The organism is Donghicola mangrovi, from assembly GCF_013377535.1.
GTDB lineage: Bacteria > Pseudomonadota > Alphaproteobacteria > Rhodobacterales > Rhodobacteraceae > Donghicola > Donghicola mangrovi.
This window is the reverse complement of the sequence record NZ_JABCJE010000007.1, coordinates 1-109,585: the sequence shown is the minus strand read 5'-3', so window position 1 is coordinate 109,585 and position 109,585 is coordinate 1. Positions and strand designations below refer to the sequence as shown.

Here is a 109,585-nt window from a genome sequence, read left to right as displayed (position 1 = left end):
CACGGGCCGGAACCTGACCCGGCTTGACGGTGCGCAGGGTGAACTCGCCCGAGTCCGCGTCCGCAGCGAAACGGCAGTGGCCGGTGACTGCGGGGTCTGCGCCCTCTTGGCCGGCGAACTTGCCAGCCGCGTCGGGCTGCCAGCTTTCCAGCAGCGCGTCACGCAGCGCCCAACCGGTGCCGTCGAACACGGAACCCACGATCTCGATCACTTCGCCCTTGGCGCCATCGGCGATGGGGCTGGTGGCGATCTCTTCGTCATAGTAGCCAGCGTTGCCCGCATAGGTGGGCATCAGGCCGATATGGACGTAGGGGCCAGCGGTTTGCGAAGCGGTTTCAACCAGATAATCCAGCTTTTGTACCATCTTACATACCCTCCAGCTTGTTCTCGAACATGGTCTGGCGGCGGCCGCGCAGAACGATGTCAAACTTGTACGCCAAGAAGTCCAGCGGACGCGACGCGCTCATGTCCAGCGGAGCGACCAGACGGTCGAGCTGGCTGCGGTTCTTGATGGTCGCGGCGATGGGGCACAGGTTGATCAGCGGATCGCCTTCGAAATACATCTGGGTGATCAGGCGCTGGCCAAAGCTGTGACCGTAGACCGAAATGTGGATGTGCATCGGACGCCAGTCGTTGCCGCGGTTCGGCCAGGGATAAGCCCCGGGACGGACGGTCAGGAACTGGTAGCCACCGTTTTCATCGGTGATGGTCCGGCCACAGCCGCCAAAGTTCGGGTCCAGCGGCGCCAGATAGCCGTCTTTCTTGTGACGATAACGGCCACCGGCGTTCGCCTGCCAGATCTCGATCAGGGTGTTGGGAACGGCGCGGCCGTTCTCGTCCAGAACGCGGCCGTGCATCAGGATGCGTTCGCCCACAGCGGGGGCTGCGCCCTTGGTCCAGTTCAGGATCAGGTTGTTGTCCAGTGCACCCAGCTTGTTGTGGCCGAAGGTGGGGCCGGTTTCCTCGGAGAGGCCGGATTCCATCGACAGCAAAGGCAGGTTCGGGGAACGGGAAACAGTTGTTTTATATGCGGGGTCATACGCAGGCGGGTGCGCCTCGCGGTTCCGCGGAATAAGCGGGCCTAGATCAGTCATCAGATGCCGCCTCCATTTCGGCATAAGTGGCTTTCGCCAATTTCAAGGCATGGTTCGCGCGCGGGACCCCGGCGTAGATGGCAACATGCTGGAAGGCCTCCAGAACGTCGCGCTTGCTTGCGCCGGTACGGGCAGTGGCCCGGATATGCATGGGGATCTCTTCAAAGTTGCCGGTCGCTGCCAAGAGCGCCAGCGTGATCATCGAGCGTTCGCGGCGGGAAATGCCGTCCGAGGCCCAGACGGTGCCCCATGCGCTTTCGGTGATCAGGCTTTGGAATGCGAGATCGAAATCGGTTTTGTTGGCCTCGGCGCGGTCTACGTGGGCGTCTCCCAGAACCGAGCGGCGGACTTTCATGCCGTTGTCGTAGCGGTCAGACATTATGCGGTGGCCTCCAGAAATTCAGTAATCAGTTTGGCAACCACTTCGGGCTGCTCGACGCAGGGCAAATGGCCCGCGTCTTCGATGATGTGGAACGCGGCGTTGCACAGTTCCGCCGTCGCCTGAACCAGCGCGGGGGGCGTGCTGCCGTCCTGATCGCCCGCCATCGCCATCACGGGCAGGGTCAGGGCGCGGGTGCTTTCGGTCAGGTCAGCCGCAGCGATGGCCTGACAGCAGCCGATGTACCCCTCGGCGGGGGTGCGGGTCAGCATGTTGCGCCACGCGGCCATCTGCGCGGGCTGGCCGTTGCGGTAGGTCGGGGCGAACCAGCGTTCCAGAATAGGGTCTGCCAGCGATTCAATGCCGCCCTTGCGGACCGCATTCACGCGGGTGTTCCACATGTCATTGGTGCCGATCTGGGCTGCGGTATCCATCAGGACCAACGCTTTGACCAGATCGGGACGCTTGGCCGCAAAGCCCTGCCCGATCAGACCCCCGATCGACAGACCGACAAAGGTAATGTCCTTCAGCCCCAGATGCTCGGCCAGATTTTCGGCGTCGCGCACCAGTTCGTCCATGGCATAGGGCGCCTCGGGGCAATCGCTCAGGCCGTGACCGGGCTTGTCAAAGCGGACGATACGCAGACCTTGGGGCAGCAGGGGCAGCAGCAGGTCCCAGACCCGCAGATCGGTCCCGAGCGAGTTGCCAAACATCACCACGCGGCCATCCCGCGGACCTTCGTCGCGGAAATGAAGCATCATCTGATCGAACAAAACTGTCTGCATAAGAATCTCCCTTCGCAGGTATTTGACACGGGAACGCTGTCATGAAAATTATAAGTTGAGAAAAGTCACATAACCCCAGAGTTATGAAATGATCGACCCACACATCCGGATGCGCCACATCCACTGCTTTCTGGAAACCGCGCGCCTTGGCAGCCTGTCGGCGGCGGCAACCACGCTGCACGTCAGTCAGCCCGCGGCCTCCAAGACGATCAAGGAGTTAGAGGATATTCTAGGGGTTCCCCTATTTGACCGCAGCGGGCGCAGGCTGGCGCTGACCACTGCGGGCAAGCTGTTCCAGCAGCACGCGGGCGCCGCGATGATTGATCTGGAGCGCGCGCAGGATCTGGTCCGAGAGGCCCCTCGTGCCCCGTCCCGCCTGTCTGTCGGTGCCCTGCCAACCGCCGCAACCTTTTTGCTGCCCGAAGCCGCGCTGCGTCTGGCGGAAATCCACCCCGAATGCCTGCTGCGCGTCACCACCGGCCCAAACTGGATGCTGCTGTCCCAACTGCGCGAAGGCGCTTTGGACATGATCGTCGGCCGGATGCCCCCCGCTGGCGCGGTTGAGGGGCTGACCTTTCGCCAGCTCTATTCCGAAAAGGTGGTCCCCGTTGTGCGCCCTGGCCACCCCCTGACCCGCCGCGATTGGGACCTACGGGAGCTGGGGGATTACCCCCTGATGTTGCCCCCGTCGGGCGCGGTGATCGCCTCTTCGGTGCGGTCCTATCTGCACTCCATCGGCCTGACCAACGTGACCCCGAAATTCGAGAACGTCTCGCTCGCCTTTGGGCGCCGCGTGGTGCAGCAGTCCGACGTGATCTGGTTCATTTCCCACGGGGTGGTCGGCGCGGAGCTTGAGGCAGGCACGCTCGCCACCCTTCAGTTAGAGGGCGACTTGCTGGGGGGCCCCGTCGGCGTGTCGATGCGGGATCAGACCATGACCTCGGCCGAGCAGCGGGCGTTCGTCTCGATCCTGCTGGAAACCGCCAAGGCCCATCCGACGCGCATGAACGGCGGCGATTAACCGCCTGTCTGGCAGGTATTCCCTACCCTGTATACAACTCGGGCCATTTTCCATACAACCTTGAGTACTTTTCATGTATGCAACGGCCCACTGTACCGCTCACAGATATTGTTGTTATGCTTATTTCCATTATCGAAGACGACGCCCTGCACCTGCAGATATTGACCCGATGGCTTTTGAAATCCGGTAAATATCAGGTGCAGCCTTTTGAGACGTCCGAGGATTTCTTTAACCACCGACAGGCTTCGGGGGACGTCGAACGGGTGCTCATTCTGGACGCCTGCGTCGAGGGCGCCCTAAGCTGCGATCTGATCCACCAGATCAGACGCTCTAGCGGAGAGGCAAGCTGCGTCGGGATCGTTTTGGCCTCTAGCCTGCCGGATCCCCAGAACGCCAATGTCATTGAAACCTGCGATATCGATGCGTTTCTGAACAAGGATCACATCAACCCGACCGGCCTAGAGATCGCAATCACGCTCGCCGCCCGCAGTGGGTCCCGCCGGCGCCACGCGATGCTGCGGAACAAGGCGCTCAGCCAGCCCTGACGACCGGCCTCTGGGGCAGAACCATGACTTCGCGCTCCTCATCATAGGCGCGTTTAGCGGCCTCGATCACAGCGACGACTGTCGGCTCGTTGATCATCACCCGCGGCACATAGAGATAGACCTCTTCCTCGAGGGTCGGGAAGCCGCCCATCAGCCGCAATCCCCCGCAATGGGCCGCGAAATCCATTGGCAGAATGGCCGCATAGGGGGCCTTTTTCAGCAGCGGGGCGATGGCCGTGCCATCATCCGTCGAAAGTTTGGGCGCGCCGTAAGCGTGGCGCAGCGCCGTATGCAGCCGGTCATCCCCACGGGTGTCCAGCAACATGACCCAGTCACGAATGTCGCTCTGGAAGTTCGCACCGCACCAGACAGCGCGCCGGGATGTGCCAACTTGCAGCCCCACCAGATCACCCGAATCCCGACTGTCGGTCGTCAGGTGCATCACCAGATCCGCATCGGTCAGGGCCGTGTTGTCGCCAACCAAGGTCACCGACCCGTTCTGCATCCGCGCCATCGAAAGCGCCAGTTCACCCATCACCGGCGAGGCGCGCAGGCCTGCGTCCACCTTTAGCAGGGCACGCTTGCAGCCGGAGGCTTTGGACAAGCGTGCCAGACGCCCTTCGGTCTGCTCGGCCCAGGAAATGATTTCCAGCGCATAGGGGGTCGCCGTCCAGATCACACCTTTTTTGGTGAAAAGCGGCTCTCCCATTTGTTCAGAGAGTTTGTGCACCCGGCGCGAGACAGTGGCCACGTTCGCCCCCAGATAATCAGCCGCAGCGGACATGGTCCCGAAACGGTGCAGGGCGAGGCAAATACGCAAATCGTTCCAATTTTCCATGACCAAATGTAATCCCGGCTAAAATTTCCGCGCACTCACAAGGTAGGAACTGAAAATACAGTCCCCCAAGCAGTCCGGACACAGCTACTTCATAGTTATGTCCGAATTGAGGCGAGCTACATTCCAGTAATACAATGTTTTGCAAAATTGCAATATATAGCCCGCAAATAAAGTATACACCGTCAACGAAATTACTCAAATCCTCTGAGCCAATCGCCCATTTTCAGGCGAAAGGGCGCCCAAAAAAGCGCCCTTGCTATTGATTGCATTATTGGAAACCTAGCGACCGGAGCGCATCAACATTGCCTGTATCTGAGCCATAATCTCTGGCGTAATTCCATTCAGATTGGGCATTTCGGTGGTCGCCTTTTGCCTTCTGCGCAAACGGAACCGTTGCATCTGGGCTTTGACCGACTGGGTCGAGGCCTCCATTTCCGCAGCAGCAGCGGCCAATTCGTCCGATTGGTTGGTCACAGACATACTGCTTTTGGTTATGTCATTGACCGCCTGACTGATCTGGGTGATTCCCTTGGCCTGCTCGGAGCTGCTCATAGCGATGGTTGCCATCAGGCCGTCGATCTTTTCGATATCGCTAGTCAGGGTACCAAATGCCGTCTGGGTTTCATCCGCCAGCGCAACGCCGGTCCGCACCTTGTTCCCCGAGCTTTCGATCAGATCAGAGGTCTCCTTCGCCGCCTGAGCGGACCGCCCCGCGAGATTGCGCACCTCTTGGGCGACCACCGCAAACCCGCGGCCATGCTCACCGGCCCGCGCAGCCTCGACCGCGGCGTTCAGGGCCAGCAGGTTGGTCTGGAACGCGATTTCGTCGATGACCTTGATAATCTTGGCGATGTCCTGAGAGGCCGAGCGGATGTCCTGCATGGCGTGAACCATGTCAGTCATCTTTTGCTGGCCTTCGGTCGCAATCCCCCGCGCCGTGCGGACCACCTTGCTGGCCGAGGCGCTGGAATCCGCGTTGCTGCGCACCATCTGGTCGGTCTGCTCGGTCGTGGCCGAAATCTGTTCGATCGCGGTGGACTGGGACTGCGCGTCGCCCGACAGCGAATTGGCCGACGAACTGATCTGCGAGATGGTCACGGAAATCTGGCTGATCTGCTCGTTGATCTCGTGGATCGTGATGTTCAGGCCTTCGTAGGCGCGCTCCAGCGCCTCCATGATCGAGCGGTAAGAGCCACGGAACCGCTGCGGATCGATTTCACGGTCCAGCGCACCGTCCACGATCGCCTGCGAGACCTGCTCGATCTCTCCGATCACGGTACGGAAGGCGCCGCGCACCTCTTCAACGGCTGCGGTGATCTTGGCGCGGTCACCGGGCAGGCGAGCCATCGCAAAGTCGAAGTCCCCTTCGGCAAAGTTGCGCATCGCGTTGATCAGGGTTTCCTGCGTGTCGAGGTGGCCGCGCACCATCTCGTTCACCTGTTCGGCGATGGCGGCGTATTCGGTGTCCAGCCCTTCGGTCGACATGACCTCGTTGATCATGCCTTCGCTATGGGCGCGGGACATGGTGACCACGCCGTTAATCAGAAGCTCGACCTGTTTTTGCGCCTCGATCAGATCGGTCTGGTCCTTCCACTCGACAAAGATCGAGACGACATTGCCCGCCCCGTCGAAATTCGGCGTCGCGCGGAAGCTCAGGTGTTTCCCCCCGATCGAGAATTTACCGTCATGCGGACTGGTCATCCCGCCGACAAGACGGCGCTGGTATTCGGGCTTTTTGTGGAACTGGTCGATCGACTTGTTCAACACATCGCGGGCCTGAAAATGGGGCAAATCCTGACGGATCGCCCCTTCTATGGCCTCGAACATCTTGTAGGCGGCATCGTTGACAAAGCGGATGACCAGTTCGCTGTCAGCGATCATAACGGGGTTCGACAGAACGTTCAGCGCCTCCAGCGCATTCACGTTCTCCCATTCGCCGTGCACCAGCTCAGAGGCGGCGGGGCGAGAGATCATTTGGACCATGTTTTGTTACTTTCCATCGAATGTTTGCTTTTCGGGCGGATCGTCGAAGGAAAAGAGGCGCCAATCATAAGTGGAACAGGACGTCCGTGACATATCGAACTAACGTCACCAACTATCCTGAGATTAGCGTAATGGGGTTATATCTTCGCAAAGACCGGATTGCGATATGACCTTAAGTAAATGCTTTTTGCACCATTTCGGTCAGGCGCGAATGGGGGATTGTTACCGGATTTCCCTTCATTGAAGAGGACATAGCCGACGCAGAGGCCACATTGGCCGCATCCGGTGCCTCGGGGGTCAGGTCGGCCAGTCGGGGCAGTCCGGCGGCGTCCATCCACTGCTCCAGCGCGTCAATTGCCTGTTCTTCGGGCACTGACAGGGCCTGACCTATCCATAATTTCACCTGTGTCAGACGGGCGCGGGTGGTTTCGGGCAGGTCCTCGGCCCCTTCGTGGTCGCGCAGAACAGGGCACAGGAAGCGGCCGCACAGAACGCCATGGGCGATGCCGGTGGTGCCCCCCAGCACGCCTGCCACCCCGTGAACCGCCCCCAAACCGGCATTCGCCAGCGCCAGACCGCCATAGACGCTGGTCAGCGCCAGATCATCGCGGGCGGCGAGGTCCTCGGCCTGCATCAGGCGGACCAGCGCGGACAGCCCCCTCGGGATCGCCTCGCGGCAGAGGGCATCGGTCAGCACGGTGGCGCGGGACGACAGATAGGGCTCGATCACCTGCACCACCGCATCTAGGCCAGAGGCCAGCGTCACACTGCGCGGGCAGCCGTCGGTCAGGGCAGGGTCGATCACGGCCAGATCAGCCAGCATCCGGTCATCGCGCAGGCTGACTTTGCGGGCGGCCTCGGGGATGCCGATGACGGCGTTCTTGGTCACCTCGGCCCCCGTGCCAGACGTTGTGGGCACCGCTACAAAGGGCAGCGGGGCGGCCTCTAGGGGTTTACCCTCTCCGACGACCTCTAGGTATCGCATGGGGCCAGCGGGGGCGGGCACCAGAGCGGCCAAAGCCTTGGCCAGATCCAGCGTGGAGCCACCGCCCACGCCCACCACAGCATCCACCTGCGCGGTGCGGGCCTGATCGACCAAGCCCAGCAGCAGCGGCAGGTCAGGCTCGCCAGCGCTGTAAACCACTGTCACCGCCGCGCCAGCCGCCGCGATGTCCCGCTCCAGCTGATCGGCCCAATCGACCGACCGTCCGCGCACCAGCAAGACGCGCTGACCCAAGGCCGCCACGGCAGGCGCGACCAGCGCAGCTTTGCCTCGGCCAAATTCGATGCGAGCGGGGGCGGCCAGAGCGAACTGCATCAGACGCTCATCGTGGCCTGAACGGCGCGCTTCCACGCGGCGTATTTCGTTTCGCGGGTGGCCTCGTCCATCGCGGGGGCAAAGCTGCGCTCGACCGCCCATGTTTTCGCGAAGTCCTCCATGGCGGGGTAGACCCCTGCCCGCATCCCGGCCAGCCAAGCGGCCCCCAGCGCGGTGGTTTCCAGCACAGTCGGGCGGTCCACCGGCGCACCGATGATGTCCGACAGGAACTGCATGGCCCAGTCGCTGGCGCTCATGCCGCCATCGACGCGCAGGGTGCCTGCCCCTTCGTGGCCCTGCCAATCGGCGGTCATCGCCTCTAGCAGGTCGCGGGTCTGGAAGCCGACGCTCTCTAGCGCGGCCTTGGCGAATTCGGCGGGGCCAGAACCACGGGTCAGCCCATAGATCGCGCCGCGGCATTCCGCGTTCCAGTAGGGCGCCCCAAGGCCCACAAACGCGGGCACAAGGATCAGGTCCTGCTGGGGATCGGCTTGCTCGGCCAAGGGTTGGGTTTCGGCGGCATTGCGGATGATCTTCAGCCCGTCGCGCAGCCACTGCACCACCGCCCCCGCGATAAAGATCGAGCCTTCCAGCGCATAGGTCGGCTTGCCGTCCAGCTGATAGGCGATGGTGGTCAGCAGACGGTTCTGCGAGCGGACCGGCGTGTCGCCGGTATTCAGCAGGGCAAAGCAACCGGTGCCATAGGTGGACTTCATCATCCCCGGCTGGAAGCACGCCTGCCCCACGGTCGCCGCCTGCTGGTCCCCCGCCACCCCGAGGATCGGGATCTCGCAGCTGAACAGATCGGCGCGGGTCATACCGAAATCGCTGGCGCAATCGCGGACCTCGGGCAGCATCTGCATGGGGATGTCCATCAGATCGCAAATGGTCTGCGACCAGCGGCCCTTGCGGATATCGTACAACAGGGTGCGGGCGGCGTTGGTGGCATCTGTCACGTGGGATTTGCCGCCGGTCATCTTCCAGATCAGGTAACAATCGACGGTGCCGAACAGCAGCTCGCCCGCGCGGGCGCGGTCACGGGCCCCGTCGACGTTATCCAGAATCCACTTCAGCTTGGTCCCCGAGAAATAGGGGTCCAGCAGCAGGCCGGTGCGGTCGGTGAACATCTCTTCGTGGCCGGCGTCGCGCAGCTCGCGGCAATAGTCGGCGGTGCGGCGGTCCTGCCAGACGATGGCGTTATAAACGGGCTGGCCGGTGGTCTTGTCCCAGACCAGCGTGGTTTCGCGCTGGTTGGTGATCCCGATGGCGGCGATCTGGGTGGCGCTGATACCTGCGCGCTCGATCACTTCTCGCGCGGTTCCGGCGGTGGTGGACCAGATGTCGGCAGGATCATGTTCGACCCAGCCCGATTTCGGAAAATGCTGGGGGAATTCCTCTTGGGCTGTCGCGCGAAGCTTCATTTCGCTGTCAAACAGGATGGCTCTGCTGGACGTGGTCCCCTGATCGATGGCGAGAATATAAGTCATCGCAACCCTCCTCTGGCGCGGAAGTTTCCCCGTGGGAACTGTCTCGAAATATTAGGAAAAATGCAAACGGGTTGGGCGGGGCCAAATGCGGCCCCGCCCGGGGAGGAAATTACTTCCAGCTTGCGATCAGATCGTCGTAGCTGACGGTCTTGGGCTCTTCACGCTCGTTCTCGAGCTTGGCCTTGGGCGAGCCCGGCTGCGACAGCCAGTACTCGGGGTCCTGCTCTTCGTTCAGCTTGGGACCGATGTCGCCCTGAACGCCTGCGCGCTCCAGACGCTCCAGCACTTTTTCCTGATCGGCGCAGAGCGCATCCAAGGCCTCTTGCGGGGTCTTGGCGCCCGACATTGCGTCGCCGATGTTCTGCCACCACAGCTGAGCCAGCTTGGGGTAGTCAGGAACGTTGGTACCGGTGGGCGACCACTGGACCCGTGCGGGCGAGCGGTAGAATTCCACCAGACCACCCAGTTTCGGCGCGCGCTCGGTGAACGAGGGGTGCTGAATGGTGGATTCGCGGATGAAAGTCAGACCGACGTGCGATTTCTTCACGTCCACAGTTTTGGAGGTGACGAACTGCGCATAGAGCCATGCTGCCTTGGCAGCATCCACGGGGGTCGACTGCATCAGGGTCCAGGAACCGGCGTCCTGATAGCCAACCTTCATGCCTTCTTCCCAGTACACGCCGTGCGGGCTGGGAGCCATGCGCCACTTGGGGGTGCCGTCTTCGTTCATGACGGGCAGGCCCTCTTTGACCATGTCGGCGGTGAAGGCGGTGTACCAGAACATCTGCTGCGCGATCTCGCCCTGTGCGGGAACGGGACCGGCCTCGCCAAAGGTCATGCCTGCGGCTGCGGGCGGCGAGTATTTCTGGAGCCATTCGATCGCTTTGGTCACAGCGTAAACGGCTGCCGCGTCGTTGGTTGCGCCGCCACGGGCCACGCAGGAACCGACGGGCTGGCTGTTTTCGTTGACGCGGATACCCCATTCATCGACGGGCAGACCGTTGGGTTCGCCCTTGTCGCCCATGCCAGCCATCGACATCCACGCATCGGTGTAGCGCCAGCCAAGGCTCGGGTCTTTCTTGCCGTAGTCCATGTTGCCATAGACCTTTTCGGGGCCACCCGCATAGGACATGTCGCGGCCGGTAAAGAATTCGGCGATGTCCTCATAGGCCGACCAGTTGACCGGAACGCCCAGATCGTAGCCGTACTTTTCTTTGAAGTCCGCTTTGGTCTTTTCGTCGTTGAACCAGTCGTAGCGGAACCAATAGAGGTTCGCGAACTGCTGGTCGGGCAGCTGGTACAGTTTGCCATCGGGGCCGGTGGTGAACTGCTTGCCGACGAAATCGTCGATGTCCAGACCGGGGTTGGTCACGTCAGCGCCTTCGCCTGCCATCCAGTCGGTCAGGTTGCGGGCCTGCTGGTAACGCCAGTGGGTACCGATCAGGTCAGAGTCGTTGATGTAGCCGTCATAGATGTTCTGGCCGGACTGCATCTGGGTCTGCAGCTTCTCGACCACGTCACCTTCGCCGATCAGGTCGTGGGTGACCTTGATACCGGTGATCGCGGTAAAGGCGGGCGCCAGAACCTTGGATTCGTATTCGTGGGTGGTGATGGTCTCGGAGACGACTTTGATCTCCATGCCGGCGAACGGCTGCGCGGCATCGACGAACCACTGCATTTCGGCTTCTTGATCGGCGCGGCTCAGCGCGGACAGATCACCGATTTCCTCGTCCAGGAATTTCTTCGCTGCGTCCATGTCCGCGAATGCGGGGCCGGACAGCAGGGTCAGAGCGATCCCCAGTGCGGTGGTGGATTTGAAAAACGGGTTCATAGTTTCCTCCCTAATTGAACCGTTTCTACTGATGGGCCAGCGGTCGTTGCCGCTGGCAGGTGTCAGCCATTAGACCCAGCGGAAGACCGCAAAGGCATACACAAGGCAAACACCCAGCGCGTAGGGCTGGTTTTCGCCCACCAACCCCAGCCAAGCGAGGTTGATGAAGGCCGAGCCCAGTAGCGTGATGAACAAGCGGTCCCCACGCGTCGTCTCGATCCGCAGGACGCCCGTGCGGGGCGTCTCGGGGAATTTGATGGCCAGCACTGTAAAGGTGATCAGCAGTGCGGCGATGATCCCGAAGAAGGCGGCGGTTTGCCACGTCCAAGCCATCCAAGCCATTGTATGGTCTCCTTTCTTCGGGGGTTATACGCGGCCCAGGGCAAAGCCCTTGGCGATGTAGTTGCGGACGAAGTAGATCACGAGCGCACCGGGAACGATGGTCAGCACACCGGCGGCGGCCAGCACACCCCAGTCCATGCCCGATGCGGACACGGTACGGGTCATGGTGGCGGCGATGGGCTTGGCCACGACCGAGGTCAACGTGCGCGACAACAGCAGTTCCACCCAAGAGAACATGAAGCAGAAGAACGCTGCCACACCCACGCCACTGGCGATCAGGGGGATGAAAATCTTGATGAAGAACCGGCCAAAGCTGTAACCGTCGATATAGGCGGTCTCGTCGATTTCCTTGGGCACACCGCGCATGAACCCTTCGAGGATCCAAACGGCCAGCGGCACGTTGAACAGGCAGTGCGCCAGCGCCACGGCGATGTGGGTGTCGAACAGTCCGACAGAGCTATAAAGCTGAAAGAAGGGCAGCGCGAACACGGCAGGCGGCGCCATGCGATTGGTCAGCAACCAGAAGAACAGGTGCTTGTCCCCCATGAAGCTGTAGCGGCTGAACGCATAGGCTGCGGGCAGCGCCACCACGATGCTGATCAGGGTGTTCATCACCACATAGATCAGCGAGTTCACGTAGCCCATGTACCAGCTGGGATCGGTCAGGATCGTCGCATAGTTCTGGAACGTCAGATCACGGGGCCAGAGCGAGAAGCTGCTCAGGATCTCGGTGTTGGTCTTCAGGCTCATGTTCACCAGCCAGTAGATCGGCAGGATCAGGAACACGAGGTAGAGGCCCATCACGATGGCGCGGGTGTTTACGTTGACAGCAGGTTTGCTGCGGACGGCGGATTGATTGACGGTCATGTCGGCCACTGGATCAGCCCTCCCGCTTATCAAGGTTGGTCATGACGGTGTAGAACACCCACGAAATCAAGAGGATCACCAGGAAGTACATCAGCGAGAAGGCTGCTGCCGGACCCAGATCGAATTGCCCCAAAGCCATCTTCACGAGGTCGATCGACAAGAAGGTGGTTGCGTTGCCGGGGCCGCCGCCGGTCACAACGAACGGCTCGGTGTAGATCATGAAGCTGTCCATAAAGCGCAGCAGGATCGCGATCATCAGAACACCGGCCATCTTGGGCAGCTCGATGTAGCGGAAGACGTTCCAGCGGCTGGCCTGGTCGATCTTGGCCGCCTGATAATAGGCGTCGGGGATCGATTGCAGACCGGCATAAGCCAAGAGCGCCACCAGCGAGGTCCAGTGCCACACGTCCATCACGATCACGGTGATCCAAGCGGCATAGAAGTCCTGAGTGTAGTTGTAGCTGATGCCCAGTTTATCGAGGGTGTACCCCAGCAGGCCAATGTCCACGCGGCCAAAGATCTGCCAGATGGTGCCCACCACGTTCCACGGGATCAGCAGCGGCAGGGACATCAGCACCAGACAGAAGCTGGCCCAGAAGCCCTTTTTCGGCATGTTCAGGGCGACGAAAATGCCAAGCGGCACCTCGATCGCCAGAATGATCGCCGAGAAGATCGCCTGACGGCCCAGTGCCGCCCACATACGATCCGATTCTATCAGTTCTTCGAACCAGGTCAGACCGGCCCAGAAGAAGACGTTGTTCCCGAAGGTATCCTGAAACGCATAGTTCACCACGGTCATCAACGGGATCACCGCCGAGAACGCCACCAGCAGCAGCACCGGCAGGACAAGGAACCATGCCTTTTGGTTGACTGTCTTTTCCATCAGGCGGCCTCCCCTTTGACGCGCCAGTCGTTGGCGTAGACGTTGACGTGGGCGGGGTCGAAGCTGACGCGGTTCATATCCGCGCTGATCGGGGTGCCCTCGCTGGCGATAATGTTGATGTCGTTGCCAAAGAACTCGGCGCGGATGATCTTGTGGCGGCCCACGTCCTCGATCCGGCGGATTTTCACGGGCAGGCCATCGGTGTCGGACAGGGTCGCGAATTCGGGACGCACGCCGATTTCGATCTTGCCATTCAGGGGGCCGTAGCCACGTCCCAGCTGCACATAGCTGCCGTTGATATAGGCCTTGTCGCCATCCACTTTGGCGGGGATCACGTTCATCCCCGGCGAGCCGATGAAATAGCCCACGAACGTATGCTCGGGGGTTTCAAACAGCTCCTCGGGGGTGCCGATCTGAACCACGCGGCCGTCATACATGACCACCACTTTGTCGGCAAAGGTTAGTGCCTCGGTCTGGTCGTGGGTCACGTAGATCATGGTGTGACCGAATTCGTGGTGCAGCTTTTTCAGCTGGGTGCGCAGTTCCCACTTCATGTGGGGGTCGATCACGGTCAGCGGTTCGTCGAACAGCAGGGCGTTCACGTCCTCGCGGACCATGCCACGGCCAAGGCTGATCTTCTGCTTAGCATCAGCGGTCAGGCCGCGCGCCTTGCGATCCAGCTCGGTCTCCATGCCGATCATCTGCGCGATCTGGTTGACGCGGCTGGCGATATAGCTGGGCTTTTCACCGCGGTTCTTTAGCGGGAAGGCCAGATTTTCGCGCACGGTCATGGTGTCGTAGACCACGGGGAACTGGAACACTTGCGCGATGTTCCGCTCGGCGGTGGGGGCGTGGGTTACGTCCACACCGTCAAACAGGATGCGCCCCTGCGATGGGGTCAGCAGGCCCGAGATGATGTTCAACAGGGTGGACTTGCCGCAACCGGACGATCCCAGCAGGGCATAAGCCTCGCCGTCGACCCAATCGTGGTCCAGCTGCTTGAGCGCGAAATCGTCTTCGCTGGTGGGGTTCGGCAGGTAGGAGTGCGCCAGATTATCGAGGGTAATTTTCGCCATCTTTCCCGCTCCTTACGCTGCGACCGCATAGGCGGCAGGCGCCACCAGCTGTCCGTTTTCACCAAAGATGTAGACGTGGCTGGGGTCCAGATAGACATCCAGCGGCGCGCCAAGCGTCAGGTTGTGCACCCCGTGCACCAGCCCCACCCATTTGTCGCCGTGGTGATCCAAGTGAACAAAGGTCTCCGAGCCGGTCAGTTCGGTCACAACGAGGTTGGTGGTAAACTTCACCGCATCCGCCGTGTGCTTGCCGATCTCGACATGGTTGGGACGAAAGCCCGCGATGTAACGGCCGTCGGGCAGGTTCGCCAAAGCACCGGTCGCAGGGGTTTTCTGGCCCTTGCCGAACATCAGAACGTGGCCGGTCTTGCTGATCTGCAAGAAGTTCATCGGCGGGTCACTGAACACGCGGGCCGTGGTCGCATCGACGGGCTGGCGATAGACGGTCGGAGTCGGCCCGAATTGGGTCACGCGGCCTTCCCACAGGGTGGCAGTGTTGCCGCCCAACAGCAGCGCCTCTTCGGGTTCGGTTGTCGCGTAGACAAAGATGCTGCCCGACTCTTCGAATATCTTGGGGATCTCGATCCGCAGCTCTTCGCGCAGCTTGTAGTCAAGGTTCGCCAGAGGTTCGTCCAGCAGCACCAGACCCGCGTTTTTCACAAGGGCCCGCGCCAGAGCGCAGCGCTGCTGCTGTCCGCCCGACAGTTCCAGCGGCTTGCGCTGCAGCATGGGGGTCAGCTTCATCAGGTCAGCGGCCTTTTTCACCGCTGCGTCGATCTCGGACGAGGATTTCCCCATCAGCTTCAGCGGCGAGGCGATGTTGTCGTACACGGTCATCGACGGGTAGTTGATGAACTGCTGGTACACCATGGCGACCTTGCGGTCCTGCACGCGCATACCGGTCACGTCCTGACCATTCCACAGAATCCGCCCCGAGGTCGGCACATCCAGCCCCGCCATCAGACGCATCAGCGATGTCTTGCCCGACAGGGTCGGCCCCAGAAGCACGTTCATCGTGCCCGGCTGCAAGACGAGATCCGTCTCGTGTATATGGGTCTGGCCGTTCACGACCTTGGAGACCCGCTCAAGAGCGAGAGCCATCTCTTTCTCCTCCCTTCGTCCGGTTGGGTTACTGGGCCGCCTCAGCGGCTCCCTCCCCCCGAACGTCCTTCATCCACTGATCCAACGCCGCGACCTGTTCGGCCGTCATCCGCAGACCCAATTTGCTCCGCCGCCAAATGACGTCCTCTGCCGTTTGCGCGTATTCGCGTTCCATCAGCCAGCGAACCTCAGCCTCGGTCAAGGTTGCCCCAAAGTCACGCCCCAGTTGCACGGCATCCCGAACGTGACCCAGCACCTCTGATGCCTCTGACCCATACGCGCGGATCAGACGACGCGCCCAAAAGACGGTCAGGAACGGAAATTCTTTTTGCAGATCAGCGATCAAGCGATCCACGTCCGCCACCGCGAAATTCCCGCCGGGCAAAGGCACCCCTGCCGTCCACGTTCCCTTGACCTTGGGGAAGTGTTTCTGGATGTGCTCCAGCGCGCTTTCGGCGAGTCGGCGATAGGTTGTGATCTTGCCGCCAAAGACGTTCAGCACGGGCGCGCCGCCCTGCGCATCGACCTTCAGCGTATAGTCTCGTGTGGCCGCGGTGGCGCTGCTGGCCCCGTCATCATAAAGCGGACGCACGCCCGAATAGGTCCAGACGATGTCGTCCTGCGTGACCGGCTGCTTGAAGTAGTCCGAGGCGAAGGCCAGCAGGTAATCCCGCTCTTTGTCGGTGCAAACCGGTTTGATCGAGGGATCGCTATGCTCGGCGTCGGTGGTACCGATCAGGGTAAAGTCCTGCTCGTACGGGATCGCGAAAATGATGCGCCCGTCGGTGCCTTGGAAGAAATAGCATTTGTCGTGATCGTAAAGCTTGCGGGTCACGATGTGGCTGCCGCGAACCAGACGCACGCCCTCGGTGCTGTTCGAGCGAATTTTGCCGTGAATGATGTCGCCCACCCACGGGCCACCGGCGTTCACCAGCATCTTGGCGCGGAAGTTACGGACAATACCGGAATTGACATCCTGAACCGTAACATGCCACTGGCCACCGTTCCTCTCGCAGGACAGAACCTTGGTGCGGGTCATGATCTGGGCACCGCGCGCCTCGGCATCGCGGGCGTTCAGGATCACCAGACGGGAATCCTCGACCCAGCAGTCGGAATATTCGTACGCGGTTTCAAAGCGGTCCTGCAGGGGCGCGCCCTCGGGGCCGGCCTTCAGGTCAACAGTGGTGGTGCCGGGCAGGATCTGACGGCCCCCAAGGGTGTCGTACATGAACAGACCCAGACGGATCAGCCACGCGGGGCGGCGCCCCTTCATCCACGGCATAAAGGTGTTCAGCAGACGCGAGGTCGGGGTCGAATTCTCGAACCGCATGTCCTGATGGTAGGGCAGCACAAAGCGCATCGGCCAGCTGATATGGGGCATCGCCTTCAGCAGGACTTCGCGCTCGATCAGGGCCTCGCGGACCAGACGCACCTCGAAATACTCCAGATAGCGCAGGCCGCCATGAAACAGCTTGGTCGAGGACGACGACGTCGCCGAAGCCAGATCGCCCATCTCGGCCAGCGCAACGCTCAGACCACGGCCCGACGCATCACGCGCAATGCCGCACCCGTTGATGCCGCCGCCAATGATGAACAGATCGTAAATCTGCTGGGTTTCGTCCGTTCCCGACACAGGGTCCTCCCTCAACCGCCCTTCGGTTCGAGGCAAAAGCTAGCCCTGAGCGCATCAAAAAGAAAGCCAGAATGTTCGTTTGTGTTCGCTTTTGAATAACCACATGAAATCATATGACAATTCCGTGACAAATTTCCAAATTTCCGCAGCGCAGAACAGGATTTCTGCGCGCGCAAACCCCTGCACGCATGATTCGAACCTGATTCGCCGCTGATTCCTTGAATAACGAAAAAAACCGCGCATAATCGCGCGACCTACCGGAGGAGAGCCATGTCCCAAACCCTACGCCATCCCGAAATCCTCGAGATCGCCCGCCGTGAAGGCAAAGTCACGGTCGAGGGGCTTGCCGCGCATTTTGGCGTGACCCTCCAGACCATCCGGCGCGACCTGACCGATCTGGCGGATGCGGGGCGGCTGGAGCGTGTGCATGGCGGGGCGATCCTGCCTTCGGGCACCTCGAACATCGGCTACGAGGAACGCCGCTACCTGCATTCGGACGCCAAACACGCCATCGCCAAGGCCTGCGCCGCGCGCATCCCCGAGAACGCCTCGATCTTTCTGAACATCGGCACCAGCACCGAGGCCGTAGCCGCCGAACTGCTGCGCCACCGCGATATGATGATCGTGACGAACAACCTGAACGTGGCCAACATCCTTGGCCAGAATTCCGACTGTCAGGTGATTGTGGCGGGGGGTACGCTACGCCGCTCGGACGGGGGCCTTGTCGGCAACCTGACCGTGCAAGCCATCGCGCAGTTCAAATTCGATCTGGCGATCATCGGCTGCTCGGCACTGGACGAGGACGGCGATATTCTGGACTTCGACATCCAAGAGGTCGGCGTCAGCCAGGCCATTCTGCGCCAGTCGCGCAAGACGTTCCTTGTGTCCGACGGTTCGAAATTCCAGCGAAATGCCCCCGCGCGCATTGGCTCTTTGGCGGAACTGGACGCGTTCTTTACCGACCGTCCGCTGCCCGGCGATCTGGGGGAAAAGTGCAAACGCTGGAACACCGAGGTGGTCATCGCCAAGCCGTAAATGACCAGATGACTGCCGCGCTAGGCGTCTGTCTTTGCTACGAATTTTCTAGGAAAGTTTTGGTAGCGGAGGAGGGACTTGAACCCCCGACACGCGGATTATGATTCCGCTGCTCTAACCAACTGAGCTACTCCGCCATCTGGTGGACGCTCACTTAAGGCCACGGTAAGAGATGGTCAAGCGGGAAAAACGAAGAAATGGAATTTTAATGGATTTTCTTTCCAAACTGGCCTCGGCCCTGCCGGACACCCCGATCCTGACCGGGCCTGATTGCGCGCCTTGGGTGACCGATTGGACGGGCGCTTGGCATGGCGAACCGATGGCGGTGATCCGACCTGCCAGCACGGCAGAAGTCTCGCAAATTATGGCGATGGCGCATGCTGCGAACGTGCCTGTGGTGCCCGCAGGTGGCCGCACCGGACTGGTGGGCGGCGCCCATGCCCCCGACGCGCTGGTGGTCTCGCTGGACCGGATGAACACCATCCGCCAAGTCACCCCGCGCACCCGCACCGCCATCGTCGAGGCTGGCGTCATCCTGCAATCCTTGCGCGAATCTGCCGCCGAACTGGGGATGCAATTCCCGATGACCTTCGGCGCCCAAGGGTCCGCCACGATCGGCGGCATCCTGTCCACCAACGCGGGCGGCTCGAACGTGCTGAAATACGGCAATACCCGCGATCTGTGTCTGGGGATCGAGGCTGTGCTGCCCGACGGCACCGTGCTGGACCTGATGTCCGAACTGCACAAGGACAACACCGGCTACGCCCTGAAACACCTGCTGATCGGGGCCGAGGGTACCTTGGGCATCATCACCGCCGCCGTGCTAAAGCTGTCCCCTACCCCGCGTGTCCGCTCGACCGCCTTCTTGGCCTGCCCGTCCCTGACGGACGCCCTAACCACCCTGAACCGCCTCCAAGAAGCCACCTCTGACGCGGTCGAGGCGTTCGAATACATGCCCGCCCACTACATGACCGCCTACGCCGAGATGCACCCGCAGGCGCGCCAACCCTTTGCCGACATCCACAGCGTCAACATTCTGGTCGAACTGGCCTCGACCGCCCCTCGCGATGCAGCCCTCTCGCCCGAGGGCACGACCGTCCTGCAAGACACCTTCGAGAGCACCCTCGCCACCCTCTTCGAAGAAGGGCTGCTGACCGACGCGACCATCGCCACGAATGACAGCCAGCGCGCCGCTTTCTGGGCCATCCGCGAATCCGCGGCCGAACTCTCTCTGGCCGGTCCCCGTGCGGCCATTGTGAACGACATCGCGCTACCCTTGGACGAAATCGCCAGCTTCCTTGATCGGATGAACGCCCTTCTGCCCACGCTGGACGCTGACGCCTTTGACATGACCGTCGCGCATCTGGGGGATGGCAACATCCACTACACCGTGCGCCCCTCTGACAAAGCCCTCAAAGACACCATCATGTCCGCGGTCGAGGCCGAAGTCCGCGCCCTCGGCGGCTCTTTCTCGGCGGAACACGGGGTGGGTCAGTCCAAACTCTCCAGCATGACACGGCACAAGAACGCCGCCGCACTGGACACCATGCGCGCCATAAAACAGGCCATCGACCCCACGGGGATCCTCAACCCCGGCAAGGTGATCCCGCCCGCATCTTCTTCTTTGTAAAAATACTCACGGCGCCACGCCCACCACAGGGCGCGGCGCCGCAGAACTCAGAGCGCCTCTGAAAACGCAGCGGCCATCAGGTCGCGCGTATATTCGGTCTGCGGATTGGCAAAAACCTCTTCCGCCGTTCCAGCCTCGACCACATCGCCGTTCCGCATCACCATCACCTTGTGGGACAGCGCCCGCACGACCCGCAGATCGTGGCTGATGAACAGATAGGCCAGCCCGTATTTCCGTTGCAAATCGCGCAGAATATCCACGATCTGAACCTGAACGGTCATGTCCAAAGCCGAGGTCGGCTCGTCCAACACCAGCAACTTGGGCCGCAAGATCATCGCCCGCGCAATCGCAATTCGCTGACGCTGACCACCCGAGAATTCATGCGGATAGCGGTGCATGAAATCGGGGTTCAGGCCGACTTCGGTCATCATCTCGGCCACCAACTGGCGCTTGTCCTTGCCGGGATCAACGCCGTGCACGCCAAGCCCTTCGCTGATCACCTGCTCCGCGGTCATCCGGGGGCTCAGGCTGCCAAAGGGGTCCTGAAACACGATTTGCATGTCGCGGCGCAAGCGGCGCAGCTCTTTGGTCCGGTACTTGCGCACATCCTGCCCGTGCAGCCAGATGCCGCCGGTGCTTTCGATCAGGCGCATGATGGCCAGCGCGGCGGTGGTCTTGCCCGAACCGGACTCGCCCACGATCCCCAAGGTTTCCCCCGCGCGCAGGGTCAGGCTGGCGTCGTTCACCGCCTTAACATGCCCAACCGTCCGCTTCAGGAGCCCCTGCTGGATAGGGAACCACACCCGCAGATGCTCGGTCCGCAGCACCTCTGGCGCGTCCTCAGCCAAGGGCAGCGCAACGCCCTTCGGCTCGGCCGCCAGAAGTTTCTGGGTGTATGGATGCTGCGGGTTCGCGAAAATCTCGGCCGTGGGGCCGCTTTCGACGATCTCTCCGTCCTTCATCACACAAACGCGGTCCGCGATCCGGCGGACAATGCCCAGATCGTGGGTGATGAACAGCAGGCTCAGCCCTTCGGCGCGTTTCAGTTCTGCGAGCAGCTCTAGGATCTGGGCCTGAATGGTCACGTCCAGCGCAGTGGTCGGCTCGTCCGCGATCAACAGTTCCGGCTTGTTCGCCAAGGCCATCGCGATCATCACGCGCTGGCGCTGACCGCCCGACAACTGGTGGGGATAGGACCCCAGCCGCGTTTCGGGGTCACGAATGCCCACGCGATCCAGCAGATCAATGATCCGGTCCCGCGCCTGATTGCCCACAATCCCCTGATGCAGCGCAAGGCTTTCGCCAAGCTGCCGCTCCAGCGTGTGCAGCGGGTTCAGCGATGTCATCGGCTCTTGGAAGATGAAGCTGATGTCGTTGCCGCGCACCTTGCGCAGCTGCGCCTCGGTCGCGGTCACCATGTCCTGCCCTTGGTAGCGGACAGCGCCCGATACTTCGGCAGCGTCCCCCAGCAGTTGCACCGTGGACAGCGCGGTCACGGATTTCCCCGAACCGGATTCGCCCACCAACGCAACGGTTTCACCCTTGGCCACGGCAAAGGACACGCCTTTGACCGCCTGAAACACCTGCCCATCCTGCCGGAAACTGACTTTGAGGTTATCGACCTCGAGAACATTCGTCATTTGAAGGTTTTCCTCGGGTCAAAGGCATCGCGCACGCCTTCGAAGATAAAGACCAGCAGCGACAGCATGATCGCAAAGGTGAAGAACGCGGTGAAGCCCAGCCACGGCGCGTGCAGGTTCTGTTTGGCTTGCAGCGTCAGCTCGCCCAAGGACGGGGCCGAGGAAGGCAGGCCAAAGCCCAGAAAATCCAGACCCGCCAACGTGCTGATCGTACCGGTGATGATAAAGGGCATCATGGTCAACGTCGCAACCATCGCGTTCGGCAGCATGTGGCGGAACATGATGGTCCAGTTGCTGACCCCCAGCGCCTTGGCCGCGCGAACGTATTCCAGATTGCGCGCACGCAGGAATTCGGCCCGCACAACCCCCACCAGAGAGGTCCAGCTGAACAGCACCGTCAACAGCACCAACAACCAGAAACTGCGCCCCAAGATCGCGAACATAATGATGATGATATAGAGCGACGGCGTGGCGCCCCAAATCTCGATCACCCGCTGGAAAATCAGGTCAAGCCATCCGCCAAAAAAGCCCTGAAGTGCGCCTGCAACGATGCCGATGACCGACGCGAAGGCGGTCACAATCAGGGTAAAGACGATCGACAGACGGAAGCCGTAGATCACACGCGCCAGCACATCGCGGGTCGTGTCATCGGTGCCCAGCCAGTGATCGCCATCGGGCGGGCTGGGGGCCGCGCGGCCAATGTCGTTCGGGGTGTCATAGCTGTAGGGGATCGGCGGCCAGATCATCCAGCCTTTCTGGATGGGCTCGCCCTCGACCGTGCCTTTGTCTTCGGCCTCAACCAGATACCCTTCGGGGTCGTCCCAGCACAGGTCCGAGCCGCCCGTGGTGATCAGGCATTTAACCTCGATGTCGCGGTAGATGGCTTCGGTTTTGAAGTCACCGCCGAAGGTCGTTTCGGGGTAGAAGTTGAAGACCGGCGTGTAGATTTCGCCCTTGTAGCTGACCACGATCGGTTTGTCGTTGGCCAGAAACTCGGCAAACAGGGACAGGCCGAACAGCACGCAGAACAGGATCAGCGACCAGAACGCCCGCCCGTTTGCGCGGAAATTGCGCCAGCGGCGCTGGTTCAGAGGGGACAGAGCCATCAGCCTTCCCTCCGCTCAAAGTCGATGCGGGGGTCAACCACCACATACATCAGGTCCGACAGAATGCCGACAACCAGACCGATCAGGCCGAACACAAAGAGCGTCCCGAAAATCACCGGATAGTCGCGGGCCACCGCAGCCTCGAAGCCCAACCGGCCAAGGCCATCCAGCGAAAACAGCGTCTCGATGATCAGGCTGCCGCCAAAGAACACGCCGATGAACACTGCCGGGAAACCGGCGATCACGATCAGCATCGCGTTGCGGAATACGTGGCCATAAAGAACCGCCTTTTCCGACAGGCCCTTGGCGCGGGCGGTCATCACGTACTGCTTCTTGATCTCGTCCAGAAAGCTGTTTTTCGTCAGCAGGGTCAGGGTCGCGAAGGCCGAGATCGTGCCCGCCAGAACCGGCAGAGTGATGTGCCAGAAATAGTCGATGATTTTGGCGCCCCAGCTCAGGTTATCCCAGTTGTCGCTAGTCAGCCCCCGCAGCGGGAAGATCTGCCAATACGACCCACCTGCGAACAGAACGATCAGCAGGATCGCGAACAGGAAGCCTGGGATCGCATAACCAACGATGATCGCGCTGCTGGTCCAGACGTCGAAACTGGTGCCATCGCGCACGGCCTTGGCAATCCCCAAGGGGATCGAGACGATGTAGGCAATCACTGTGGACCACAGGCCCAGCGAGATCGACACCGGCATCTTTTCCAGCACGATCGAGAACACCGGCGCATCGCGGAAGAAGCTGCCACCGAAATCCAGATGCAGGTAGTTCCACATCATGATGCCAAAGCGTTCGACGATGGGGATCATTTCCTTGTGGCACTCGGGGTGCTTCAGGTCAGGCGTGCCCTCGAACCCTTCATCGCAAACCACGCGGGCAAAGCCATATTCGACCTCGAGCTTGGCGATAAACTCGGGCGGCAGGCCGCGGGCGCCCAGATAGCCGCTGTCGGATTCGCCGCCCAAGTTGGCATCCTTGCCACCGCCGGCGATCCCCTCGAACACGTCGCCCTCGCCCTGAAAGCGGGCGATGGCCTGTTCGATCGGTCCGCCGGGGACGAACTGTACAAGGGCAAAGTTGATGATCATGATCCCGATCAGCGTCGGGATCACCAGAAGCAATCGCCTCAGAATATAGGCGCCCATTCGGCAAGCCCCCTGACTTCAGTTCTTAGCGCAGCACGCCTGCGGATTTGAGTTTTTCCGCCTTTTCAGCGTCGTACCACCAGAAGTCCATATACCCCAGATCAAAGCGCGGCAGCGTCTCGGGGTGACCGTACATGTCGTAATAGGCAACCCAGTACACGTCGTTGAACCAGGTGGGGATCAGGAACTGCTTGGCGCGGAACACACGGTCCAAGGCGCGGGTCGCAGGTTCGATTTCCTCTAGCGTCTTGGCGGCGACGATTTCGTCGATCAGCGCATCGACGCCCTTGTCGGCCAGACCGGCGGGGTTGAACAGGCTATAGGCCGCATCCTCGGACCCGAATTGCTGTGACAGGCCAGTCGAGGGGTGCTCGTACATCGGGTAGGCCGCGTAGATCATGTCATAGTCGCGGTCACGGCGGCGGTTGGTGTACTGCGCGGGGTCGATCCGGTTGTACACGGCATCCACACCCAGCGCCTTCAGGTTCTCGATAAAGGGCAGAATGATGCGGTCAAAGGTCGGGCTGTCCTCGATGATCTCGAGGCTCAGGGTCTGGCCATCCTTGCGGCGGATACCATCATCGCCTGCGATCCAGCCCGCCTCTTCGAGCAGCTTCGACGCTTTGCGCAGGTTCTTGCGGTCCAGCTGGCTGTCGCCAGAGGTGTGGGGCATCACGGGTTCGGCGGTCTGGATACCCTCGGGCAGCAGATCCTTGTATTTCTCTAGCAACTCCAGTTCGTGGCCCTCGGGGCTACCCTTGGCCGCGACGGGGCTGTTCTCCCAGAAGGAGGAGCGCTGTGCGAACAGGCCGAACTGCACCTGCTTGTTGGTCCATTCAAAGTTATAGGCCAGTCCAATTGCCTCGCGCACGCGGATGTCCTGGAACTTTTCCTTGCCCAGATTGAACACGAAACCGGCCGCTGCGGGAATGTTGCCATTGGGCAGCTCCGCCTTGACGACATAGCCGTCCTTTAGGTTCGGGAAGTCATAGGCCGTGGCCCAAGAGCGCGAGCTGTTCTCCGCGCGGAAGGTATAGGCGCCGGCCTTGAACCCCTCCATCGCGGCGTTGGCGTCGGCGAAATACTCGACCCGGATGGTGCCAAAGTTGTTGCGCCCCTTGTTGATCGGCAGATGGTCACCCCAGTAATCGTCGCGGCGCTTGTAGACCACGCGGCGGTTGATGTCGTAGCTGTCGAGGATATAGGGCCCGGAGCCGATGCCCGGCTCCATGCGGCTTTCGTCCAGACGGGCGCCGGTTTCCTCGTACCATTTCTTCGAGAACACGGGCTCGCCGCCGACCTGATCGATCAGCGCGCGGCGCGGGATGTCGGGGGCAAAGGTGTACTTGACGGTGTAGTCATCCAAGGCCTCAACCCCCAGCACGCGCTTGCCCACGGCCTCGCGGTAGCTTTGCAGGGACTGCTCCATCATCAGGTTGTGGCTGAACACCACGTCATGGGCGGTCATGGGTGTGCCGTCGGAAAACTTGGCCTCGGGGCGCATGTGGAAGATGACCCACGACATGTCCTCGGGGTACTCGAGGCTCTCTGCCAGAAGGCCGTAATACACCTCTTCGGCGTCGGACACGCCGACCAGCAGCGATTCAAACGGGATCGAGGCCAGCGACGCCGCCTGCCCCTTGCGGGAATAGGGGTTCATGCTGTCGAAGGTGCCATCTGCAGAGATCGCAATCTCGCCGCCGCGGGGGGCGTCGGGGTTCACGTAATCCAGATGATCGAAATTCTCGGGGTAGTTCAGCGCACCAAAGAACGAATAACCGTAGGTCTTGATGATCTTGGGCTCTGCGTCCTGCGCCCGCGTCATGCTGGCTGCCGCCAGAACTGCCAGACCGACCAGACCGCCCCACAACATCTGCCGCAACTGCGGACGGGGATCAGGGCGCGCCACACTGCGGACTGCGGCCTGACGGGAGCGATTGGGATGGTGCATGAAAACCTCCTGATTTGTCGCGTACACGAACGGCTTGTTCGCAACGCTAAAGCGGGAAGCAACCAAGGTGCAAGTCGAGGATGCGTGAGCATTCGTGAACATTGGTTTAAAAACGAAAAAGGCCACCCCGAAGGATGGCCAAATTCTGGTCCTGATGCCTTTGGCGCGATTAGCTGCCCAGGCTCTGGAGGTATGCGATCACGTTTGCGCGGTCTTCGGGGCTCTTCAGACCGGCAAAGCCCATTGCGGTGCCGGGTGCGGCAGCTTTGGGGTTCTCGATGAAGTGGTTCAGGTTTTCAGGGGTCCAGACGTCGCCGACCTGCAGCAGAGCGCCCGAGTAGCTGAAGCCTTCGGCCGAGTCGATTGCGCGGTTTACAACGCCGTCCAGGTGCGGACCGGTTGCGTTCGAACCGTCAACCTTGTGGCAAGCGGCGCACTTCTTGAACACCTTCTCGCCTTTGCCGGCATCTGCGCTGGCAAGCAGGGTTGCAAAGTCAGGGCCCTCTTCGGCCTCTGCCGCGCCACCTGCATCCGCAACTTCGATGACATAGCCCTGCGCGTGCTCGTCACCGTGGCCTCCGCCCATTGCGTACACCTCTTCAGCAACCCACTTGCCGAGAAGGAAAATCAGAAAGGCGCCGCAAAATCCGCCCAGAACCTTGGTGAAGGTCATAGTATCAAGCATGGCTCGCGTCTCACTTCGTTAGCTGTTGCGGCTTCTTATGCGCTTCCCCCCAATGGACGCAAGGTGTAGTTACCGCGACCAAACGCCCGATTTGGCAGAAATGGACGAAATTCATGACAAAACGCATCGCTTTCCAGGGTGAACTTGGCGCTTATTCCCATCAGGCATGCCGTGAAGCGCGCCCAAATGATGAAGTAATGCCCTGTGCAACCTTTGAAGACGCGATTGCTGCTGTAAAATCGGGCGAAGCGGACCTTGCCATGCTGCCGGTCGAGAATTCGACCTATGGCCGAGTCGCCGATATCCACTATCTGCTGCCGGAATCCGGTCTTCACATCGTCGACGAAGCGTTCGTGCGTGTCCGAATCACTCTGTTGGGAATCAAGGGCACCCAGCTGTCGCAGGTGAAATCCGCGATGTCCCACTCGATGCTGCTGGGCCAGTGCCGTTCGTTCCTGGCCGAGCATGGCATCCAGCGCGTCACCGGCGCGGACACCGCAGGCTCTGCCCGCGAGATTGCCGAGCGTAATGACCCCGAGCAGGCCGCGCTGGCCAGCGAACTGGCAGGCGAGATTTACGGGCTGGACGTTCTGGCCAAGGACATCGAGGACGAGGGCACCAACACCACCCGCTTCCTGCTGATGCGTCCGGCGATCGACCTGACCCGCCGCGGAACTGGCAAGATGATGACAACCTTTGTCTTCCGCGTCCGCAACATCCCCGCCGCGCTGTACAAAGCGATGGGCGGCTTCGCGACCAACGGCGTCAACATGACCAAGCTGGAAAGCTACATGGTCGGCGGGCACTTCACCGCGACCCAGTTTTATGCGGACATCGAAGGCCATCCCGAGGACGACAACGTGCGCCTCGCGCTCGAAGAGCTGAGCTACTTCACCGATCACCTGAAAATTCTGGGTGTCTACCCCGCCTCGCCCCGCCGCGAGGGCTAAGCCAAAGGGCCGCGTTTACCGCGCGGCCGCCTTTTCAACGTCGCGGGCAAAGCTAGCGATGCGCTGCTTGAACTTCTTGTTAAGGCTTTGTTTTGCCAGCTTGAACGACTGGATCAGCAGGCGCGCGGGCAGCGTGCGGGGCTTCAGATCCAGTTCGATTTGCAGGCGGGTGCGCTTCTTGGACAGGGGCGTCAGATCCACCATCAGGTGATGGGTCATCCCGCCCGATTTCCCCTCGAAGGTCATGCCGTTGGGCGCGTCAAATCCGGTCAATTGAGCATCCAGATGGCGTTCCTTGCCGCGCATCACGAAGTCCATCTCCCATGCCATGCCGACCTTGGGTTGCGTGCTGTCGTCCAGACGACGGATTTTCACGCCACGACGCAGGGCTGCGCGCTCGAACTGGTCGAGGTCGCTGACCTGTGCGAACACCTGGTCAATCGGTAGGTCGATATCTTCTCGGGTGCTGAACTTCATGCTGCCACTAATTCCGTAATTTCCGAAAAACTCAAACTATCTTTCAATCTAACCGGTCTTCGAGCCACTTCTGCAACAGGAACTGTGCGATGGCGCCCTTGCGAGCCGGTTTCAATGTCGGGTGCTGCCCCAGAAAGGCCTGAGCGATCTCTTCTCGTGTGAACCAGACGGCGTCTTCTAGTTCGGCGGGGTCGATGTTGATGGTCTTGGTTAGCGCATCGCCGCGAAAGCCCATCATCAGGCTGGCCGGAAAAGCCCAAGGCTGGCTGGCCAGATACTCGACGCGGCCCACTTTGATGCCAGCTTCCTCGAATACCTCGCGGCGCACGGCGGCCTCTAGGGTTTCACCGGGCTCAACAAAACCGGCCAACAGCGAATACATCTGGTCGGGCCAACCGGGCGACCGGCCCAGCAGAACCGAATTGCCGTGAGTGATCAACATGATGACCACCGGATCGGTGCGCGGAAAATGCTGCGCCTTGCACGATTCGCAGCCACGCTGCCAACCGGCCTGCCCCATGTCGGTCTTTTCACCGCAGTTGGCGCAGAACCCGTGGCGGCGGTGCCATTCGATCATCGCCCGCAAGGTCGCGGCAAGTTCCGCATCGCGGACGGTCAGACGGGTCATGATGGCGCGCAGTTCGGCGAACACCTGATCCTTGGCCAAGGTCGGATGGGACTGCGCCGTGGTGTCAACAAACCCGCCCAGTTCCGAAGCATCGAGCCCCTCGGGCCACCAATCCTTGAGCCAGTGGCCGAACACAGGGCGGTCAGCCTCTAGGCCCAGAAACAGGGCATCGGGTTCGCATTCGTCCAACAGGGGATGATCGTGGGGCAAACGGACCAGAGTGTCCTGATCCTCGCCCTCTACCAACGGCTTGCCCTGCCACAGAACGATGTGAGTACCCTTTGGGTCCGCGCGCAATTCTTCCAGCCGCTCGGGTTTGCCGCGCAAATAGGCGGCGCGGTCCAAATCGGAACCGCCAAAGGTTACTGTCTCTGCGTCACGCATGGCCGACCCCACTGGTTTGGTGGCTTCATGCCACGCAGTTGCACGCGCAGCAACGCCTTGTCTGACAATTCCTTACCGTCATTCACGCGTCATAGTTGCGCTTTACGCAGAAAACGGAAATTTTAGGGAGTATGTTCGGATGTCAGTTATTAAACCAACACTTACGCGACGCAGCTTTCTGGCCGCAACCGCCGCAGGCAGCGCTATGATCGTTCTGCACCCGTTTTCCGCCCGTGCTGCGGCCAATCAGGCCCATTTGCGCATCATGGAAACGACGGACCTGCATGTCCACGTATTCCCTTACGATTATTACACTGACAAACCGGTCGATACCGTAGGTCTGGCCCGCACCGCATCTTACATTCGCGAAGTCCGCTCCGAGGCGACGAACAGCATTCTTGTCGACAACGGTGATTTTTTGCAAGGCAACCCCATGGGCGACTACATTGCCTATGAGCGGGGCATGAAGGACGGGGATATGCACCCCGTCATCACCGCGATGAATACGCTGGGATTCGACGCAGCCACTTTGGGCAATCACGAGTTCAATTATGGGTTGAGCTTTCTGTTGAAAACTTTGGCAGGGGCGGCCTTCCCTGTCGTGTCGGCGAACATCGCGACCAAGGCGGGCGCGACCCCGACTCAGGACCAGACGCTGGTGAAGCCCTATGTGATTCTGGACCGCACCGTGACCGATGGCGCAGGCCAGTCGCATCCGATCCGCATTGGCCTGATCGGCTTTGTCCCGCCGCAGATCATGAACTGGGATTCCAAGCATCTGGTCGGCAACGTGGAAACCCGCGACATCGTCATGACCGCCGAAGCCTACGTCCCCGAGATGAAAGAGGCCGGTGCAGATGTGATCATCGCCCTGTCCCACTCGGGTATCGGATCGGCCCAGCGCACCGACGGGATGGAGAACGCCTCGGTCCCGCTGGCCGAGGTGAACGGCATCGACGCCCTGATGACCGGCCACAGCCACATGGTTTTCCCCGGCCCGACCTTTACCGCGACCGACGTGATCGACCCCGAGGCCGGCACCATCCACGGCAAACCCGCCGTCATGGGCGGGTTCTGGGGCAGCCACATGGGCCTGATCGACCTGATGCTGGAACGCGAGGGCGGCACATGGCGCGTGGTCAGCCACTCTGCCACCGTGCGCCCGATCTACGAGCGCGGCGAAGATCGCAGCATCACCCCGCTGGTCGAAAGCGACGCCGAGGTTCTGGCCTCGGTCCGCAAGGAACATGACGAGACGCTGGAATATGTGCGCCGCGCCGTGGGTAAAACCAGCGCGCCGCTCTACAGCTATTTCGCTTTGGTGGCGGATGATCCGTCGGTCCAGATCGTGTCGAACGCGCAGATGTGGTACATCAAGCAGATGCTCGAGGGCACGGAATACGCCGCCCTGCCCCTGCTGTCCGCCGCCGCGCCGTTCAAGGCCGGTGGTCGTGGCGGTCCCGACTATTACACCGACGTCCCCGTGGGCGATGTCGCGATCAAGAACGTGGCCGACCTGTACCTCTATCCCAACACGATTCGCGCGGTGAAGGTCACGGGCGCACAGTTGAAGGACTGGCTGGAACGCTCGGCCGGTCTGTTCAACCAGATCAAAGCAGGCGAGCAGGACCAACCCCTGCTGAACCCCGACTTCCCCAGCTACAACTTCGATGTGATCGACGGGGTGACTTATCAGATCGACCTGTCGCAGCCCTCGAAATTCGGGCCCAAGGGTGAACTGCTGGTGCCCGAGGCGAACCGCATCGTGAACCTGTCCTATGAGGGGGCGCCTGTTCAGCCCGATCAGGAATTCATCATTGCCACCAACAACTACCGCGCCAGCGGCGGCGGCGAGTTCCCCGGTGCGATGGGCGACACCATCGTCTTCGAAGGGCCGGATACCAACCGCGATATTCTGGTCCGCTACATCGTCGAGGCTGGCACCATCAATCCGACCGCCGACGACAACTGGTCCTTTGCCCCGATGGAGGGCACCAGCGTTGTCTTTGAAAGCGGCCCCAAGGCCCGCGCCCACATGGCCGACATCAAGACCGTGCAGATCACCGACGCAGGCGACGGAGCGGAGGGTTTCGCACTCTTCCGCATCACGCTCTAAGCTGATAGCGGTAACTTCGATCGAGGGGCGCCCTGCGGCGCCCTTCTTGCTGTCAGGAGAGCGTAATGAAGTTTGACGCGGTTATTTTTGATCTCGACGGGACGCTGATCGACACCGAGGCACTGGGGTGGCAGGCGGGACGCATCGCCTTTGCCGAGCAGGGCATCGTACTGGAAGAGGACCTGTTCCACCAGCTGGTCGGCAAGGACAAAGCCTCTGGCGGCAAGATCATCCGCGCCCATTATGCGGACGTGGACATGGATGCGATCAACCGCCGCTGGGAAGAGGTCGTTGGCGATCTGTATTCGGACGGCATTCCCCACAAGCCAGGCCTGCTGGATGCGCTGGCCGCGGTGGACGCGGCTGGTCTGCCCAAGGCGATCTGCACCTCATCCCAGCAGGGCGAGGCAGAGCTGAAGATGTCGGTGACGGGGCTGGACGCCTATTTCGACGTGGTGGTGACCGTCGCCCATGTGGAGCGCGCCAAGCCCGCGCCGGAGCCCTATTTGCTGGCCGCGCAAAAGCTGGGGGTCACCCCGGGCCGTGCGCTGGCGTTCGAGGATTCGGAAACCGGCGCGCAGGCGGCTTTTGCGGCTGGCCTGACCGTGATTCAGGTGCCTGACGTGATCCCCTCGTCCCGCCGGTTTGCGCATTTTGTGGCCGATGACCTGCTGTCGGGGCTGAAATGGGCGGGTATCGGGGCCTGATCCCTGCCCTCTTGCAATCTGCGGACAGAGGCACTAAGTGAGGTCTTGAGAGGTTGGCGCGGGCGAGCGCCTCGCCAACCCGGTCAGGTCCGGAAGGAAGCAGCCGCAACGAGCCCCGCTTGGGTCGATGTTCAACCTCTCACCTTATTCCCCGACATTCTGATTTCGTGGAACCCGCGTCAGTGGGGGCTTTGCCCCCGTCGCGCTGGCGCGCGCCTCCCCCAGAGTATTTTTACGAAGAAGAAAGCAGGGGCGCTGGACCTTTGACAGGGTGAGCCTTAGGTTTGCCACGGAAGAATTGAGAGGCCCCATGAGCGAGACCGGACAGACTGCCTATCAGGTGCTGGCGCGGAAATACCGCCCCGAAACCTTTGCCGATCTGGTCGGTCAGGACGCGATGGTGCGCACGCTGAAGAACGCCTTTGCGGCGGACCGGATTGCGCAGGCGTTCATCATGACCGGTATTCGCGGGACCGGGAAGACGACCACCGCGCGGATCATTGCCAAGGGCATGAACTGCATCGGGCCGGACGGGAATGGCGGGCCGACGACCGAGCCTTGTGGTCAGTGCGAGCATTGCACCGCGATTATGGAAGGGCGTCACGTCGACGTCATGGAGATGGACGCGGCCTCGCGCACCGGTGTGGGCGATATCCGCGAGATCATCGATTCTGTGCATTATCGGGCGGCCTCGGCTCGATACAAAATCTATATCATCGACGAAGTTCACATGCTGTCGAACAGTGCGTTCAATGCGCTGCTGAAGACGCTGGAGGAGCCTCCGGCCCATGTGAAGTTCATCTTTGCGACGACCGAGATCCGCAAGGTGCCTGTGACGGTTCTGTCCCGCTGTCAGCGGTTCGACCTGCGCCGGATCGAGCCAGAGGTGATGATTGCACTGCTGCGCAAGATCGCCACGGCTGAAAGCGCCGAGATTTCTGATGATGCTTTGGCGCTGATCACGCGGGCGGCCGAAGGGTCTGCGCGGGATGCGACCTCGCTCTTGGATCAGGCGATCAGCCATGGGGCTGGTGAGACAACGGCGGATCAGGTGCGCGCGATGCTGGGTCTGGCGGACCGCAGCCGCGTGATGGACCTGTTCGAGATGGTCATGGGCGGGGACGCCGCCGGGGCGCTGACCGAACTGGGGGCGCAGTATGCGGATGGGGCCGATCCCTTGGCCGTGCTGCGCGATATGGCCGAGATCACCCATTGGATCAGCGTGGTGAAGATCACACCTGATGCCGCCGAGGACCCGACCATCAGCCCCGACGAGCGTCGCCGCGGTGTTGATCTGGCGAACCGTTTGCCAATCCGCTCGATGACGCGGATGTGGCAGATGCTGCTCAAGGCGCTGGAGGAAGTCAGCGCCGCGCCCAACGCTATGATGGCGGCCGAGATGGCGATCATTCGGCTGACCCACGTGGCCGAGCTGCCCAGCCCCGAAGAACTGGTGCGCAAGCTGCAACAGGACCCGCCGCGTGGCCCCGCGCCGACTGGTGGCCCCGCTGGTGGCGGCGGTGGCACGGTGACCGCCCGCAGCCAGATGCCCGCACCGACCCATTCCGCGCCCACCGGCCCCGTGGCCCGTGGTGGCGCGCAACCCGCTGTGGTGCAGGCCAGCCCGCTGGCGGCCTATGCCACCTTTGAAAACGTGCTGGAGTTGATCCGCACCCACCGCGACGTGAAGCTGCTGATCGAGGTCGAGAATTACTTCCGCCTCGCAAAATACAGCCCTGGCCGGATCGAATGCGAGATGACCGATCAGGCGCCCCGCGATCTGGCGCAGCGCCTTGGGGCGCGGTTGCAGAACTGGACGGGTGCCCGTTGGGCCGTGATCGTGGTAAACTCTGGCGGTGGCGAGACCATTGCCGAGGTGCGCGATGCTGCCGCCCTTGCCCTGCGCAAAGAGGCAGAGGCCCATCCCATGTTCAAGGCCGTGCTGGCCCTGTTCCCGAAGGCGCAGATCACCGAAATCCGCAGTCAGGCGGACCAACAGGCAGAGGCCATGTCAGAAGCCCTGCCCGAAGTCGAAGACGAATGGGATCCTTTCGAGGATCAGTAATCCCCCGAAAACAGGAGATGACCAAATGTTCAAAGGTTTGGGCGGTCTAGGCGACATGACCAAAATGCTGAGCGCGGCCAAGGAAATGCAATCCAAAATGGCCCAGCTTCAGGAAGAAATGGACAACATGACTGTCACCGGCGAGGCTGGCGCGGGCATGGTCAAGGCCACGGCGAACGCCAAAGGCAAGGTCAAAGCACTGGACATCGACCCCTCGATTTTCAGCGCCGAAGACAAAGAAGTGGTCGAGGATCTGATCCTTGCCGCGATCTCGAACGCGCAGGACAAGGCGCAAGCCAAAGCCGCCGAAGAGATGCAGAAGATGGCCGCAGAAATGGGCCTGCCTGCGGACATGAAGCTGCCGTTCTGATCCCATGAGCAGCACCCGCGACATCGACAAATTGATCGAGATGATGGCCCGCCTGCCGGGTCTGGGGCCGCGTTCGGCCCGTCGTGCGGTGCTGCAAATGATCCGCAAGCGGGGGCAGCTGTTGGCCCCTCTTGCCGACCAGATGGCCAAGGTTGCCGCCTCTGCCCGCGAATGTCTGAACTGCGGGAATATCGGGACCGAGGACGTCTGCGATATCTGCCGCTCGGAAAAGCGCGCGACTGGCGAGATTTGCGTTGTGCAGGACGTCAGCGATCTGTGGGCGATGGAGCGGGGCGGCGCGTTCAGTGGCCGCTATCACGTGCTTGGCGGGACGCTCTCGGCGCTGGATGATATCGGGCCCGAGGATATCCGCATCCCCCAATTGGTTGCCCGAATCAACAATGAGGGGGTGACCGAAATCATCCTTGCATTGAACGCCACAGTGGACGGCCAGACAACCGCGCATTACATCGCCGACCAATTAGAGGGCCGCGTGCGCATAACTTCGCTGGCGCAGGGCGTGCCGATCGGCGGAGAATTGGACTATTTGGACGACGGCACCATTTCAGCCGCGCTAAAAGCACGCAGATCAATTTAATTTTAATAAAATGGAACTAATCTTGCTTCACCGGGTTCTCTAACCGGAAATTTATTGAGGCATTACAATGACCGTAGAACGTGATCGCTGGCAGGACGAAGAACGCTTCTGGCTCGATGGTCCGGCATTCTATCGTGACACTATGGCGGATGATGCAGTGATGGTGCTGCCCAAACCCGCTGGCATCCTGAACCGGCCCGACATTCTGGAAATCATCCAGAACGCGCCCCGTTGGGATTCCGTTTCCTTTGAAGACGAGATCGCTATGAAGCATGGCTCGGCGTTTGTGCTGGCCTACGAGGCCGTCGCCCAGCGCGGCGACGACACCTATCGCGCGCTGTGCAGCTCGACCTACTGCGAGGCCGACGCGGGTTGGCAACTGATCGCCCACAATCAGGTGCCGGTCTACTGATCCGCCCCAAATCGCAGACAACAAAAAACCCGGCGCAAGGCCGGGTTTTTCGTGTGTTCTGATTGGCGACTTATTCGTCGTCGTCCTCGTCGTCGCTCGACGCGGGCAGGTTAAAGAAGCTGTCCGCGCTGCGGCTGTCGTCGAAGCGGGTCTCTTCTTCTTCGTCCTGCGAGCTGCCGAAGCTGAAGGTTTCCAGACCTTCGATCGCGGTGGGCAGACGGGGCTCGGACGAGTCCATCGCGAGGCTCGCCTCGGTGCTGACCAGTGCGCGACGCTCGTCGTCGGTCATCACGCCTTCGGCACGGCGCTTCTCGGCGGCTTTCTGAACGGCGAGGTCCAATTCCGACTGCTTACACAGGCCCAGAGCGACGGGGTCGATCGGGTTGATGTTGGCGATGTTCCAGTGGGTCCGCTCGCGGATCGCAGCGATGGTCGGTTTGGTGGTACCAACCAGCTTGGCGATCTGTGCGTCTGCCAGCTCGGGGTGGAACTTGACCAGCCACAGGATCGACGCGGGACGGTCCTGACGCTTGGACAGCGGGGTGTAGCGGGGGCCACGACGCTTTTCTTCGCCCTGGGCCGCTTTGTTGAACTTCAGCTTCAGCTTCTGCAGGGGGTTCGCCTCTGCGCGCTTGATCTCGTCGGCGTCCAGCTGGTTGTTCGCGATCGGGTCGAAACCACGCACCGAACCGGCCACATCGCCGTCCGCAATGCCCTGAATCTCGAGCTCGTGCATGCCGACGAAATCTGCGATCTGCTTGAACGACAGAGTGGTGTTGTCAACGAGCCATACAGCCGTTGCCTTCGCCATGATCGGTTTGCCCATGTGGTCACTCCTTGAATAGACTTCCCCCGTCGCCCGCCTTCGGGGCTGTCCCGCCGCGGCGGAACTGTTCACATTTTACGGGGAACTAGAGGGCGATATAGCGTGAAACGGCCAAAAGGAAAAGGGCAAATGCGTTGGGTATGGGTACTGCTACTATCGGCCGTGATGGCTCAGGCCGAGGGTGAAAAGGCAGGCGAGTTCGATTACTACGTCATGTCCCTGAGTTGGTCGCCCTCGTGGTGCGCCATCGAAGGGGACGCCCGCGATGCGGAACAGTGCGACACCGATCTAGGGTGGAGCCTGCATGGCCTTTGGCCGCAATTTCACCGCGGATATCCCAGTTATTGCAATACGCTAGAGCGCGCCCCGTCGCGCCGTGAAACCGATGCGATGGCGGACATCATGGGCTCTGGCGGGCTCGCTTGGCACCAGTGGAAGAAACACGGCGTCTGCGCCGGACTGAGCTCGACCGCCTATTTCGACCTGTCGCGCCGCGCTTACAATTCGGTGAAGCGCCCCGATGTGTTCCGCAAACTGGACAAAGAGGTCAAACTGCCCGCCACCCTGATCGAGGAAGCCTTCATCAAGGCGAATCCCCAGTTCGAGCCGGACATGTTGACCGTGACCTGCACGGACCGCCGCATTCACGAGGTCCGTGTGTGTCTGTCCAAGGATCTGGAACCCGTCCCCTGTGGCCGCGATGTGGTCAAGGACTGCACGCTGAAGGATGCGCTGTTCGCCCCTATCCGCTAGGGGCGAACGAGTGGGTCAGACCTTCAGGACGATCTTGCCGATATGCCCGCTGCTTTCCATGCGGGCATGGGCATCAGAGGCCTGATCCAGCGCGAATTCGCTATCCATCACGGGCTTGATCTGGCCGGCGCTCAGCAGCGGCCAGACCTTTTCGCGCAGTTCCGCGGCGATGTGCGCCTTGGCCAGATCGCTCTGAGGGCGCAGGGTGCTGCCGGTGATGGTCAGGCGGCGCATCATGACTTGGGCAAAGTTCAGCTCGACCTTCGGCCCTTGAAGGAAGGCGATCTGCACCAGACGCCCGTCATCGGCCAAGGCTTTGACGTTGCGCGGCAGGTAATCGCCCCCAACCATATCGAGGATCAGGTTCGCCCCGCCTTCGGCCCGCAGAACGTCCACGTAATCCTCTTCGCGGTAGTTGATGGCGCGCTCGGCCCCAAGCTCCACGCAGGCGGCGCATTTCTCGGCCGATCCGGCGGTGGCGAAGACGCGGGCACCGAAATGGCGGGCCAGCTGGATCGCCGTCGTACCGATGCCCGACGAGCCGCCGTGGATCAGGAACCGCTCACCGGCCTGCAAGCCGCCGCGCTGGAACACGTTGGACCATACGGTGAAAAACGTCTCGGGCAGACAAGCGGCCTGATCCATGGACATGCCCTCGGGCACTGGCAGGCAGTGGGCCGCAGGGGTCGCCACGTATTCCGCATAGCCACCACCAGGCAGCAGAGCGCAAACCTGATCGCCGACCTTCAGGCCCGACACACCCTCGCCCACTGCGCTAATCTCGCCCGACGCCTCTAGGCCCGGCAGATCGCTGGCACCCGGAGGCGGATTATAGAGCCCCGCACGTTGCAGCGCGTCAGGACGGTTCACACCGGCATAGGCCACGCGGATCACAACCTCGCCTGCCTTGGGCTCGGGAATAGGGCGCCGCGCAGGGGTCAACACTTCGGGACCGCCGGGTTTGGCGATTTCGATCACGCGCATGTCTTGGGTCATCTCGTCCTCGGGTCAGCTCTGGGATTTGGGGGCCATGTGACCTGGCAATCCCTGATCGTTCAAGCGCGAAGGGGCCTTGATGTGCGAAAGTACCGCATTCGGGCCAGCCATCAACTTGGACAGGAAGGGGCTTTTGCGCACCGTGGCTTTCAGCTTTTCTATCTGCATGACGTTCTCGATCCGGCGGTCGAGGAAGGCCCAAGTCGCCTCGTGCCCCTCGCTGTCGTCCCCCAGCCAATAGAGCACGGTCGAGGAATAGACCCCCGCCAGGGTCGCGCGCTTGGTGTACCAGTTCACATCATCCGAAGTGTCGCCGATGGCATTCCAGATCGCATCACAGGTCTGCCAGACCAATTTCGAGCCATCCGCCGCATTCTGGGGCAGCGAGAACAGGGTCATGCCGCGGCGAACCAACTCCTTGTCCTCGACCAGCTCCAGTCGGGTGCGGACGGCAAAGGTGATCTTTTCGCGGATCTTCATTTCGGCCACATCGGGCTGCGCCATGCGGTCCAGCATCTGCGCGTCGCCGTCCTGATGGAAGGCAATCGCCAGATCGACAGCGCCGCGCGGACAGACCGCGCGGGCCAGAACGGGGTCCATCCCTGTGTCGGACAGGGCAGCCTCGAACGCGGGGCGGGTCCAGCCGTCAAAGGGGACGTGCATCTTGATCGCGTCGAGAAGCTGTGCTTTGGGCGAGTCGGTCATATGTCTGCTCCGTCTGTTTGTGCGGATGCTAGACAAACTAGGGCGCCGATGCTATAGGGCCACTTCCTGCTATTGATTGAAACTCTAGACTAGAAAGGTGGTGACACCGGTATGCAGGTCAGTGTTCGTGACAACAATGTCGATCAGGCGCTCCGCGCCCTGAAGAAAAAGCTTCAACGTGAAGGCGTTTTCCGTGAAATGAAGCTTAAGCAGCACTTCGAGAAGCCCTCTGAAAAGAAGGCACGCGAGAAGGCAGAAGCGATTCGCCGCGCTCGCAAGCTGGCACGTAAAAAGGCCCAGCGCGAAGGTCTCTAATAGACATTTGTCGCACTGAAAAAGAATTGAGACCCCCGAGGCGACGCCGCGGGGGTTTTGCTTTGTGCGCCTTGCGGCGCAGGCCTACGGCCATGGGTATTTTTACCAAGAAAGAGGGTTAGGCAGTGGTGCCTAAAGCGAGTGTTTGCTCGCGCAGCCAGCCCATAAAACCGCGCGGGTTGCTGGACCATTTCGCGATCTCGTCGCGATCAAACACGTTGCCGACCACGGGGGCCTGCGGTTTGTTCAGGGCGTGGACCACTTCGTGCAGCAGCAGGCCTTGGCGCAGGGTGGCCGAGGTGCGGTTGGCCATCTGGTACCAACGCGAGTTCGAACCGGGGAAGAAGATCGGCAGCACGTCCGCTTTGGAGCGCTGGATCATTTTCGCGGTGAAGGGGTTCCATTCACGCTCGATCGCAGGGCCGAACATGGTGTCAGACGAGGCCACGACGCCCGAGGGGAACAGAACGATCGCGCCGCCATCCGAAAGGTGGTCCATCGCGCGTTTGCGCATGATCAGGTTCTGCTGGAGCGCGTCCTCTTCGTGCGCGAACGGCACGGGGATCATGAATTCGTCGATCTCGCCCACGCCAGTCAGCAGCGAGCGGGTCAGGATTTTGTAGTCCGTGCGGCGGCGGCCCATCAGTTCGGCCAGCACCATGCCGTCGACCAACCCATGAGGGTGGTTCGCGACCACGATCAGGGGGCCGGTGGCGGGGATGCGGTCGATCTGTTCCTGCGGGGTTTGCAGGTCGATGCCCATCACCTCGAGCGCCTGTTTCCAGAAGGGCTGGCCAAAGGGCACACCCATCGCCTCGAACCGGCGGATCATGCGCAAAAGGCGCAGCTTGCCGGTCAGGAACTCCATCGTCTGGATGGTGCGGCGCTGGAAGGCGTTATCGAAGGTGGTCGCATAGGACAGGCGGCGCCGGTCATAGGACTGGTCCGAGAGGTTCCCCCCGTCACCCTGACCACGCAGGGGCGCGGGGGCTTCGGATTCGGGATGGGACTCGGGGCTGCCAGTCAATTGCGAGGTCTCCTGCACGGATTACATGTCCTCGCCGAAGCGGTTCGACACCAGCGCGTCCAGCGCGTCGGCCAGCTCTTGGGCCTGGGGACCGGTGGTTTCCACATCGATCGAGGTGCCGACCGATGCCGCCAGCATCAGAAGGCCCATGATGCTGTCGCCAGAGGTGGACATGCCGTTGTGAGTAACCTCGGCGCGGGCGTCAAAGTCTTCGACGACCTCGACAAATTTGGCCGAAGCGCGGGCGTGCAGGCCCTTGACGTTAATGATCTTGAATGTGCGCGAAACTGAATGTGACATGGAAATTCTTAGTCTGCACTGACGTCGCAGCTGTCAATATATTTCCGACCGGCCGTCAGGGCGCACTGGGCCGCCTCGGGGACGTTCAGGTGACGGCTTTTGGCCAGCTTAATCAACATGGGCAGGTTGGCACCATAAAGGATGCGTCGGTTTTTGGGACTGCAGGCCATGAGGCTAAGGTTCGACGGAGATCCCCCGAACATATCGGTCACAACAATAACGCCATCACCGCTGTCTACCGCGTCTGCGGCCGCGATGATTTCCTGCTGTTTTTGCCCACGATCATGATCCGGTTCGATCGAGATAGCGCTGATCCCCTGCTGGGGGCCAACAACATGCTCGACCGCGGCCAGATACTCTTTGGCCAAACCACCATGCGCGACGATTACAATCCCGATCACGCCTTGCCCATCTTACCTTTGGCAGGCCCAGAATAGACCTGTCTTTCCAATTCCCGATGTCTAATTGACACCTGCCATCCGGCAGTTGCAAGGGCTTTGGACAGGTTTTCTGCAAGTGCAACCGAGCGATGCTGTCCCCCGGTGCAACCAAACCCTATCGAAAGATAGGATTTTCCCTCCTGAGCGTATTGCGGCAACAGGAACTCTACCAGCCCGCGGACACGGTCGAAAAACTCGTTATAGCGGGGGTCGGCGGCGATGTAATCAACCACAGCCTGATCCTGACCGTTCATCGCACGAAGCGCGGGCTCCCAATAGGGGTTCCGCAAGAATCGGGCGTCAAAGATCATGTCGATGCCGCGCGGGGTGCCCCGCTTGAAGGAAAACGACTGGACCGACACGGCCAGCTTGCCCCCCTCACCCACGGCGAACTGACGCTCGATCTCGGCTTTCAGCTCGTGCGGGGTCAGCTCCGAGGTGTCCAGCAGGATGTCGGCGCGGGCACGGATGGGGGCCAGCAGGTCAAGCTCTCGCTCGATGCCAACCTCGGCGCTTTCGGCGGGGGACAGGGGATGGCGACGACGGGTTTCGCTGTAGCGGCGTTGCAGAACGTCGGCGCGGGCGTCCAGATACAGCAGTTGCACACCGCTGTCGGGGTTGCGGGCCAGATCCTCGAGCGCGTCGAGCATCGCGTTCATGCTGAAATCACGGTTCCGCACGTCCAGACCCAGCGCGAGCAGGTCACCGGCGGCGGCGTCCTTCATCACCGAGGGCAAGAGGCGCAGGGGGAGGTTGTCGATGACCTCGTACCCCAGATCCTCGAGCGCGTTGATCGCGGTCTTACGTCCTGCTCCCGAAGGGCCGGTTACCCATAGTACGCGCGGCGATTGCTCTGACATAACCCCGTCATTCCTCATCTAAACCCTTGCTTAGATATTGCATAAGAGCGGCTGCGAAATAACCCCTCTCTACCTTTTGAAGCAGGGGGATGTGCAGGCCGAACACAGTCACGACACGGCGCGGAGGCAGGCGATCAACCTCGGGGGTTTGCATATCAACGAACAGGGTGACGGGGGCACTGCCAACGGGATCGGCGCGCAGGATGCCAACGCCCCGCGCCTCGATCCGGCCGCGGATGGTGTCGGGGCATGTGGCGATCAGGCGATCCCCGTCTCGGGTCAGGATCGTGCGGTCATCGGCCACCAGCCTTGCCCCCAGCGCCATCATCTCTAGCGCCAAGCCGGACTTCCCCGCGCCCGATGGGCCGAACAGAACCACCGCAGACCCATGGGCCATAACAGTAGAGGCATGGACCATCGCTGGCCCATGCCCCTGCTGGATATCGGTAATCGGAACGGTCCGCATCAGATTACAGCGGCAGACCCACCACGAAACGGGCCCCCAGCGGATCGGTGCTGGGGTCGGCGTGGGTGGCGCGGATGTTCTCGGCCCAGATGACGCCGCCGTGCGCCTCGACGATCTGTTTCGAAATCGCAAGACCAAGGCCAGAGTTATTCCCGAACTGCCCCTCGGGGCGGTGCGAGTAGAAGCGCTTGAAGATCTTGGTCAGGGACTGCTCGGGGATGCCGGGGCCGGTATCCTCGACCACGACCAGCACGCGGTTATCGCGCTGACGGGCCCAGACGCGGATCGCATCGCCCTCTTCGCAGAAGGAAATCGCGTTGGTGATCAGGTTCACAAAGACCTGCGCCAAGCGCGCCTCTAGGCCTGTGATCTCGATCGGCTCTTCGGGCAGGTCAGAGATAAAGTCGATGCCCTTCATGCGGGCGTCTTCGCCCAAGTACTGGATCAGGTTCCCCAGCATCACGAGCAGATTGAACGCCTCTTCCTCTTCGCGAACCAGTTCGCTGTCCAGACGCGAGGCGTTGGAGATGTCGCTGACCAAGCGGTCCAGACGGCGGACGTCATGCTCGATGACTTCCAGCAGCTTTTCCTGCTGCTCTTGCCGTTTGGCAAACCGGAGCGTCCCCACCGCCGAGCGCAAGGACGCCAGCGGGTTCTTGATCTCGTGGGCGACGTCGGCGGCGAACTGTTCGTTGCTGTCGATCCGCTCGTAGAGCGCGCTGACCATACCGCGCAAGGCCTCGGACAGGCGGCCGATTTCGTCGGGGCGGGCCGACAGATCGGGGATGCGGACGCGGCCGGGGCTGTAACGGGTGCGGTTGCGATCGCGGCCAATCTCGGCGGCGGCGGCCAGATCGGACAGCGGGTTCGCGATGGTCGAAGCCAGCAACAGGCTCAGGCCCACGGACACGAACAGCGCGACGATGAACATGCGCAGCACGCGCTCCCGTTCCACGCTGACCAGTCGGTCGATCTCGGTCGTGGAGCTGGCCATCGCGATGGCCCCCACGGGCAGGTCGCCAACCATGATCGGGGTCGCGACGGTGAACACGGTGTCACCATAGGCCCCCACGCCGGTAGCCATGCGGGTTTCGTTGATACGGGCGCCGCCGATCATGTCGCGAACGATTTCCTCGTTCTGGACACCGGCGGGCAGCGAATCAGTCGGAGCAAAGAATCGCACCATCCACTGCCAGACAGCCTCGAGGGCATCGGTAATGTAGGTGTCGTTTTCACCGACATTGGCCAGCTCGGCACGGCTTCGGCTGCCCTCGGCGACGGTCAGAAGGTTACCGTTGCCGTCGAAAACATAGACCTCAGTACCGCGGTACAAGGACATGCCGCGCAGGGTATCCTCGGCCCCGATTCCGGTGATGTTTTCCACCCCGGATTCGGCCTGAGTCATCAGGCGCGCCTCGAACACATCGGCGACCAGCTCGGCCTCGGCAGCCAGCGAGGTTGCCCGCTGCAAGGCCAGCGATTCCCGCGAGGGGTTCAGGTACAAAATACCCGCCAGCAGCACGATCAGGCCCAGCAGGTTAAAGGTGATAATCTTGCGCGCCAGAGGCGAGGTGTTCAACGTCAGAACACCGCGCTTGGCAGCCGTTTCACGCTCTACGGTGTCGTGCAGCGCTTCCGGAGAAACGTAATCGTCGCCAAGCACAATATCAGCGGACCGCACGGCCCGCTTACGCGCTGCTGAGCTGTCCCCGACCTCGACCATCACTCTTCGTTGTACCGGTAGCCAACGCCATACAGCGTTTCAATGGCGGAAAAGTCGGAATCAACCATACGCATCTTTTTGCGCAAGCGTTTGATATGGCTGTCAATTGTACGGTCATCGACATAGACCTGATCGTCATAGGCCACGTCCATCAGCTGGTCGCGGCTTTTGACGAATCCGGGTCGTTGGGCCAGCGCCTGCAGTAGCAGGAATTCTGTAACCGTCAGTGACACATCCAAACCCTTCCACGTCACCGCGTGGCGCAGGGGGTCCATGGTCAGCTGGCCACGGGCCATGACTTTGCTCTCTTCGACTTCGCCTTCGGAGTCGCCATTCAGGGCTTCCTGACGGCGCAGCAGGGCGCGGATACGCTCGACCAGCAGACGCTGGGAGAAGGGCTTTTTGACGTAGTCGTCAGCACCCATGCGCAGGCCCAGAACCTCGTCGATCTCGTCGTCTTTGGAGGTCAGGAAAATAACGGGCATGGTGGTTTTCTTGCGCAGACGCTGCAGCAAATCCATGCCGTCCATGCGGGGCATTTTAATGTCCAGCACAGCCATGTCGGGCAGCTTCTTTTCGAAGGCCTCGAGCGCGGCCTGGCCGTCATTATATGTTTCTACTTCGAACCCTTCTGCCTCAAGGGTCATGGCAACCGATGTCAGGATGTTGCGATCATCATCCACCAGAGCAATTCTGGACATAACTCATTCCTTGTACTGCACGACTATTTTTTCTTACAGTTATGCAAGTTTTCAGGGCCCCTTCGCAATCCTTTTTGCGATTCGAGGATTCGGAGCTATATTACCCGCAGAAAGATGTTAGCGGACCAATTCTGACAGAGTGTCGCAGACCAAAGTCCAACTTCGTGAACATGTTTGCGATAAACTGAATTTGGTTGCGCTAACAGCAGCTTAGCATCCTATTCAATTCTCTTTTTCTCGTGCTATGGACCCCTCTACCGACCTGTCGTGTAATTGTTACGACATCGGGGCCCTATCAAGTTTATGACCGCTGGCGCGGACAGGAGTGAAGAAAATGGCATTTGGACGGGTAAACCCGCAGCATCGGCTTGAAGATCAAGGGATCAATGAGCTGGGTAATGTCTATTACAACCTCATGGAACCCGCGCTCGTCGAAGCAGCGGTGAAAAACAACGAAGGTCGCCTCGGTCGTGGCGGTGCTTTCCTGGTGACCACCGGCAAGCACACCGGCCGTTCGCCCAAAGACAAATTTGTCGTCCGTACCCCCAGCGTTGAAGACACCATCTGGTGGGAAAACAACGCTCCGATGGAGCCCGCAAAGTTCGACGTCCTGTACGAAGACATGCTGGCCCACATGAAGGGCAAGGACTACTACGTTCAGGACCTTTTCGGCGGTGCAGATCCGGCGAACCGTCTGGACGTGCGCGTAGTGACCGAGCTGGCATGGCATGGCCTGTTCATCCGTCACCTGCTGCGTCGCCCCGACCGCGAAGAGCTGGACGAGTTCGTTCCCGAATTCACCATCATCAACTGCCCGACCTTCAAAGCGGACGCCGAGAAGCACGGCTGCCGCAGCGAAACCGTGATCGCGCTGAACTTCGACAAGAAGCTCATCCTGATCGGCGGCACCGAGTACGCAGGCGAGAACAAGAAGTCGGTATTCACCCTGCTGAACTACCTGCTGCCCGCCAAAGGCATCATGCCGATGCACTGCTCGGCCAACCACGCCACCGGCAACCCCGTTGACGCGGCTGTCTTCTTTGGCCTGTCGGGCACCGGCAAAACCACCCTGTCGGCAGACCCCTCGCGCACCCTGATCGGTGACGACGAGCACGGCTGGTCGGACAAGGGCACCTTCAACTTCGAAGGTGGCTGCTATGCCAAGACCATCAACCTCAACGCCGAAGCCGAGCCCGAGATCTACGCGACCACCACCAAGTTCGCGACCGTGATCGAGAACATGGTTTACGACGAAGAGACCCTAGAGCTGGATTTCGACGATGACAGCCTGACCGCCAACATGCGTTGCGCGTACCCGCTGCACTACATCTCGAACGCGTCCTACTCGGCTCAGGGCGGCCACCCCAAGAACGTCATCATGCTGACCTGTGATGCGTTCGGTGTTCTGCCTCCGATCGCGCGTCTGACCCCCGCGCAGGCGATGTACCACTTCCTGTCGGGCTTCACCTCGAAGGTTGCAGGGACCGAGCGCGGCGTGACCGAGCCCGAGCCCACCTTCTCGACCTGCTTCGGTGCGCCCTTCATGCCCCGTCGCCCCGAGGTGTACGGCAACCTGCTGCGTGACAAGATCGCCAAGCACGGTGCAACCTGCTGGCTGGTGAACACCGGCTGGACCGGCGGCGCCTACGGCACCGGCAAGCGTATGCCCATCAAGGCAACCCGCGCCCTGCTGACCGCCGCTCTGGACGGCAGCCTGAGCACCGTCGAGTTCCGCAAGGACCCGAACTTTGGCTTCGACGTGCCCGTGGACGTTCCCGGTGTGCCCGAAGTGCTGCTGGATCCCCGCCGTACCTGGGGTGACACCGCAGCCTACGACGCGCAGGCAGAGAAACTGGTCAAGATGTTCTCGGACAACTTCGAGCAGTACCTGCCCTACATCGACAAAGACGTTAAGGCCGCTGCAATCGGTTGATTGGAGTGAGGGGGCGCTGCCCCCTCTTGCCTTCGGCAATTCACCCCCGGGGTATTTTGCCAAAGTGAATAAGCGCCGCCGGTCCTGTTTTGGGCCGGCGGTTTTCGTTTAGCCCATCAGGCCGCGGCGGATCAGGTTCAGTCCTGCGATCATCAGGACGAACAGCGTGGCTTTGCGGAAGGCCGCTTGGTCGATCCGGTCGTTCACCTTGAGCCCCAGCCACATGCCGATGATGGCGGGCGGGACGATGGCGATCGAGAACGGCAGGGTTTCAACGCGCACGACGCCTGAACCGATATGAGCGAACAAGAGGACAATAGCGCCGAGGCCGTAGATCACCCCTTGGACCCGAATGTGGTCGCGTTTCGGGGTATCAAGGGCAGTCAGGTAGGCCACCGTGGGCGGGCCCCAGACTCCGGATAGCCCGCCGATGAAACCGGCAAAGGCGCCGATCCCGATTTCGGTGGTTCGGGTCGACGGAGAGGCGATGCGCAGGGGCATTCCGGCTAGCTGCGTCGCAGCGAAAATCACGATGGGGACCCCGATGATCAGCAACATCGCCTCGACCGGGATCACGCGGACCAGTTGGGCGCTGAGCACCAGCACCACCAGCAATGTGCCAAGGTAGCCGCGGAACTTCAGCAGTGATTCCCATGCGGCGCGGGGGCCTTGTCGCAGGGCTTGCATCCCGTTGGTGATCACCGTCGGCAAGATCAGGCCCGCCAGCGCCAATTCCGGCGAAATAACAGAAGACAGGCCGGAAATGAGAATCATAGGCATGGCGAATCCCACCATTCCTTTGACCACTCCGGCGATGAAGGCGACACTTAGGGCCAGCGCAAAGGCCGATGGCGTCATCAGATGTGTAACGAGTTCCATTTCAGGGCTTTAGCACGGCCGTTAGCGCAGTAGGTGAAAAATTCAACGCGCAATATTGGGCATACTTTCGTGCTGACTTGGGTATTTTTATTGCGCTGCGCCTGCAAAGGCTCTAGTTCTCTGCACAAGCATTATAGGAGATGACTCATGGCACATGACGGACAGGACTTCGCAGCGCAGACCGCGACGCTGCTTCCCGATTTGCTTGGCCTGACCGAGGCCGCAATCGCGCCCGCCGAGGCGATCCTTGAACAGGCGCTGAACACCGTCCGCGCCATTGTCAGCGACGGCGGCCGCATTTCGAACGATCTGGTCGAACAGAACCAGACTGCAGCCCACGGCGTGGCTTGGCTGGCGACCTATGTCGAAGCCCTGCGCGAAATGCACCGTTGGGCCATCGCCCTGAAGGACGAGGGCAAGTTCGGCGAGACCGAGCAGCTGATCCTGCAGATCGCCTTTGGCGAATACCTGAGCCAGATCGCTGGCGGCATCCTGATGAACCAGGGCGAGATCGTGCGCCTGTCGGATCTGGGTATGCCTTCGGACGCGGTGACCGGCCTGATGACCGACGCGGTGAAGACCCTGATCGCATCGGGCAACACTCAGGCGGCGCGCGTGCGTCTGGTCGCGATCATGCGCGAGACCCGTGCGAACCTGACCACCGGCAACACCGGTCTGGAAGACGAAATGGAGATGATCCGCGAGCAGTTCCGTCGCTACTCGCAGGACCGCGTGGAGCCCCATGCCCACGAATGGCACTTGAAGGACGAGCTGATCCCGCTGGAGATCATCAACGAACTGGCCGAAATGGGCGTGTTCGGCCTGACCATCCCCGAGGAATACGGCGGGTTCGGCATGTCCAAGACCGCGATGTGCGTTGTCTCGGAAGAGCTATCGCGCGGGTATATCGGCGTTGGTTCGCTTGGCACCCGTTCGGAAATCGCGGCAGAGCTGATCCTGGCTGGAGGTACCGAAGAGCAGAAGCAGAAATGGCTGCCTGCGCTGGCATCTGCCGAGAAACTGCCGACCGCTGTGTTCACCGAGCCGAATACCGGGTCCGACCTTGGCAGCCTGCGCACCCGCGCAGTGAAGAATGCCGATGGCGACTATGAAGTGACCGGCAACAAGACCTGGATCACCCACGCGGCGCGTACCCACGTGATGACCCTGCTGGCGCGGACCGATCCGTCGACCGACAACTACAAAGGTCTGTCGATGTTCCTGGCCGAAAAGACCCCCGGCACCGACGAAGAGCCCTTCCCCACCCCCGGCATGACCGGCGGCGAGATCGAGGTTCTGGGTTACCGCGGCATGAAGGAATACGAACTGGGCTTCGACAAATTCGCAGTCAAGGGCGAGAACCTCTTGGGCGGCGAAGAAGGTCAGGGCTTCAAACAGCTGATGCAGACCTTTGAATCGGCCCGTATCCAGACCGCAGCGCGCGCTGTTGGTGTGGGTCAGTCGGCGCTGGACGTTGCAATCCAGTACGCCGAAGACCGTAAGCAGTTCGGCAAGTCGTTGATCGAATTCCCCCGCGTGGCCAACAAGCTGGCGATGATGGCGGTGGAACTGATGATCGCGCGTCAGCTGACCTACTTCTCGGCGCGTGAGAAAGACAACGATCGTCGCTGTGACCTCGAGGCCGGTATGGCCAAGCTGCTGGGGGCCCGTGTGGCTTGGGCAGCGGCGGACAACGGTCTGCAGATCCACGGCGGCAACGGCTTTGCGCTGGAATACACCATCAGCCGCATCCTGTGTGATGCGCGCATCCTGAACATCTTTGAAGGTGCTGGTGAAATTCAGGCGCAGGTGATCGCGCGTCGCCTGCTGGGTTAAGGTGCGTGGGGCTCTGCCCCACACCCCGGGGTATTTTACCCAAGATGAAGAAGCGCCGGTCCTTTATGGGGCCGGCGTTTGACGTTTCAAGAGGTCGAGGAAACGGGCGCGGCTTTCCGGCAGGGGTTTGTCGCCAAAGGATTTGGCGAGGTGGTGTTCGAGGAAATAGCCCGTCAGCTGGAAGCCATCGAGGATTTCGGTGTCGATGACGGGGCCTTGGCCTAGAAGGCACTGGGGGAGCGGCAAGAGTTTCGGGGCCCATTCGCCTGCGCCTGCGGTACTGACCGCGCGGCCCGAACGCGGGGAGACATAGGCGAGGTCGTCCATGTCGCCGGTCACGGCGCAGCGGGTGAGGTCTAGGCCGAAGCCGAGTTCTTCGAGAAGGGCGAGTTCCCAGCGCAGGTACGCCAGCGGAAAAGCCGCGGGGTGGGCCAGCAGGTCCATCAGCGTGACCGAGCGGATATAGAGCGGGTGATGCGCCTCGCGCTCTGGCAGGGAAAAGCGCAGGAGGGATGTTGTGGCGTTCAGGCCCGCCAAGGCGATCCGGTCGGACAGGGCCGCGCTGCGAGAGCGGATAGGCTCGACCGTGTAGGTGCCAAGCTGATCCTCGGTGCGAGCGCGCCATGTGACGTCCACCTGGTTTCCGGGCTGAAGAACCGGCGCAATTTTACGCGAAATGCCGCCGCGCACGATGCCCGCAGTGCGGCCATGCGTTTCGGTGAACACTTCGATAATGGCTGCCGTTTCGCCGTGTTTACGGGCGGATAGCAGGATGCCTTGGTCTCTCCATTCCATCTGGCAACTATGGGGCGGTTTCGGGGGCCTGCAAGGGGTTGTGAACCTGCATTGTGCCAATGACTGGTTTTGCGCAAAGTCCCCTCAACCAGAGGGGAAACGCTCAATGTTCGAAAAACGCCTGATCGGGCTTATCGCAGGGCTGGCCGTGGGCAGCCTGATTATCCAGACTTTTGTGGACTTGGACGCGGATGGCGGCACGGTTGCCAGCGTCTGGTGGAATATGGTGCGCTATTACACCATCCTGACCAACCTGACTGTCGCGATCGTGTTCGGCGCAATGGCCCTGAGCGGCAAGCGGCTGAGCGCCCATTGGTCGGGAGCGATCACTTTGCAGATCGTTCTGGTGGGGATCGTGTTTCACGCGCTGCTTGCGGCATCCCACGAATTCAAATCCATCATCGGAGAGGTGTCAAACCACGGGTTCCACACGGTCGTGCCCGCGCTTTGTTTCTTGTGGTGGCTGACCTGTGCGCCCAAATCCGGTCTGGGTTGGCGCAATGCGCTGCAGTGGGTGATCTGGCCGCTGGTCTATGCGGCCTATGGCATCTGGCGCGGGTCGCTGGACGGGAAGTACCCGTATTACTTTTTGGATGTACCGGAACTGGGGCTGCTTGGCCTGCTCAGGGAAATGAGCATCGTCGCCGCCGGATTTCTGGTCTGCGGGTTTATTCTGGTCGGGATCGCCCGAATTCACAGACCTTCGCTGTCCAGTAAGTGACGCCCTTGGCGATCCTCGACCTCGATCACCCAGAGATCGGGGTCAAAGGATTGCTGGCGGCAGATGGCTTCGTCGACCTCGAATTCGGGCCCAGCGGCCAAGGTGGCCCAGACCCGTTCGCCCGACATCAGATCATAGGTGCGGTGAAAGGCCTGCGCCTGCCCGTCCAGCGTGGCCAGTTTGACCAGCACCGCCCCCGCCGTATCATCGCCATGGGCGGTGACATAGGCAGGAATGTCGGCCAGCCGCAGCCGCGCCAGATAGGCGTGCACCCAGAAATCCGAAGTCAGACGGGCCATCAGTTCCCGTCTTTGAAGTCGAGACCCATTTCGCTATAACGCTCGGCTTCATCCAGCCACTTTTCGCGGACCTTTACCTGCAGGAACAGGTGCACCTTGCGGCCAAGGAACTCTTGCAGCTCTTCGCGGGCCAGCTTCGAGATCGCTTTGATCGTCTCGCCCTTGTGGCCAAGAATGATGCCTTTGTGGCCGTCGCGCACGACATAGACCACCTGATCGACGCGGCACGAGCCATCTTCACGCTCGTTCCAGTGCTCGGTCTCGACGGTCAGCTGATAGGGCAGTTCCTGATGCAGGCGCAGGGTCAGCTTCTCGCGGGTCATTTCGGCGGCGATCATGCGCATGGGCAGGTCCGCGATCTGATCCTCGGGATAGAGCCACGGGCTCTCGGGCAGCTGGTCGGCCAAATATTTGCGCAGATCGTCCACGCCATAGCCACGCTCGGCCGAGATCATGAAGGTCTGCTCGAAGGCGAACCGTTCGTTCATGTCCTTGGTCAGGGCCAGCAGCACATCGCTCTGGACGCGGTCGATCTTGTTAATCGCCAGAATGACTTTGCGGCCCTTGGCCACGTCGCCGAGGTTTTCCAGAATGCGCTCGACACCCTCGGTCACGCCGCGGTGCGCCTCGATCAGCATGACGATCACGTCCGCGTCCGCAGCCCCGCCCCAAGCAGCAGCGACCATCGCGCGGTCCAGACGGCGGCGCGGCTTGAACAGGCCGGGCGTGTCCACGAACACGATCTGGCTGTCCCCTTCCAGCGCGACGCCGCGGATACGGGCACGGGTGGTCTGAACCTTGTGGGTCACGATAGAGACCTTGGCCCCCACCATGCGGTTCAGCAGAGTGGATTTTCCGGCGTTGGGTTCACCAATCAAGGCGACGAAGCCTGCACGTGTGGTCATGGGTCTCTTTTCGAATCTGGGTCTGTCAGGAATTCAGCGGTCTTGCCGCCCTGCGCGCGCGGTGTAAACCCCGCTCAGGATAATCACACCGATACCAACCCACGTTAACAGATCAGGCCACTCTCCGAAAATGGCAAAGCCAAGGATCAGTGCAAAGAGCTGCCGGGTGTAGCGGAATGGGGTCACGGCGCTGATATCACCGGTGCGCATCGCCTTGGTCAGGGCGCTATAGGCCAGAACGCCGGCGCTGGTGGCAGCCATGATCGCGGCGACCGTGGGCAGCGGCGGCATCACGGGCTGTTCGCCCATCACCAGCGACAGGATCACACCGGCCAGCGTCAGAATGGCAAAGCCGAGCGATCCCAGCTGTTCCGTCGACATGGTCGCGGGGCTGGCACGGGTCGCCAGATCACGGCCCGCAAAACCAAGGGTCGCCAGCACCGCAAACACCGAGGTCGGGTCAAACAGCGCGGGCGTCGGGCGGATAATCAGCAGCACACCGGCAAAGCCCATTGCGATCGCCAGCCAGCGGCGCCAACCGACCCGCTCGCCAAAGAACACAACGGCCCCGACCACCACCACCAAGGGCGCAGCCTGCAGGATCGCACTGGCGCTGGTCAAGGGCGTCAGCGCCAAGGCCAGCGCAAAGAACAGCCGCCCGCACAGCTCGCAAATCGATCGCAAGATCAACGCGGTAGACAGCAGTTGGGGATGCCAGACAGGCTCGCTGCGGCGGCGCGACAACAGGGCGAAGACCGCCAGCCCCAAGCCGCCGAACATCATCAGCGCCTGACTGGTCGGGATCGACTGGGTGGCGTGTTTGAAGAAGGAATCCTCAACGGAAAAGGCCGCCATCGCGGCGGCCATATAGAGGCTTCCCCGTAAGTTCGGGCTCAAGCTTCTTTGCCTTCGAGGCTGTCCAGCAGGGCCTTGGCGGCGGCCTGTTCGGCGGCGCGTTTGGCACCTGCGGTGGCCTTGGCCGTCTCGCCCGATTCCAGCTTGACCGACATGGTAAAGGTCGGCTGGTGCGGGGGGCCGTCGCGGCTGACCTCTTCGTATTTGGGGGGCTGCTGGCCACGGGCCTGCGCCCATTCCTGAAGTGCGGTCTTGGGATCGCGGGCGTCAGCCTCGACCTTCTCGACCCGCTGGCCCCATAGGCGCAGAACGACCTCGCGTGCGACTTCGAAACCGGCGTCACGGTAAACGGCGGCAATCACCGCCTCCATCGCGTCCCCGAGCAGGGCCTGCTTGCGGCGACCACCGGACATCATTTCCGAACGGCCCAGTTTCAGCACATCACCCAAACCGATCTCGCGGGCGATGTCTGCGCATGCCTCTTTGCGGACCAAGGCGTTGAAACGGGGGGCCAGCAACCCTTCGGCGGCGGCACGGTCGGCCTTGAGCAGCGCCTCGGCCATGACCAGACCCAGCACCCGATCTCCAAGGAATTCGAGCCGCTGGTTATCTTCGCGCGTGGGCGAGGACATGGAAGGGTGCGTCAGGGCGCGCAAAAGCAATTCGGGGCGACCAAACTGGTGCCCCAAACGCTTTTCGAAGTCTTTCAGGTCGGCAGAGAGTTTCAATCGATCCTCTTGAAGAAACGGTCAGCGCGCCAGGTCCAGAAGAAAAGCATCGAGCGGCCCGCCGACGAGAACATGATGCGGTCCGCACGGCCCACAATGTTTTCGAAGGGAACGTAACCGACGCCACCGATCGACTGCGGCACGCGGCTGTCGGTCGAGTTATCGCGGTTGTCACCCATGAAGAAATAGTGCCCCTCGGGGACGGTGTAGATCGGGGTCTGGTCCGAGGCCTGACGCGCGATGTTCAGGATGTCATGCTTGACGCCGTTGGGCAGGGTCTCGATCTGGCGGGTTTTGGTGCACAGGGCGCCTTCGCCGACGGGGCCGTTTTCACAGCGGGGGTACAGACGCTCGGGGCCTTGGGCCTTGAAGACCTCTTCGAACTGGCCCGCATCTTCCAGCTCGACAGCTTTGCCGTTGATGTGCAGCACGCCGTCAACCATCTGGATTTCGTCGCCGGGCAGACCGATCAGACGCTTGATGAAATCCGCACCGCTGACGGGGTGACGGAACACCACCACATCGCCGCGCTGGGGCTCGGACGCCAGAACGCGCTCGTTATCGCCCTTGAGGAAGCCACACAGATCCTCGGCGTCGATGTTGATGCCCAGACGGGGGACACGCACGGTCGGGCAGGACGCGTAGGAATAGCCATAGGCCATCTTGTTCACGAACAGGAAGTCGCCGATCAGCAGCGTATCCTTCATCGAACCCGAGGGAATCCAGAACGGCTGGAAGAACAGCGTGCGGAAGACGCCAGCGATCAGAACGGCGTAAACGACCGTTTTGATGGTTTCGACAATAGCGTTTCCGGCTTCGGACTTGGCGGCCATAAATAAATCACTCTCGGCGGCGGGTTGATGCCTGTTTCATGGGGGTCAGGGCGTCAGGTGTCAAGCGATGCAGGGGCTATGGGACGCGCTTCGATCACCACAAAAGCCTGCGCCCAAGGGTGATCGTCGGTCAAAGTCACGTGAACGATCGCTTCGTGCCCTGCGGGGGTCATTTCCACCAGCCGTTCGGCGGCCCATCCGGTCAGGTGCATCACCGGCTGGCCCGAAGGCAAATTGCTGACCGCCATGTCCTTCCAACTGATGCCCATCGCCAGACCGGTGCCAAGCGCCTTGGAACACGCTTCCTTGGCGGCCCAGCGTTTGGCATAGGTACCGGCCTCGTCCTTGCGGCGCGCTGCTTTGGCTTGCTCGAGTTCGGTAAAGACGCGGTTGCGGAAACGGTCGCCGAACCGGTCCAGAACGCCTGCGATCCGGTCGATATTCGCCAGATCACTGCCAATCCCCAATATCATGACGCGACCATCAGGATTTTCAGGCTGGCCGCCCCGAACAGGGCCGCAAACGTAAGTTCGAACCCGCGGCGCGCACGTTCATAAACGCGGATCGCCCCCGCGCTAGAGAACAACACCGCATAGACATAGAGCACAAAGGCCGAGGCCCCCATTAGCACCCCTTGCAGGTGGAACAGGTCCCCCAGCGGCGCGTCGGGCGGTAGAACCAGCGCAAAGACCGAGCCCCATGCCAGAACGGCCTTGGGGTTGGTCAGGTGGATCAACAGCCCCTTGAGATAGATTTTGTGCGGTGCGCCATCGGCCACCTTTGCCTTGATCTCACCAGCCGGTTTGATCGCCGAACGCAGGGATTTCAGCGCCAGAAACAGCAGATAGGCCGCGCCGATGTACTTCATCGCCTGAAAAATCCAGACATGGGCCTGCATCAGCGCCCCAAGGCCAAGAATCGCCACGGTCGACCAGAACGCGCTGCCGGTCAGAATGCCGGTGGCAAAGGTCACGGCTTGACGCCGCCCCGACCGCATCGCGGTGCCCATAATCCCCAGCGTGGCCGGCCCCGGAGAGCCGACCATCAGCATCCAGCCCAGTACAAACAGGGCCAGTTGGGTGCCGGTCATGCGCGCGCCTCGTCCATCAGGCGGCGCATTTCCTGAATCGAGGGCACGAGCCCACGGAAAATCGCCTCACCGATTAGGAAGTGGCCGATGTTCAGCTCCATCATCTGGGGCAGCGCGGCGATGGGCTGAACGGTGTCATAGGTCAGACCGTGGCCCGCGTGGACCTCGAGGCCCAGATCATGGGCGAATGCGGCCATCTCGGTGATCGAGACCAGCTCGCGGTCGCGATCCTCGAACCGGCCTTCGGCATGGGCGTCGCAATAGGCACCGGTGTGAATCTCGATAACCTGCGCGCCAATGCGGTGCGCTGCTTCGATCTGGCGCTTATCGGCGGCGATAAAGATCGACACGCGGCAACCGGCCTCGCGCAGGGGCGCGATAAAGTGGGCCAGCCGGTTTTCCTCGCGCGCGACTTCCAGACCACCCTCGGTGGTGCGTTCTTCGCGCTTTTCGGGGACGATGCAGACCGCGTGCGGTTTGTGGCGCAGGGCGATCTTCTGCATTTCCTCGGTCGCGGCCATTTCAAAGTTCAGCGGGACCGACAGGATCTCCATCAAGCCGTCGATATCCGCGTCGCTGATGTGGCGGCGATCTTCGCGCAGGTGGGCGGTGATGCCGTCAGCGCCAGCTTCCTCGGCCATTTTGGCAGCGCGCAGCGGATCGGGCACAGCGCCCCCGCGTGCGTTCCGGACAGTGGCCACGTGATCGATGTTTACCCCAAGACGGAGTTTGCCGAGCGGTTGCATATGCGCCCCCAGATATTCGTTAATCCCCCGCGGGCTCTTGGTCCTTTGGGTGTTTGCGTTTCTTTAGCGATGCCAGACGGGCCGCCAAAGCCCCGCGCCGCCGTTTTTGGTAGGCACGGATAAGGGGCAATGTGACGTAATAGCCAACAATTGACAGGACCAATCCAGGTAAAATTCCCCCGACCAGATAGGGAAAGAAGACCTCGTGGTAGAACACTGCCAGCCGGCTCCAGTCCGCCGTGCCACCGGTAAAGATCACCATCGCATTGTGCAGCAGCTCGTCGCCCGCATCAAAGAATTTGTGGACCAGCGATTTATCCAGCCGGTGCCCATGTTCGATATCCAGCAGGAAATAGCCCGTCTTCATCGCGATCACCGCGATCGGCACATAGGTCAGCGGGTTGCCAAAGAACGTCGCCAGAATCGAGGCAAGGATATTGCCCCGCATGATAAACGCCAGACCGGCCGCGATGAAAAAGTGCAGCCCGTACAATGGGGTAAACGTGGTGAAAAGGCCCGCCATGATCCCGCGGGCGATCTTTTCGGGGCTATCGGGCAGGCGGTAAACCCGATGGCGGACGTAATGGAACGCCCGCGTCCACCCCCCTTTGGGCCAGACGAGGTCTTTGAAGATCTGCCATAGCGTTCGTTTTTCACGACGCTTGAAGACCACGCCGACTACCTCTCTGACCTGCCACCCAAAGCATGAAGACGCTCTGCGTCACGGCTACGGGAAATTTCCGCCACATCACTGTCAGCTTGTAACGCTGTCATGACACGGTGAAGGTGTTCCACATCTTTCAGGTCAACATCAACCTCGAGCCGGTAAAAATCCGGTTTCCGGTCAACGAAGTAGAGGTCAGAGATATTCGCCTTCTGCTCGCCGATTAGGGTGCAGATGCGGCCCAGAACGCCCGCGTCGTTGCTGATAGTCAGGTCCAGCGTTACCGGATATTTCGCCGGATGCTCGCCGCTGTGCCAGTAGATGTCCATCCAGCGTTCGGTCTGATCCTCGAACTCGGCCAAAGCCTCACAGTCAATGGCGTGCACCATGACGCCCTGACCGCGGGTGGTGATGCCCACGATCCGCTCGCCCGGAACAGGCTGGCAACAGGGCGCGCGGGTAAAGCTTTGCCCCGGCTCCAGACCGATCACGGCGCGCTTGGGTTCAACCTGAGACGAGGCCGCGGGCTGCAGGTTCGGATAGATCGCCGCCACAACTTCGGAGCCGGTGATCTCGGCGCTGCCAAGGCGGGCCAGAAGCTCTTCGGAATCGGGAATACGCAGGGCGGTCGCGGCGGTGGTCAGAGCCTTCTCGGTGGCCTTCTTGCCGACGTGTTCGAACGCCACGCGGGCCAGTTCACGGCCCAGCTTGATGAACCGCTCGCGGTCCTCGGCGCGCAGAGCACGGCGGATCGCCGATTTCGCGCGGCCGGTCGCTACGATATCCACCCACGTCGCCTGAGGAGTCTGCCCCTCGGCGGTGATGATCACCACGGACTGGCCGTTTTTCAGACGGGTCCACAGGGGCACGCGCAGGCCGTCAACCTTGGCACCAACGCAGGCGTTCCCGATACGGGTGTGGATCGCGTAGGCAAAGTCGATGGGGGTCGCGCCTTTGGGCAGCTTGATCACTTCGCCCTTGGGGGTGAAGCAGAACACCTTGTCGGTGTACATCTCCAGCTTCACCGCCTCGAGGAAGGCGTCGTGATCGTCATCCTCTTCGAAGCGTTCGGTCAGACCGGCCAGCCACTTCGCGGGGTCCACAGCAAAGGGGTTCCCGCTGCGCTTACCGTCGCGATAGGACCAGTGCGCGGCCACACCGGTTTCGGCCACATCGTGCATCTGACGGGTGCGAATCTGAACCTCGACCCGGCGACCATCGCGTCCCGACACCGTAGTGTGGATCGAGCGATAGCCGTTCGATTTCGGCTGGCTGATGTAATCCTTGAACCGGCCGGGGACCGCACGCCAGCGCTGGTGGATCGCTCCCAGCGCGCGATAGCAATCCTCTTCGGACTCGGTGATAATACGGAAACCATAGATATCGGAAAGACGGCTAAAGCCCTGATCCTTGGCCTGCATCTTGCGCCAGATCGAATAGGGCTTTTTCGCGCGGCCAAAAACTTCGGCCTCGATATCCTGCTTTTCCAAGAGGTTGCGCATGTCACCAGTGATCCGGTGCACCACATCTCCCGCCTCTTTGTGCAGCATGACAAAGCGGCGCATGATGCTGGCGCGGCCCTCGGGGTTCAGCACGCGGAACGACAGATCCTCGAGCTCTTCGCGCATCCACTGCATGCCCATACGGCCTGCCAGTGGGGCAAAGATTTCCATGGTTTCGCGGGCCTTTTGCGCCTGCTTTTCGGGACGCATGGCTTTGATCGTCCGCATGTTGTGCAGACGGTCGGCCAGCTTGACCAGAATCACGCGCAGGTCCTTGGACATGGCGATGAACAGCTTGCGGAAGTTCTCGGCCTGCTTCGTCTCGGTCGAGGAAAGCTGAAGGTTGGTCAGCTTGGTGACGCCATCGACCAGATCGGCCACCTCGGTTCCGAACCGCTCGGCGATTTCGGTGTAGGTGGATTTGGTGTCTTCGATGGTGTCATGCAGAAGCGCGGTGATGATGGTTGCATCATCCAGTCGCTGCTCTGTCAGAATCGCGGCAACCGCGACGGGGTGGGTGAAATAGGGTTCGCCCGAATGGCGCACCTGCCCCTCATGCATAAGGCGGCCATAGTCATAGGCCGCCTCGATCAACTCGGCATTGGTTTTCGGGTTGTAGTTACGGACCAGGGCAACCAGGTCTTGCGCTGCAATCATTCCAGTTAGCCCTGTATCGGCAATTACTTCTGACCCTGAGCTTCCATCAGAGCGCGCAGCAGCTTCTCTTCGGACATGTCGTCGTCTGCGGGACGATCGGCAACCTCGGCACCCATGAGCAGAGCCATCGAATCGTCTTCGGGCTCGTCAACCTCGATCTGGGTCTGGTTGGATTCGATCATGCGCTCGCGCAGCGAATCAGCCGACTGGGTTTCTTCTGCGATTTCGCGCAGAGCCACCACAGGGTTCTTATCGTTGTCACGATCGACAGTCAGAGACGCACCAGCAGAGATCTCGCGTGCCCGATGGGCAGCAAGCATAACCAGATCAAAACGGTTCGGAACCTTGTCGACGCAGTCTTCAACGGTAACGCGGGCCATGGGATCTCCACTCTAGGCAAGCTGTAGAAGGCGCTTATTTATACGGGCTCGGGGTAATTTACAACCCGTGATCCTTCGATTGCGCGCACAGAATCAACCTCTTCGGGGGGCAGATCGTTCAACAACTCGCGCGCGCTGCGTTTCAGGACCGGATGCACCCACTCTGGCGCAATGTCCAGCAAGGGAACCAGCACAAATGCCCGATCCTGCACGCGCGGATGCGGTAATATAAGGTGCTCGGGGGCCTTCACACGCTGCTCTTCAAGTGACAGATCGCGCCAGTTGCAGTAAGCAACCATGTCAGGAAGAACCCGATCATTGAACGATATCAAGTCGATATCGATTACACGTTCGCCCCAACGAACGATCCTTTTGCGCCCAAATTCCGCCTCTATTTGGTGGCAAAGCTGCAAAACATCAGACGGATCAAGGGGGGTCATTGCAGAAATCGCACAGTTGACGAAATCCGCGCCGATCCCGGCAGGAAACGCAGGTGTAAGGTAAAATTTCGAAACAGCCGTGGGAAAAACGTGGCTTCTACTGAAAAGATTGGCTACTTTGAGTTGCAGCTCGATATTTTTTGAAACCTCTTGTTCCTGATTCCCGCCGATTGAGAAAATGACCTGATTATACTTTTTCATGTTTCCCACCTCATTATTGATGAACTCCCTTACCTTGAGTTCTGAGGACAACAGTTTAATTCATTCTAAGATGCCGAAGTAAGACCACTCACCTTCACCACGGCATCATAATACCGAAAGGAATTTTTATGTTTTACAAGGACGAGCGATTGGCTCTGTTCATCGATGGCTCCAACCTGTACGCGGCCGCCAAGTCGCTTGGGTTCGACATCGATTACAAGCTGCTTCGACAGGAATTCATGCGCCGCGGCAAGCTGTTGCGCGCATTTTACTACACTGCCCTGCTGGAAAACGACGAATACTCGCCCATCCGCCCGCTGGTAGATTGGCTGCACTATAACGGCTTCACCATGGTGACCAAGCCGGCCAAGGAATACACCGACAGCCAGGGCCGCCGTAAGGTCAAGGGCAACATGGACATCGAGTTGACCGTCAACGCGATGGAACTGGCGCCCCATGTGGACCACATCGTGCTGTTCTCGGGCGATGGTGACTTCCGTCCGCTGGTCGAAAGCCTGCAGCGTCAGGGTGTCCGCGTTTCGGTCGTTTCGACCATCCGCAGCCAGCCCCCGATGATTGCCGATGAACTGCGCCGTCAGGCAGACAACTTCATCGACCTGAACGACCTCAAAGAGGTGATCGGCCGCCCTCCGCGTGATGTCCCCGAACGCGCAGACGCAGGCAACGACGCCGAATAATTCTGGATGACGCGTATTCTCGCGCCATCCTGTTAAAGGACGTATGAGTATCGGCCCCAAAGGCAGCCCGCCACGCGCGGCACCGGATGGGGCCTATATCCCCCCCCCTGACAGCATTATGAAGCCCCGCCGATTGCGAAGGCGCGCCCCATGCACTAGGTCTGGGGCAAGAATGCATGACAGGACGGGTGCCATGACCAAACCCCAGCTCACCATCTATCTTGCGGCGCCGCGCGGCTTTTGCGCAGGCGTGGACCGCGCGATCAAGATCGTCGAAATGGCGATCGAGAAATGGGGCGCCCCCGTTTATGTCCGGCACGAGATCGTGCACAACAAATTCGTGGTGGATTCCCTGCGCGACAAGGGCGCTGTCTTTGTCGAGGAACTGGATGAATGCCCCGATGACCGTCCGGTGATCTTCTCGGCGCACGGGGTTCCGAAATCCGTGCCCGCCGCCGCCGCCAAGCGCGAGATGATCTATGTGGACGCCACCTGCCCTCTGGTCAGCAAGGTCCATATCGAGGCCGAGCGTCACTATGACAACGGCCTGCAAATGATCATGATCGGCCACGCGGGCCACCCCGAGACCCTAGGCACCATGGGCCAGCTTCCCGATGGAGAGGTTCTGCTGGTCGAAACCGTCGAGGACGTGGCGCAGGTCGATGTCCGCGATCCGTCCAAGCTGGCTTTTGTTACTCAGACCACTCTTTCTGTGGACGACACCACCGATATCGTCGCCGCCCTGCGCGAGCGGTTCCCCGCGATCGTCGGCCCCCACAAAGAAGACATCTGTTACGCCACCACCAACCGCCAAGAAGCGGTCAAAGCCATCGCCCCCGATTGCGACGCCCTGCTTGTGGTCGGTGCGCCCAATTCGTCGAACTCCAAACGCCTTGTCGAGGTTGCTGCGAAAAATGGCTGCAATTACGCGCAGTTGGTGCAGCGGGCCACGGATATTGATTGGCGCGCACTCGAGGGGATTAGCTCGCTGGGGATCACCGCCGGAGCCTCGGCGCCCGAAGTTCTGGTGAACGAAGTCATCGACGCTTTCCGTGATCGTTTCGACGCCACCGTGGAATTGGTCGAAACCGCGCAAGAGAATGTGGAATTCAAAGTGCCTCGCGTATTGCGTGTGCCCGCGTAATCCCATTCAGCTATATGATTTACCTCAAAGCGGAGTTTTTGGGAGTCATTAAGGGGTGAACTAATTTCAAAGGCCGTAAGGCCATCAGTGATTGGAGTTAGTATGACCAAGATCCCTTTGCCCGCTTTGTTTCTGGGCTTTGCCGGCGTTATCCCGTTCGCATGGGGGGCGGCCTGCATTCTGTACCCCGAACTGAACGAATGGAGCCTGATGACCCTCGGCTCGCGGATGTCGGCACCGTACATCCAGCTTTCCTATGGCCTGATCGTGTCCTGCTTTATCTCGGGGATTCTGTGGGGCTTTTCCGCGACGGTCGAGGATGACACCCTGCGCACATATGGTCTGGGCCTGTCCTGTCTGCCGACCATCTGGGTGTTCTTCATGGTGGGGGATGGCACCTTTACCTCGGCGGTGAACCTGATTGTTGCGTTCGTCGCGCTACTGGCGCTCGACGTCTATTACAATTATCTGGGTATGAACCCGAAGTGGTGGCTTCAGCTGCGCGTTATGCTGACCATCCTTGTTGTCATCTGCCTGGGAATTACAGCTTTTGCCTGACCTATACGCCTACACCGACGGAGCTTGCAGCGGAAACCCCGGACCCGGAGGGTGGGGCGCCCTGTTACAGGCCAAAGTCGGTGAAGACGTGGTCAAGGAAAAGGAGCTCAAGGGCGGCGAGGCCGACACCACCAACAACCGGATGGAACTGTTGGCAGCGATCCACGCCCTTGAGACATTGGAACGCCCCAGCAAGATCACCGTGGTGACCGACAGCGCCTATGTCAAAGGCGGCATCACCCAGTGGCTCTATGGCTGGAAAAAGAACGGCTGGAAAACCAGCACCAAGAAGCCCGTGAAAAACGAAGACCTTTGGCGCCGCCTCGACGAGGCCCGCCAGAGGCACGACGTGACGTGGGAATGGGTCAAGGGCCACGCTGGCCACCCCGAAAACGAGCGCGCCGATGAACTGGCGCGCGCAGGCATGGCCCCGTTCAAGTCATGACTGCGACGGACCTGCTGGATCTGGCTTCGGTGTTCGTGTTCGCCCTGTCGGGCGCACTGGTCGCCAGCCGCCAGCAGCTGGACCCTGTGGGGTTCGGCTTTGTGGCGTGTCTGACGGCGCTCGGGGGCGGGACCCTGCGGGATTTGCTGTTGGACCGGAACCCCGTGTTCTGGATCGCCGAGCCGCACTCTATTCTAGCCGCTTTGCTGGCCGCCGCTTTGGTGTTCCTGATCGCCCCGCGACTAGAGAGCCGGTACAAAGCGATCCGCTGGCTGGACGCAGTGGCGCTGTCCTCGGCTGTAGTGGCGGGGGTTTCTGCGGCCCACGAAACGGGCCAGAGCCCGATGATCGTCACCATCATGGGCATGATCACCGGCTGCTTCGGCGGGCTGATGCGGGACGTGGTGTGCAACGACGTGCCCTTGGTGCTGCGACACGGGGAATTCTATGTCACCGCCGCGCTGGCTGGATCGGTGACCTCGGCGCTGCTGGCGCTGGTGATCGCGGACAGCACTGTGTATCTGCTGGCGGGTGCGGCTGTGACCTTTGCCCTGCGCGGGGGCAGTCTGCTGTTCGGGTGGAAGCTGCCGAACTACCGGCACGAGCCCCCCAAACAGTGATTACTTGCGGTACCGCGTCGGCACGATGATCAGCGCCCCGATCGAGGACGCGATCGCGTTCAGCCCCGGACTGCCAAAGCCGATCCCGAACATGATCGTCACAAAGTAGAACAGAAACGCCCCGCCCACGCAGATCACGATGGACGGGATATAGCCGTTGCGTGTGAAACCCGAGCGTTCGGACACATAGCCCACGATCCCTGCGACCACGACAGTGCCGATCAATACGGGAAACATCGCTTACTCCGAACCCAAAACCTCGCCCGTTTCAATGGGCCAGCCCCGTAGGAATGTGTCAATGTCCTGCGCGCCCTTGCCAGCCCGCTGGGCCTTGGTGATGCGCACAGCGCCCGTCTGGCAAGCAACCGTCAGCGCCGGGCCGATCACGGTGCCCGCAGCGCCCTGCCCGTCGGCCAGTTCAGCGCCCAAGAGCTTGATCCGCTCGCCCTTGTGCACGGTCCATGCGCCGGGAAAGGTCGCAAGGCCGCGGATCTGGCGGCTGATCTCAATCGCAGGCTTGGCCCAATCGACAGCGGCCTCGGCCTTGTCGATTTTGTGGGCATAGGTCACGCCCTCTTCGGGCTGCACCTCGGGAGTCAGGGTATCGAGGGTCGATAGAGCCTCAACAATACACTCCGCGCCCATCGTGGACAGGCGGTCGTGCAGCTGATCGGTGGTCTCGGTCTCGCCAATCGGGGTTTCACGGCGCAAGAGGACGGGGCCGGTGTCCAGACCCGCCTCCATCTGCATGATGCAGATGCCTGTGGCCGCATCGCCCGACATGATCGCGCGATGGATCGGCGCGGCCCCGCGCCAGCGCGGCAGAAGCGACGCGTGAATGTTCAGGCAGCCCTTGGCGGGCGCATCCAGAACCGCTTGGGGCAGGATCAGGCCATAGGCCACGACCACCGCCACATCCGCATTCAGCGCCGCAAAGTCCGCCTGCTCTTCCGCGCCCTTCAGGCTGACCGGATGGCGGACGGGCAAGCCCAAAGCTTCGGCCCGTGCATGGACAGGGGTTGGGCGATCCTTCTTGCCGCGGCCCGCGGGGCGGGGCGGCTGACAGTAGACGCAAACAACCTCGTGGCCCGCCTCGACCAGTGCATCCAGCACCGGAACCGAGAAATCGGGCGTGCCCATGAACACAACCTTCATTGGAACTTCCTCGATTTGCGGACCAGCATGTCTCGTTTCACCTTGGACAGGTGGTCGGTGTAGAGCTTGCCGTTCAGGTGGTCGATCTGGTGCTGCACGCTCGTCGCCCAGAGGCCAACGAAATCACGCTCCACCACTTCGCCAGTCTCGTCCATGAACCGGACGGTCACCGCTCGGGGACGTTCAATCTTGGCCGATACGCCGGGCAGGTGGGGGCTGGCCTCTTCGTGCTCTCGCAGTTTGACCGAGGCGTGCAGGATTTCAGGGTTCGCCATCCGCACCGCCTGACCGCGCTCGTCACTAGCATCCACAACCGCCAAACGCAGCAAGACACCGATCTGGTTCGCGCCCAAGCCCACTCCGGGCATCGCCTCCATGGTGTCGATCATGTCCTGCCAGATTGCGCGGATCTCGTCGGTGATGGCCTCAACAGGCGCGGCGACGGTGCGCAGGCGCTTGTCCATATAGGGCAGAGTCTTGCGTCTCACGAGCGGGCCCGTTCTTTCTTCAGCTTCATGGATTTGCGAGTGATCATCTGGCGCTTCATCGGGCCAAGATAATCAATGAACAGCTTGCCGTTCAGGTGGTCGATCTCGTGCTGCACACAGGTCGCCCAGAGCCCGTCAAAATCCTGCTCCTGCAGGTTCCCGTCGCGGTCCAACCAGCGCACGCGCACCTCTTTGGGGCGGGTCACTTCGGCGTATTGCTCGGGGATGGACAGGCAGCCCTCTTCGTAGACGTTCAGATCGTCCGAGTTCAGGATGACCTCGGGGTTGAACATCACCATGGGGTGCGCGGGGGCGCCCTCGTCCTTGACGCAATCCATCACGATCAGGCGGCGCAAATCGCCGATCTGCGGCGCGGCCAAGCCAACGCCGGGGGCGTCATACATGGTTTCCAGCATATCATCGGCCAGCTTGCGCAGCTCGTCCGAGATATCAGCCACAGGGGTGCAAACCTTTTTCAGGCGCGGGTCGGGATGGATCAGAATGGGGCGTATCATAAAAATTCATCTAGGCGATGCGGGCTGATCGCGCAACGCCCCTTGCACAGCAGAAATAGCCCGATAGCTTGACCGCACGGTTAAAAAAGGACGCACCCCATGAATTTTGACGAAATCATCGACCGCGTGGGCACCCATTCCTCGAAATGGGACCAGATGGAGCCCCTGTACGGCGTATCCCCCAAGGACGGGATTTCGATGTGGGTTGCGGACATGGACTTCCGCCCGCCCGCCTGCGTGCAAGAGATGCTGGAAAAGATGACCGCCCACGGGGTCTACGGCTATTTCGGCGGGGATCAGGATTACAAGGGCGCGATCCAGTGGTGGATGGAGAACCGCCACGGCTGGAAAGTGGACGCCAAAGCGATCCTGACCGCCCACGGTCTGGTGAACGGCACCGGCCTGTGTGTGGACGCGTTCACCAACCCCGGCGACGGTGTGGTGCTGTTCACCCCCGTTTACCACGCCTTTGCCCGCACCATCCGCGCGGCGGGCCGCGAGGTGGTCGAATGCCCGCTGGTGATTGAGGACGGCATCTACAAGATGGACTTCGATGCCTATGACGCGCAGATGACCGGCACCGAAAAGATGGTGATCCTGTGCTCGCCCCATAACCCCGGCGGCCGCGTCTGGACCCTGGACGAACTGAGGGGCGTGGCCGAATTTGCCAAGCGCCACGACCTGATCCTTGTGTCCGACGAAATTCATCACGATCTGGTCATGCCGGGCAACAAGCACCACGTCATGGCTGTGGCGACGCCCGACATCATGGACCGTCTGGTGATGATGACCGCCACGACCAAGACCTTTAACATCGCGGGCAGCCACACCGGCAACGTGATCATCCCCGACGACGCCCTGCGCGCCAAGTTCAGTGCTCGCATGATGGCGCTCGGGATTTCCGGCAACTCGTTCGGTCTGGAGATGACCACCGCCGCCTACAGCCCCGAGGGCGCGGCGTGGGTGGATGCCTTGGTCGAGTATCTGGACGGAAACCGCCGCCTGCTGGACGAGGCGCTGAATTCCATCCCCGGCGTCACCTCGATGCCGATGCAATCGACCTATCTGGCGTGGGTGGATTTCGCAGACACCGGCATGTCCGGCCCCGAGTACAAGAAGCGCATCGAACAGGACGCCCGCATCGCCGCCAACCACGGCGAAACCTTTGGCAAAGGTGGCGAGACCTTTATGCGGTTCAATTTTGCCACCCCCCGTGCCCGTGTGGCCGAGGCGGCAGAGCGTTTGAAAGCCGCCTTTAGCGACCTTCAGTGATCAATGGGCTGCCCCGTTAGAGGCGGGGCAGCAACCCAGCCGGTGCGTTGGGATCGCGCGCGAAATCCACGGGCGCTTTGTCGGACGCCAGCGTGCTGCGCTTGAACTCATAATGCATCTCGTCGCCCGCCACTTCGGACGCGACGACCAGCGCCTGAGACAGGTGGTTAGCCCCCTCGAAGATGTCGACCAGACCGCGCAGACGGGGCGCATCCACGGCCGCAACCGAGAACCCGTTCCGCCACATCCGCAGCACCGCATAGCTTTGGCCGTTCACTTCGACCCGCAGACGACTTGTACGACGTTGGTTTGCAATAATCGCATCCCTAAGCCCGTCTTCCACATCTTTTGGCAAAAACGTTGACATGTTTTCCTCCGTCCTCATGCCAAGGATGACACGCACAACGCTAACGTCAAGTTTACCAAAGGAAACTCCGACGAACGTAGCGCGTTGCAGCAGTCGTGCAACGCGCATGCCAATCGCCGGTTCCCGTGGTTTAGCTTAACGCTGCCGCGACCACTTCGGACAGCGGCGTGGTGGGTCGGCCGATCAAGTCAGACAGGGTTTTGCCCTTGTCATACAGGGCTCCCTTCGATGCCTCGACGTCAAAGCTGGCCAGTGCTGCGGCGAACCCTTCGGGCAGTCCGGCCTGTACCAACGCGGCGGTATAATCGGCCTCGGGCAGGTTCACATAGGGGATGTCCTTGCCGGTCTGTTTCGAGACCTCGGCTGCCAATTCGGACAGGGAGTAGTCCGAATCGCCCGATAGCTCATAGGTCTTGCCCCCGTGGCCTTCGGTTGACAGAACTGCAACTGCTGCAGCTGCGTAATCGGCACGAGAGGCCGACGAAATCCGGCCTTCGCCAGCGGACCCGATCAGGGCGTTGTGCTGGACGGCAGCAGGCAGGCTCATGGTGTAGTTCTCGGTGTACCAGCCGTTGCGCAGCAGGGTGTGGGGGATGCCCGATGCTGCCAGTGCCTGCTCGGTGCCCACATGTTCGGGGGCCAGCGACAGGGTGTTGGTGTCAGCGTGCAGCAGGCTGGTATAGGCGATGAATCCCACGCCCGCCTCTTTGGCGGCGGCGATCACGGCGGTGTGCTGCGCCACGCGTTTACCCAGATCACTGCCCGAAATCAGCAGCAGCTTGTCCACGCCCGCCAGCGCAGGCACCAGCGTCTCGGGCGCGTCATAGTCAAAGGCGCGAGCCTCGACGCCCAGATCGGCGGCTTTCTCGGGCGAGCGGACCAGTGCGACGATCTGATCGGCGGGCACAACGGCCTTTAGCTGTTCGATAACAATGCGGCCCAGTTGTCCAGTGGCGCCGGTGATTGCGATGGTCATGGTAAAATCCTCAATGGTGTTTCGATTGAGGGGAACCTAGACATAGCACTTGTATTTCGTAAGTACGTACATAAATGTTAGTATGAACTTTTTCACCGGAGGCCCCATGACCACCCTCAGCGAAGCGATCCACAGCGGTGCCCTGCGCGGCAATGTGCTGGCCAGCACCTGCCCGTCCCGCGATATCCTGAAACACGTCACCAGCCGCTGGGGCGTGCTGGTTCTTATCGCCCTTCAGGGGGGCACCAAACGGTTCGCCGAGCTGCGCCGACTGATTGGCGGTGTCAGCGACCGGATGCTGGCCCAGACCCTGCAATTGCTGGAGGAAGACGGCTTTGTCCTGCGCCACGATCACCAAGAGGTGCCGCCCCGCGTCGACTACACCCTGACACCCATGGGCGAGGAAGTGGCCGAGCATGTCCGCGCCCTTGCCGACTGGATCGAAGGCAACCTGCCCCGCATCATGGCCTACCAGTCAGAGCCCGCCGAAACCGTCTGAAAACCGCCTTCTGTGCGCATGTGCAGTGATCCTGCGCGAAGCTAAGACTGTGCACAGGCCCGTGATCACCCTAGGTTCTGCCCAGACAGATGATGAGAACTTAGGCAATACACGAGGCCCCCATGGGACTGCTGATCGACGGCAAATGGCACGACAAATGGTACGACACCAAAGAAAGCGGCGGTAAATTCGTTCGCGATCAGGCCAAGTTCCGCAACTGGGTCACCGCTGACGGCAGCGCCGGTCCTTCGGGCATCGGCGGGTACAAGGCTGAAAGCGGACGCTACCATCTCTATGTCTCCTATGCCTGCCCTTGGGCGCACCGCACGCTGATCTTCCGCGCGATCAAGGGGCTGGAGCCCCATATCAGCATAAGCGTCGTCCACCCCGAGATGCTTGGGGATGGCTGGACCTTTGGAACCGATTATCCGGGGGCGACGGGGGACACGCTCTTGGGCAAGGACTTCATGCACGAGGTCTATACCAGCGTGAAACCCGACATGTCGGGCCGCGTCACGGTGCCGGTGCTCTTTGACAAGGAAACGAACACCATCGTCTCCAACGAAAGCGCCGAGATCATTCGCATGTTCAACAGCGCCTTCGACGATCTGACCGGCAACACCGACGATTACTGGCCCGTTGCCCTGCGCGACCAGATCGAGACCCTGAACACCCGCATCTACGACACCGTCAATAACGGCGTCTACAAGGCCGGTTTCGCCACCACCCAAGACGCCTATGACGAGGCTGTGCATCCTCTGTTCGACAGTCTGGACTGGATCGAGCAGATCCTCAGCGCGAACCGCTACCTGACCGGCGACACTTTGACCGAGGCTGACTGGCGCCTGTTCACCACGCTGGTGCGGTTCGACTCGGTCTATCACCAGCACTTCAAGTGCAACCGCAAGCGGATCATCGACTACCCCAACATGTGGGCCTATGTGCGCGAACTGTACCAGCGCCCCGGTGTCGCGCCGACGGTCAATCTGGATCACATCGTCCGGCACTACCACTACAGCCATGATACGATTAACCCGAACCGGATCATCCCGATCAATCCGGTGCTGGATTTCGACGCACCTCACAATCGCGGCTAATTTGTGCTTGCCCTAGGTCGCTCAATCGGCAACCTGCGCCTTCGATAGGGAGGTATCGGGCATGCAACCTGAAGTCAGGGATCACGGGGGCGGAATCGACGCGGCAGTCGCCAAGTACGGCGGCACCCGCGATGGTTGGCTCGACCTGTCTACGGGTATCAATCCGGTGCCCTTTCCCGTGGGCGAGATTTCGGCAGACGCATGGAACGCCCTGCCCGACAAGAACGCCCAGAACGCTCTGACCGACGCCGCACGCCAGTTCTGGAACGTCCCCGACAGCGCGCAAATTCTGGCCGCGCCGGGGGCCTCCAGCCTGATCGCGCGCATTCCGGCGCTGGCCCCAGCGGGCACCGTCCGCATCCCCGCGCCCACCTATAACGAGCACGCTGCCGCCTTTCGCGCCTGCGGCTGGACGGTAAGCGACGCAGGGACCGACGCGCTGGTGGTTGTGCACCCGAACAACCCCGATGGCCGCGTCTATCACCCCGCCGACATGACCGCCCCCCTGACGATCATCGACGAAAGCTTTTGCGACATCTGCCCTGCGGCCAGCATGATCCAACTGGCGGCCCAGCCGAACGTTCTGGTGCTGAAATCCTTTGGCAAGTTCTGGGGTCTGGCCGGTGCGCGCCTTGGCTTTCTGATCGGCCAACCCGAACTGATCGCCCGTATGCGCGACATGATCGGCCCTTGGGCGGTGTCCGGCCCTGCGCTGACGATCGGCGCCCGCGCCCTGACCGACATCGCTTGGGCCAACCAGACCCGCCTGCGCCTTAGTGCCGATGCGAACCGTATGGACGAGATGGTCGAACCCCTCGGGGCCCGCGCCGTGGGGGGCACGCCCCTGTTCCGCCTCTATGAGGTCGAGGACGCCGCCGCATGGCAGGACAAGCTGGCCCAAGGTCACGTCTGGTCCCGCATCTTCCCCTATTCGAAAACGTGGATCCGCCTTGGCCTGCCCGCCCCCGACCGCTGGGACCAGTTCGAGGCCGCCCTATGACCGCAGCCGCCCTGATCGTTGCGATGATCCTCGACGCCGTCTTTGGCGAGCCTGAGGCCCTGTGGAACCGCCTGCCCCACCCCGCCGTCCTGATGGGCCGCACCATTGATTGGGCCGACAAACGCTTTAACACCGGCGACAACAAGCGGCAGAAGGGCGTTATCGCCCTTGGGCTGCTGATCCTGTTCTGGGGCGCGATTGCCGTGGCGCTGTCCAGCCTTGGCTGGATTGCCCAGATCATCGGGGCCGCCATCCTGCTGGCCCAGAAATCGTTGGTCGATCACGTGGCCGAGGTTGCCACCGGCCTGACCCAATCGATCACTCGCGGCCGCCGCGCCGTGTCGATGATCGTGGGCCGCGACACCGCCACTCTGGACGAGCCTGCCGTCGCCCGCGCCGCCATCGAATCCGCCGCCGAGAATTTCAGCGACGGTGTGATCGCCCCCGCCTTCTGGTTCCTGATCGGAGGGCTGCCAGGCATCGTCATCTACAAGCTGGTCAACACCGGCGACAGCATGATCGGCCACCGCACCCCGCGACACGAACAGTTCGGCTGGGCTGCGGCCCGTCTGGACGATGTACTGAACTGGATCCCCGCGCGCCTTTCCGCCGTGCTGATCCTGCTGACCCATGGTCGCCCCGACCTGTGGCGCGGCCTGCCGACCGAGGCCCGCCAGCACCGTTCCCCCAACGCCGGCTGGCCCGAAAGCGCCATGGCCCGCGTTTTGAACGTGGCCCTGTCCGGCCCCCGCGCCTATCACGGGCAGATGCTGGATTTCCCGTGGGTCCATCCCGCAGGCGACCGCACCCCCGGCCCCGCGCAGATCAACGCGGCGTGCGGTGCGCTGTGGCGTGCTTGGGTGGGCATGGTTCTGCTGGCTGTCGTGGTCGTGATCGTCTGACACTTGCCCGTCACAGGTGCGCTGCTAGGGTCGGCTGGATTGTTTGACCTACAGGAATTTCCGATGCGCCTTCTGACTGCCAGCCTCTTTGCCCTTGGCCTTGCCCTGCCCGCCCATGCCCAAAACTGCGGTGGCGACTGGGGCACCTTTATCAACGGGCTGAAATCCGAGGCCATGCAGCGCGGCCATTCCCAAGCCACCGTCGATGCGTTCTTCTCGGGGGCGCAGCAGTCTGCCGCCGTGCTCAAGGCCGACCGCGCCCAAGGGGTCTTTCAGAAAGACTTCATCGACTTTTCCAAGATGCTGATCAGCAAGAACCGCATCCAAGCCGGTGCCCAGAAATGGCAGCAGTACCGCAGCACCTTTGATCGCATTCAGGCGCAATACGGCATCAACCCCGGTGTTCTTCTGGCCTTCTGGGCCTTTGAAACCGATTACGGCGGGTACCAAGGCGACTTCAACACCCGCAACGCGCTGGTAACCTTGGCCCATGATTGCCGCCGCCCCGATCTGTTCCGCCCCCAAGTCCTGTCCGCCATCCGCCTGTTCGAGAACGGCGATTTCGATCCCCAGTCCACCACGGGCGCTTGGGCCGGTGAAATCGGCATGGTCCAGATGCTGCCCGGCGACATTCTGGAAAACGGCGTTGACGGCGACGGCGACGGCCACGTGCGTCTGAAAACCTCGGCCCCGGATGCGCTGATGTCCGGCGCGCGGATGCTCTCCAGCCTTGGCTGGCGCGCGAACGAGCCGTGGCTTCAGGAAATCACCGTCCCCCAAGACATGGACTGGAGCCAGACCGGCCTACTGACCCGCAAAACCGCCGCCGAGTGGCAGGCGATGGGCGTTCAGGCCCGTAGCGGCGCGCTGCTGCGCCCTGATCTGCCGTCCTCGATCATCCTGCCGATGGGCCGCAAGGGGCCTGCCTTCCTCGCCTATCCCAACTTCAACGTCTATTTCGAGTGGAACCAGAGCTTCACCTATGTCCTGACCGCCGCCTATTTCGGCACCCGTCTGGAAGGTGCGCCCGCCTATGCCGCTGGCAATCCCGAGCCCGGCCTCAGCGGCCCGCAGATCAAACAGCTTCAGCAGAAATTACAGGCGCGCGGCTATGACGTGGGCGGCGCCGACGGCATCCTAGGCGAGAAATCCCGAGAGGCCGTTCAGGACGCGCAAAAGCGCCTTGGCCTGCCTGCCGACGCATGGCCGACCCCTGCGCTGCTGAACCAGCTCTGATGCTGCGGCTGGCCACACAGGACGATCTGGAGCAGGTCGTCCAGCTCTACCGCCACCTGATCCCCGAAGAAGAGCCCTGCGATCTGGCCATCGCAGCGGCTTCGTTCCGGCGGTTGCTGGAATGGCCCGGCAGCGGGATCATCGTGGCCGAGCAGGACGGAGCGATTCTGGCCAGTTGCACGCTTGTGGTCATCCCGAACCTGACGCGCGGCGGCAAACCCTATGGTCTGATCGAAAACGTGGTCACCCATGCGGACGCCCGCCGCACGGGCCTAGGCCGCCAAGTCCTGCATTTCGCCACCGAACAGGCTTGGGATGCAAGCTGCTACAAGGTGATGTTGCTGACAGGCGCAGACCGCCCCGACAACCACGCCTTCTACGCCGCCGCCGGTTTCGAGCAGTCCAAAACCGGCTTCCAGATGCGCCGCCACCCCAAGCGGGCTTAGGCGACCATCGACTCGGCTTTCTTCAGGTCCACAGACACCAGCTGACTGACCCCTTGCTCGGCCATCGTCACGCCGAACAGGCGGTCCATCCGCGCCATCGTCACCGCGTGGTGGGTGATGATCAGGAAGCGGGTCTCGGTCCGGCGGGTCATCTCATCCAAGAGATCACAGAAACGGGTCACGTTCGCGTCATCCAAGGGCGCGTCCACCTCGTCCAGCACACAGATCGGCGCAGGGTTCGCAAGGAACACCGCAAAGATCAGCGCCAGCGCCGTCAGGGTCTGTTCGCCGCCCGACAGCAGGCTCAGAACGCTCAGCTTCTTGCCCGGCGGTTGGCACATGATTTCCAGACCGGCGTCGAGGGGATCGTCGCTCTCGACCATGACCAGCTTGGCCTCGCCACCGTTGAACAGGTGCGTAAACAGCAGGCCAAAGTTCTCGTTCACCTGATCGAAGGCCGCCAGCAGACGCGCGCGGCCCTCTTTGTTCAGGCCGGAAATGCCGGTGCGCAGGGTTTTGATCGCCTCTTCCAGATCGTGCTTTTCACCGACCAGAGTGTCATGCTCCTCAGAGACTTCTTTCATGTCCTCTTCGGCGCGCAGGTTCACAGCGCCCAATGCCTCACGCTGACGGCGCAGGCGCAGGACGTCCTCTTCCAGCGCGTCGGCGGGCGGCAGTTTGGCCGGATCAATCCCGATCCGCGCCAGCAACTGCTGCGGCGACACTTCCAGTTCCTCTTCGATGCGGTCGGTGGCGTGCTGCACCGTCTCGCGGGCACCGTCCAAGCGGGCCTCGGCACGGGCGCGGGCCTCTCGGGCCTCGCTGGCCTGACGCTCGCAGTCGCGGCTGGCGATATCGGCGGCCCGCAGCGCAGTTTCCGCCGCAGCCAAAGCATCCCCTGCCGCGCTCCGGCGGCGCTCGGCATCCTCGATCTGCTCGTTCATTTCCTCGCGGCGGATCGCGATCTCCTCGGGCGCGGCGCAAGCCTCGTCGAGTTCAATCTCGGTGTCCTCTTTGCGCAGGCGCAACTCGTCGGCGCGCTGGTTCGCGGTCTCCAGACGGTGGCGCCAACCGGACAGTTCCTGCGTGACCTGCTGGCTGCGCTTCAGGCGGGCCTCGCCCTCGCGCTTGATGGTGTCCCACATGGACCGGCGGGTCATCATCGTCATCCGAGAGGCTTCGACCGTCATTTTCAGGTCTTCGATCTCGGCGCGAGCGGCATCCAGATCGCCCAAGTCCTTGGCGGCGGCCTGCGCCTCGGCCAAGGCTTCGCGCGCGGACATCGCATCATCGGAATGGCGGCGCACAGACAGGTCCAGCGTCTCCAGCTTGCCCTCGGCCAAGTTGCGCTCTGCCTCAAGGCGCGACAGGCGGCGGCCAGCCTCGGCCACCTGCTGGTCAGCCTTGCGCCGCGCGTCCCGAGCCGCCGCATCCGCACGGTTCAGATCGGCCAGTTCGGCGCCCATATCCTCGTGGGCAGCGCGGGCGTCTTCGGCGCGCACTTCGGCCTCTTCCAACTCTTCGCGCAGGCGTTCCAGACGGTTCAACTGCTCCAGTCGCAGCGCCGCGGCAGAGGGCGCATCCTCGGCGTTCGCGTGCAGACCGTCCCAGCGCCACAGGTCGCCATCCGCCGTCACTAGGCGCTGACCGGGGGCCAGAACCGCGTGCAGACGCGCGCCATCCTCGGCCGTTACGATCCCGATCTGGGACAGGCGGCGGGTCAGAACCTTGGGCGCCTGAACCACGTCAGACAGCGGGCGCACACCTGCGGGCAAGGCCTGTGGCACCGCGTAATCGGGCAACAACGTCCACCCGCTGGCCCCCTCATGCACCGCAGGCTGGCGCAGGTCATCGGCGAGCGCGGCCCCCAACGCCTTTTCGTAGCCGGCGGTCACATGCAGCTGATCCAGCAGCGGCGCACTGTCGGATTCGTCCCGCGAGACCAGCTTGGCCAGCGCACCAACCTCGGCCCGCAGAGTGCTTGCTGCGCCCTCGGCCTCGGCTCTTGCGGAACGCGCGGCGCTCTCGCGGTCTTGGGTCTGAGCACGGGCGCTTTCGGCATCGGCCAAAGCAATCTCGGCGGCCTCGGCGCGGGCCTGAGCGACCGCTTCCTCTTCCTCGGCGCGGGCCAGTTCTTCGCTGGCGCGGGCCAGAACACCGCGCGCCTCGGCCACGGCCAAGCGGGCCCGTTCGCCCTCGGCCTCGGCCTTTTCCAGCGTGCGGCGCGTGTCCGCCAGCAAGCGTTGAACCGACAGGTGGCGGGCCGACAGGCGGGCCACATCTTCGGTCTTTTCGCTCAGGTCCGCCTCGCGCTCGGCCAGAACTGCCGCCGCCTCCGAGGCCATATCGCTGGCCTCTGCCAGACGTTCATCGTGCCCCTCGCTGGCCTTGGCCAGTTCGCGGGCCTCCCACTCCAGCCGGTCAATGGTTTCGCCCGCATCGCGGTTCAGGCCCGCCTCGCGGTCAATGTCCTGCGCCAGTTGAGTGATGCGCGATTGCAGGGTTCGGATGCGGTCCGTGGCCTGCTTTTCCTGATCAGACAGGGCATCGCGGGTCACAGTCAGGCGCTGCAGGATGGCGTTCGCAATCGCCTCTTCCTCTCGCAGAGGGGGCAGCAGCTTTTCGACATCCTCGCGGGATTTGGTGGCCTTGCGCGCGTCCGCCTCGGCGTGGGACGCGGTCAGGCTGGCCTGACGCAGAACCTCTTCGGCCTTCAGGCGAGCATCATCGGCCTCGCGCCAGCGGCGGTACAGCAACTGACCTTCGGACTTGCGCAACTCCTCGCCAATGGCGCGATAGCGTGACGCCTGTTTGGCCTGACGCTGCAACGTCCCGATCTGCTGGCCCAATTGGTCAATCACATCGTCCACGCGGGTCAGATTGCCCTCGGTCGCCTTCAGCTTCAGCTCGGCCTCGTGGCGGCGCTGATAGAGGCCCGAGATCCCCGCAGCCTCTTCCAGAATGCGGCGACGCGCCTTGGGTTTGGCGTTGATCAGCTCGGAAATCTGGCCCTGACGCACCAGCGCAGGCGAATGCGCACCGGTCGAGGCGTCAGCAAACAGCATCTGGATATCACGCGCCCGCACGTCCTTGCCGTTGGCCTTGTAGGCACTGCCCACGTCGCGAGTGATCCGGCGCACCACGTCGATGCTTTCCTGATCGTTGAAGCCCTGCGGTGCCAGACGATCGCCGTTATCCAGCGTCAGACACACCTCGGCAAAGTTCTTGGCCGGACGGCTGGAGGCCCCCGCGAAAATCACGTCTTCCATCCCGCCGCCGCGCATCGCCGTGGGGCGGTTTTCGCCCATCACCCAGCGCAGCGCTTCCAGCAGGTTGGACTTGCCACAGCCGTTCGGACCGACCACACCTGTGAGACCGTCGTGGATGATCAGATCCGTCGGGTCTACAAAGCTTTTGAAGCCTGTCAGGCGTAGTTTCGTGAACTTAAGAGGCATCAGATTCCTGTCCGAGTCGTAGGGTGCTTATTTTGCAGGCGGCAAAACGCATGAGTCAACGGATGGGACGCACGATCTATTGTGTAAGACGCGCTTATCCACAAGATATTGCGAGTTTTGGGGAGAGACAGAAATGACAATTACCGTGATCGAGGGGAATCCGCGCAACCCCCGTTCGACCGCACTGCTACAGGCCAGCCATGCCCTGATGCAATCGCTTTATGACCCGACCAGCTGTCACTTTTTGTCGATTGATGCCCTGTGCGTGCCCACGATTACCTTCTTCGAGGCGCAGATTGACGGGGTGGCCCTTGGCTGCGCGGCGCTCTCGCTCAAGGGGGATTATGCCGAGGTGAAGTCGATGTTCGTCGATCCCGCCGCGAGGGGTCAGGGGCTGGGGGATCACCTGATGGAGCGCCTGATCCAGCAGGCCCGCGACCAAGGGCTGGCGTGGATGCGGCTGGAAACCGGCACGGGGCTGGACGCGGCCCACGCGCTGTACCACCGGCACGGGTTCACCAATTGCGGCCCCTTTGGCGATTACCGAGAGCATCCCGATAGCGTTTTCATGGAACTGCCCCTGTCCTGACGCCCCATTTTTGAGCATTCTTGCCCTGTCCGCCGTGGTCATATAAACTGACCAATCAAAGACGAGGCCCAAATGCCCTTTCAAAAAGTTCTACCGGAAAAGCTCTCGACTTCGGTCGTGCGTCAGATCGAACAGTTGATCCTGCGTGGCATTCTGCGGCCGGGCGAACGCCTGCCGTCCGAGCGGGAGCTGTCCGATCGCCTTGGCGTCTCGCGCCCCTCCCTGCGCGAAGCGGTGGCCGAACTGCAGGACAACGGCCTGTTGGAGACCCGCGCAGGCTCCGGAGTGTTCGTGGCCGAGGTTCTGGGAAACGCCTTTTCCCCCGCGCTGATCCGCCTGTTCGCCGCCCATGACGAGGCCGTGTTCGACTACATCGCCTTTCGCCGCGACATAGAGGGGCTGGCCGCCGACCGCGCCTGCCGCATGGCATCGGACACCGATCTGCGGGTGATCGACACCGTGTTCAAACGGATGGAAGCCGCCCACCCCAAGCGCAACCCCGCCGAAGAGGCCGCCATCGACGCCGACTTTCACATGGCGATCATCGAGGCCAGCCACAACGTCATCATGCTGCACATGTTGCGGTCCATGTTTGACCTGCTGCGTGAAGGCGTGTTCTATAACCGCAACGTCATGTTCAAGCAGCGCACCACCCGCGATGACCTGCTGGAACAGCACCGCGCCATCAACGTGGCCCTGCAAAAACGCGATCCGGTCGAGGCCCGCGCCGCCGTGATCGCCCATCTGGACTATGTGGAAACCGCCCTGCGCGACGAAAAGCGCGCCCTAAGGAACGAGGCCGTGGCGCTCCAGCGGTTCCAGCACGAGAAAGACCGTTAACCGGCCTTCCGGTCCGACAGGCAGCTCCAGACAAACAGCCCGCCAAGGGCAAAGTTCGCCAGCGAGATGCGCAGGAACGGGTCGCTTTCGTGGCCCTGTATCCATTCATAGGCCGACGTCGCCCCCAGCCCGAACATCAACAGCGCCGACATCTGGCAAATGGTGCTGCGCACGCGCCCAACCGGCAGATCGTGCAGCCGGAACAGCAAGCCCCCCCACGCAAACAGAAACATCGCAGTGCGGCGGGCGATGGTGTGGGGCGCGGTCGAGCCCTCGATGAAGATTTGGTCAAAGAACATCAGTGGCGCGAACAGCAAAAGAGTCCCGATCACGAACATGATCGCGGCAGTCATAATCGCTGTCGCCTTGAACGTCATAGCCGTCTCGCACGCCGACCTATCTCCCGCGCGCATTCCCGCACGAAAGCCCCGACCGATCAACCAAAAAGAAAAAAGCCCGGACCGCATCGCGATCCGGACTTCACTGTCCCTGTAAGACCTTTGGCCGTTAGTGCAGCTTGGCTTTTACTTCTTCGATCGAGCGATCGATCATCGCGCCGGATTTCTCGGCGGTCATTTGCTTGGCCAGGATGTCGCGTGCAGCGCCAACAGCGGCAGCAATCGCGGTGTCGCGAACTTCGCGAACAGCGGCTGCTTCGGCCGATGCGATCTGCTCTTCGGCAGCTTGCAGGCGGCGTGCGATCGACTTCTTCAGGTCGTCCTTGGCCTGAACAGCAGCAGCTTCGGCTTCGGCTTTGGCGCCAGCAACGATGCTGTCTGCCTGCGCCTGGACTTCTTTCTGCTTGCGCTCGTAGCTGGCGAGCAGGCTCTGGGCCTCTTCACGCAGCTGACGGGCTTCTTCCAGTTCGCCTTTGATCTCGACGGCGCGCTTGTCCAGCATGCCACCCAGAAGACCCGGGACCTTGAAGTAGACCAGGATGCCGAGGAACACCACGAAGGCGATCAGAACGACAAAGTTGGTGTTGTGCAGCGAGAAGAACGGACCCGATGCTGCCATTGCCGGCGAAGCGGCCAGTGCGGCGGCGAGGATGATCAGTGTACGCATTGTGCTTAGCCTTTCATCCGCGAGGTGACTGCTGCTGCAACCGAGCGGCCGTCCACATCGCCACCCAGAACTGCAATGAGTTCCTTGGCGGTGTCTTTGGCAACTTCGGCAGCGCTTTCGGCGGCGCTGGCACGGATCTCGGCGATTGCCTTTTCCGATTCTGCGGCCTTGGCGGCAATTTCTGCGTCTGCCTTCGCCAGCGCGGCATCAAGGTCAGCCTTGATTTCGGCGCGGGTGGCTTCGACGATTTGGTTCGCCTGCGAGCGGGCATCAGCCAGTGCCTTTTCATAGGCGGCTTCAGCCTCTTTCGCCTTGAGCTTCAGCTCTTCGGCGGCGGCGATGTCATTCGTAATGGTTCCCTGACGCTCGGCCAGAACGGCGGCGATACGCGGCAGAGCCACGCGCGACAGGATCAGGTAGGTCGCGACAAGCGCGACAACGAGCCAGAAGATCTGGTTCGAAAAGGTCTCGACTGCGAGCTGGGGCATACCTGCCGACTCGGCTGCGGCGTGACCTGCTGCAACGGCTTCAGCGCCATGCGATTCAGTTGCCATGTTATGCGTCCTCCGTGGCCCGTCCTTGGTTCGGACCCGAAGGCCCGATATTACCGGGCGAGTGTCGTTATGACACCCGCCCGACCGTAAGGAATGAACCCGTAGATTAGACGGCGAACATCAGCAGCAGAGCAACCAGGAACGAGAAGATGCCCAGTGCTTCTGCGAACGCGATACCGATGAACAGGGTCGCGGTTTGGCCACCAGCGGCCGAGGGGTTGCGCAGTGCGCCTGCCAGGAAGTTACCGGCGACGTTGCCCACACCGATAGCTGCCAGGCCCATACCGAACGCCGACAGACCGGCGCCGATGAACTTACCCATTTCTGCGATCGAGCCTTCCATAACATTTCTCCTTACGTTGGAATGGCGATAATTCAGTCCTGTCTGCGGGTCCGAGCCTTAGTGGCTCGGGTGCAGCGCGTCCTTCAGATAGACGCAGGTCAGGATGGTGAATACGTAGGCCTGGATGAATGCTACCAGCATTTCGAGGCCGTACATGGCGGTGATGCCCAGGATTGCCAGCGGCGACAGAGCGACCAGACCGGCGAAGGCAGCGAACACTTTCATCACAGCGTGGCCTGCGGTGATGTTACCGGCAAGACGGATGGAGTGGCTGACAGGGCGAACAAAGTAGGAAATCACTTCGATGACGGCCAGAACGGGACGGATGGCGAGAGGCGCCGAGGTCACCCAGAACAGGCCCAGGAAGTGGCTGCCGTGCTTGACGAAACCGATGATCGTCACGGCAAAGAATACTGCGAATGCCAGGATCGCGGTTGTTGCGATCTGTGCGGTGTTGGCAAAGCTGGTGGGGATCAGGCCCAAGAAGTTGTTCATCAGGATGAACATGAACAGGGTCATGATGTAGGGGAAGTACACCAGCGCGTCCTTGCCGGTGACGTCTTCGATCATCTTGTGAACGAAACCGTAGGCCAGTTCGCCGATCGACTGACCGCGCGAGGGGACGATGGCGCGGCCGCGGGTGCCGACAACCATGATCAGGAACACTGCCAGAACGGTCAGACCCAGCCACAGCATCGCGTTGGTCGGGGTGTAGAAGCTTACTTCACCACCGTGACCAAACAGAGGCTGGACCTTGAACTGATCCATCGGGTGGAAAACCAGGCCAGTACCTTCGGCTGCGTGTTCGGCCGCTGCTGCGTGTGCATTATCCGCCACTGTTACGTCCCTCATCATCCTGCGCGGCCGTCGCCGCTTGTTTCTCTTGGATCTCAGTCACCGAGCGGAGCATTGTCTTCACGCCCGCGATGAAACCCAGCAATGTGAATATCGCCATAAAGATCGGCATGGTGCCAAAAACAGCATCCAGACCGTACCCAATGCCGAAACCGATCAGAAGACCGGCTACCAGTTCAGTCACCATACGCCACGCAACCTGCGCTTGCGTATAATGTTCGTCACCCCGGGGCTCAGGCTCGGCATGAGCCTTTTTCACTTCCGAGATCCGCGCCTCGAGGCGCTCAAGGCGCTCTTTTTCGGCTGGATCGATCATCTGCGCTACCCTTGGGCTGTTGAGGGTTGGATAGGTGTCACAGCCCCGTGAGTCAAGCGACAGAATGTCCACCCTAAGTCGTTGATTTCATTATACCCAGATTCCGTTTGCGCCACCAGCACCCCCTGAAAACCGGCACGAAAGGCGCATTTGGCATATTCAACCAATCGGTTGACGTTCGCAGATTCCTGCCTCATGCCGTGTTTTATGGACCAGCAGCTCGACCTCGTATTCGCCGCTCTTGCCGACCCGACACGCCGCACGATCCTGTCGATGCTGCTCGAGGATGATATGGCCGTGACCGATGTGGCGGAACCGTTCCAGATGTCTTTGGCGGCCATCTCCAAGCACCTGACCATTCTGGCCAACGCGCGCCTCATCTCTCAGGAAAAGCGCGGCCGTGTGAAATGGTGCAAGCTAGAGCCCGACGCCCTGCGAGAGGCCAGCATCTGGATGCAGGGGTTCGGTCAGTTCGAAGCCATCAATCTGGACGCCTTCGAACGCTTTCTTGAAACAGAACTGTCAGAGCCCGAGCTTACCGCCAGCCCTGAGCACGATCCTTCAGATACTTGAGGAACGTCTGGACCTTGGGCGTGCGGTGCAGGTCCACGTGGGTCACGATCCAGATGTTCGAGGCCCATTCGTCGCGCGGTTCGCAAATCTTGACCACGCACGGGTTCAGCTGCCACTCCCAATAGGGCATGAAGCCGATCCCCGCGCCATCCAGAATGGCTTGCTCGATCGCGCGCGAATCCTCGCTGCGGAAGGTGACGCAATCGCGCGGGATGTTGTCCTTCATCCACATGTAGAACGGCGCGCGGCTGTCGATGTTGTCCTGCCCCACAAAGCGGTGGTTGCGATAGTCCGCGGGGGTCTCGGGCTGGCCGTGTTTCTCGACATATTCCTTCGAGGCGAACAGCGTGACCTGCTGGCGAAAGAACGGCTGCACCACGTTATCCGGCTGATCGGGCGCATTGCCTGCGCGGATCGCGATGTGCGCCTCGCCGTATTCCAGACGGAACAGACGCTCGCCGGTCAGAAAGCGCACGACCACATCGGGGTGTTCCTCTTGGAAGCCCTTCAGCACCGGCACGATCAGCGGCGACAGCTGCACCAGCGAGGTGATCACCAGCTCGCCGCCCACACCGGCGCCCTGCCCTTTGATCCGGCCTGCCAACTGGCTGAACTGGTCGTCGGTGGCCTGCGCCACGCGGAACAGGTCGTGTCCGGCTTCGGTCGGGGTGTAGCCACGGGCGTGGCGCTGGAACAGCTTGACCCCGAGCCGCTGCTCTAGTGCGTCGATGTGGCGGATGACCGTCGCGTGGTGAACCCCCAGCACATCGGCCGCTCCGCTGACGGTCCCCATGCGTGCCACCTGATAGGCGGTCCGCACCTCGTCCCAGTTTTCCATGCCCATTTCGTAACCGATCCCCGGTAAAATTACTGTGCAAGATCACACATACCCTACCGTATTTCTCGCAATTGCGTTCGGAAAAGCAATGCCCAACTGTTGTGAAAGAACGAAAAAATGTTTCTCCCTCCTTCACCAGTGGAACCAAAGAAATGAGCACCACCGTCCTCCGTATCGATAGCTCTGTCCGCAAGGAAGGGTCGATCTCTCGTGATCTGACCGACCGTATTGTGGCCAAGCTGGCACCCGAAACCGTCCTGACCCGTGACCTGACCGAAGAACTGCCGCTGATTGACGGCAACTGGGTTGGCGCGAACTTTACCCCCGCCGATCAGCGCACCGACGAACAGAAGGCCACTCTGGCCCTGTCCGACGCCATGATCGAAGAGCTGAAATCCGCAGACACCGTCGTCATCGGCGTTCCGATCTACAACTTCGGCGTTCCCGCCCGCCTGAAGGCATGGGTCGACCTCGTGGCCCGCGCCGGCGTCACCTTCCGCTACACCGAGACCGGCCCCATCGGCCTGCTCGAAGGCAAGCGCGCCATCATCGCCACCGCATCGGGCGGCGTGCCGGTTGGCTCGGCAACGGATTTCGCGACCACCTACCTCAAGCAGGTTCTGGCCTTCATCGGCATCACCGACGTGACCATCATCGCCGCCGACCAGCTGGCCATTGACCCCGAAGGTTCGGTGAAAAAAGCGCAGGACGCTGTGGAACAAATCGCCGCCTGAGCGGTTGCATATCCAAAGGCCGCGTTCCTCCCTCATTCTCCGCGGCTTTATAGATGGCGCGCCCCTCCTCCTCGGGGCGCGCCTTTCTTGACTCTGGCGCCTGTTTCAGGCATAGGCGCTGGGAATCCTCCGGAAGTCATGATGCTTCCGGTCCCATGGCTATTGCCGGGATCGCCCTCCATCAGCGCGTTGCGCCCATGGGGGCGCTTGGCGTATGTCGCATCATTGCCTATCTAAGGCGCATTCTTTAACGGTCTTGAAAGGGCTTGGCATGTTCGAAAATCTATCTGAACGCCTTGGCGGAGTCTTCGACCGGCTGACCAAAGCAGGTGCGCTGTCCGAGGACGACGTTAAAACCGCCCTGCGCGAAGTGCGGACCGCACTGCTGGAGGCCGACGTATCGCTGCCCGTCGCACGCGACTTTATCAAAGCAGTCCAGAAAAAAGCGACCGGCGCGTCGGTGACCAAATCGGTGACCCCCGGCCAGCAGGTTGTCAAAATCGTCCACGACGAACTGGTCACCTTTCTAGCGGGCGAAGGCGAGCCCGGTAAGCTCAAGGTCGACAACCCGCCCGCACCGATTCTGATGGTCGGTCTGCAGGGCTCGGGTAAAACCACCACCACCGCGAAACTGGCGAAACGCCTGAAAGAGCGTGAAGGCAAGCGCGTGCTGATGGCCTCGCTCGACGTGAACCGCCCTGCGGCGATGGAACAGCTGGCCATTCTGGGTCAGCAGATCGGCGTCGACACCCTGCCCATCGTCAAGGGCGAAGATCCCGTCACCATCGCCAAGCGCGCCAAGACTCAGGCCGCGATGGGTGGCTATGACGTCTACCTGCTGGATACCGCGGGCCGTCTGCACATCGATCAGGAACTGATCGCACAGGCCGCCGCTGTTCGCGACGTTGCCAACCCCCGCGAAACCCTGCTGGTCGTCGACGGCCTGACCGGTCAGGACGCCGTGAACGTGGCGACCGAATTCGACGACAAGATCGGCGTGACCGGCGTTGTCCTGACCCGTATGGACGGTGACGGTCGCGGCGGTGCGGCTCTGTCGATGCGCGCTGTCACCGGCAAGCCCATCAAGTTCGTCGGCCTTGGCGAAAAGACCGACGCTCTGGAAGAATTCCACCCCGAACGTGTCGCTGGCCGGATCCTCGGCATGGGCGACATCGTCTCGCTGGTCGAAAAGGCGCAGCAAACGCTCGAGGCTGAACAGGCCGAGCGGATGATGAAGCGCATGATGAAGGGTCAGTTCAACATGAACGACCTGAAGAACCAGCTTGAGCAGATGCTCAAGATGGGCGGTATGCAAGGCATGATGTCGATGATGCCCGGCATGGCCAAGATGGCCAAGCAGGTGCAGGAATCGGGCATGGACGACCGCATCATCAAGCGCCAGATCGCCCTGATCAACTCGATGACCAAGCAGGAACGCGCCAACCCCGCCCTGCTGCAAGCCAGCCGCAAAAAGCGTATCGCTGCCGGTGCGGGCCTTGATGTGTCCGAACTGAACAAGCTGCTGAAAATGCACCGCCAGATGGCCGACGTGATGAAAAAGATCAGCCAGAAGGGCGGCAAAGGCATGCTCAAGCAGGCGATCTCGGCCATGCGCGGCAAAGCTCTGCCCGGCATGGAAGGCGATTTCGATCCCGCGTCGATCGATCCCAGCAAAATGGACCCCAAGCAGCTTGAAGCCACCGCGCGCAAGCTGGGGATGGGCGGTCTGCCGGGTCTGGGTGGCATGCCCGGCTTGGGCGGTATGCCCGGCATGTTCGGCAAGAAGAAATAATGACCAAGGCTCCCACCATAACGACTGCGCGCCTGACGCTGCGGGGCTTCGAGCTCGGGGATTTCCCCGTGTTCTCGGCCTTCTATGCGTCCGAGCGGTCGAAATATTGTGGGGGCCCTGCCCACCCCGAAAGCAGCTGGCGGATGCTGGCCTGTGAAATCGGGCACTGGCAGCTGCGCGGCTATGGCCGTTGGGCCGTGACCCTGACCGAAACCGGCGAGCTGATCGGCAACGTTGGCCTCTGGAACCCCGAAGGCTGGCCCGAGCCCGAAATCGGTTGGGACATCTACGAAGGCTTTGAGGGCAAAGGATACGCGACCGAAGCGGCCACCGCTGCCCGCACCCATGCCTATGACGTTCTGGGCTGGGACACCGTTGTCAGCCTGATCATGCCCCCGAACGAGGCCTCGAAAACCGTCGCCCGCAAGATGGGCGCGAAATTCGAGCGCATGTTCGACCACGTGCGCTACGGCCAAGAAGAAATCTGGCGCCACCTCTCTGCTGCCGACCTGATGGACGGCGGAATGGAGGCCTACGCATGAGCCAGTTCACCAGCACCAAAATCCCCGAACTGCGCACCAAGCGCCTGGTTTTGCGCGGCCCCGAGCCGCAGGATTACCCTGACTTCAAAGCGACGTTCAGCAGCTATCGCTCGCGATTTATGGGCGGCCCGCTGAATGCCTATGAGGCGTGGATGCTCTATGCGGCCGAAATCGGTCACTGGGAAATCCGCGGCTATGGCATGTGGATGATCCACGACGCCGAGACCGACGAAACCTACGGCATGGCCGGCGGCTGGAAGCCCGCAGGCTGGCCCGAGGCCGAGATCGCCTGGATCATCTGGCCCCGCGTCGCAGGCCGCGGCATCGCACTCGAGGCCGCCGAACGCGTGCGCCGCTATTTCTACAACGATCTGGGCTGGGAAACCGCCGTCAGCTATCTGGACCCGAAAAACCTCGACTCGATCCGCCTTGCCGAACGGCTTGGCTGCAAAAAGGATCACGAGGCTCCGTCGGTCGATGGCAACGACGTTGTGTATCGCCACCCCACCCCTGCGCAGTGCCGGTCCAGCCAGATTGCGGACGCGATCGCGCAGGAAATCGGTTTCTACCAGAACCCCAATTTCAAACCGGAAGGATGGGCCCTTGACTGACACCGTGACCCGCGCTGCCGAAATCCTAAAAGGCCACCGCGAAAGCATCGACCGTCTGGATGCCATCCTCGTCTATACCTTGGGCGAACGGTTCAAGCACACACAGGCCGTTGGCCGCCTCAAGGCGGAACACGACCTGCCCCCTTCGGATCCCGCACGCGAAGCGACCCAGATCGCCCGCCTCGAGGATCTGGCGATCCAGGCCGACCTCGACCCGGAATTCGCCAAGAAATTCCTGAACTTCATCATTCAGGAAGTGATCAAGCATCACGAAGCCAAACAGAAGGACGCCTGAGCGCGGCCCACTCTGAAAAACAAACAGAAACACCCTCTAAGGAGATACTCCAATGGCAATGAAAATTCGTCTGGCCCGCGGCGGCAGCAAAAAGCGTCCTCACTACGCAGTAGTCGCAGCTGACTCGCGTATGGCACGCGATGGCCGCTTCATCGAGAAGCTGGGCACCTACAACCCCCTTCTGGCAAAAGACGACGAGCGCCGCGTTGTTCTGAACGTCGAGCGCGTTCAGTACTGGCTGGGTCAGGGCGCACAGCCGACCGACCGCGTTGCACGCTTCCTGGAAACCGCTGGCATCGTTGCCAAGAAAGAGCGCGCAAACCTGAAAAAGGGCGAGCCCGGCAAGAAAGCAAAAGAGCGCGCTGAAGAGAAAGCTGCAAAAGCAGCTGAAGCAGCTGAAGCAGCTGCCGAATAATCTCGGCAGTCATGACAGGGTTTTCGGACACCTTCCGGTCAGAGCTGGACCAGCTCATGCGGTGGCGGCGCGACGTGCGCCACTTCCGCACCGATCCGGTGTCCGAAGATCTGTTGGTGGATCTGTTTGGAACCTTTGCTCTGGCACCCTCTGTAGGGCTGTCAGAGCCTTGGCGCCTGATCCGCGTGACCAGCGCCGCGGCCCGTGCTGCGGCGCTGTCCAATTTCCGCGCCGCCAATGCGCAGGCGCTTGACGGCTATTCCGGTGACGACGCGCAAACCTACGCGACGCTCAAACTCTCCGGTATGCAAGAGGCCCCCGTCCAGCTGGCCGTCTTCTGCGACGACAGCACCACCAAGGGCAAAGGCCTTGGCGCGGGCACCATGCCCGAGATGCGCCGATATTCCTGTGTTTCCGCGATCATGCAGTTCTGGCTGGCAGCGCGCGCCCATGGTTTGGGTGTGGGCTGGGTGTCGATCCTTGATCCGCAGCAACTGTGCCGCGACCTCGAGGTGCCCGCTGATTGGGCTCTGGTCGCGTATCTCTGCATCGGGTATCCGACAGAAGATAACATCACCCCCGAGCTGGAGCGCAAAGGCTGGGAGGCCCGCTTGACCGACCTGCCCCTGCAAACCCGCTAACCCCGAAAGAGACCCGCCATGTTCGGCCTGATCCGCCTGCCATTCCTGTTGGCCGTCGCCTTTGTGGCGGGCATGATGTACGAACGATCCGAGAAGGGAAAGCTGTGCGACCAGATCGGCGGCGAAACCCAGAATGGCCTATGTATCATGAGGACGGAATGACCGAACGCGTTCAGGTAGGAACCATCGGCGGCGCATATGGCGTCAAGGGCGAGATCCGGCTCAAGAGCTTTTGCGCGATCCCCGAGGATATCGCCGACTATTCGCCGCTGACCACCGAAGACGGCAGCCGCAGCTTTGACGTGACCATCAGCCGCCAGATCACCAACGGTCTGGCCGCGCGCCTGTCCGGTGTGGACACCAAAGAACAGGCCGACGCCCTGCGTGGCCTCGCGCTCTTTGCGCTGCGCAGCCAGCTGCCCGAAACCGACGAGGACGAATACTACTACACCGACCTGATCGGTCTGGATGTGTTCGACACTGGCGGCAACCCCTTGGGCAAGGTCAAGGCCGTGCAGAACCACGGCGCGACCGACCTGTTGGAAATCTTCGGGCCGGGGCTGAAAACCACCGTGCTCCTTCCCTTTACCAAAGAAGCGGTTCCCACTGTGGACATCGCCTCGGGGCGTGTGATCGTTGATCCGCCCGAGGGCCTCTTGGAATAACGAATACCGATGACTGACGCTCCCAACCGCTCTCATGGTCGCAAGGCCATCCGCATCACGGCCCAACCGCGCGACCTGATGGACCCGAACCCCGAACTGGCGGGGGTCTGGACCGCGCGCGTGATCACCCTGATGCCCGACACCTTTCCGGGCATTTTGGGCGAAAGCCTGACCGGCAAAGCCCTGCGAGAGGGGCGTTGGCAGTTGGAAACCATCAACCTGCGCAGCTACGGCGAGGGCAAGCACAAGAACGTCGACGACACCCCCGCAGGGGGCGGCGCCGGCATGGTCCTGCGCCCCGACGTCGTGGGCCGCGCGGTCGAGGACGCCATGTCCGGCACCCGCGGCAACTGGCCGATCCTCTACATGTCTCCCCGCGGCAAACGCATCGACCAGCAGATGGCCCGCACCCTGTCGGCTTGCGACGGCGTCACCATCCTCTGCGGCCGGTTCGAGGGCGTGGACGAGCGCGTTCTGGAACACTACGGCATTCAGGAGGTCTCTCTGGGGGATTTCGTCATGACCGGAGGCGAGATCGCGGCCTATGCGCTGCTCGACGCCACCGTCCGCCTGCTGCCGGGCGTCCTTGGCAACGCCGAGAGCATCGAAGAAGAGAGCTTTTCCAACGGGATGCTGGAGCACCCCCAATACACCCGCCCCGCCGAGTGGAAAGGCCGCACCATCCCCGACGTCCTGATGTCCGGCCACCACGGCAAAGTGGCCGAATGGCGCAAAGCAGAGTCAGAGCGGATTACTCGGGAGCGACGGCCTGATTTGCTGGAGTAATTCCACTAATTCTTTCTTTTCAAAGAAAGAAAAGCCCCAGCAAAAGCTGTAATCACTGCTCCGATAGGCGCGAGCACGCCGAAAATAACTTCTACGGTAAGGAACCTGTGGAGCAGCACTACAGAGGATAGGGTGCCGAAAGACGATATAAGCGAAACGCTAAGAATCGCTGCTAACTGCAAAGCATATTGCTGACGGAAAGCGTCAAAGAAACTTTCATTTGGACCAGTCTTTTTGAGTCTAAGCATCTTCAACATTTTCCTTGAGCAAGAAGCTCTCTGCTAACATCAACCCTACGCCTAATGCGCATGTTCCCATGCAAGTGCGAGCAAAAGAAAGAACATAAGACGGAGCCGATGGGTTCCTTTGCTGTCCTAAAATTATAATCACTAAGAAGATAAAAAACAGTGCGAAAAAGGATACCATCAACTTGTTCGCACTGACTTCCACGACAATTTGAGAGTTGCGTGTGGAGGAGTTCACGATCAAACCGACAATTATGGCACCGAAGCCGCTAAAGTACAAATTAAGCGATTGATCTGCCAATTCATAAAAATTTTTTTGACCATCAACATAGGTCGCGGACATCGCAGCTAAAGTTACAGCGACGGTCCAGAATAATTTGGCTAGCATCAGTCCTCCGCAGGACGCTTCAAACAACAAGAAACTTCGTAAAGCTATAGGTTGCAAAGTGAGAACTCAATCAATCAAATGTGGCAAGAATAGGGCAGACATCCCCACCCCTTGCCAACCCCAGCAAAACCTGACATATCGCGCGCATTCCGCACGAGTCCGGCCCCAGTGCGATTCCGTCTTCTTCTGACGGGAATCGAGGCCAAAGCTTTTGCTGGATGCTCGAAGTAAAGCTGATCTGACCCTCTGGCGGGCGCTCCGGCGGACCCGATAGAAGACCTAGAGTTCTGAGGCGGCACCAGACCTTTGTGGGTCAACCACAAGCAGTTAGGAGATTTGCGATGGACATTATCGCACAGATCGAAGCGGAGCAGATTGCTGCGCTGGGGAAAACCATCCCCGACTTCAAAGCCGGCGACACCATTCGCGTTGGCTTCAAGGTGACCGAAGGCACCCGTTCGCGCGTTCAGAACTATGAAGGCGTGTGCATCAGCCGCAAGAACGGCAAAGGCATTGCCGGCTCGTTCACCGTTCGCAAAATTTCGTTCGGCGAAGGCGTAGAGCGCGTGTTCCCGCTGTACTCGACCAACATCGAAAGCATCGAAGTTGTTCGTCGCGGCCGCGTCCGTCGTTCGAAGCTGTACTACCTGCGCGCCCGTCGCGGTAAGTCGGCTCGTATCGCCGAAGTCACCAACTACAAAACCAAAAACGACGCATAAGGAGAGTAGTCATGAAAAAAGACATTCACCCCGACTACCACTTCATCACCGTCAAAATGACCGACGGCAGCACCTTCGAAGTCCGTTCGACCTACGGCAAAGAAGGCGACACCCTGTCGCTGGACATCGACCCCACCGTGCACCCCGCATGGACCGGCGGTTCGTCGCGCCTGCTGGACCAGGGCGGCCGCGTCTCGAAGTTCAAAAAGAAATACGAAGGCCTGGGCTTCTAATCCCTGCCATATCGGTTTCGATAGCGCCGCTCCCTCGGGGGCGGCGTTTTCATTTGGTGCGCCGCGCAATCAAATCCGCATAGCTGTCGGGGTCCACAATCCGCAGGGTGTCCAGCGCGCTATGGGCGCGGGCGGTCAGGTCGCTCTTGTGGTGGCGCTTGACCTCGTCGACGTCTGTAACCAGCTTGCGCAACTTCTCGATCTTGTCGTTTTCCTCTCCCTCGAACAGGCCCGCGCGGTCGATCAATTCCAGCAAGGCATTGGAAATCCAACCCAATTGCTGGCCATATCCCGCCACGTCGGTGATGACCTTGGCCTCGATCTCGGGCTTGCCAGAGTAGGAAGGGCTAAAGAATTCGGGCCGGATATCCTGCACGATGTTCCCCGACCAGGGCATCTTGAACAGGCTGTCAAACTGAATGTGGGGCAAATCCATAACGGTAGTCCTTTTTGCAAAACCTATCCGAAATGGTTGCAGCAAAGGGCCAATACGCAAATGCAGGACGCCCTGACTTCCCACACACTCCACGAAAATGTGAAAAATCTGCCCACAGAATCACGCGGACTCTTGCCCAACCCCGCACCGACTAGGCATAAGCATAACTAAAACGATATCCGGTTCCGAAAAAATCAGAGGACACCATATATGGCGCATATCATTGTCGTTGGGAACGAAAAGGGCGGCTCCGGCAAATCGACAACATCGATGCACATCGCCACGGCGCTTGTCCGGCTCGGGTTCAAGGTCGGCGCGCTCGACCTCGACATGCGCCAGAAAAGCTTTGGCCGCTACGCTGAAAACCGCGCCCGTTTTCTGGCCAAGGAAAAGCTGGACCTGCCCAGCCCCAACTACATCGAACTGCCCGAGATCGACCCCGCCTCGATCAAAGAAGGCGAGAATATCTATGACGTGCGCCTGTCCTCTGCCGTCCAGCTGCTCGAGGCTGACAGCGATTTCATCCTGATCGACTGCCCCGGTTCGCACACCCGCCTCAGCCAGATGGCGCACAGCCTCGCGGACACGCTGGTGACCCCACTGAACGACAGCTTCGTGGACTTCGACCTCTTGGCCCGCACCGACGCCGAGGGCGAGAATATCCTTGGCCCGTCGGTCTATTCGGAAATGGTCTGGCACGCCCGCCAGCTGCGCGCCCAGGCCGGCCTGACCCCGATCGACTGGATCGTGGTGCGCAACCGCATCGGCGCCCAGAACATGATCAACAAAAAGAAAATGTCCGCCGCCGTGGACAAGCTCGCCAAACGCATCGGCTTCCGCGTCGCCCCCGGCTTCTCGGAACGCGTGGTCTTCCGCGAACTCTTCCCCAAAGGCCTGACCCTTCTGGACCTCAAGGATATCGGCGTCACCCAGCTTTCGATCTCGAACATCGCCGCCCGCCAAGAGCTGCGCGACCTGATCAAAACCCTGAACCTGCCCGGCGTCAAAGTGAACTTCTAAGACCGCCACAGCCACCAAATGCACAAAGGGCAGACCGGAAATCCGGCCTGCCCTTTCTGCTTTGTCCAAATACTCAAAGGGCGCCGTCACCGGCCACGGGGCCACCCCTCAGATCAAGGGGCCCAGCTCCGCCACAACCTGCTCGTAAACCGCCCGCTTGAACGGCACGATATTGGCGACCAGTTCAGCCGCAGGCAGCCAGCGCCATTCGCTGAACTCGGGGTGCGGGCGATCAATCACGATCGCCGTGTCGGGACCGTTGAACCGCATCAGGAACCACTTCTGCTCCTGTCCGCGATACTTGCCCTTCCAGATCTTCGGCACGATGTCGTGGGGCAGATCATAGGCAATCCAGCCCGCAGTCTCACCGACCACATCCACCATATCCACCGAAATGCCGGTCTCTTCTTCCAGCTCGCGCAGGGCGGCTTCACGCGGGTCTTCACCCTTGTCGATCCCGCCCTGAGGCATCTGCCACGCAGGCACCTCGCTATCCAGCCGCTGACCCACCCAGACCAGACCGTCGGCGTTCACGATCATGACGCCGACGTTCTGACGATAGGGCAGCTTTGCGATGTCCTCGGGGCTCATTACTTCTGTCCCAGAGCCGACATGCCCTTCAGCAGGTCAACCGCATAGGCCAGCTGGTAATCCTCGTCCCGCAGCTTCGCGGCCTCTTCGGCCTTGGCGCGGTCCTCTTCGATCTGGCGGATCTCGTCCTCGGTCAGGCTGTCGTTGGTCAGGCTGCCACGCAGATCGGCCTCGGAACGGGTGCGGTTTGCTGCCGTATCATCCTCTGCCTCGGCATTGACGGCCACACGGGGCTGTTCAACCACGATATCCGGCGACACACCCAGATTCTGGATCGAGCGACCCGACGGCGTGTAATACCGCGCCGTGGTCAGGCGCATCGCGCCGCCACCGCTCAGCGGCATCACCGTCTGGACCGAGCCCTTGCCGAACGACTTGGTGCCCACGATCACCGCGCGGCGGTGATCCTTCAGGGCGCCCGCCACGATTTCCGACGCCGACGCCGAACCACCGTTGATCAGAACGACCACGGGCTTGCCCTCGGCCAGATCACCGGGGGTTGCGTTGAAACGCTCGCCATCCTCGGGGTTACGGCCACGGGTCGAAACGATCTCGCCTTCCTCAAGGAACGCATCCGCCACCAGAATAGCCTGATTCAGCAGACCACCGGGGTTGTTGCGCAGGTCGATCACGACGCCGCTCAGGTTCTCCATTCCGCCCGCTTCTTCGGCGGCCTTCTCCAGACCGTCGCGCAGGTTGTCAAAGGTCTGGTCGTTGAACGTGCTGACGCGCAGAACCACGGCCTCGCCCTCGGTGCGGCTGCGCACGGCGGTCAGGCGGATGGTGTCGCGGATGATCGTCACGTCAAAGGGGTTCTCCTCGCCCTCGCGGACGATGGTCACCTTGATCTCGGAGCCAACCGGCCCGCGCATCTTTTCGACCGCTTCATCCAGCGTCAGGCCAAGCAGGCTCTCGCCATCAACGTGGGTGATAAAGTCGCCGGACAGAACGCCCGCTTCTTCGGCAGGGGTGCCATCCATGGGCGCCACGACCTTGACGAAGCCCTCTTCTTGAGTGACCTCGATGCCCAGACCGCCGAATTCACCGCGGGTCTGAACGCGCATCGCTTCGGCATCCTCGGGGGGCAGATAGCTCGAGTGCGGGTCCAGCGACACCAGCATCCCGTTGATGGCGGCTTCGATCAGCTCACCGGCGTCGACGTCTTCGACATACTGCGCACGAATGCGCTCGAAGATATCGCCGAACAGGTCCAGCTGTTCGTAAACGCTGGTCTGGGTCTTGCCTTCTTGGGCCAGCAGCGGGCCCGCGATCTGGGTCGAAGCCAGAAGCCCCGCAATCGCGCCCCCGCCAACTGCCATCAGAAACTTGCGCATTCGTGTCATTCCTTGTCCGTCTTGAACCATTCGTCGGGATCGACCGGTTCCTGGTTCTCTCTCACTTCGAGATAGAGCGTTTCTGTATTCTGTCCGGTGTCAGCCTGCGTCAGGATTTCTCCCTGTGCAACACCTGCGCCGTGCATCATGCCCAGCGGGTGGCCTGCTGGCAGCACCTGTCCGACCTCACCGTAAACCTGTTCCATGCCCGCAAGCACGAACAGAATGCCGGGGCCGGGTTCGATTATCATCACGTTTCCGTAGTCCAGCAGCGGTCCCAGATAGCGGATCGTGGCCGCAGCGGGGGTGGTGACCAGCGCACCGGGCGCCGTGGCGATCACCCAACCGGGCCGCACAATGCCCGCCGCATCGGGCTGACCGGCCGCCCGCAGGATCGTCCCCTGCACCGGCAGTTCCAGCATCCCGCGCTGTTCGTGCACGTCGGGGCCGCCTTCCAGCTCTTCGCCCGCAACGATTTGTCCCAGATTGTCCGCAAAACTTCCCAGCGATTCAGACGAGGCCACCAGCACCGCCGTCTTCACCGGATCGGCGGTGAACTTGGAGGGCAGGTCCGTCCGGTCGGAAATCGCGGCACTCAGGGCGGTGCGAGCCTCTTGGGCGCCGCGCAAGCCTTCGCGCAGGGTGTCCGCAGCCGTCTGCTGCAGCGCCCGCAGGGTTTTCACCTCGTCCAGATCACGGGCCAAGGAATCCGCCTCCGCCTGCAAGGCGGGCGACACTTCGGACAGGATCATCCCCGCCCGTGCGGTGCCCGTGGGCCCGTCGGGGTGGGTCAGTTGCACCGGCGCAGGACTGCGCCCGATGGTCAGCAAACTGGCCAGCAAATCCGCCACCTGCCCCTGAGCCGAATTCAGCTCCTGCGTCAGGGCCTTTTCCCGAATAGCGGCCTGCCGCAATCCGGTGCGCAAGGCCGCCAGTCCCGCCTCATAGGCCTTGACCGTCTGGGTCAGCGCCGCCACGCGGTCCCGCGCCCCTTGGGCATGGTCCAGCGCCACGGCGGCTTCTTCCAGCAGGCCCTTGGCCCGCAGCGCGGCCGAAGCCGGGTCCTCTTGCGCCACCACAGGCGACGCAAGCAGGCCAAGGCACAGAACGACTGCGCGGCGCATCATCACTTGATCAGGCTCTCGCCGGTCATTTCCGCAGGAACGTCCAGACCCATCAGCTGCAACACGGTCGGCGCCAAGTCAGCCAGACGGCCATCGCGCAGTTCCGCACCCTCGGGGCCGCCCACCAGGATCACCGGCACCAGGTTCAGCGTGTGCGCGGTGTGTGCGCCGCCGGTCTTGGCATCGACCATCACTTCGCAGTTGCCGTGGTCCGCCGTCACGATCATCGCGCCGCCCTTGGCCTCCAGCGCGGCCAGCGCCTCGCCCAGACCGCTGTCCACCGCTTCACAAGCGGCCTTTGCAGCCTCCAGATCGCCGGTGTGGCCGACCATGTCGGGGTTCGCATAGTTCACCACGATCATGTCGTAATCGCCATTGATCGCCTCGACGAACTTGGCGGTCACTTCGGGGGCCGACATTTCAGGCTGCAGATCATAGGTCGCGACCTTGGGCGATTTCGGCATAAACCGGTCTTCGCCCTCTTCGGGGACCTCAACGCCACCGTTCAAGAAGAACGTCACGTGGGGATATTTCTCGGTCTCGGCCAGACGGAACTGCTTCTTGCCCTGCTTGGCGACCCAAGCGCCCAGCGTGTTCACGATCTTGCGCTTGGGGAAAGCGGTGGTCATGTAGTCGTTGTGACCGTCCGAATATTCCACCATGCCCAACAGCGCCGACAGGTTCGGACGCTCGCCAACCTCGAAATCGCTGAAATTCGGTTCACCGATCGCACGCAGGATTTCACGGGCACGGTCCGCGCGGAAGTTCAGGCAGAAGATGCCGTCGCCGTCATGCACGCCCTCGAACCCGCCGATCACGACCGGCTTGATGAATTCGTCCAGAACGTCCTGCTTGTAGCTGTCTTTGATCGCATCGGCGGCGGTTTCGGCCTCAAAGCCCTTGCCGTTGATCATCGCGTCATAGGCCAGCTGCACCCGTTCCCAACGGTTGTCGCGGTCCATCGCATAGTAGCGGCCCGACACAGTGGCGATGAACGCACCCTCGGGCAAACGCTCTTCCAACTCGGCCACGTATTTGTCGGCAGACTTGGGCGCCACATCGCGGCCATCGGTGATCACGTGCATCGCAACGGTCACGCCCGCATCGGTGATCGCCTTGGCGGCGGCCAGCGCGTGCTCGGTATGGCCATGGACACCACCGTCCGAGATCAGACCCATCACGTGAGCCATGCCTGCGGTCTCAGTCACTTTGGTGATAAAGGCCTGCAGCGCCTCGTTTTCATAGAAAGAGCCATCTTCGATCGACAGGTCGATCTGACCCAGATCCATCGCCACCACACGGCCCGCGCCGATGTTGGTGTGACCTACCTCAGAGTTGCCCATCTGGCCGGTCGGCAGACCTGCGTCGGGGCCGTGGGTGATCAGGCGGGCATGGGGGCAGTCGTTCCAGATACGGTCAAAGTTGGGCGTCGCTGCCAGCGCGGGCGCGTTCGCCGGACTGTCATCACTCAGTCCCCAACCATCCAGAATACAAAGAACAACGGGCTTGGGTGCAGTCATGGTGTTACCTCCTAGGCTTGCCCTCTCCTAGCGCAAGGCAAGCGCGGGGTGAACCATCCCTGTATCGGCTAACTGGATTTTTTGGTCAAAAACCGGCCGCAGCCCCACCAAGGGCGCTTATTCGCGGTGATACGGCGCGTTCGACAGGATCGAGGCCGCGCGATACAGCTGCTCGGTCAGCATGACCCGCACCAGCATGTGGGGCCACACCATCTTGCCGAAACTGATCGCGAAATCCGCCTCGGCGCGCAGGGACGGGTCGATCCCGTCCGCCCCGCCAATCACAAAGGCCAAATCCTGCGTGCCCGTGTCACGCCACCCCGCCAGCTTGTCCGCAAAATCGGGCGAGGTCATGAGCTTCCCGCGTTCATCCATGACGACCAGCCGCGCACCACTGGGGATCGCCTTTCGCAGCAGATCCGCCTCGGCGCCCATACCGCGGGACTTCTTGTCCTCGACCTCAATGACCTTCACCGGGCCAAGGCCCAACGCCCGCCCGGTCCGGTCAAATCTGGTCATGTAGTCGTCAATAAGCGTGGCCTCGGGCCCCGACCGCAGTCGGCCCACCACGCATAAATGCACGCGCATCGTCAGTCCCTGAAGGCGATCAGGCCTTGGCCGAACCCGCAGGCAGCCACATCTTTTCCAACTGGTAGAACTCGCGCACTTCGGGACGGAACACGTGAACGATCACGTCACCGGTGTCGATCAGGACCCAGTCACCGCCTTCTTTGCCTTCGATCTTGGAATAGATGCCAAAGGTCTCTTTCAAACGATCGACCAGCTTTTCAGCGATCGACACAACCTGACGGCTCGAACGGCCCGAAGCGATGACCATGTAATCACCGATCGACGAAATACCGCGCAGATCGATCTGCACGACATCTTCTGCCTTGTCATCATCAAGAGAAGTCAGGATACGGGACAAGATTGCTGCGCTTGTCACTTCGATACCACCGACACCATTGGCCGGAGAGTTTTCAGCAGGCTGGGCTGCTTGGTTCGTCATAGTCAGGACTTGGTCCTCCTAAGTATAACGCCGTAAACCCCGACGCCGGGTGTATCTTTAGCCTACCACTTTTATGGCTTTGCCTCAATCGCGCAGGGCGATGGCCCGCGGCGACTCAGTCGGCGCGCCTTCATAACGGGCGATTGATGCATCCGCCACCTCTGGATCGGAAAAATCACCGAACATGTGAAGCCAGCCAAAACCCGCGCCCAAAGACGAAATCAGCAGGATTTGCAGCAGACATAAGGGCTTCTTGAGCAAGGGCACGCGGTAACCGTCCATTCGGGAATCACAAGCCGCGGCCTATAGCACGCGTTCCCCTTGCAGCTAAGCCCTTGGCGCTGTATTTCCACCGGCATGATGGCTTTTTTCGACATGGATGATCGCGCACGCCTGCCGTGGCGCTTCTTCGGTGCGACGCACACCGTTCTCGCCCGCCTATAAGGCGGTCCCGAAGCCATTCACCATCATCAATTGCAAGATATCCACGGGAGAGGACCATGACCGCCCCGAAGACACTCTATGATAAAATCTGGGATGCCCACGTCGCCCACGAGGCCGAGGACGGCACCTGCCTGCTTTATATCGACCGCCACCTGGTTCACGAAGTAACCAGCCCCCAGGCGTTCGAAGGCCTGCGTATGGCCGGTCGCAAGGTTCACGCGCCCGAAAAAACCATCGCGGTTCCCGATCACAACGTCCCCACCACCGAGGGCCGTGAAGATCCGTCGAACATGCCCGAGGACAGCCGCATTCAGGTTGCCGCTCTGGACACCAACGCGAAAGAGTTCGGCATCCACTACTACCCCGTGACCGACGTCCGTCAGGGCATCGTGCACATCGTCGGCCCCGAGCAAGGCTGGACCCTGCCCGGCATGACCGTCGTTTGTGGTGACAGCCACACCGCGACTCACGGTGCGTTCGGCGCGCTGGCCCACGGCATCGGCACTTCGGAAGTGGAACACGTTCTGGCGACCCAGACCCTGATCCAGAAGAAGTCCAAGAACATGAAGGTCGAGATCACCGGCAAACTGCTGCCCGGTGTGACCGCCAAAGACGTTGTTCTGCGCATCATCGCTGAAACCGGCACCGCCGGCGGCACCGGCTATGTGATCGAGTATTGCGGCGAAGCGATCCGCAACCTCTCGATGGAAGGTCGTATGACCATCTGTAACATGGCCATCGAAGGCGGCGCCCGCGCTGGTCTGATCGCACCCGACGAGACCACCTTTGAATACGTCAACGGTCGTCCCCACGCCCCCAAAGGCGCCCAGTGGGAAGCCGCTCTGAACTGGTGGAAGACTCTGTACACCGACGAAGGCGCGCACTTCGACAAGGTGCTGGTCATCGAAGGTGAATCGATCGAGCCCACCGTCACCTGGGGCACCTCGCCCGAGGACGCACTGCCGATCAGCGCCGTCGTTCCCACCCCGTCCGACTTCAAAGGCGGCAAGGTCGAAGCGGCTGCCCGCTCGATCGAGTACATGGGTCTGACCTCGGGCACCCCGCTGACCGACATCGAGATCGACACCGTGTTCATCGGTTCGTGCACCAACGGCCGCATCGAAGACCTGCGCGCCGCTGCCGAGATCCTGAAGGGCCGCAAGGTCAAGGACGGCATCCGTGCGATGATCGTTCCCGGTTCGGGTCTGGTCCGCGCGCAAGCCGAAGAAGAAGGTCTGGCAGACATCTTCCAGGAGGCCGGTTTTGAATGGCGTCTGGCAGGCTGCTCGATGTGCCTTGCGATGAACCCCGACCAGCTGAAGCCGGGCGAGCGTTGCGCAGCAACCTCGAACCGCAACTTCGAAGGTCGTCAGGGCCGCGGTGGCCGCACTCACCTGATGTCGCCCGCGATGGCAGCAGCTGCTGCGATCACCGGCAAGATCACCGACGTGCGTACGCTGGCCTAAGAAATCCCGCCGCCTGCGTCAGGTGGTTATGTATGTACGCAAGCCATACGTGACCCAGACGCAGGCCATACCCACCTTTTTCGGAAGGAAAACAGGATATGGACAAGTTCGAAAAACTCAGCGGGATCGCCGCACCCATGCCGTTGATCAACATCGACACCGATATGATCATCCCCAAGCAGTTCCTGAAAACCATCAAGCGTTCGGGCCTCGGCGTGAACCTGTTCGACGAAATGCGCTATGACGGCGAAGGCAACGAGATCCCCGATTTCGTGCTGAACAAGCCCGCATACCGCGAGTCCGAGATCATCGTCGCCGGTGACAACTTCGGCTGCGGCTCGTCGCGCGAACACGCCCCTTGGGCGATCAAGGATTTCGGCATCAAGTGCGTGATCGCACCCAGCTTTGCCGACATCTTCTTCAACAACTGCTTCAAGAACGGCATCCTGCCCATCGTTCTGCCCCAAGAGCAGGTCGACGTGCTGATGAAGGACGCAGAAAAAGGCGCCAACGCCCGTATGGAAGTGGATCTGGAAGCCCAGACCATCACCACCTCGGACGGCGAAGTCTTTGCCTTCGAAGTTGACGCGTTCCGTAAGCACTGCTTGCTTAACGGTCTCGATGACATCGGCCTGACCATGGAAAAAGCACCTGCAATCGAAGCTTTCGAATCGCAGGCAGCGCAGGCACGTCCTTGGGTCTAAGACCCTGACAAACCACAACATCTAGAAGGGGGTCATTTTATGGCCCCCTTTTTGCTTACAGTTTGATGCAGAATGGCACCAGCTTTTCCCCGAATTCGCCCCAATATGTAAGTAACTTACTTACAGGTATTGAGACCTGATCCAGATGTTGGCAGCATTATGTCAAGATTGAGGCATTCCGCACCATAAGCGGATCAGGTGGGTCAAAAGGCACGGCAAATGATGCCAAGCCCGCCCTGGTAGAGAGGTAGAGCAGTGATCACTCGTTTTGTGAGCGCACTCGTGCGCGCGATATTTGTTGTCCTGCTGATTGCAACCCCGTGGCTGCTGATGCCCGGACCCAATGACAGCGCCCCCATCGTGCTGCTGGTTGCGATCTTTGTCGGGTGGCTCGTGTTCTCGGAATACATGACCGAATACCCCAGCCTGATCGAGTTCCGCGACGCGCCTCCTTATAACCGTCTGCGGTTTGGTGCACTGTTCGCAACCGTTCTGGTGCTGACCCTGATCCAGCGCGGCGTGCAGTATCCCACGCCCATCAGCCAGATTTTTACTTCGATTTCTCATGTGGTTGGCGCCGCGATGGACTTCCCGTTCTCGCCCGTGCGGCTGATGATGCTGACCCTGCCCGAAGGCACCCACAGCGCGGACTATGACCTGCTGCGCCGCACCGCCGGCATCGCCTACCTCATGTCGCTGATTTCGCTGGTTTTCTTCATCTTTATCATGTGGCTCAATGGTTGGCCCCGCCAGAACGGCAGCTTCAATGTCTGGACCAACCTGCCCACCTTTGACCCCACCGGTGGTGGCGATGTGGTGGGCCGCCTGAACCGCGACGCCAATCTTTACGTCGCCTTAGGGTTTCTGCTGCCATTCTTGATCCCGGCGATGCTGAAAATGGCGTCCGGCATCATTGACCCCATCGCTGTCGACCAACCGAAGTCACTGATCTGGACCATCAGCCTATGGGCGTTCATTCCGTCGAGCCTTCTGATGCGGGGCATTGCCACCGCGCGCGTCGCGTCGATGATCGCCGACAAGCGTCGTCGCTCGATGGATCGCGACGCCGAGGATTTGCACGTTTTCGGCTGATTTTACTGGGCTTTCTGGCTTGCCTTGCGGGGCTGGCCAGCGCCGATCCCATCCGCATCGCGACCTATAACACAGAGCTCGGCCGCAAAGGGCCGGGCCTTTTGCTGCGTGCGATCCTGGCCGGCGACGATCCACAGGTCGAGGCTGTGGCCGCCGTCATCGCCCACGCACATCCTGACATCCTGCTGCTTCAGGGAATCGATTACGACCTGCGCGGGCACACGCTGACCGCCTTGGCCGAAGGGCTCGCGCGACACGGCATCGACTACCCCCACCGGTTTGCGGGCCTGCCGAACGCCGGATTGCCGATCGCGGGCACTGATCCGCCACAATTCCACAGCTTCGGACGATTCGCGGGCAGCGGCGGTATGGCGATCCTGTCCCGCTTCCCGATTGAGGCAGAGGAGGCGAGAGATTTCTCGGAGATGCGCTGGCGCGGGCAGGCGTGGACGGTCCCGCCCGACATGGCCCACCCCGACCAGCGCCTCTCGACCATGGGTCACTGGGACGTGCCTGTGCGCCTCCCGACCGGAGTGCTTCACCTCTTGGCCTTTCACGCCACCCCACCGGTGTTCGACAGCCCGCAGGATGAAAACGGCCTGCGTAACGGCAACGAGATTGCGTTCTGGCAGCACTATCTGGACGGGGATTACGGCCCTGCGCCGGAACGTTTTGTTATCCTTGGGGATTTCAACAACGACCCCGAATTGGGAGAGGGGGTGAAGCCCCCCTTGCGCGCTCTGCTGGCTGACACCCGCCTGCGTGATCCCACGCCGAATACCCCCACCGTGGACTGGTCCGGTCTGGGTCTGCCCCCGATGCGCGTCAGCTATGTTTTACCCGACAAATCGACCCGTGTGACCGGCAGCGGTACGGTCTGGCCGCCCCCCGATGATCCCCTGTTACAGACGGTTAATTCCGCCAGTCGACATCGTTTGGTGTGGGCCGACATCGTTCTGCCCCCCCCGACGCAAGAAAACCTCTCGAAGCCTGCAAAACAACGCGTCCGGTTCCTTGACCCCCATCGCGCCAATCGGTAGGCCATCTGGCAAATCTTGGGACATTCAAAAGGACCAACGCCAATGAGCAATCCTTCGCTTCTTATCCTTGCCGGCGACGGCATCGGCCCCGAAGTCATGGGCCAGGTACGCCGCATCATCGACTGGTTCGGTGACAAGCGCGACCTGAAAATCGACGTGAGCGAGGATCTCGTCGGTGGCGCGGCTTACGACGTGCACGGCACCCCGCTGCACGACGACACCATGGCGAAGGCTCAGGAAGTCGACGCGGTTCTGCTGGGTGCCGTTGGCGGCCCCAAGTACGACGTTCTGGACTTCTCGGTGAAGCCCGAGCGTGGCCTGCTGCGCCTGCGCAAGGAAATGGACCTCTACGCCAACCTGCGCCCCGCACAGTGCTTTGACGCGCTGGCCGACTTCAGCTCGCTGAAGCGTGACGTGGTTGCTGGCCTCGACATCATGATCGTGCGCGAACTGACCTCGGGCATCTACTTTGGCGAGCCCCGCGGTATCATCACCGAAGGCAACGAGCGCGTGGGCATCAACACCCAGCGTTACACCGAATCGGAAATCGCACGCGTCGCACGCTCGGCGTTCGAACTGGCCCGCCGCCGTGGCAACAAGGTCTGCTCGATGGAGAAGGCCAACGTAATGGAATCGGGCATCCTGTGGCGCGAAGTCGTCCAGAAGGTCCACGACGAAGAATACCCCGATGTGGAACTGTCGCACATGTACGCCGACGCAGGCGCCATGCAGCTCTGCCGCTGGCCCAAGCAGTTCGACGTCATCGTGACCGACAACCTGTTCGGCGACCTGCTGTCGGACGCGGCGGCGATGCTGACCGGCTCGCTGGGTATGCTGCCGTCGGCGTCGCTGGGTGCCCCCATGGCAAACGGCCGCCCCAAAGCCATGTACGAGCCCGTACACGGTTCGGCCCCCGATATCGCTGGCCAGAACAAGGCAAACCCGATCGCCTGCATCCTGTCGTTCGCAATGGCCCTGCGCTACAGCTTCGACCAAGGCGCTGAGGCCGATCGTCTGGAAGCAGCGGTTGCCAAGGTTCTGGAAGACGGCGTGCGCACCGCTGACCTCTTGGGTGAAGAGGGCGTAGAGCCCGTCACCACCGTTGGCATGGGCGACGCGGTTCTGGCAGCGCTGGACGCCAGCCTCTAATCGGTTCGCAAGATCACGAATGCATGAGGGGGCCCTTGCGGCCCCCTTTCTTTTTCGGTTCATGGGAATAAGGTCAGTAGTGCCCCCATAATTTCCGAATACCCCTAGGAGAGCCCCATGCCGAATTCTCCGCTTCCGGCACAGTCGAACATCAAAGGCGCGGTCTTTGCGCTGATGGGCTTTGCGTTCTATGCGCTGCATGACGTTTTAGTCAAAGTATTGGGGGCGCATCACCACCCCTTCCAGATCGTGTTTTTCAGCGTTCTGCTCAGTTTTCCGTTCCTGACTGTCGTGCTGATCCAGCGCAAGGAGCCTGCCTCGCTTCGCGCAGTGAAGCCCGCGTGGACCTATGCGCGAACGGTGGCCGTGGTGTTTACCGGCGTGTGTGCGTTCTATGCGTTTTCTGTTCTGCCGCTGGCCCAGGTCTATGCGATGATCTTTGCGACGCCGCTGCTGATCACCATTCTGTCGATCCCCGTTCTGGGGGAAAATGTCGGCCCGCGCCGTTGGGCCGCTGTGGTAGTCGGCCTGATCGGGGTGATCGTGGTGCTGCGGCCCGGCTCGTCCGAGATCACCTTGGGGCACCTTGCCGCGTTGGGGTCTGCGGTGGGCGGGTCCTTTGTGGCCATCATCGTGCGCCGCATCGGGTCCGAGGAAAGCAGCATGGTCCTGCTCCTCTATCCGCTGATCGCGAACGTGCTGCTGATGGGCGCGCTGATCCCGCTGGAATACCGCCCGATGGAGCTGTGGGAACTGGGTACCGTGGCCGCTGTGGCGCTGCTTTCCTTGCTGGGGATGACCTTCATGATCCGCGCCTACAAGACCGGCGAGGCCGGTATCGTGGCCCCCATGCAGTACAGCCAGATGCTGTGGGCTATCTTCTACGGCTACATGTTTTTCAACGAATATCTGGACGTTTACACCATGGTTGGCGCGGGAATCATCATCGCCAGCGGGGTGTACATCGTGGTCCGCGAGGGCTCGAAAAAGGACACCGTGGCGCCGGTCACCAACACCGCCGTCCGCTTCGAAACCGGCACGACCCCGCGCTACACACTTTTATTCCTGCGCAAAGGCAAGAAACGTCAAAGCACCCTTGCCAAGGAAGACGGAGTCCGGTAATCGGCACGGCACGGTCGGAGTGTAGCTCAGCCTGGTAGAGCACTGTCTTCGGGAGGCAGGGGCCGGAGGTTCGAATCCTCTCACTCCGACCAATAAAACAAGGCGCCCCTTCGGGCGCCTTTGTTCTTTTCCAGACCTCGCATCAATGAAAATCACGACTGGGGAACAGGCGTTTGGCCTGCTCGCGCGGGTGACGTGCAGAGGGGCTGATGCGGGTCTCGCGCGGGGTTTCGTCGGCTTGGGGCAGCGTATCGCCGACCACGCCCTCCATCGGGTGGCCCAGTTCGGACAGGCGGTGGGACAGGTCGTCGATCCGGTCCGCAATCAGGTGGGTCACGATGCCTTCGCGCTCGATCCGGCCGGTCACCCGCAAGAGCCGCCCCGCCATCACCGCCTTGCGGTAGCGTTCGTACATCTTGGGCCAGACCACCACGTTGGACACGCCGGTTTCATCCTCGAGCGTCAGGAACACCACCCCCGAGGCCGTCCCCGGCCGCTGCCGCGTTATCACCAACCCGCACACCGTCAGGTATTTCAGGTCGGTCTTGGGCAGCTGGTCGTTGGGCGTCAGGTCGGGGATCGTGGGGCGGATCAGCTCCATCGGGTGGGCGCGCAGGGTCAACCGCATCGAGACGTAATCCTCGACCACCTCTTCGCCCAAGTGCATCGCGGGCAGGATCACGTCGGGCTCGAACAGGCCCTCTCCGTCCATCGGGTCCGCGAACAGGGGCAAGGGTTTGGGCGCGCGGATTGCCTTGATCTTCCACAGGGCGTCGCGGCGCGTCAGGCCCATACTGGTATAGGCGTCGGCCTCGGCCAGCCGTTCCAGCACCTTGGGGGACAGGCCCGCGCGCATCCACAGGCTTTGCGGATCGGGATAGCCGTTGCCCCGCGCCGACGAAATCCATTGCGCGTCATCCTTGCGCAGGCCCTTGATCTGCCGGAACCCCAGCCGCAAAGCCCACCGCCCGTCCGAGCGCCGCTCCAGCGTGTTGTCCCATTCGCTGTTGTTGACGCAGACGGGGCGCACCTCGACCCCGTGTTCGCGCACATCCCGCACGATCTGCGCGGGAGCATAGAACCCCATCGGCTGCGAGTTCAGCAGCGCACAACCAAAGATCGCGGGGTAATGGCATTTCAGCCACGACGACACATAGGTCAACATGGCAAAGGCGGCGGCGTGGCTTTCGGGGAAGCCATAATCCGCGAACCCCTCGATCTGGGAAAAGCACGCCTCGGCCACGTCCAGCGCATAGCCGTTGTCCTGCATCCCCTTCAGGAACCGCTCGCGGTGTTGGCCGATCGTCCCCATCCGCCGGAACGAGGCCAGAGACCGCCGCAGGTGGTCCGCCTCTTCGGCGGTGTAGCCGGCCCCGACTACGGCGATCTGCATGGCTTGTTCCTGAAACAGCGGCACCCCCAGCGTTTTGCGCGTGACCTCCTCTAGCGCGGGACCAAAGGGTTCGGGCCGTTCCAGCCCCTGACGGCGGCGGACATAGGGTTTGACCATCCCGCCCTGAATGGGGCCGGGCCGGACGATGGCGACCTCGATCACCAGATCATAGAAGGTCGCCGGCTTCATCCGCGGCAAGAAGTTCATCTGCGCGCGGCTTTCCACCTGAAACACCCCCACCGCGTCGGCCTTTTGCAGCATGGCATAGGTCGCGGGGTCCTCTTGGGGGATGGTGTCGATGGTCAGGCGGGTGCCCTCCTTTTCCTCTAGCAGGGCCAAGCATTTGCGGATGCAGGTCAGCATCCCCAAGCTCAGGATATCGACCTTGAGGATGTTGAGCGTGTCGATGTCGTCCTTGTCCCACTCGATGACGGTGCGCCCCTCCATCGCGGCATTCTCGATGGGGCACATTTCATCGAGCCGCCCGTTTGTGATGACAAAGCCGCCCACATGCTGGGACAGATGGCGGGGAAAGCCGATCAGCTCGCCGATCAGACGCAAGGTCTGGGACAGGCGGCGTTCCTCGGGGTGCAGGCCCAGTTCGCGGATGCGGTCGGTGTCGGTCCCCTTGTTCGTTTGCCCCCAGATCTGGCCGGAAATCGCAGCGGTCAGGTCGGCGCTCAGGCCCATGACTTTGCCGACCTCGCGGATGGCGGCGCGGGTGCGGAAATGGATCACGGTGGCGCACAGGCCCGCCCGATGGCGACCGTAGCGGTCATAGATCCACTGGATGATTTCCTCGCGCCGTTCGTGTTCGAAATCCACGTCGATATCCGGCGGCTCGCCCCTGTGGCGCGAGATAAAGCGTTCCACCACCATGCCGATCATGTCAGGCGACACGTCCGTGATCCCCAAGAGATAACAGATGATCGAGTTCGCCGCCGACCCCCGCCCCTGACACAAGATACCGCGCCGCCGCGCCTCTTGGACGATGTCGTGGACGGTCAGGAAATAGGCGGCATAGTTCAGGTCCGCGACCAGGGTCAGTTCCTTTTCCAGCAGGGTGTGCACGCGGTCAGATGCGCCATCAGGATAGCGCCGGATCAACCCCTCTCGGGCCAAACGTTCCAGTCGCTGCTGGGGGCGCTCGCCATTGGCGATTTCGTCGGGATAGTCATAGGACAGCTCGGACAGATCAAAGCTGCACCGCGCGGCCACCTCGAGCGTGCGGCGCAAGGCAGCGGGGTGGTTGCGGAACAGGCGGGCCATATCCTCGGCCCCCTTCAGGCGGCGTTCGGCATTGGGCAAGGCGCGGCGACCGATCTGGTCGATCATGATCCCTTCGCGCAGGCAAGTCAGCACGTCGGCCAACTGGCGCCGCGCCGCACGGTGCATCAGCACATCCCCTACCGCTACCATCGGGGTCGAGGCCCGCAGCGCCAGCGCCGCGCACCGGTCGAACCACAGCTGGTCCGTCCCATCATAACGTGGCACCGCCCCCAGAAAGACAAACCCCGGAAAGCGCCGCTGCATCCGCTGGATCGGCCCCAAGGCCGCCGCCAGATCATCGGGGGGCAGAGCGATCAGGATCATCCCCTGACACCATTCCTCTAGGTCCGGCAGGTCCAGCAGGCACTCGGCCTTGGTCGCGCGGCGTTTGCCCAAGGTCAGCAGCCGCGACAGCCGTTGATAGGCGGGCAAATCTGTGGGCAGGGCCACCCATTCCACCGGCCCGTCGCGCAGCACCAGTCGTGCCCCCACGATCAGCCGCGGCAGTTGCGCCCCCCTTGGCACGGGCAGATCGACGGGCAACCCCACCTCTTGGCGCGAGCAACTGTCCACCTGATGGGTCGACCGGATGCGCAGGGCTTCTTCGGCCTCTTTTCGCATGTTGCGCAGGGCCGTGTAGGCCCGCACCACCCCCGCCAACGAATTCCGGTCGGTAATGGCAATCGCCTCAAGCCCCAGTTCAGCGGCCCGCAGCATCAGCTCTTCCGGGTGGGAGGCCCCCTTGAGGAACGTAAAATTCGAGGTCACGCACAGTTCGGCATAGCTCATGCGAATTCTCCTTCGATGTACCAACCGGGGGATTGGGGGGTGTAAAACATCCATAAACGGGGGCCTTGGCGGGTCTGAACGCGCCAGTAATCACGCACGCCCGTGCGCCAGTTCTGATCCTCGAACCACCATTCGGGGGCGATGCGTTCGGGCCCCTCGGCCCATTGGGGGGACAGGCGCATCCCCCGCCATCTGAAGCTGTCGGGCAGCGCGGGGGTATCGGCAAAGGCGGGCTCTGGCGGGAACAGATTGACGGGGCGGGGCAGCAGATCGGTCCAAGCCGCCTCCGGCTGGCTGAATGCAAACGGCGAGACCGAGAACCCGCGCTCCGGAACGTGGCTATCCGCAGGCAGAAAGCGCAGCACATTCTCCAAGTCCAGCCGCGTCCCGAGGCTGGTGACTAACAGAGGCAGCATTTCCCCTTCGGTCGAGGCAGCGTCAAAACCCGGCTGATGGACGGGCAGATGCAAGACCTGCGTCGCCTCAAGCCGCAGCTGATCGATCCCGTAACCGGCGTCCACCTCTTCGACGCCCTTCTTGAACAGGGGCAGAATGCGAGCCGGATCGCGCATCGGGGCGGCGAGGCGCAGTTCGATCTGTTGGCTGTCCATATCGACGCGGCGGATGGTCAACAGGATCACACGCGCGCCGGCTTCGTTTGCTTTGAGCTTGTCACAGAGGGGCTGCAGCAGCCGCTCGATCCCGTGCATGACATCGTCATCGGTTCCGATGGGTTCTGGCAAGGACAGCCGCATCCCGTAATGGGGCGGATCGGGTTCGTGGTGCACCGGCTCTGGCATGTGGCCGAGCACTTGATCCAGGCGGCAGAGCAGATGGGTTCCAAACCGGTTCGCAACCGGCGCTCTTGGTTTCGCGGCTAGGTCTGCGATTGTCCTGATGCCGATGCGCCGTAGGGTCACAGCCAGGTCCGGATCAATCCGCAGCGCCTCGATTGGCAGGTTTGGAATATCGGCCTCTGGCCAGCCCTCACCATAATGGGCCATCGCCCAAGCGGCGGCCCTGGTCCCCGCAACAGCGCACTTCACGGACAAGCCCACACGGCGGAGGTGCTTGCGGATATCCCCGAGCATCTGTGTTTCGCCGCCCCACAAGTGTGCGGCTCCGGTGATATCCAGCGTTAACCCATCGTGGCCATCAATTGCGACGGTCGGGCAATAGCGCATCGCCCACCGACGGATGGTTTCCAAAAACCGGGCGTCACTCACCGGGTCTGCCGGGGCGCTCAGTAGGCCCGGGCAAAAGCTTTGTGCGTTACCGAGTGTCATGCCGAGACGGATGTCCGCGTTCTCGGCCTGCTGGTTTCGGCAATAGATGAGGTTAGTGTTGTTCTTTTTAAACGCGATGACGAAGGGAGCTTTTGTCGGGCACAGCCGTAGAATGCGGTCGCTTGGCAACCGGTTCAACCAGAGAGCAATGTGCCTTTCGCGTGATCTAAGAACCATGTCCGAGTCATATGTTCGCCTTTTGTTCTTATAGCAAAAGTGAA

122 protein-coding genes, 2 tRNA genes and 1 other RNA gene (1 of these 125 cut by a window edge) are annotated in these 109,585 nt (G+C 61.5%); 52 read left to right on the top strand and 73 right to left on the bottom strand.

The annotated features are described in order from the left end of the window. The 4 genes in view from pcaG to pcaD are tightly spaced (at most 1 nt apart) and all read right to left on the bottom strand, a layout consistent with a single transcriptional unit that may run on beyond the window. Positions 1 to 364, bottom strand: partial view of a protocatechuate 3,4-dioxygenase subunit alpha gene (gene pcaG, locus HJ536_RS14465; protein ID WP_176855484.1) — the 5' portion only. Its footprint begins 236 nt before the window's first position; the window shows 364 of its 600 coding nt (coding positions 1-364); the start codon lies at positions 362 to 364; the stop codon falls past the left edge of the window. A 1-nt stretch (position 365) separates the two neighbouring features. Next, entirely contained in the window at positions 366 to 1,094 is a 729-nt protein-coding gene (gene pcaH / locus HJ536_RS14460) for a protocatechuate 3,4-dioxygenase subunit beta (RefSeq protein WP_176855483.1), read from the bottom strand. After that, complete coding sequence (gene pcaC, locus HJ536_RS14455) at positions 1,087 to 1,473, bottom strand: 4-carboxymuconolactone decarboxylase (RefSeq protein WP_176855482.1); 387 nt, start codon at positions 1,471 to 1,473, stop codon at positions 1,087 to 1,089. Before pcaC ends, pcaH begins: the two co-directional genes overlap by 8 nt. Continuing rightward, the gene (gene pcaD / locus HJ536_RS14450) at positions 1,473 to 2,258 is read right to left on the bottom strand and encodes a 3-oxoadipate enol-lactonase (RefSeq protein WP_176855481.1); all 786 of its coding nucleotides are present in this window, start codon (positions 2,256 to 2,258) and stop codon (positions 1,473 to 1,475) included. The genes pcaC and pcaD overlap by 1 nt, the downstream gene beginning before the upstream one ends. Positions 2,259 to 2,346: 88 nt before the next feature. Between pcaD and pcaQ the strand changes: the two genes are divergently transcribed. Next, positions 2,347 to 3,279 (top strand): pca operon transcription factor PcaQ, encoded by a 933-nt coding sequence (pcaQ, locus tag HJ536_RS14445; protein WP_176855480.1) that lies wholly within the window; start codon positions 2,347 to 2,349, stop codon positions 3,277 to 3,279. 116 nt (positions 3,280 to 3,395) lie between these two features. Continuing rightward, positions 3,396 to 3,824, top strand: a complete 429-nt coding sequence (locus HJ536_RS14440) for a response regulator (protein WP_177158249.1) — start codon at positions 3,396 to 3,398, stop codon at positions 3,822 to 3,824. On the opposite strand, the gene HJ536_RS14435 is transcribed toward HJ536_RS14440, so the two are convergent. The 11 genes from HJ536_RS14435 to glpD all read right to left on the bottom strand — a co-directional run bounded on the left by HJ536_RS14435 (position 3,811) and on the right by glpD (position 17,183). After that, complete coding sequence (locus tag HJ536_RS14435; protein WP_177158248.1) at positions 3,811 to 4,662, bottom strand: helix-turn-helix domain-containing protein; 852 nt, start codon at positions 4,660 to 4,662, stop codon at positions 3,811 to 3,813. The two genes, HJ536_RS14440 and HJ536_RS14435, sit on opposite strands and share 14 nt — an antisense overlap. A gap of 279 nt (positions 4,663 to 4,941) precedes the next feature. Then, positions 4,942 to 6,645, bottom strand: coding sequence for a methyl-accepting chemotaxis protein (locus tag HJ536_RS14430; protein WP_176855477.1), 1,704 nt, complete (start codon positions 6,643 to 6,645; stop codon positions 4,942 to 4,944). Positions 6,646 to 6,817: 172 nt separating this feature from the next. Continuing rightward, positions 6,818 to 7,966: an iron-containing alcohol dehydrogenase gene (locus HJ536_RS14425; RefSeq protein WP_228028736.1), complete on the bottom strand. Its 1,149-nt coding sequence runs from the start codon at positions 7,964 to 7,966 to the stop codon at positions 6,818 to 6,820. After that, a complete protein-coding gene (gene glpK, locus HJ536_RS14420) occupies positions 7,963 to 9,450 on the bottom strand; it encodes a glycerol kinase GlpK (protein WP_177158246.1) in 1,488 nt (495 codons plus the stop codon). The genes HJ536_RS14425 and glpK overlap by 4 nt, the downstream gene beginning before the upstream one ends. Before the next feature lie 109 nt (positions 9,451 to 9,559). Beyond that, complete coding sequence (locus HJ536_RS14415; RefSeq protein WP_177158245.1) at positions 9,560 to 11,281, bottom strand: ABC transporter substrate-binding protein; 1,722 nt, start codon at positions 11,279 to 11,281, stop codon at positions 9,560 to 9,562. 69 nt (positions 11,282 to 11,350) lie between these two features. Continuing rightward, positions 11,351 to 11,623: a DUF2160 domain-containing protein gene (locus tag HJ536_RS14410; RefSeq protein WP_176855473.1), complete on the bottom strand. Its 273-nt coding sequence runs from the start codon at positions 11,621 to 11,623 to the stop codon at positions 11,351 to 11,353. Between the two features lie 24 nt (positions 11,624 to 11,647). Continuing rightward, the gene (locus HJ536_RS14405) at positions 11,648 to 12,490 is read right to left on the bottom strand and encodes a carbohydrate ABC transporter permease (RefSeq protein WP_194245708.1); all 843 of its coding nucleotides are present in this window, start codon (positions 12,488 to 12,490) and stop codon (positions 11,648 to 11,650) included. Positions 12,491 to 12,503: 13 nt separating this feature from the next. Next, positions 12,504 to 13,373 (bottom strand): carbohydrate ABC transporter permease, encoded by an 870-nt coding sequence (locus HJ536_RS14400; protein WP_177158243.1) that lies wholly within the window; start codon positions 13,371 to 13,373, stop codon positions 12,504 to 12,506. Then, positions 13,373 to 14,449: an ABC transporter ATP-binding protein gene (locus HJ536_RS14395; RefSeq protein ID WP_177158242.1), complete on the bottom strand. Its 1,077-nt coding sequence runs from the start codon at positions 14,447 to 14,449 to the stop codon at positions 13,373 to 13,375. The genes HJ536_RS14400 and HJ536_RS14395 overlap by 1 nt, the downstream gene beginning before the upstream one ends. 12 nt (positions 14,450 to 14,461) lie before the next feature. Further along, positions 14,462 to 15,550: an ABC transporter ATP-binding protein gene (locus HJ536_RS14390; RefSeq protein WP_176855469.1), complete on the bottom strand. Its 1,089-nt coding sequence runs from the start codon at positions 15,548 to 15,550 to the stop codon at positions 14,462 to 14,464. A 28-nt stretch (positions 15,551 to 15,578) separates the two neighbouring features. Continuing rightward, complete coding sequence (gene glpD, locus HJ536_RS14385) at positions 15,579 to 17,183, bottom strand: glycerol-3-phosphate dehydrogenase (protein WP_177158241.1); 1,605 nt, start codon at positions 17,181 to 17,183, stop codon at positions 15,579 to 15,581. A 270-nt stretch (positions 17,184 to 17,453) separates the two neighbouring features. On the opposite strand from glpD, the gene HJ536_RS14380 reads away from it, so the two are divergent. Then, positions 17,454 to 18,218: a DeoR/GlpR family DNA-binding transcription regulator gene (locus tag HJ536_RS14380; protein WP_176855467.1), complete on the top strand. Its 765-nt coding sequence runs from the start codon at positions 17,454 to 17,456 to the stop codon at positions 18,216 to 18,218. 60 nt (positions 18,219 to 18,278) lie between these two features. On the opposite strand, the gene HJ536_RS14375 is transcribed toward HJ536_RS14380, so the two are convergent. After that, positions 18,279 to 18,355, bottom strand: a tRNA-Met gene (locus HJ536_RS14375). 71 nt (positions 18,356 to 18,426) lie between these two features. Between HJ536_RS14375 and HJ536_RS14370 the strand changes: the two genes are divergently transcribed. Further along, positions 18,427 to 19,848: an FAD-binding oxidoreductase gene (locus HJ536_RS14370; RefSeq protein ID WP_177158240.1), complete on the top strand. Its 1,422-nt coding sequence runs from the start codon at positions 18,427 to 18,429 to the stop codon at positions 19,846 to 19,848. A 47-nt stretch (positions 19,849 to 19,895) separates the two neighbouring features. On the opposite strand, the gene HJ536_RS14365 is transcribed toward HJ536_RS14370, so the two are convergent. The 5 genes from HJ536_RS14365 to HJ536_RS14345 form a co-directional block, all read right to left on the bottom strand. Continuing rightward, complete coding sequence (locus tag HJ536_RS14365; protein WP_177158239.1) at positions 19,896 to 21,488, bottom strand: ABC transporter ATP-binding protein; 1,593 nt, start codon at positions 21,486 to 21,488, stop codon at positions 19,896 to 19,898. After that, complete coding sequence (locus HJ536_RS14360; RefSeq protein ID WP_176855464.1) at positions 21,485 to 22,594, bottom strand: ABC transporter permease; 1,110 nt, start codon at positions 22,592 to 22,594, stop codon at positions 21,485 to 21,487. Before HJ536_RS14360 ends, HJ536_RS14365 begins: the two co-directional genes overlap by 4 nt. Then, positions 22,594 to 23,745: a microcin C ABC transporter permease YejB gene (locus tag HJ536_RS14355; RefSeq protein ID WP_177158238.1), complete on the bottom strand. Its 1,152-nt coding sequence runs from the start codon at positions 23,743 to 23,745 to the stop codon at positions 22,594 to 22,596. The genes HJ536_RS14360 and HJ536_RS14355 overlap by 1 nt, the downstream gene beginning before the upstream one ends. A gap of 25 nt (positions 23,746 to 23,770) precedes the next feature. After that, the gene (locus tag HJ536_RS14350; protein ID WP_228028730.1) at positions 23,771 to 25,696 is read right to left on the bottom strand and encodes an extracellular solute-binding protein; all 1,926 of its coding nucleotides are present in this window, start codon (positions 25,694 to 25,696) and stop codon (positions 23,771 to 23,773) included. A gap of 169 nt (positions 25,697 to 25,865) precedes the next feature. Next, entirely contained in the window at positions 25,866 to 26,381 is a 516-nt protein-coding gene (locus HJ536_RS14345) for a c-type cytochrome (RefSeq protein ID WP_176855461.1), read from the bottom strand. 113 nt (positions 26,382 to 26,494) lie between these two features. On the opposite strand from HJ536_RS14345, the gene HJ536_RS14340 reads away from it, so the two are divergent. Continuing rightward, positions 26,495 to 27,331, top strand: coding sequence for a prephenate dehydratase (locus HJ536_RS14340; protein ID WP_176855460.1), 837 nt, complete (start codon positions 26,495 to 26,497; stop codon positions 27,329 to 27,331). A gap of 15 nt (positions 27,332 to 27,346) precedes the next feature. On the opposite strand, the gene HJ536_RS14335 is transcribed toward HJ536_RS14340, so the two are convergent. Together HJ536_RS14335 and nudC are read right to left on the bottom strand one after the other, a co-directional pair. Beyond that, a complete protein-coding gene (locus tag HJ536_RS14335; RefSeq protein WP_176855459.1) occupies positions 27,347 to 27,808 on the bottom strand; it encodes an SRPBCC family protein in 462 nt (153 codons plus the stop codon). A 43-nt stretch (positions 27,809 to 27,851) separates the two neighbouring features. Continuing rightward, positions 27,852 to 28,820, bottom strand: coding sequence for an NAD(+) diphosphatase (gene nudC, locus HJ536_RS14330; RefSeq protein WP_176855458.1), 969 nt, complete (start codon positions 28,818 to 28,820; stop codon positions 27,852 to 27,854). Positions 28,821 to 28,959: 139 nt separating this feature from the next. On the opposite strand from nudC, the gene HJ536_RS14325 reads away from it, so the two are divergent. From HJ536_RS14325 to HJ536_RS14295, 7 genes are all read left to right on the top strand, one after another. Next, the gene (locus HJ536_RS14325) at positions 28,960 to 30,936 is read left to right on the top strand and encodes a bifunctional 2',3'-cyclic-nucleotide 2'-phosphodiesterase/3'-nucleotidase (protein WP_177158237.1); all 1,977 of its coding nucleotides are present in this window, start codon (positions 28,960 to 28,962) and stop codon (positions 30,934 to 30,936) included. Positions 30,937 to 31,001: 65 nt separating this feature from the next. Further along, a complete protein-coding gene (locus tag HJ536_RS14320; protein ID WP_177158236.1) occupies positions 31,002 to 31,643 on the top strand; it encodes an HAD family hydrolase in 642 nt (213 codons plus the stop codon). A 46-nt stretch (positions 31,644 to 31,689) separates the two neighbouring features. Next, an RNA gene (ffs, locus tag HJ536_RS14315) (signal recognition particle sRNA small type) lies at positions 31,690 to 31,788 on the top strand. A gap of 165 nt (positions 31,789 to 31,953) precedes the next feature. After that, entirely contained in the window at positions 31,954 to 33,708 is a 1,755-nt protein-coding gene (locus HJ536_RS14310; RefSeq protein ID WP_177158235.1) for a DNA polymerase III subunit gamma/tau, read from the top strand. Between the two features lie 25 nt (positions 33,709 to 33,733). Next, positions 33,734 to 34,078: a YbaB/EbfC family nucleoid-associated protein gene (locus HJ536_RS14305; RefSeq protein ID WP_177158234.1), complete on the top strand. Its 345-nt coding sequence runs from the start codon at positions 33,734 to 33,736 to the stop codon at positions 34,076 to 34,078. Positions 34,079 to 34,082: 4 nt separating this feature from the next. After that, positions 34,083 to 34,676, top strand: coding sequence for a recombination mediator RecR (recR, locus tag HJ536_RS14300; protein WP_177158233.1), 594 nt, complete (start codon positions 34,083 to 34,085; stop codon positions 34,674 to 34,676). 67 nt (positions 34,677 to 34,743) lie between these two features. Next, complete coding sequence (locus HJ536_RS14295) at positions 34,744 to 35,088, top strand: DUF4440 domain-containing protein (protein ID WP_177158232.1); 345 nt, start codon at positions 34,744 to 34,746, stop codon at positions 35,086 to 35,088. A gap of 70 nt (positions 35,089 to 35,158) precedes the next feature. Here the strand turns inward: HJ536_RS14295 and HJ536_RS14290 are convergent, their stop codons facing one another. Next, positions 35,159 to 35,914 (bottom strand): DUF1013 domain-containing protein, encoded by a 756-nt coding sequence (locus HJ536_RS14290; protein ID WP_176855451.1) that lies wholly within the window; start codon positions 35,912 to 35,914, stop codon positions 35,159 to 35,161. A 129-nt stretch (positions 35,915 to 36,043) separates the two neighbouring features. On the opposite strand from HJ536_RS14290, the gene HJ536_RS14285 reads away from it, so the two are divergent. Continuing rightward, positions 36,044 to 36,667: a ribonuclease T2 family protein gene (locus HJ536_RS14285; RefSeq protein WP_177158231.1), complete on the top strand. Its 624-nt coding sequence runs from the start codon at positions 36,044 to 36,046 to the stop codon at positions 36,665 to 36,667. Between the two features lie 15 nt (positions 36,668 to 36,682). On the opposite strand, the gene HJ536_RS14280 is transcribed toward HJ536_RS14285, so the two are convergent. Beyond that, positions 36,683 to 37,663 (bottom strand): NAD(P)H-quinone oxidoreductase, encoded by a 981-nt coding sequence (locus HJ536_RS14280; RefSeq protein WP_177158230.1) that lies wholly within the window; start codon positions 37,661 to 37,663, stop codon positions 36,683 to 36,685. A 12-nt stretch (positions 37,664 to 37,675) separates the two neighbouring features. Next, positions 37,676 to 38,368: a COQ9 family protein gene (locus tag HJ536_RS14275; protein ID WP_177158229.1), complete on the bottom strand. Its 693-nt coding sequence runs from the start codon at positions 38,366 to 38,368 to the stop codon at positions 37,676 to 37,678. 111 nt (positions 38,369 to 38,479) lie between these two features. Here HJ536_RS14275 and rpsU point away from each other — a divergent pair, with 111 nt between their 5' ends. Beyond that, entirely contained in the window at positions 38,480 to 38,683 is a 204-nt protein-coding gene (rpsU, locus tag HJ536_RS14270) for a 30S ribosomal protein S21 (protein WP_072709771.1), read from the top strand. Between the two features lie 118 nt (positions 38,684 to 38,801). Here rpsU and HJ536_RS14265 read toward each other — a convergent pair whose 3' ends face one another. The 7 genes from HJ536_RS14265 to HJ536_RS14235 form a co-directional block, all read right to left on the bottom strand. Continuing rightward, positions 38,802 to 39,662 carry a lysophospholipid acyltransferase family protein gene (locus HJ536_RS14265; protein WP_228028506.1) on the bottom strand — a complete coding sequence of 287 codons (861 nt, stop codon included), beginning with the start codon at positions 39,660 to 39,662 and terminating at the stop codon, positions 38,802 to 38,804. A gap of 69 nt (positions 39,663 to 39,731) precedes the next feature. After that, positions 39,732 to 40,010, bottom strand: a complete 279-nt coding sequence (locus tag HJ536_RS14260) for an HPr family phosphocarrier protein (protein WP_176855447.1) — start codon at positions 40,008 to 40,010, stop codon at positions 39,732 to 39,734. Between the two features lie 8 nt (positions 40,011 to 40,018). Next, entirely contained in the window at positions 40,019 to 40,411 is a 393-nt protein-coding gene (locus HJ536_RS14255) for a PTS sugar transporter subunit IIA (protein WP_176855446.1), read from the bottom strand. Next, the gene (gene rapZ, locus HJ536_RS14250; RefSeq protein WP_177158228.1) at positions 40,408 to 41,310 is read right to left on the bottom strand and encodes an RNase adapter RapZ; all 903 of its coding nucleotides are present in this window, start codon (positions 41,308 to 41,310) and stop codon (positions 40,408 to 40,410) included. Before rapZ ends, HJ536_RS14255 begins: the two co-directional genes overlap by 4 nt. 7 nt (positions 41,311 to 41,317) lie before the next feature. After that, entirely contained in the window at positions 41,318 to 41,776 is a 459-nt protein-coding gene (locus HJ536_RS14245; RefSeq protein ID WP_228028729.1) for an HPr kinase/phosphorylase, read from the bottom strand. 4 nt (positions 41,777 to 41,780) lie between these two features. Next, the gene (locus tag HJ536_RS14240; protein WP_177158227.1) at positions 41,781 to 43,499 is read right to left on the bottom strand and encodes a sensor histidine kinase; all 1,719 of its coding nucleotides are present in this window, start codon (positions 43,497 to 43,499) and stop codon (positions 41,781 to 41,783) included. Continuing rightward, positions 43,499 to 44,200 (bottom strand): response regulator transcription factor, encoded by a 702-nt coding sequence (locus tag HJ536_RS14235; RefSeq protein ID WP_177158226.1) that lies wholly within the window; start codon positions 44,198 to 44,200, stop codon positions 43,499 to 43,501. The genes HJ536_RS14240 and HJ536_RS14235 overlap by 1 nt, the downstream gene beginning before the upstream one ends. 334 nt (positions 44,201 to 44,534) lie before the next feature. On the opposite strand from HJ536_RS14235, the gene HJ536_RS14230 reads away from it, so the two are divergent. Further along, positions 44,535 to 46,133 carry a phosphoenolpyruvate carboxykinase gene (locus HJ536_RS14230; protein ID WP_176855442.1) on the top strand — a complete coding sequence of 533 codons (1,599 nt, stop codon included), beginning with the start codon at positions 44,535 to 44,537 and terminating at the stop codon, positions 46,131 to 46,133. A 108-nt stretch (positions 46,134 to 46,241) separates the two neighbouring features. On the opposite strand, the gene HJ536_RS14225 is transcribed toward HJ536_RS14230, so the two are convergent. After that, positions 46,242 to 47,012 (bottom strand): sulfite exporter TauE/SafE family protein, encoded by a 771-nt coding sequence (locus HJ536_RS14225; RefSeq protein ID WP_177158225.1) that lies wholly within the window; start codon positions 47,010 to 47,012, stop codon positions 46,242 to 46,244. Between the two features lie 147 nt (positions 47,013 to 47,159). Here HJ536_RS14225 and HJ536_RS14220 point away from each other — a divergent pair, with 147 nt between their 5' ends. Continuing rightward, positions 47,160 to 48,848: an acyl-CoA dehydrogenase family protein gene (locus HJ536_RS14220; RefSeq protein ID WP_177158224.1), complete on the top strand. Its 1,689-nt coding sequence runs from the start codon at positions 47,160 to 47,162 to the stop codon at positions 48,846 to 48,848. Between the two features lie 63 nt (positions 48,849 to 48,911). On the opposite strand, the gene recO is transcribed toward HJ536_RS14220, so the two are convergent. Then, positions 48,912 to 49,643, bottom strand: coding sequence for a DNA repair protein RecO (gene recO, locus HJ536_RS14215; protein ID WP_177158223.1), 732 nt, complete (start codon positions 49,641 to 49,643; stop codon positions 48,912 to 48,914). A gap of 106 nt (positions 49,644 to 49,749) precedes the next feature. Between recO and HJ536_RS14210 the strand changes: the two genes are divergently transcribed. Beyond that, complete coding sequence (locus HJ536_RS14210) at positions 49,750 to 50,364, top strand: Pr6Pr family membrane protein (protein ID WP_177158222.1); 615 nt, start codon at positions 49,750 to 49,752, stop codon at positions 50,362 to 50,364. On the opposite strand, the gene HJ536_RS14205 is transcribed toward HJ536_RS14210, so the two are convergent. The 12 genes from HJ536_RS14205 to folK are packed head-to-tail and all read right to left on the bottom strand — an operon-like array spanning position 50,337 to position 59,664. After that, positions 50,337 to 50,663 carry a DUF1491 family protein gene (locus HJ536_RS14205; RefSeq protein ID WP_177158221.1) on the bottom strand — a complete coding sequence of 109 codons (327 nt, stop codon included), beginning with the start codon at positions 50,661 to 50,663 and terminating at the stop codon, positions 50,337 to 50,339. The two genes, HJ536_RS14210 and HJ536_RS14205, sit on opposite strands and share 28 nt — an antisense overlap. Further along, a complete protein-coding gene (era, locus tag HJ536_RS14200) occupies positions 50,663 to 51,568 on the bottom strand; it encodes a GTPase Era (protein WP_176855436.1) in 906 nt (301 codons plus the stop codon). The genes HJ536_RS14205 and era overlap by 1 nt, the downstream gene beginning before the upstream one ends. Before the next feature lie 33 nt (positions 51,569 to 51,601). Continuing rightward, positions 51,602 to 52,465 carry a DMT family transporter gene (locus tag HJ536_RS14195; protein WP_265575601.1) on the bottom strand — a complete coding sequence of 288 codons (864 nt, stop codon included), beginning with the start codon at positions 52,463 to 52,465 and terminating at the stop codon, positions 51,602 to 51,604. Then, positions 52,462 to 53,151: a ribonuclease III gene (gene rnc, locus HJ536_RS14190; RefSeq protein WP_176855434.1), complete on the bottom strand. Its 690-nt coding sequence runs from the start codon at positions 53,149 to 53,151 to the stop codon at positions 52,462 to 52,464. The genes HJ536_RS14195 and rnc overlap by 4 nt, the downstream gene beginning before the upstream one ends. Then, the gene (gene lepB, locus HJ536_RS14185) at positions 53,148 to 53,984 is read right to left on the bottom strand and encodes a signal peptidase I (protein ID WP_176855433.1); all 837 of its coding nucleotides are present in this window, start codon (positions 53,982 to 53,984) and stop codon (positions 53,148 to 53,150) included. Before lepB ends, rnc begins: the two co-directional genes overlap by 4 nt. A 53-nt stretch (positions 53,985 to 54,037) precedes the next feature. Further along, on the bottom strand, positions 54,038 to 54,457 hold the full coding sequence (gene acpS, locus HJ536_RS14180; protein ID WP_177158219.1) for a holo-ACP synthase: 420 nt from the start codon (positions 54,455 to 54,457) through the stop codon (positions 54,038 to 54,040). Further along, positions 54,454 to 55,074, bottom strand: coding sequence for a LysE family translocator (locus tag HJ536_RS14175; protein WP_177158218.1), 621 nt, complete (start codon positions 55,072 to 55,074; stop codon positions 54,454 to 54,456). The genes acpS and HJ536_RS14175 overlap by 4 nt, the downstream gene beginning before the upstream one ends. Then, complete coding sequence (locus HJ536_RS14170) at positions 55,071 to 55,820, bottom strand: pyridoxine 5'-phosphate synthase (RefSeq protein WP_176855430.1); 750 nt, start codon at positions 55,818 to 55,820, stop codon at positions 55,071 to 55,073. The genes HJ536_RS14175 and HJ536_RS14170 overlap by 4 nt, the downstream gene beginning before the upstream one ends. 19 nt (positions 55,821 to 55,839) lie before the next feature. Then, on the bottom strand, positions 55,840 to 56,493 hold the full coding sequence (locus HJ536_RS14165) for a DUF2062 domain-containing protein (protein ID WP_176855429.1): 654 nt from the start codon (positions 56,491 to 56,493) through the stop codon (positions 55,840 to 55,842). A gap of 5 nt (positions 56,494 to 56,498) precedes the next feature. Next, a complete protein-coding gene (locus HJ536_RS14160) occupies positions 56,499 to 58,643 on the bottom strand; it encodes a RelA/SpoT family protein (RefSeq protein WP_176855428.1) in 2,145 nt (714 codons plus the stop codon). 23 nt (positions 58,644 to 58,666) lie between these two features. Next, the gene (gene rpoZ / locus HJ536_RS14155) at positions 58,667 to 59,023 is read right to left on the bottom strand and encodes a DNA-directed RNA polymerase subunit omega (RefSeq protein WP_176855427.1); all 357 of its coding nucleotides are present in this window, start codon (positions 59,021 to 59,023) and stop codon (positions 58,667 to 58,669) included. 38 nt (positions 59,024 to 59,061) lie between these two features. After that, positions 59,062 to 59,664 carry a 2-amino-4-hydroxy-6-hydroxymethyldihydropteridine diphosphokinase gene (folK, locus tag HJ536_RS14150; RefSeq protein WP_177158217.1) on the bottom strand — a complete coding sequence of 201 codons (603 nt, stop codon included), beginning with the start codon at positions 59,662 to 59,664 and terminating at the stop codon, positions 59,062 to 59,064. 128 nt (positions 59,665 to 59,792) lie between these two features. Here folK and HJ536_RS14145 point away from each other — a divergent pair, with 128 nt between their 5' ends. The 5 genes from HJ536_RS14145 (at position 59,793) to HJ536_RS14125 (ending at position 63,129) form a co-directional block, all read left to right on the top strand. After that, positions 59,793 to 60,362, top strand: coding sequence for a LabA-like NYN domain-containing protein (locus HJ536_RS14145; RefSeq protein ID WP_177158216.1), 570 nt, complete (start codon positions 59,793 to 59,795; stop codon positions 60,360 to 60,362). Positions 60,363 to 60,555: 193 nt separating this feature from the next. Beyond that, the gene (ispH, locus tag HJ536_RS14140) at positions 60,556 to 61,506 is read left to right on the top strand and encodes a 4-hydroxy-3-methylbut-2-enyl diphosphate reductase (RefSeq protein ID WP_177158215.1); all 951 of its coding nucleotides are present in this window, start codon (positions 60,556 to 60,558) and stop codon (positions 61,504 to 61,506) included. Positions 61,507 to 61,608: 102 nt separating this feature from the next. Continuing rightward, a complete protein-coding gene (locus HJ536_RS14135) occupies positions 61,609 to 62,064 on the top strand; it encodes a DUF3429 domain-containing protein (protein ID WP_177158214.1) in 456 nt (151 codons plus the stop codon). Then, positions 62,057 to 62,509, top strand: a complete 453-nt coding sequence (rnhA, locus tag HJ536_RS14130) for a ribonuclease HI (RefSeq protein ID WP_177158213.1) — start codon at positions 62,057 to 62,059, stop codon at positions 62,507 to 62,509. The genes HJ536_RS14135 and rnhA overlap by 8 nt, the downstream gene beginning before the upstream one ends. After that, complete coding sequence (locus tag HJ536_RS14125) at positions 62,506 to 63,129, top strand: trimeric intracellular cation channel family protein (RefSeq protein ID WP_176855421.1); 624 nt, start codon at positions 62,506 to 62,508, stop codon at positions 63,127 to 63,129. The genes rnhA and HJ536_RS14125 overlap by 4 nt, the downstream gene beginning before the upstream one ends. On the opposite strand, the gene HJ536_RS14120 is transcribed toward HJ536_RS14125, so the two are convergent. The 4 genes from HJ536_RS14120 to def (HJ536_RS14105) are packed head-to-tail and all read right to left on the bottom strand — an operon-like array spanning position 63,130 to position 65,287. Then, positions 63,130 to 63,366 (bottom strand): hypothetical protein, encoded by a 237-nt coding sequence (locus HJ536_RS14120; protein ID WP_177158212.1) that lies wholly within the window; start codon positions 63,364 to 63,366, stop codon positions 63,130 to 63,132. Between the two features lie 3 nt (positions 63,367 to 63,369). Continuing rightward, positions 63,370 to 64,284, bottom strand: coding sequence for a methionyl-tRNA formyltransferase (gene fmt / locus HJ536_RS14115; protein WP_177158211.1), 915 nt, complete (start codon positions 64,282 to 64,284; stop codon positions 63,370 to 63,372). Continuing rightward, positions 64,281 to 64,748: a peptide deformylase gene (gene def / locus HJ536_RS14110; RefSeq protein ID WP_177158286.1), complete on the bottom strand. Its 468-nt coding sequence runs from the start codon at positions 64,746 to 64,748 to the stop codon at positions 64,281 to 64,283. The genes fmt and def (HJ536_RS14110) overlap by 4 nt, the downstream gene beginning before the upstream one ends. Positions 64,749 to 64,768: 20 nt before the next feature. Further along, positions 64,769 to 65,287 (bottom strand): peptide deformylase, encoded by a 519-nt coding sequence (gene def / locus HJ536_RS14105; RefSeq protein WP_176855418.1) that lies wholly within the window; start codon positions 65,285 to 65,287, stop codon positions 64,769 to 64,771. 99 nt (positions 65,288 to 65,386) lie between these two features. On the opposite strand from def (HJ536_RS14105), the gene HJ536_RS14100 reads away from it, so the two are divergent. Continuing rightward, the gene (locus HJ536_RS14100) at positions 65,387 to 66,559 is read left to right on the top strand and encodes a MalY/PatB family protein (protein WP_177158210.1); all 1,173 of its coding nucleotides are present in this window, start codon (positions 65,387 to 65,389) and stop codon (positions 66,557 to 66,559) included. Positions 66,560 to 66,575: 16 nt separating this feature from the next. Here the strand turns inward: HJ536_RS14100 and HJ536_RS14095 are convergent, their stop codons facing one another. Then, complete coding sequence (locus tag HJ536_RS14095) at positions 66,576 to 66,926, bottom strand: hypothetical protein (protein ID WP_177158209.1); 351 nt, start codon at positions 66,924 to 66,926, stop codon at positions 66,576 to 66,578. Between the two features lie 130 nt (positions 66,927 to 67,056). Further along, the gene (locus HJ536_RS14090) at positions 67,057 to 67,902 is read right to left on the bottom strand and encodes an SDR family oxidoreductase (protein WP_177158208.1); all 846 of its coding nucleotides are present in this window, start codon (positions 67,900 to 67,902) and stop codon (positions 67,057 to 67,059) included. 106 nt (positions 67,903 to 68,008) lie between these two features. Between HJ536_RS14090 and HJ536_RS14085 the strand changes: the two genes are divergently transcribed. The 6 genes from HJ536_RS14085 to HJ536_RS14060 all read left to right on the top strand — a co-directional run bounded on the left by HJ536_RS14085 (position 68,009) and on the right by HJ536_RS14060 (position 73,082). Then, positions 68,009 to 68,401 (top strand): winged helix-turn-helix transcriptional regulator, encoded by a 393-nt coding sequence (locus HJ536_RS14085; protein ID WP_177158207.1) that lies wholly within the window; start codon positions 68,009 to 68,011, stop codon positions 68,399 to 68,401. Between the two features lie 122 nt (positions 68,402 to 68,523). Beyond that, positions 68,524 to 69,498: a glutathione S-transferase family protein gene (locus HJ536_RS14080; protein WP_177158206.1), complete on the top strand. Its 975-nt coding sequence runs from the start codon at positions 68,524 to 68,526 to the stop codon at positions 69,496 to 69,498. A gap of 61 nt (positions 69,499 to 69,559) precedes the next feature. Next, complete coding sequence (locus HJ536_RS14075; protein WP_177158205.1) at positions 69,560 to 70,498, top strand: threonine-phosphate decarboxylase; 939 nt, start codon at positions 69,560 to 69,562, stop codon at positions 70,496 to 70,498. Then, positions 70,495 to 71,400, top strand: a complete 906-nt coding sequence (gene cbiB, locus HJ536_RS14070; RefSeq protein ID WP_177158204.1) for an adenosylcobinamide-phosphate synthase CbiB — start codon at positions 70,495 to 70,497, stop codon at positions 71,398 to 71,400. The genes HJ536_RS14075 and cbiB overlap by 4 nt, the downstream gene beginning before the upstream one ends. Before the next feature lie 63 nt (positions 71,401 to 71,463). Beyond that, complete coding sequence (locus tag HJ536_RS14065) at positions 71,464 to 72,636, top strand: lytic murein transglycosylase (RefSeq protein ID WP_177158203.1); 1,173 nt, start codon at positions 71,464 to 71,466, stop codon at positions 72,634 to 72,636. Continuing rightward, the gene (locus tag HJ536_RS14060) at positions 72,636 to 73,082 is read left to right on the top strand and encodes a GNAT family N-acetyltransferase (RefSeq protein ID WP_228028728.1); all 447 of its coding nucleotides are present in this window, start codon (positions 72,636 to 72,638) and stop codon (positions 73,080 to 73,082) included. The genes HJ536_RS14065 and HJ536_RS14060 overlap by 1 nt, the downstream gene beginning before the upstream one ends. Here the strand turns inward: HJ536_RS14060 and smc are convergent. Next, positions 73,079 to 76,537, bottom strand: coding sequence for a chromosome segregation protein SMC (gene smc, locus HJ536_RS14055; RefSeq protein WP_177158201.1), 3,459 nt, complete (start codon positions 76,535 to 76,537; stop codon positions 73,079 to 73,081). The genes HJ536_RS14060 and smc overlap by 4 nt on opposite strands. Positions 76,538 to 76,670: 133 nt before the next feature. On the opposite strand from smc, the gene HJ536_RS14050 reads away from it, so the two are divergent. Together HJ536_RS14050 and HJ536_RS14045 are read left to right on the top strand one after the other, a co-directional pair. Continuing rightward, entirely contained in the window at positions 76,671 to 77,126 is a 456-nt protein-coding gene (locus HJ536_RS14050) for a GNAT family N-acetyltransferase (RefSeq protein ID WP_177158200.1), read from the top strand. A 72-nt stretch (positions 77,127 to 77,198) separates the two neighbouring features. Further along, the gene (locus HJ536_RS14045; RefSeq protein ID WP_176855406.1) at positions 77,199 to 77,966 is read left to right on the top strand and encodes a FadR/GntR family transcriptional regulator; all 768 of its coding nucleotides are present in this window, start codon (positions 77,199 to 77,201) and stop codon (positions 77,964 to 77,966) included. On the opposite strand, the gene HJ536_RS14040 is transcribed toward HJ536_RS14045, so the two are convergent. From HJ536_RS14040 to HJ536_RS14015, 6 genes are all read right to left on the bottom strand, one after another. Further along, positions 77,963 to 78,343 (bottom strand): hypothetical protein, encoded by a 381-nt coding sequence (locus tag HJ536_RS14040; RefSeq protein ID WP_177158199.1) that lies wholly within the window; start codon positions 78,341 to 78,343, stop codon positions 77,963 to 77,965. The genes HJ536_RS14045 and HJ536_RS14040 overlap by 4 nt on opposite strands. Positions 78,344 to 78,473: 130 nt before the next feature. Continuing rightward, positions 78,474 to 79,031 carry a F0F1 ATP synthase subunit B gene (locus tag HJ536_RS14035; RefSeq protein ID WP_176855404.1) on the bottom strand — a complete coding sequence of 186 codons (558 nt, stop codon included), beginning with the start codon at positions 79,029 to 79,031 and terminating at the stop codon, positions 78,474 to 78,476. Positions 79,032 to 79,036: 5 nt separating this feature from the next. Further along, positions 79,037 to 79,585 (bottom strand): F0F1 ATP synthase subunit B', encoded by a 549-nt coding sequence (locus tag HJ536_RS14030; RefSeq protein WP_176855403.1) that lies wholly within the window; start codon positions 79,583 to 79,585, stop codon positions 79,037 to 79,039. Between the two features lie 106 nt (positions 79,586 to 79,691). Further along, positions 79,692 to 79,928: a F0F1 ATP synthase subunit C gene (locus tag HJ536_RS14025; RefSeq protein ID WP_072709644.1), complete on the bottom strand. Its 237-nt coding sequence runs from the start codon at positions 79,926 to 79,928 to the stop codon at positions 79,692 to 79,694. A gap of 57 nt (positions 79,929 to 79,985) precedes the next feature. After that, positions 79,986 to 80,780, bottom strand: coding sequence for a F0F1 ATP synthase subunit A (locus HJ536_RS14020; protein WP_420811097.1), 795 nt, complete (start codon positions 80,778 to 80,780; stop codon positions 79,986 to 79,988). Then, a complete protein-coding gene (locus HJ536_RS14015) occupies positions 80,755 to 81,099 on the bottom strand; it encodes an AtpZ/AtpI family protein (protein WP_176855401.1) in 345 nt (114 codons plus the stop codon). The genes HJ536_RS14020 and HJ536_RS14015 overlap by 26 nt, the downstream gene beginning before the upstream one ends. Before the next feature lie 207 nt (positions 81,100 to 81,306). Between HJ536_RS14015 and HJ536_RS14010 the strand changes: the two genes are divergently transcribed. Beyond that, complete coding sequence (locus HJ536_RS14010; RefSeq protein ID WP_176855400.1) at positions 81,307 to 81,672, top strand: ArsR/SmtB family transcription factor; 366 nt, start codon at positions 81,307 to 81,309, stop codon at positions 81,670 to 81,672. Here the strand turns inward: HJ536_RS14010 and HJ536_RS14005 are convergent. Then, complete coding sequence (locus tag HJ536_RS14005; RefSeq protein WP_176855399.1) at positions 81,635 to 82,510, bottom strand: LysR family transcriptional regulator; 876 nt, start codon at positions 82,508 to 82,510, stop codon at positions 81,635 to 81,637. The genes HJ536_RS14010 and HJ536_RS14005 overlap by 38 nt on opposite strands. Positions 82,511 to 82,662: 152 nt before the next feature. On the opposite strand from HJ536_RS14005, the gene HJ536_RS14000 reads away from it, so the two are divergent. From HJ536_RS14000 to trmD, 10 genes are all read left to right on the top strand, one after another. Continuing rightward, entirely contained in the window at positions 82,663 to 83,244 is a 582-nt protein-coding gene (locus tag HJ536_RS14000) for an FMN-dependent NADH-azoreductase (protein WP_177158198.1), read from the top strand. A gap of 271 nt (positions 83,245 to 83,515) precedes the next feature. Next, a complete protein-coding gene (gene ffh / locus HJ536_RS13995; RefSeq protein WP_176855397.1) occupies positions 83,516 to 85,036 on the top strand; it encodes a signal recognition particle protein in 1,521 nt (506 codons plus the stop codon). Continuing rightward, positions 85,036 to 85,578, top strand: coding sequence for a GNAT family N-acetyltransferase (locus HJ536_RS13990; protein ID WP_177158197.1), 543 nt, complete (start codon positions 85,036 to 85,038; stop codon positions 85,576 to 85,578). The genes ffh and HJ536_RS13990 overlap by 1 nt, the downstream gene beginning before the upstream one ends. Then, entirely contained in the window at positions 85,575 to 86,189 is a 615-nt protein-coding gene (locus tag HJ536_RS13985) for a GNAT family N-acetyltransferase (RefSeq protein WP_176855395.1), read from the top strand. The genes HJ536_RS13990 and HJ536_RS13985 overlap by 4 nt, the downstream gene beginning before the upstream one ends. Further along, on the top strand, positions 86,182 to 86,484 hold the full coding sequence (locus HJ536_RS13980; RefSeq protein ID WP_176855394.1) for a chorismate mutase: 303 nt from the start codon (positions 86,182 to 86,184) through the stop codon (positions 86,482 to 86,484). The genes HJ536_RS13985 and HJ536_RS13980 overlap by 8 nt, the downstream gene beginning before the upstream one ends. A 52-nt stretch (positions 86,485 to 86,536) precedes the next feature. Then, positions 86,537 to 86,899, top strand: coding sequence for a 30S ribosomal protein S16 (gene rpsP / locus HJ536_RS13975; RefSeq protein WP_176855393.1), 363 nt, complete (start codon positions 86,537 to 86,539; stop codon positions 86,897 to 86,899). A gap of 11 nt (positions 86,900 to 86,910) precedes the next feature. Next, entirely contained in the window at positions 86,911 to 87,540 is a 630-nt protein-coding gene (gene bluB, locus HJ536_RS13970) for a 5,6-dimethylbenzimidazole synthase (protein ID WP_176855392.1), read from the top strand. 18 nt (positions 87,541 to 87,558) lie between these two features. After that, positions 87,559 to 87,702, top strand: coding sequence for a hypothetical protein (locus HJ536_RS13965; RefSeq protein ID WP_176855391.1), 144 nt, complete (start codon positions 87,559 to 87,561; stop codon positions 87,700 to 87,702). Then, positions 87,699 to 88,205 (top strand): ribosome maturation factor RimM, encoded by a 507-nt coding sequence (gene rimM, locus HJ536_RS13960; RefSeq protein ID WP_176855390.1) that lies wholly within the window; start codon positions 87,699 to 87,701, stop codon positions 88,203 to 88,205. Before HJ536_RS13965 ends, rimM begins: the two co-directional genes overlap by 4 nt. Before the next feature lie 9 nt (positions 88,206 to 88,214). After that, positions 88,215 to 88,991, top strand: coding sequence for a tRNA (guanosine(37)-N1)-methyltransferase TrmD (gene trmD / locus HJ536_RS13955; protein ID WP_177158196.1), 777 nt, complete (start codon positions 88,215 to 88,217; stop codon positions 88,989 to 88,991). 5 nt (positions 88,992 to 88,996) lie between these two features. Here trmD and HJ536_RS13950 read toward each other — a convergent pair whose 3' ends face one another. Together HJ536_RS13950 and HJ536_RS13945 are read right to left on the bottom strand one after the other, a co-directional pair. After that, positions 88,997 to 89,239, bottom strand: coding sequence for a hypothetical protein (locus HJ536_RS13950; RefSeq protein ID WP_177158195.1), 243 nt, complete (start codon positions 89,237 to 89,239; stop codon positions 88,997 to 88,999). Then, a complete protein-coding gene (locus HJ536_RS13945) occupies positions 89,232 to 89,624 on the bottom strand; it encodes a hypothetical protein (protein WP_177158194.1) in 393 nt (130 codons plus the stop codon). Before HJ536_RS13945 ends, HJ536_RS13950 begins: the two co-directional genes overlap by 8 nt. Positions 89,625 to 89,965: 341 nt before the next feature. Here HJ536_RS13945 and rplS point away from each other — a divergent pair, with 341 nt between their 5' ends. Together rplS and rpmE are read left to right on the top strand one after the other, a co-directional pair. Further along, positions 89,966 to 90,343 (top strand): 50S ribosomal protein L19, encoded by a 378-nt coding sequence (gene rplS, locus HJ536_RS13940; RefSeq protein ID WP_176855386.1) that lies wholly within the window; start codon positions 89,966 to 89,968, stop codon positions 90,341 to 90,343. A gap of 11 nt (positions 90,344 to 90,354) precedes the next feature. Next, entirely contained in the window at positions 90,355 to 90,576 is a 222-nt protein-coding gene (gene rpmE / locus HJ536_RS13935; protein WP_176855385.1) for a 50S ribosomal protein L31, read from the top strand. Between the two features lie 49 nt (positions 90,577 to 90,625). Here rpmE and HJ536_RS13930 read toward each other — a convergent pair whose 3' ends face one another. Continuing rightward, a complete protein-coding gene (locus tag HJ536_RS13930) occupies positions 90,626 to 91,012 on the bottom strand; it encodes a hypothetical protein (protein ID WP_177158193.1) in 387 nt (128 codons plus the stop codon). Between the two features lie 210 nt (positions 91,013 to 91,222). Between HJ536_RS13930 and HJ536_RS13925 the strand changes: the two genes are divergently transcribed. Beyond that, complete coding sequence (locus tag HJ536_RS13925; RefSeq protein WP_177158192.1) at positions 91,223 to 92,032, top strand: division plane positioning ATPase MipZ; 810 nt, start codon at positions 91,223 to 91,225, stop codon at positions 92,030 to 92,032. 108 nt (positions 92,033 to 92,140) lie between these two features. Here HJ536_RS13925 and HJ536_RS13920 read toward each other — a convergent pair whose 3' ends face one another. The 7 genes from HJ536_RS13920 to HJ536_RS13890 all read right to left on the bottom strand — a co-directional run bounded on the left by HJ536_RS13920 (position 92,141) and on the right by HJ536_RS13890 (position 97,892). After that, on the bottom strand, positions 92,141 to 92,623 hold the full coding sequence (locus HJ536_RS13920; protein WP_176855382.1) for an RNA pyrophosphohydrolase: 483 nt from the start codon (positions 92,621 to 92,623) through the stop codon (positions 92,141 to 92,143). Further along, positions 92,623 to 93,957 carry a S41 family peptidase gene (locus HJ536_RS13915; protein WP_176855381.1) on the bottom strand — a complete coding sequence of 445 codons (1,335 nt, stop codon included), beginning with the start codon at positions 93,955 to 93,957 and terminating at the stop codon, positions 92,623 to 92,625. Before HJ536_RS13915 ends, HJ536_RS13920 begins: the two co-directional genes overlap by 1 nt. 5 nt (positions 93,958 to 93,962) lie before the next feature. Further along, the gene (locus tag HJ536_RS13910; RefSeq protein WP_177158191.1) at positions 93,963 to 95,084 is read right to left on the bottom strand and encodes a murein hydrolase activator EnvC family protein; all 1,122 of its coding nucleotides are present in this window, start codon (positions 95,082 to 95,084) and stop codon (positions 93,963 to 93,965) included. Continuing rightward, on the bottom strand, positions 95,084 to 96,601 hold the full coding sequence (gene gpmI, locus HJ536_RS13905) for a 2,3-bisphosphoglycerate-independent phosphoglycerate mutase (RefSeq protein ID WP_177158190.1): 1,518 nt from the start codon (positions 96,599 to 96,601) through the stop codon (positions 95,084 to 95,086). The genes HJ536_RS13910 and gpmI overlap by 1 nt, the downstream gene beginning before the upstream one ends. Before the next feature lie 117 nt (positions 96,602 to 96,718). Further along, complete coding sequence (gene rlmH / locus HJ536_RS13900) at positions 96,719 to 97,189, bottom strand: 23S rRNA (pseudouridine(1915)-N(3))-methyltransferase RlmH (RefSeq protein ID WP_176855378.1); 471 nt, start codon at positions 97,187 to 97,189, stop codon at positions 96,719 to 96,721. 19 nt (positions 97,190 to 97,208) lie between these two features. Beyond that, complete coding sequence (gene rsfS, locus HJ536_RS13895; protein WP_176855377.1) at positions 97,209 to 97,610, bottom strand: ribosome silencing factor; 402 nt, start codon at positions 97,608 to 97,610, stop codon at positions 97,209 to 97,211. Between the two features lie 84 nt (positions 97,611 to 97,694). Then, positions 97,695 to 97,892, bottom strand: coding sequence for a hypothetical protein (locus HJ536_RS13890; RefSeq protein WP_176855376.1), 198 nt, complete (start codon positions 97,890 to 97,892; stop codon positions 97,695 to 97,697). Between the two features lie 218 nt (positions 97,893 to 98,110). On the opposite strand from HJ536_RS13890, the gene leuC reads away from it, so the two are divergent. From leuC to HJ536_RS13855, 7 genes are all read left to right on the top strand, one after another. Next, a complete protein-coding gene (leuC, locus tag HJ536_RS13885; RefSeq protein ID WP_176855375.1) occupies positions 98,111 to 99,520 on the top strand; it encodes a 3-isopropylmalate dehydratase large subunit in 1,410 nt (469 codons plus the stop codon). Positions 99,521 to 99,618: 98 nt separating this feature from the next. Continuing rightward, positions 99,619 to 100,224 carry a 3-isopropylmalate dehydratase small subunit gene (gene leuD / locus HJ536_RS13880; RefSeq protein ID WP_176855374.1) on the top strand — a complete coding sequence of 202 codons (606 nt, stop codon included), beginning with the start codon at positions 99,619 to 99,621 and terminating at the stop codon, positions 100,222 to 100,224. Positions 100,225 to 100,506: 282 nt separating this feature from the next. Beyond that, complete coding sequence (locus HJ536_RS13875; protein WP_177158189.1) at positions 100,507 to 101,316, top strand: hypothetical protein; 810 nt, start codon at positions 100,507 to 100,509, stop codon at positions 101,314 to 101,316. Then, entirely contained in the window at positions 101,313 to 102,356 is a 1,044-nt protein-coding gene (locus tag HJ536_RS13870; RefSeq protein ID WP_338082441.1) for an endonuclease/exonuclease/phosphatase family protein, read from the top strand. Before HJ536_RS13875 ends, HJ536_RS13870 begins: the two co-directional genes overlap by 4 nt. Positions 102,357 to 102,398: 42 nt before the next feature. Next, positions 102,399 to 103,505, top strand: coding sequence for a 3-isopropylmalate dehydrogenase (gene leuB / locus HJ536_RS13865; protein ID WP_176855373.1), 1,107 nt, complete (start codon positions 102,399 to 102,401; stop codon positions 103,503 to 103,505). A gap of 117 nt (positions 103,506 to 103,622) precedes the next feature. Further along, a complete protein-coding gene (locus tag HJ536_RS13860; protein ID WP_177158188.1) occupies positions 103,623 to 104,627 on the top strand; it encodes a DMT family transporter in 1,005 nt (334 codons plus the stop codon). Between the two features lie 15 nt (positions 104,628 to 104,642). Beyond that, a tRNA-Pro gene (locus tag HJ536_RS13855) sits at positions 104,643 to 104,719 on the top strand. A 50-nt stretch (positions 104,720 to 104,769) separates the two neighbouring features. Here the strand turns inward: HJ536_RS13855 and HJ536_RS13850 are convergent. Next, the gene (locus HJ536_RS13850; protein ID WP_177158187.1) at positions 104,770 to 108,078 is read right to left on the bottom strand and encodes an error-prone DNA polymerase; all 3,309 of its coding nucleotides are present in this window, start codon (positions 108,076 to 108,078) and stop codon (positions 104,770 to 104,772) included. Next, on the bottom strand, positions 108,075 to 109,541 hold the full coding sequence (locus HJ536_RS13845) for a Y-family DNA polymerase (protein WP_177158186.1): 1,467 nt from the start codon (positions 109,539 to 109,541) through the stop codon (positions 108,075 to 108,077). Before HJ536_RS13845 ends, HJ536_RS13850 begins: the two co-directional genes overlap by 4 nt. Positions 109,542 to 109,585 lie beyond the last annotated feature (44 nt).

Coding starts and splice junctions, on each gene's coding strand:
- pcaH (WP_176855483.1), bottom strand. CDS start 1,094: ATGACTGATCTAGGCCCGCTTATTCCGCGGAACCGCGAGGCGCACCCG.
- pcaC (WP_176855482.1), bottom strand. CDS start 1,473: ATGTCTGACCGCTACGACAACGGCATGAAAGTCCGCCGCTCGGTTCTG.
- pcaD (WP_176855481.1), bottom strand. CDS start 2,258: ATGCAGACAGTTTTGTTCGATCAGATGATGCTTCATTTCCGCGACGAA.
- pcaQ (WP_176855480.1), top strand. CDS start 2,347: ATGATCGACCCACACATCCGGATGCGCCACATCCACTGCTTTCTGGAA.
- HJ536_RS14440 (WP_177158249.1), top strand. CDS start 3,396: ATGCTTATTTCCATTATCGAAGACGACGCCCTGCACCTGCAGATATTG.
- HJ536_RS14435 (WP_177158248.1), bottom strand. CDS start 4,662: ATGGAAAATTGGAACGATTTGCGTATTTGCCTCGCCCTGCACCGTTTC.
- HJ536_RS14430 (WP_176855477.1), bottom strand. CDS start 6,645: ATGGTCCAAATGATCTCTCGCCCCGCCGCCTCTGAGCTGGTGCACGGC.
- glpK (WP_177158246.1), bottom strand. CDS start 9,450: ATGACTTATATTCTCGCCATCGATCAGGGGACCACGTCCAGCAGAGCC.
- HJ536_RS14415 (WP_177158245.1), bottom strand. CDS start 11,281: ATGAACCCGTTTTTCAAATCCACCACCGCACTGGGGATCGCTCTGACC.
- HJ536_RS14410 (WP_176855473.1), bottom strand. CDS start 11,623: ATGGCTTGGATGGCTTGGACGTGGCAAACCGCCGCCTTCTTCGGGATC.
- HJ536_RS14405 (WP_194245708.1), bottom strand. CDS start 12,490: ATGACCGTCAATCAATCCGCCGTCCGCAGCAAACCTGCTGTCAACGTA.
- HJ536_RS14400 (WP_177158243.1), bottom strand. CDS start 13,373: ATGGAAAAGACAGTCAACCAAAAGGCATGGTTCCTTGTCCTGCCGGTG.
- HJ536_RS14395 (WP_177158242.1), bottom strand. CDS start 14,449: ATGGCGAAAATTACCCTCGATAATCTGGCGCACTCCTACCTGCCGAAC.
- HJ536_RS14390 (WP_176855469.1), bottom strand. CDS start 15,550: ATGGCTCTCGCTCTTGAGCGGGTCTCCAAGGTCGTGAACGGCCAGACC.
- HJ536_RS14380 (WP_176855467.1), top strand. CDS start 17,454: ATGTCCCAAACCCTACGCCATCCCGAAATCCTCGAGATCGCCCGCCGT.
- HJ536_RS14370 (WP_177158240.1), top strand. CDS start 18,427: ATGGATTTTCTTTCCAAACTGGCCTCGGCCCTGCCGGACACCCCGATC.
- HJ536_RS14365 (WP_177158239.1), bottom strand. CDS start 21,488: ATGACGAATGTTCTCGAGGTCGATAACCTCAAAGTCAGTTTCCGGCAG.
- HJ536_RS14360 (WP_176855464.1), bottom strand. CDS start 22,594: ATGGCTCTGTCCCCTCTGAACCAGCGCCGCTGGCGCAATTTCCGCGCA.
- HJ536_RS14355 (WP_177158238.1), bottom strand. CDS start 23,745: ATGGGCGCCTATATTCTGAGGCGATTGCTTCTGGTGATCCCGACGCTG.
- HJ536_RS14350 (WP_228028730.1), bottom strand. CDS start 25,696: ATGCACCATCCCAATCGCTCCCGTCAGGCCGCAGTCCGCAGTGTGGCG.
- HJ536_RS14345 (WP_176855461.1), bottom strand. CDS start 26,381: ATGCTTGATACTATGACCTTCACCAAGGTTCTGGGCGGATTTTGCGGC.
- HJ536_RS14340 (WP_176855460.1), top strand. CDS start 26,495: ATGACAAAACGCATCGCTTTCCAGGGTGAACTTGGCGCTTATTCCCAT.
- HJ536_RS14335 (WP_176855459.1), bottom strand. CDS start 27,808: ATGAAGTTCAGCACCCGAGAAGATATCGACCTACCGATTGACCAGGTG.
- nudC (WP_176855458.1), bottom strand. CDS start 28,820: ATGCGTGACGCAGAGACAGTAACCTTTGGCGGTTCCGATTTGGACCGC.
- HJ536_RS14325 (WP_177158237.1), top strand. CDS start 28,960: ATGTCAGTTATTAAACCAACACTTACGCGACGCAGCTTTCTGGCCGCA.
- HJ536_RS14320 (WP_177158236.1), top strand. CDS start 31,002: ATGAAGTTTGACGCGGTTATTTTTGATCTCGACGGGACGCTGATCGAC.
- HJ536_RS14310 (WP_177158235.1), top strand. CDS start 31,954: ATGAGCGAGACCGGACAGACTGCCTATCAGGTGCTGGCGCGGAAATAC.
- HJ536_RS14305 (WP_177158234.1), top strand. CDS start 33,734: ATGTTCAAAGGTTTGGGCGGTCTAGGCGACATGACCAAAATGCTGAGC.
- recR (WP_177158233.1), top strand. CDS start 34,083: ATGAGCAGCACCCGCGACATCGACAAATTGATCGAGATGATGGCCCGC.
- HJ536_RS14295 (WP_177158232.1), top strand. CDS start 34,744: ATGACCGTAGAACGTGATCGCTGGCAGGACGAAGAACGCTTCTGGCTC.
- HJ536_RS14290 (WP_176855451.1), bottom strand. CDS start 35,914: ATGGGCAAACCGATCATGGCGAAGGCAACGGCTGTATGGCTCGTTGAC.
- HJ536_RS14285 (WP_177158231.1), top strand. CDS start 36,044: ATGCGTTGGGTATGGGTACTGCTACTATCGGCCGTGATGGCTCAGGCC.
- HJ536_RS14280 (WP_177158230.1), bottom strand. CDS start 37,663: ATGACCCAAGACATGCGCGTGATCGAAATCGCCAAACCCGGCGGTCCC.
- HJ536_RS14275 (WP_177158229.1), bottom strand. CDS start 38,368: ATGACCGACTCGCCCAAAGCACAGCTTCTCGACGCGATCAAGATGCAC.
- rpsU (WP_072709771.1), top strand. CDS start 38,480: ATGCAGGTCAGTGTTCGTGACAACAATGTCGATCAGGCGCTCCGCGCC.
- HJ536_RS14260 (WP_176855447.1), bottom strand. CDS start 40,010: ATGTCACATTCAGTTTCGCGCACATTCAAGATCATTAACGTCAAGGGC.
- rapZ (WP_177158228.1), bottom strand. CDS start 41,310: ATGTCAGAGCAATCGCCGCGCGTACTATGGGTAACCGGCCCTTCGGGA.
- HJ536_RS14245 (WP_228028729.1), bottom strand. CDS start 41,776: ATGCGGACCGTTCCGATTACCGATATCCAGCAGGGGCATGGGCCAGCG.
- HJ536_RS14240 (WP_177158227.1), bottom strand. CDS start 43,499: ATGGTCGAGGTCGGGGACAGCTCAGCAGCGCGTAAGCGGGCCGTGCGG.
- HJ536_RS14235 (WP_177158226.1), bottom strand. CDS start 44,200: ATGTCCAGAATTGCTCTGGTGGATGATGATCGCAACATCCTGACATCG.
- HJ536_RS14230 (WP_176855442.1), top strand. CDS start 44,535: ATGGCATTTGGACGGGTAAACCCGCAGCATCGGCTTGAAGATCAAGGG.
- HJ536_RS14225 (WP_177158225.1), bottom strand. CDS start 47,012: ATGGAACTCGTTACACATCTGATGACGCCATCGGCCTTTGCGCTGGCC.
- HJ536_RS14220 (WP_177158224.1), top strand. CDS start 47,160: ATGGCACATGACGGACAGGACTTCGCAGCGCAGACCGCGACGCTGCTT.
- recO (WP_177158223.1), bottom strand. CDS start 49,643: ATGGAATGGAGAGACCAAGGCATCCTGCTATCCGCCCGTAAACACGGC.
- HJ536_RS14210 (WP_177158222.1), top strand. CDS start 49,750: ATGTTCGAAAAACGCCTGATCGGGCTTATCGCAGGGCTGGCCGTGGGC.
- HJ536_RS14205 (WP_177158221.1), bottom strand. CDS start 50,663: ATGGCCCGTCTGACTTCGGATTTCTGGGTGCACGCCTATCTGGCGCGG.
- era (WP_176855436.1), bottom strand. CDS start 51,568: ATGACCACACGTGCAGGCTTCGTCGCCTTGATTGGTGAACCCAACGCC.
- lepB (WP_176855433.1), bottom strand. CDS start 53,984: ATGGCCGCCAAGTCCGAAGCCGGAAACGCTATTGTCGAAACCATCAAA.
- acpS (WP_177158219.1), bottom strand. CDS start 54,457: ATGATATTGGGGATTGGCAGTGATCTGGCGAATATCGACCGGATCGCA.
- HJ536_RS14175 (WP_177158218.1), bottom strand. CDS start 55,074: ATGACCGGCACCCAACTGGCCCTGTTTGTACTGGGCTGGATGCTGATG.
- HJ536_RS14170 (WP_176855430.1), bottom strand. CDS start 55,820: ATGCAACCGCTCGGCAAACTCCGTCTTGGGGTAAACATCGATCACGTG.
- HJ536_RS14160 (WP_176855428.1), bottom strand. CDS start 58,643: ATGATTGCAGCGCAAGACCTGGTTGCCCTGGTCCGTAACTACAACCCG.
- rpoZ (WP_176855427.1), bottom strand. CDS start 59,023: ATGGCCCGCGTTACCGTTGAAGACTGCGTCGACAAGGTTCCGAACCGT.
- folK (WP_177158217.1), bottom strand. CDS start 59,664: ATGAAAAAGTATAATCAGGTCATTTTCTCAATCGGCGGGAATCAGGAA.
- HJ536_RS14145 (WP_177158216.1), top strand. CDS start 59,793: ATGTTTTACAAGGACGAGCGATTGGCTCTGTTCATCGATGGCTCCAAC.
- ispH (WP_177158215.1), top strand. CDS start 60,556: ATGACCAAACCCCAGCTCACCATCTATCTTGCGGCGCCGCGCGGCTTT.
- HJ536_RS14135 (WP_177158214.1), top strand. CDS start 61,609: ATGACCAAGATCCCTTTGCCCGCTTTGTTTCTGGGCTTTGCCGGCGTT.
- HJ536_RS14125 (WP_176855421.1), top strand. CDS start 62,506: ATGACTGCGACGGACCTGCTGGATCTGGCTTCGGTGTTCGTGTTCGCC.
- HJ536_RS14120 (WP_177158212.1), bottom strand. CDS start 63,366: ATGTTTCCCGTATTGATCGGCACTGTCGTGGTCGCAGGGATCGTGGGC.
- fmt (WP_177158211.1), bottom strand. CDS start 64,284: ATGAAGGTTGTGTTCATGGGCACGCCCGATTTCTCGGTTCCGGTGCTG.
- def (WP_177158286.1), bottom strand. CDS start 64,748: ATGGACAAGCGCCTGCGCACCGTCGCCGCGCCTGTTGAGGCCATCACC.
- def (WP_176855418.1), bottom strand. CDS start 65,287: ATGATACGCCCCATTCTGATCCATCCCGACCCGCGCCTGAAAAAGGTT.
- HJ536_RS14100 (WP_177158210.1), top strand. CDS start 65,387: ATGAATTTTGACGAAATCATCGACCGCGTGGGCACCCATTCCTCGAAA.
- HJ536_RS14095 (WP_177158209.1), bottom strand. CDS start 66,926: ATGTCAACGTTTTTGCCAAAAGATGTGGAAGACGGGCTTAGGGATGCG.
- HJ536_RS14090 (WP_177158208.1), bottom strand. CDS start 67,902: ATGACCATCGCAATCACCGGCGCCACTGGACAACTGGGCCGCATTGTT.
- HJ536_RS14085 (WP_177158207.1), top strand. CDS start 68,009: ATGACCACCCTCAGCGAAGCGATCCACAGCGGTGCCCTGCGCGGCAAT.
- HJ536_RS14080 (WP_177158206.1), top strand. CDS start 68,524: ATGGGACTGCTGATCGACGGCAAATGGCACGACAAATGGTACGACACC.
- HJ536_RS14075 (WP_177158205.1), top strand. CDS start 69,560: ATGCAACCTGAAGTCAGGGATCACGGGGGCGGAATCGACGCGGCAGTC.
- cbiB (WP_177158204.1), top strand. CDS start 70,495: ATGACCGCAGCCGCCCTGATCGTTGCGATGATCCTCGACGCCGTCTTT.
- HJ536_RS14065 (WP_177158203.1), top strand. CDS start 71,464: ATGCGCCTTCTGACTGCCAGCCTCTTTGCCCTTGGCCTTGCCCTGCCC.
- HJ536_RS14060 (WP_228028728.1), top strand. CDS start 72,636: ATGCTGCGGCTGGCCACACAGGACGATCTGGAGCAGGTCGTCCAGCTC.
- smc (WP_177158201.1), bottom strand. CDS start 76,537: ATGCCTCTTAAGTTCACGAAACTACGCCTGACAGGCTTCAAAAGCTTT.
- HJ536_RS14050 (WP_177158200.1), top strand. CDS start 76,671: ATGACAATTACCGTGATCGAGGGGAATCCGCGCAACCCCCGTTCGACC.
- HJ536_RS14045 (WP_176855406.1), top strand. CDS start 77,199: ATGCCCTTTCAAAAAGTTCTACCGGAAAAGCTCTCGACTTCGGTCGTG.
- HJ536_RS14040 (WP_177158199.1), bottom strand. CDS start 78,343: ATGACGTTCAAGGCGACAGCGATTATGACTGCCGCGATCATGTTCGTG.
- HJ536_RS14035 (WP_176855404.1), bottom strand. CDS start 79,031: ATGCGTACACTGATCATCCTCGCCGCCGCACTGGCCGCTTCGCCGGCA.
- HJ536_RS14030 (WP_176855403.1), bottom strand. CDS start 79,585: ATGGCAACTGAATCGCATGGCGCTGAAGCCGTTGCAGCAGGTCACGCC.
- HJ536_RS14025 (WP_072709644.1), bottom strand. CDS start 79,928: ATGGAAGGCTCGATCGCAGAAATGGGTAAGTTCATCGGCGCCGGTCTG.
- HJ536_RS14020 (WP_420811097.1), bottom strand. CDS start 80,780: ATGAGGGACGTAACAGTGGCGGATAATGCACACGCAGCAGCGGCCGAA.
- HJ536_RS14015 (WP_176855401.1), bottom strand. CDS start 81,099: ATGATCGATCCAGCCGAAAAAGAGCGCCTTGAGCGCCTCGAGGCGCGG.
- HJ536_RS14010 (WP_176855400.1), top strand. CDS start 81,307: ATGGACCAGCAGCTCGACCTCGTATTCGCCGCTCTTGCCGACCCGACA.
- HJ536_RS14005 (WP_176855399.1), bottom strand. CDS start 82,510: ATGGAAAACTGGGACGAGGTGCGGACCGCCTATCAGGTGGCACGCATG.
- HJ536_RS14000 (WP_177158198.1), top strand. CDS start 82,663: ATGAGCACCACCGTCCTCCGTATCGATAGCTCTGTCCGCAAGGAAGGG.
- ffh (WP_176855397.1), top strand. CDS start 83,516: ATGTTCGAAAATCTATCTGAACGCCTTGGCGGAGTCTTCGACCGGCTG.
- HJ536_RS13990 (WP_177158197.1), top strand. CDS start 85,036: ATGACCAAGGCTCCCACCATAACGACTGCGCGCCTGACGCTGCGGGGC.
- HJ536_RS13985 (WP_176855395.1), top strand. CDS start 85,575: ATGAGCCAGTTCACCAGCACCAAAATCCCCGAACTGCGCACCAAGCGC.
- rpsP (WP_176855393.1), top strand. CDS start 86,537: ATGGCAATGAAAATTCGTCTGGCCCGCGGCGGCAGCAAAAAGCGTCCT.
- bluB (WP_176855392.1), top strand. CDS start 86,911: ATGACAGGGTTTTCGGACACCTTCCGGTCAGAGCTGGACCAGCTCATG.
- HJ536_RS13965 (WP_176855391.1), top strand. CDS start 87,559: ATGTTCGGCCTGATCCGCCTGCCATTCCTGTTGGCCGTCGCCTTTGTG.
- rimM (WP_176855390.1), top strand. CDS start 87,699: ATGACCGAACGCGTTCAGGTAGGAACCATCGGCGGCGCATATGGCGTC.
- trmD (WP_177158196.1), top strand. CDS start 88,215: ATGACTGACGCTCCCAACCGCTCTCATGGTCGCAAGGCCATCCGCATC.
- HJ536_RS13950 (WP_177158195.1), bottom strand. CDS start 89,239: ATGCTTAGACTCAAAAAGACTGGTCCAAATGAAAGTTTCTTTGACGCT.
- HJ536_RS13945 (WP_177158194.1), bottom strand. CDS start 89,624: ATGCTAGCCAAATTATTCTGGACCGTCGCTGTAACTTTAGCTGCGATG.
- rplS (WP_176855386.1), top strand. CDS start 89,966: ATGGACATTATCGCACAGATCGAAGCGGAGCAGATTGCTGCGCTGGGG.
- rpmE (WP_176855385.1), top strand. CDS start 90,355: ATGAAAAAAGACATTCACCCCGACTACCACTTCATCACCGTCAAAATG.
- HJ536_RS13930 (WP_177158193.1), bottom strand. CDS start 91,012: ATGGATTTGCCCCACATTCAGTTTGACAGCCTGTTCAAGATGCCCTGG.
- HJ536_RS13925 (WP_177158192.1), top strand. CDS start 91,223: ATGGCGCATATCATTGTCGTTGGGAACGAAAAGGGCGGCTCCGGCAAA.
- HJ536_RS13920 (WP_176855382.1), bottom strand. CDS start 92,623: ATGAGCCCCGAGGACATCGCAAAGCTGCCCTATCGTCAGAACGTCGGC.
- HJ536_RS13915 (WP_176855381.1), bottom strand. CDS start 93,957: ATGCGCAAGTTTCTGATGGCAGTTGGCGGGGGCGCGATTGCGGGGCTT.
- HJ536_RS13910 (WP_177158191.1), bottom strand. CDS start 95,084: ATGATGCGCCGCGCAGTCGTTCTGTGCCTTGGCCTGCTTGCGTCGCCT.
- gpmI (WP_177158190.1), bottom strand. CDS start 96,601: ATGACTGCACCCAAGCCCGTTGTTCTTTGTATTCTGGATGGTTGGGGA.
- rlmH (WP_176855378.1), bottom strand. CDS start 97,189: ATGCGCGTGCATTTATGCGTGGTGGGCCGACTGCGGTCGGGGCCCGAG.
- rsfS (WP_176855377.1), bottom strand. CDS start 97,610: ATGACGAACCAAGCAGCCCAGCCTGCTGAAAACTCTCCGGCCAATGGT.
- HJ536_RS13890 (WP_176855376.1), bottom strand. CDS start 97,892: ATGGACGGTTACCGCGTGCCCTTGCTCAAGAAGCCCTTATGTCTGCTG.
- leuC (WP_176855375.1), top strand. CDS start 98,111: ATGACCGCCCCGAAGACACTCTATGATAAAATCTGGGATGCCCACGTC.
- leuD (WP_176855374.1), top strand. CDS start 99,619: ATGGACAAGTTCGAAAAACTCAGCGGGATCGCCGCACCCATGCCGTTG.
- leuB (WP_176855373.1), top strand. CDS start 102,399: ATGAGCAATCCTTCGCTTCTTATCCTTGCCGGCGACGGCATCGGCCCC.
- HJ536_RS13860 (WP_177158188.1), top strand. CDS start 103,623: ATGCCGAATTCTCCGCTTCCGGCACAGTCGAACATCAAAGGCGCGGTC.
- HJ536_RS13850 (WP_177158187.1), bottom strand. CDS start 108,078: ATGAGCTATGCCGAACTGTGCGTGACCTCGAATTTTACGTTCCTCAAG.
- HJ536_RS13845 (WP_177158186.1), bottom strand. CDS start 109,541: ATGGTTCTTAGATCACGCGAAAGGCACATTGCTCTCTGGTTGAACCGG.